Below are 113,503 nucleotides of genomic sequence, written 5' to 3' on the forward strand. Positions count from 1 at the left end.
GCGGGCCACGGTCCGTCGGGCACGGGTAACCGGCACACGTTCGGAGGGCTCTCGGACGCCGCTTTCCGGATGGTTCCGCTGATCGAGGCCTCCCGGGACGCCGACTGGCCCTGGGCGGCCTGAGGGGCGACAGGCCGTGGCCCGCACCGCGTGGGGAGTGCGGGCCGCGGTTCTGTGCACGCATCTTGTTGAGCGCTGCACTGACATCTAACATTTCAGTTCATGGAAGCCATCCGGCCCGTGCCCCGGACCCTGCTCAGGGACCGTGCGTACGAGGCGATCAGGGACGCCATCGTGGCCGGGGAGATCGAACCCGGCGCGGTGGTGCGGGACGCCGAGCTCGCGGAGCGGCTCGGGCTGTCCCGGGCGCCGGTGCGCGACGCGTTCTCCCGGCTGGTGGACGAGGGGCTGCTGGAGAGCAAGCCGCAGAGCCACACCCGGGTGACCCCGCTCGTGGCCGCCGACGTACGGGACGCCGCCGCCGTGGTCGGCGCCATGCACGAGCTGGTGACGCGGGTCGCCGTGCCCCGGCTGGAGGCCGCTGACATCGAGGCGATGCGCGCCGCCAACGAGCGGTTCGCCGCCGCCGTGTCCGCCGGAGACGTGGACGCGGCGCTGCGGGCCGACGACGAGCTGCACGACGTGCTCGTCCGGGTGAGCGGCAACCGCGCCGCCGCCGCGACCGTCGCCCGCTACACCCCGCTCATCCGCCGTCTGGAGCGACAGCGCTTCGGTGAGGGCGGCAGCTGCCGATCGACCGGGTTGCACGAGCGGCTGATCGAGGCCTGTGCCGCCGGTGACGTGGACGGGGCGGTCCTCGTCACGGCGGAGATCTGGCGAGGCCTGGAGGAGCTCGCCGACTGAGGCCGGCCCCTACCGGCCGGCATCGATCGAGACGACCCCGGAGGATCCATGTCCCTCTCCTCGTGCGAGCGTTACCCCTTGCTCTTCGGGCCCTCGCCCGTGCACCCCCTGGAACGGCTCACCGCGCATCTCGGCGGTGCCACCCTCTGGGCCAAGCGCGAGGACTGCAACTCCGGTGTGGCGTACGGCGGTAACAAGACCCGCAAGCTGGAGTACCTGGTCGCCGACGCGCTCGCCCAGGGCTGCGACACCCTCGTGTCGATCGGTGGCGTGCAGTCCAACCACACCCGCCAGGTCGCGGCCGTCGCCGCCCGGGCCGGGCTCAAGTGCGTGCTCGTGCAGGAAAGTTGGGTGGACTGGCCCGACGCCGTGTACGACAAGGTCGGCAACATCCTGATCAGCAGGCTCGCCGGGGCCGATGTGCGGCTGGTGAAGGCCGGGTTCGGCATCGGCTTCAAGGAGAGCTGGGAGCGGGCGCTCAGGGAGGTCGAGGAGGGCGGCGGGAAGCCGTACGCCATCCCGGCCGGGGCCTCCGACCATCCGCTCGGCGGACTCGGGTTCGCCGGGTGGGCGTACGAGGTCGCCGAGCAGGAGCGGGAGCTGGGCGTCTTCTTCGACACCGTCGTGGTCTGCTCGGTGACCGGGTCGACCCAGGCCGGCATGGTCGCCGGGTTCGCCGCGCTGGAGGAGGCGGGTGGGCGGGCCCGGCGCGTGCTCGGCGTCGACGCCTCGGCGAAGCCGGCCGCGACCCGCGGCCAGATCGCCCGTATCGCCGACCGCACGGGACAGCTCATCGGCTTGAAGCGCGAGTTGACCGAGTCCGACGTCGAACTCGACGAGCGGTACCACGCGGGTGTGTACGGCGTCCCCGACGAGACCACCCTGGCGGCGATGCGGCTCGCCGCCCGGACGGAGGGGATGGTCACCGACCCCGTCTACGAGGGCAAGTCCATGGCCGGGATGATCGACCTGGTGTCGAGGGGCGAGATCGGCTCCGACGCCACGGTGCTCTACGCCCATCTGGGTGGGCAGCCGGCGCTGAACGCGTACAGCGCGTTGTTCTGACCGGCGGGGGGCGGGCGGCTGCGTCGGGGTGTGGGGGAATCATCCGGCGGGCCCTCGGGTTGTGCCGGTCAGTCGACGTCCTGGAGGAGCCGCCATGTCCGATCAGCCCGCCGTCCGCGAACTCCGCCTCGTCGTGACCGCCGAGGACTACGACGCCGCGCTGCACTTCTACCGGGACGTGCTCGGCCTGACCGAGCAGGGCGCGTTCGCCTCGGAGGACGGGCGGGTCACGATCCTCGACGCCGGCCGGGCCACCCTGGAGCTGACCGACCCGAACCACGCCGCGTTCATCGACGAGGTCGAGGTGGGGCGGCGGGTGGCCGGGCACATCCGGGTCGCCTTCCAGGTGGACGACTCCGTCGCCACGACGGCGAAACTGGCCGCCGCGGGAGCCGAGGTCGTGGCCGAGCCGACATGCACTCCCTGGAACTCCCTGAACTCCCGGCTCGAAGCGCCGGGTGCGCTTCAGCTGACGCTTTTCACGGAACTCGGCGACTGACGGGGCGGTGGATGCCGGGTTCGGGTGGTCCGTCGGCTGCGGCCGCTTCGCCTGACCGCGGAGTGTGGGTCGGGGCCGCGCCGGGGGGTGTCCGTCCTCGGAACGGCGCGATGGGGTCTCACGCCGACTGACTCCCCGTTGACGCGCCAACCGCTGCGGGCGGACACCCCCCGACACGGCCCCTACTCGCCGTACGCGGGTGTGGGCGCGCGGTGGCGTCCGTGGCGGAGGGCGTCCGTCCGGCTTCCCCTGCCGGGCGGGGTTCGGGGGCGGATACAGTGCTGGGCGTGTGGACGGACAATCAGCGTGCAGAGCGGTCCGACGGTGCCCGGCGCCGGGCCACGATCCACGACGTCGCACGGCTCGCCGGGGTGTCGCGTCAGACGGTCTCGCGGGCGGTCAACGACAAGGGCGAGATCGACCCCGGCACCAAGGAGCGGGTCCTCGAGGCGGCGCGGCTCCTGGACTACCGGCCCAGCCGGTTCGCGCGCGGACTCGTCCAGAAGGGTGCGGTGACGGCCGGTCTGGTCATCCCGGACCTGCGCAATCCGTTCTTCCCCGAGGTGGCCGCCGGAGTGCTGGAGGCGGCCGAGCAGCGGGGCTGGCAGGTCGTGGTGTGGGACTCCCGGATCGACGAGGCCCGGGAGCGGGAGGCGCTCGACGTGCTCTCCCACCAGGCGGACGCGGTCGTCGGCTACTTCAAGGACCCGGACGACGTGCTCACCCGGCACCTCGGGGGCGTGCCGCTGGTGCTGCTGGAGCGCGGCCCGCAGCAGACCCGGTTCGCGGCCGTGGGCATCGACGCCGCCTCCGGTGTCGAGCAGGGCATGGACCATCTGTTCCGCGCCGGGCACCGCAGGATCGGCATGCTGGACGGTGTGCACGGCCCCGGCCCCCGCAGACAGGCCTTCGTGCAGCAGGCGCGGCGGCTCGGTCTGCCGGTCGACGAGGACTGGGTCGTGGTGTGCCCCGAGCACAGTGTGGCCGGTGGTGAGGCCGGCATGGAGCGGCTGCTGGCCCAGCGGCCCGACGTCACCGCGGTCTTCGGCTTCAACGACCTGATCGCGGTCGGGGCGATGCGCACCGCCCGTCGGCGTGGCCGGAGCGTTCCGGGCGACCTGGCCGTGCTCGGCTTCGACGGTCTCTCGCTGGGCGAGCTCGTCGAACCCGCCCTGACCACCCTGCACATCGACAAGCGGCAGCTGGGGCGGCTGGCCGTGGAGCAGGTGGCCCGCCTGCGCGCGGGCGAGGAGCCGCTGCGGGGCGCGGACGCGTGGGTGACACCCGAACTCGTGGTGCGCGACTCCGCCTGACATCGGTGGATCGGCAGCGCCGTTCCCTTGACACCGGTTTTCGAGGCCCTCGATACTCGACGGCACCGCTCACGTGAACGTTCACGGACGCTCAGAATCCCCCACCGCGAGAGCGTCGGGCCGACCCACAGCCGCCCGCCGACATCGTTGTCTTCGCTTCCTCATCCCGGAAGCATTCCCCCCATCCCCGTGTGAACGGGCCCGCGGCAGCGCTCTGCTCCGGCCGCGGCATGCCCGGAAAGCGAGTGCGCGCCCATGGAACACCGAACGATGTCCCGCAGACGCTTTCTGGGGGCCTCCCTGGGCGGCGCGGGCGCCGGCCTGCTGACACTCTCGGGATGCGGGACCGCCGAGGGATCGGCGTCCGCCGGCTCCGACCACCTCAGCCTCTGGTACTGGAAGGGCTCACTCAGCGACAAGCTGCTCGCCACCGCCCGGCGCGGCGTCCCCGGCGTCCCGGGGCTGAAGGTGAAGGGCTCCCAGGTCCCGGACGGTGACATCGACTCCAAGGTGCGCACAAGTCTGGCCGCCCGCGCCTACGTTCCGGACCTGACGGTCGTCAACAACGACAACCTCGCCACGTTCTTCCCGGACGAGGACGAGTTCCTCGACCTGCGGGACCTCGGCGCCGAGTCCGTCCGCGACCGGTACCTCGACTGGAAGTGGAAGGCCTGCTTCACGCCGACGGGCCGGATGATCGGCTTTCCCCTCGACGCCGGTCCCACCGCGCTCTACTACCGCCGCGATCTGTTCGAGCGGGCCGGGCTGCCCCACGAGCCGGCGGATGTCGCCGAGCAGATCCCCACGTGGGAGGAGTTCATCGCCGCCGGACGGACGCTGCGGCGGAAGGCGCCGGGCAAGCCCTGCCTCGTGAGCAACATCGGCAACGTCTTCCAGCAGGTGCTGCTGCAGAGCCCGAAGCAGTTCGTGGACGCCGACAACCGCTTCATCGGCGACCAGGAGCACATCCGGCGCGCCTGGGACCTGTCCGTGGACATCCTCCGCCAGGGCCTCAGCGCCCGGATCACGGACGGCACGCCCGACTTCAACGGGGCCATGAGCGGCGGCCGGGTCGCCACCATGACCACGGCCGTGTGGGCCATCAACGGCCTGAAGGACACCGCGCCGAAGACCTCGGGGTCCTGGCGGCTGACCACGCTGCCGGACGGCCCCTGCAACTACGGCGGCTCCTACGTGACGTTGACCCGCTACTGCCGGGAACCGGAGGCGGCCTTCGCCTTCCTGACGTGGCTGCTCAGCCCGGCGAACCAGCTCGAGAGCTACCAGGAGATGGCCCTGTTCCCCACCACTCCCGCTTCCTACGCCGACCCGGCGATGCACAAGCCCGACCCCTTCTTCGGCGGCCAGCAGCCCATCGACGTCTTCGGCCCGGCCGCCCAAAAGGCCCCCGTCGTCTACTTCAGCCCCTACGAGGAGACCGCCAACACCCCGTTCTTCCAGGAGCTGGCCAATGTCGAGACGCTCGGCAAGAACCCCGAGCGCGCCTGGCGGGACGCCGTGAACACGGCCGAGACCGCGCTGACACGGCTGGGGGTGAGCTGACATGGCCACGGTTCTCGACCCGGCCGGTGCGCCGGCGACGGACGAGCGGCGTGCCGATCGCCGTGGCGGATCCACCCCTCCCGGCGGACGCCGGAGACATGTCCCGCCTCTGCTCGCCATCTCGCCGTTCTACATGCTGTTCGCCGTCTTCGGCGCCTTCCCCGTGGTCTTCTCCATGTACCTGTCCGTCCAGGACTGGGACGGCATCGGGGACATGCGCTTCGTGGGGCTCAAGCAGTACGGCTGGCTGCTGAAGGACTCGGTGTTCTGGCACTCGGTGCTCAACACCTTCGAGATCTGGTTCCTGTCGACGGTACCGATGCTCTTCCTGGCGCTCGTGCTGGCGTTCCTGCTGCATTCGCAGGTCCGCTTCGCCGGTGCCTACCGGGTGGCGTACTTCATCCCCAACGTCACCTCGATGGTCGCCATGACCATCGTCTTCGGCTCGGTCTTCGCCCAAGCGGGTCTTGCCAACGCGCTGCTCAGGGCCGTCGGGCTGGACGGCATCGGCTGGCTGTCCTCCGAGTGGGGCATCAAGGCGTCGGTGTCCATCATGATCATCTGGCGGTGGGTCGGCTACAACGCGCTGATCTTCCTCGCGGGTCTCCAAGCCATCCCCACCGAGCACTTCGAGGCCGCGCGCGTGGACGGCGCGAACAGTTGGCAGACCCTGTTCCGGGTCGTGGTGCCGCAGCTGCGTCCGGTGGTCCTCTTCGCCGCGGTCACCTCCACCATCAACGGCCTGCAGATCTTCACCGAGTCCCAGGTGCTCTTCCAGTCGACCGACGTCGGAACCACGGGCGGACCGGGTCAGGAAGGGATGACCATCGTGCTCTATCTGTGGCAGAAGGCCTTCAAGGAGCACCAGTTCGGCTACGGCGCCGCGATGGGCTGGCTGCTCTTCGCCATCATCGCGGTGTTCACGATCATCAACTGGCGGCTGGTGTCCGGCTCCGACCGCGACGACCGCCGGCCCGGCATCGCCGGACTGCTGCGCCGCAAGGGGGCTCGTGATGGCCGCTGAACACCGGGCGACCGGAAACGCGGGGCTCGCGATCGGCTCCGGCAGCAGGCTCTCCCGGATCTGCGTCCGGGGCGTGCTGCTGCTCGGTGTGCTGATCTCGCTGTTCCCCTTCTACTGGCTGGTGGTGATGGCCTCCGGCACGACCCAGGACATCTACGACTACCCGCCCAAGCTGGTGCCGGGCCCGCATCTGCTGGACAACATGGGCCGGGTGCTCGACACGATCGACTTCTTCGGCTCGCTGTTCAACACGGTCGTGGTGGCCGTCGTCGGCACCGCGCTCGTGCTGTTCTTCGACTCGCTGGCGGCCTTCGCCTTCGCCAAGTACGAGTTCCCGGCGAAGAAGTTCCTCTTCGGCATGCTGCTGGTCACGTACATGATCCCCGCGCAGCTGTCCCTGGTGCCGCAGTTCGTCACCATCGCCGAGTTCGGCTGGGCCGGATCGCTGAAGGCGCTGATCGTCCCCGGCGCGGCCAACGCCTTCGGCATCTTCTGGATGCGCCAGTACGCGCAGAACTCCCTGCCCGACGAACTGCTGGACGCCGGGCGCATCGACGGCGCCGGCTTCTTCCGCCTCTACGGGCAGGTCGCCCTGCCCCTCTTCCGCCCGGCCCTGGCCTTCCTCGGCATCTTCACGTTCATCGGCCTCTGGAACGACTACATCTGGCCCCTGGTCGTGATGATCGACCCGGAGAAGGTCACACTCCAGGTGGCGCTGGCGAATCTGAACGTCCTCTACAACGCGGACTACGCCCTGGTGATGGCCGGTGCGCTGATGAGTGTCATCCCGTTGATCGTGGTGTTCCTGTTCGGGGCGCGGCACTTCCTGCGGGACCTGGCGGCGGGGGCGATGAAGATGTAGGGGCCGGGTGCCGGCGCGCCCTCTCGGTAGAGTGCGGAGAAAGTCCCCGGTTCGTGAGGAGAGGTCGCGTGGCGCAGGTCAGGCCCATGCGGGCGGATGCCCGGCGCAACCACGAGCGGTTGCTGACCGTCGCCGCGGAGGCCTTCGCCGAGCACGGGGAGGGCGCCTCGCTCGACGACATCGCCAAGCGTGCCGGGGTCGGCTCCGGCACGCTGTACCGGCATTTCCCGACCCGGCAGGCGCTGCTGGAGGCCGCGTATCTGGACCGTGTCGAGGCGATCGCGGCCCGGGCCGGTGTGCTGGCGGAGGAACTGCCGCCGGGCGCAGCGCTGGGGGAGTGGCTGTACGAACTGGGCGCCGGGATGATCCGGATGCGAGGGCTGAAGGCGCTGCTGGGTCCGGCCGTCACGGACTCCGGCTCCCTCGTGAACACGGCCTGCGGCGACTCGGTCAGGGCCGCGGCCGGGCGGCTGGTCCGGGCGGCGCAGGCGGAGGGCACGCTGCGGGCGGACGTCGAGCCGAGCGACGTGCTGCGGCTGGCTCACGGGATGGCGACGGCGTCGGAACTGGCCGACGGGGAGGACCGGCACCTCCGGCGGTATCTGACGCTGCTGATCGAGGGGCTGGGCGCGGGGCGCCGCTGACGCGGTGAGCCGGACGCCCCCTGGGTGAGGGGGCGTCCCCGGAGTCCGGCCCGGTGGCGGGTCAGAGCGCCTGCGCCGCCGGCTTCACCATGCCCCTCACCGTGCGGGACTTCACGAAATCGCCCATGGCCGTCATCTCCCACTCGCCGGAGTACTGGCGGATGAGCTTGGCCATCAGGACACCGGTCTGGGGTTCGGCGCCGGTGAGGTCGAAGCGGACCAGTTCCTCGCCGGTCGTGCCGTCCAGGAGGCGGCAGTAGGCCTTGGCGACCTCGGTGAACTTCTGGCCGGAGAAGGAGTTCACCGTGAAGACCAGGCCCGTGACCTCCTGGGGGAGGCGGCCGAGGTCGACCATGATGGTCTCGTCGTCCCCGCCGCCCTCACCCGTGAGGTTGTCCCCGGAGTGCCGGATGGCGCCGCCGACGATCTGGAGCTTGCCGAAGTAGCAGCTGTCGATGTGGTTGCGCTGCGGCCCGTAGGCGATGACCGAGGCGTCCAGGTCGATGTCCTTGCCGCGGTAGGCAGGCTCCCAGCCGAGACCCATCCGGACCTGGGCGAGCAGGGGCTGGCCGCCCTTGATCAGGGAGACCGTCTGGTTCTTCTGGAGGCTGACGCGGCCCTTGTCGAGGTTGATCTTCCCGGCGCCGGGCGCGGGCGGGGGAGGCGTGGCCGGGGCGGCCGGGGGCGCGGCGGGGGTGGAGACGGGCGGGGCGGGCGGCTGCACCGGGGCCGGCGGCGGGGTCACCGGCTGCGGCGGGGCGGCGGCGGCCGGTTCCTCCACCGTGACCCCGAAGTCCGTGGCGATGCCCGCCAGGCCGTTGGCGTATCCCTGGCCGACGGCGCGGGCCTTCCACTGCCCGCCTCGCTGGTAGACCTCCACGATGACCAGGGCCGTCTCGTCGCCGAGCTGCGGGGGCGTGAAGGAGGCAAGGACGGCGTTGTCGTCCGCGCTGCGGATCGTGGCCGTCGGCTCGATGCCGCGGAAGGTCTGGCCCGCGGCGTCCGGGCTCGCCGTGACGACGATCTTCTCGATGCCGGGGGGAAGGGCCGTGGTGTCGACCACGATCGCGTCGGGCGCGCCGCCACCGCCCGAGCGGTAGGTCACGCCCGGGCCCGACGGCTGGTTGTAGAAGATGAAGTCGTCGTCGGAGCGCACCTTGCCGTCGGCGGTGAGCAGCAGGCCCGATACGTCGAGCCGCACCGGAGCGGCGACGTCCACCGTCACGCGGGCGGCGGACAGGGGGATGTTCGAGCCGGGGGTCATAGCTGTCATGCCGGGTGAACGAGCGAAGCGGTTTTGCCGTTCCCTTACCTTGCCGCCAATCGGGTCACCGGCGATTGCGGGGGTGATCGCGGGCGGTGCGCTCGTTGCCGCGCTTGTAGTTGCCCGTCCAGCGGGCCATGACGAGCTGGGGGTCGGGGGTCTCGACCTCGGCGAGGAACTGCGCGGCGCGGGGGCCGTTCAGGGTGGTGGCGGGGCGGCCGTGGTGGCTGATGCGGACGGTGCCGCCCGCGTGCTGCTCGTAGGTGAATCCATGAGGTCTCGGCATGCCGTGAGGGTACGAGGCGGGGAGCAGGCGCCCCAGTGAATTTCGCCCACCCCCGCCCGCGGTGGTCCCTTCCCTAGGGTACGACCACGATCTTGCGTCCGACGCCCGCCGCGAACTGGTCCAGCGCCTGGGGGTAGCGCTCCAGCGGGATGCGGTCGCTGATGAAGACGTCCGGGTCGAGGACGCCGTTCGCGAAGAGCTCCGCCGCCCGCTCGAAGCTGTGCAGCACCGCCATCGAGCCCGTGATGGTGATCTCCTGGTTGTAGATGCGGTACGGGTCGATCGTCACGCGCGTCGCGTAGTCGGCCACGCCGAACTGCAGGAACGTGCCCGCCTTCGCCACCCGGTCCAGGCCGTCCTGGATCGCCGCCGCGTTGCCCGTGGCGTCGACGACCAGGTCCCAGCCCTGCGGACGGTCCAGTTCGTCGGGGTTCGCCGCCGACGCCGAGACGCCGAGGCCGCGGGCGGTCTCCAGGCGGGCCGGGTTCACGTCGACGACGTCCACGCTCGCCGCGCCGGTGCGCTTGGCCAGCTCCAGCATCATCAGGCCCATGGTGCCGGAGCCGTAGATCAGGACGTGCGCGCCGAGGCGGGACTGGAGCACGTCGTAGCCGCGTACCGCGCAGGACAGCGGTTCCACGAGGGCGGCGTCCTCGGTGCGGACGTGTTCCGGGAGCTTCACGCAGTTCGCCACCGGGGCGACGGCGTACTGTGCCGCGCCTCCGGCCGTCGTCACGCCGATCGCCGCCCAGCGTTCGCAGAGGTTGTTGTGGCCGGTACGGCAGTAGCGGCACTCGTAGCAGTACAGGGACGGGTCGACGGCGACCCGGTCGCCGACCGCCACCTCCGTGACCCGGGTGCCGACCCCGACCACCTCGCCCGCGAACTCGTGCCCGGGCACGATCGGCAGCTTCGGGGCGAACTCGCCCTGGAGGATGTGGAGATCGGTTCCGCACAGGCCGCAGGCCGCGACCTCGACCACGACCTCGCGCGGGCCGGGCGCCGGGTCGGGGACCTCGGCGACGACGGCCTTGCCCACGGACTCGATGACGGCGGCCTTCATTTCACGGCTCCCAACGACAGGCCCTGGACCAGCTTGTCCTGGGCGGCGAACCCCGCGGCGAGCACCGGCAGGGAGATGACGAGCGACGCGGCGCACACCTTCGCCAGGAACAGGCCCTGGCTGGTGATGAAGCCGGTCAGGAAGACGGGGGAGGTCTCGGCGACCACACCCGTGAGCACCCGGGCGAACAGCAGTTCGTTCCAGCTGAAGATGAAGCAGATCAGGGCGGTGGCGGCGATACCGGGGAGGGAGATCGGGGCGACCACGCGCGCGAGGATCGTGGGCAGCCGGGCCCCGTCCACCTTCGCGGCCTCGATCACCGCGACCGGGATCTCGGCGAGGAAGGACTGCATCATCCACACCGCGATCGGCAGGTTCATGGACGTGTAGAGGATGACCAGCAGCCAGATGTTGTCGAGCATCCCGGCGTTCTTGGCGAACAGGTAGATCGGCAGCAGGCCCGCCACGGCCGGCAGCATCTTCGTGGAGAGGAAGAAGAACAGCACGTCCGTCCACTTGCGGACGCGGTTGATGGACAGCGCGTACGCCGCCGGGAAGGCCAGCAGCAGGACCAGCAGGGTCGAGGCCACGGACGCGACGGTGGAGTTGATCAGGGCCGGCCAGGGGCTCGCGCCGCCGCCCGCGCCGAAGAACTCGCGGTAGCCGTCCAGGGTGAGCGCGGCCGCGAAGGACGGCGGGTTGGTCGCCGCGTCCGTCTCCGAGTGGAAGGACGTCAGTGCCATCCACGCGATGGGCAGGAAGAACGCGATGCCGAGCAGCCAGGCCAGCAGGCCCAGGCCCGCACCCTTGCCACGGACACGGCGGGCACGCAGTGCGGTCGTGCTCATGCGCGGGACACCTCCTCGCGGAACAGGGACGACACCACGCGCAGGGCGAAGGTCGCGATGACGATCGAGCCGATGACCACCAGGACGCCCGCGGCCGAGGCGAGGCCGTTCTCGTGGGCCTGGTAGAAGCTCTGGTAGACGGTGTAGGGGAGGTTGGCGGTGCCGAGGCCCCCGGACGTGATCGTGAAGACCGCGTCGAAGTTCTGGACGATGTAGATCGAGCCCAGCAGGGCGCCCAGTTCGAGGTAGCGGCGCAGGTGCGGCAGCGTCAGATGGACGAAGATCTGCCAGTCGCTCGCGCCGTCGACCCGGGCCGCCTCGATCTGCTCGTGGTCGCGGCTCTGCAGTCCGGCCAGCAGGATCAGCATCATGAAGGGTGTCCACTGCCAGACGAGGGACGCCTCGACCGCGAGCAGCGGGGTGTTCGAGATCCAGTCGGGCTGTGGGCCGCCCACATAGTGCAACAACCCATTGAACAGGCCGTATTCAGGGTTGTAGAGCACATGCTTCCAGAGCAGGGCGGCCGCGACCGGCACCACCAGGAACGGCGCGATCAGCAGGGTGCGGACGATGCCGCGGCCCCGGAACCTCCGGTCCAGCAGCAGGGCGAGCGCGAGTCCCAGGACCAGGCTGGCCAGCACCACCGCCACCGTCAGCAGCACGGTCGTCCACACCGAGTGGCGCAGGTCCGGGTCGGTGAGGACCTCCTGGTAGTTGTCGACGCCGGTGAAGTGCCGGGCGTCGGGATAGAGGGAGTTCCAGTCGAAGAAGGAGATCACCAGCGTGGCCACGAAGGGCAGCTGGGTGACGACGATCATGAAGATCAGGGCGGGCAGCAGCGGGGCCCGGGTGGCCCAGGCGCGCAGCCGGGCGGAGGGCCGGCGGACCGGCGTGCGGAGCTCGGGGGAAGCCGCGGGGGCCGTTGTCGTGGCGGTCATCGTCCCTCGTACTCCTCGGAGATCTTCTCGGCGAGCGCCTGAGACTTCTTCAGGGCCGACTCGACGGACTGGCGTCCGGCGATGGCCGCGCTGATCTCCTGGGAGACCTTCGTGCCGAGGTCGGTGAACTCGGGGATGCCGACGAACTGGATGCCGGGCGCGGGCCGCGGCTGCACCCCGGGGTCGGTCGGGCGGGCCTGCTCGATGGCCTCCTTGGTCATCTCCTGGAAGGCCCCGGCCTCCTTGCGGTAGTCGGCGTTGGCGTAGGTCGACGCCCGCTTGCCGGCCGGGACGTTCGACCAGCCCACCTGGTCGCCGACCAGCTCCTCGTAGCCCTTGCCGGACGCCCAGGAGACGAACTTCCAGGCGTTGTCCGGGTTGCGGGAGGCCTTCTGGATGCCCCAGGCCCAGGTGTAGAGCCAGCCGGAGGACTCGGTCTTCTCGACGGGCGCGGGGGCGTAGCCCACCTTGCCCTTCACCGGGGAGTTCGCCGCCTCCAGGGATCCGGCCGCGGAGGTGGCGTCGTACCACATGGCGACCTTGCCCTGGGTCATGTTGTTCAGGCACTCGGCGAAGCCGGCCTGAGCGGCGCCGGACTCGCCGTGCTCGCGTACCAGGTCGACATAGAACTTCGTCGCCTTTTCGAAGGCGGGGGAGTCGAGCCGCGCCTTCCAGTCCTTGTCGAACCAGGTGCCGCCGAAGGTGTTGACGACCGTGGTGAGCGGGGCCATCACCTCGCCCCAGCCGGGCAGGCCGCGCAGGCAGATGCCCTTCATGCCCGCTTCGGCGCCGTCGGCCTTCGCCGCGAGGTCCGCCACCTGCCGCCAGGTGGGGCGCTCGGGCATCGTCAGGCCCTTCTTGTCGAACACGTCCTTGCGGTACATCAGGAACGACGACTCGCCGTAGAAGGGCTGGCCGTAGAGCTTGCCGTCGTCCGCGGTGAGGGACTGGCGCATCGGCTTCAGGACGTCCTGCTCGTCGTAGGCCGGGTCCTCGGCGACGTAGCCGTTCATCTGGTGCAGCCAGCCGTTGCGGGCGTAGATCGGTATCTCGTAGTTGGACAGGGTGGCCACGTCGTACTGGCCGGCCTGGTTGGCGAAGTCCTGGCTGATCTTGTCGCGGACGTCGTTCTCGGGCAGCACCGTGAAGTTGACCTTGATGCCCGTCTCCTTGGTGAAGTGGGCGCGGGTCAGCTTCTGCAGCTCGACCATCTGCGGGTTGTTGACCATCAGGACGTTGATGGCGTCGCCGCCGGAACCGGCCCCGCCCGCGCCGACCCAGCAGCCGGAGAGCAGCGGGGCGAGCAGCGTCCCTGCGGCGGCCAGGACGAGCGGGGCTCGCGGTGGCCGTCGTCGGCTCTGGGTTCGCATGGATCGCTCCTGGATGTATGGGGAGATAAGGGGCAGCACAGGGCGTGGCTGCGCCCGGTGGGGGACGTCGGTGTGGTGTCAGACCCGGATGACCTGAGGCCCGAGCAGTGAGTAGCGGTGGGCTTCGGCGGCCGGCAGCAGGGTGCTCGTCACGATCGTCTCCAGCGCGCCCACCTCCGCGAACCGGCAGAAGCTGACCGCTCCGAACTTGGTGTGCACGCCCGCGAAGACCACGCGCCGGGCGGCCCGGATCGCCTGGGTCTTGACCTCGCTGACGGCCGGGTCGGGGGTGGTGAGGCCGTGTTCGCGGGAGATGCCGTTGGCGCCGATGAACGCCAGGTCGACGACGAAGCCGGCCAGCATCTTCGTCGTCCAGTGGTCGACGGTGGCGAGCGTGCCGCGCCGCACCCGGCCGCCGAGCAGCAGCACGGAGACCTGCTCGGCCTCGGCGAGGGCGCCCGCGACGGGCAGGGACGCGGTGACCACGGTCAGCGGCCGGTCCCGGGGGAGTGCCTCGGCGATGAGCTGCGGGGTGTAGCCCTCGTCGACGAACACGGTCTCGGCGTCGCCGAGCAGCTCGGCCGCGGCGGCCGCGACCCGGCGCTTCTCGGGGACGTGGCTGGTGGCCCGGAAGGCGAGCGTCGTCTCGAAACCGGCGCTCTCCACGGGGTAGGCGCCGCCGTGGGTGCGGCGGAGCAGGCCGTGGTCCTCCAGGACGCGCAGGTCCCTTCGTACGGTCTCCTTGGCCACGCCCAGTTCCGCGGCGAGGGCGGTGACGTCGACCGAGCCGTCGCGCCGCGCGGCCAGCACGATGTCGCGCTGGCGTTCTTCCGCGGTCCTGTTCATGGCCGTCACCCGCCTTCCTGCTGTGCTGCCCGTTCGGGCCCTCGGTGGGGCCTTGGGGGAAGTTCTACAGCGGGTGTTCCGCGGTGGCCAGGTCTGTTGCGGGCGTGATCCTGCCCGGATGTGCCCGTTCGGTCGTGCGGATGCGCGCGGTGCCGCAGGGCGACCGCGGCCGTCTGCGGGCGCGTTGTGGCTGGTCGCGCGGTTCCCCGCGCCCCTGGAGGCGTTGCCCACCTGCTTCCGGACCGTGCCCGAATGCCCGAGCGGGCGGGCCCGTTCTCTGCCCGCCCGCCCTGGTGACGACTGTTTCCGGTCAGTACGGCCAGATCGGCGGGTCCGTCACGAACTGGCCGCCCAGGTAGGCGTGCGCCTCATTGCCGTCCTGCAGCTCGCCCTGCTCGGCGATGAGCTTCTCGGCGTACGGCTCGGAGTCGTCCTGCGGCTCGTAGCCGAGCGCCCGTGCGCTGGTGAGGTCCCACCACAGCCGGGTGTTGGCGGAGGAGCCGTGGACGACGGTGTGGCCGACGTGCTCGGCGGTCAGGGCCGCGTGGAAGAGGCGGGCGCCGTCGGCGGGGCTCATCCACACGGAGAGCATGCGCACGCTGGTCGGCTCGGGGAAACAGGAGCCGATGCGCACCGAGACCGTCTCCAGGCCGTGCCGGTCCCAGTAGAGCTGCGCGAGGTCCTCGCCGAAGCACTTGGACAGGCCGTAGAAGGTGTCCGGGCGGCGCGGGGTGCCGACCGGGATCAGCGGGTCGTCGCCCCGGGGGCGCGGGGTGTAGCCGACGGCGTGGTTGGAGGAGGCGAAGACGATCCTGCCGACGCCCTCCTCGCGGGCGGCCTCGTACAGGTGGTAGGTGCCCTCGATGTTCGCCTTGAGGATCTTCTCGAAGGGCGCTTCCAGGGAGATGCCCGCGAGGTGGATGATCGCGTCGACGCCCCGGACCGCCTCGCGCACGGCGTCCCGGTCGGCCAGGTCGGCGGCGATCGCGTCGGGCTCGCCCTCGATCGGACGCAGGTCCAGCAGGCGCAGGTCGTAGCCGTAGGCCGGGAGCAGGTCCCGCATCAGGGTGCCGAGGCCGCCGGCGGCGCCGGTGAGCAGGACGGTGCGGGGAGCGGGCATCCTCGGGTCTCCTTGATCGCCAACCGTGCTCATCGCCAAGCGTGCACATGAGCGCACGACATTCATATGCGTGGACACGCTAAGGATCCGGGGCGGAGCCCGTCAAGTATGTCGCGGAGGGGGTGAATCCGCAGGTGCGTCGCGGGTGTGCGCGCTTGACCGGCACCAAGGCGGCGCCTTAGCGTGGACTCGTTCAGAAATATAGACGCCAATCATGAATATGGAACCGGGAGAGCTTGTGACGTCAGCCCCTCTCGCCGCTCGACTCGACATCCCCAGCGGGCCGCTGTTCTTCCCGGTCACCGCCTACGGCCCCGACGGCTCCGTGGACCTCGACACCTACCGCACGCATGTCCGGCGCGGGGTGGAGGCCGGAGCCGCCGCGGTGTTCGCCTGCTGCGGCACCGGCGAGTTCCACGCGCTGACGCCCGAGGAGTTCGAGGCCTGCGTACGGGCCGCCGTCGAGGCCGCCGACGGGCGCGTCCCGGTCGTCGCCGGCGCCGGGTACGGCACCGCGCTCGCCGTGCGCTACGCCCGCCTCGCCGAGGCCGCCGGGGCGGACGGACTGCTCGCCATGCCGCCCTACCTCGTCGTCGCCGGCCAGGAGGGGCTGCTGCGGCACTACCGTGAGGTGGCCGCCGCCACCGCCCTGCCGGTCATCGTCTACCAGCGCGACAACGCCGTGTTCACCCCGGAGACGGTGGTCGGACTCGCCCGCACGGACGGGATCATCGGCCTGAAGGACGGGCTCGGCGACCTCGACCTCATGCAGCGCGTCATCAGCGCCGTGCGCACCGAGGCCCCGGGCGACTTCCTCTACTTCAACGGCCTGCCGACCGCCGAGCAGACCCAGCTCGCCTACCGCGCCCTCGGCGTGACGCTCTACTCGTCCGCCGTGTTCTGCTTCGCGCCGGAGATCGCCCTCGCCTTCCACCAGGCCCTGCGGACCGGCGACGACGCCACCGTGGAGAAGCTCCTGGACGGCTTCTACCGCCCGTTCGTCGAACTGCGCGCCCAGGGACGCGGCTACGCGGTCGCCCTGGTCAAGGCCGGTGTACGGCTGCGCGGCCTCGACGTCGGGGAGGTGCGGCCCCCGCTGCACGAGCCGCCCGGCGATCATGTGAAGCAGCTCGCCGAAGTGATCGAGCGGGGCTACGCGCTGCTGGAGGAGGCCAAGTGAAGGCGTCGACATTCGTCTACCCCTGGGACGTCAACGGCGACCCGGAGGCACCCGCGCGCATCGCCGCGCTGGGCGTGGCACAGGTGACGCTCGCCGCCGCCTACCACTCCACCCGCGCCCTCACGCCCCGCCACCCGCGCCACCGCATCGTCACCGCCGAGCACGCCGCGGTGCTGTACCCGGCGGACGACCGCTGGGCCGGACGCGGGTTGCGCCCCTACGCGGCTGGCGACTGGGCCCCCGGGGACGCCTTCGGCGAGGCCGCCGACGCGCTCACCGAGGCCGGTCTGGAGGTGCACACCTGGGTCGTCCTCGCACACAACTCCCGCCTGGGCGCCGAACACCCGGACACCTCGGTCGTCAACGCCTACGGTGACCGCTACCCCTGGGCGCCGTGCATCGCGCAGCCCGCCACGCGCGCGTACCTGACCGACCTCGCGGCCGAGGCGGCCGTCCGGCCCGGGGCGCACGGCACCGAGCTGGAGTCCCTCGGCTGGTACGGCCTGCAGCATCTGCACGCCCACGACAAGACCGGCGGCATCGGCCTCGGGGACGCCGGGCAGTACCTGATGGCGCTGTGCTTCTGCCCGTCCTGCCGGGAGGGCTACGGCCGGCACGGCCTCGACGCCGACCAGCTGGCGGCCGCCGTACGGACCGCGCTGGAGCCGGTGTGGCAGGGGGCGCCGTCCGACGGAGGCTGGGCGGGCATCGAGAAGCTCCTCGGCGAGACGCTCGCGCACACCACGCGTGCGTACCGCGACGACACCGCCCGCACGCTCCAGGAGCAGGCCGTCGCGGCCGTCCGGGCGGCCGCTCCCGACGGCTTCCAGGTGCTGCTGCACGCGGACCCGGTGTCGTACCACGTCGGGGCCAACCCCGGGGTCGACCCGGCGCACATCCTGTCCGTCGCGGACGGTGTGGTCGTGCCCTGCGCGGGTGGCACCGGCACGCTGACGCCGTTCGCACGGCAGGAGCGCGAGGGCGCCGTCATCGCGGCCAACTTCACCGTGGTCTCGGGGATGGGCGGCAGCCCGGGCACCCTCGCCGCCGACGCCGCCGAGGCACGGCGGCTCGGCGCCACCGAACTGCGGCTGTATCACGCCGGGCTGGCGTCCGACGACGACCTGGAGACGGTCCGCTCCGCCCTCGCCGGGCTCTGAGGCGGCGGGTCGGCCGTCACCGGTGCGGGACGGCCTCGGCCCCGGCCGGGGGAGCGCACAGCGCTGTCGCCGTCGCCAGCAGGGCCACGCCCAGGGCCACCAGCACCAGCCGATGGTCCACCAGCTCGACCAGGGCCGCCCCGGCGGCCAGCCCGATCACGTTCGGTGTGAACACCAGTGTGTGGGCGGTGGCCGTGACCCGGCCCAGCAGCGCACCGGGCGTCTCGCGCTGCACGGACGTCAGCGCGGCGATCAGCACCGCGGGCAGCCCCATGCCGATCGCCGCGCTGCACACCAGCACCACCGGCCCGGACGGCACCGCCCGCAGTGCCACCGCGAGAGCCAGCAAGGCGATACCGGAGGCCGCGAAGCGCCCCGCCCCCAGGTGGCGCAGGGCGGGGCCGGAGAGCAGGCCGACCGCGACCGAGCCGGCGCCCTGCACGGCGTAGAGCACGCCGGTGTACGCGGGGGAGTGCCCCAGGCCGTCGACGACGGCGTACACCATCGCCCCGTTCAGACCGGCGCACAGCATCGTGGCGCCGCCCGCCAGGACCAGGGGACGCAGCACGGGGTGCGCCCACAGGTGCCGGACGCCCTCGGCGGTCCGCCGCCGACGGCTGCCGGTGAGCGGCGCGGGCTTCTCCTCCCTCACCCGCAGCGCCGCGTACAGCCCCGCGGCCAGCACGAACGTGGCCGCGTCCAGGAGGGCGACGCCCGCGCCGCCGTGCGCCGCGTAGAGGCCCGCGCCCGCCAGCGGGGCCAGGAGTTTCATGCCCTCGGTGGCGGTCGTGCGCAGGCCGTTGAAGTCGCCCAGCAGGGACGGCTCGAACGCGGTCGCCACGAGCGCCGACTCGGCCGCGTCGTGGACGACACCCGCCGCGCCGTACACGAACAGCACCGCGTACAGCAGCCACAGGTCGCCCGGGGCGTCGACGTACACGAGGGCGAGCAGCAGCGCGCCCAGGAGCAGGTTCACGCCGATCAGCAGGGGCCTGCGGCGATGAGGGCACCGACCGGTCGAGCGAAGCCGAGACTGGGGGAGGTCGGCGAGGCCGCCCAGCAGCGGTCCCGCCAGGGTGGGCAGCCACATGGCGAGCATGCACAGCGCGGCCAGGCCGTCCGAGCCGGTCAGGTCCTTGACCCACATGCCGGACGCCAGCCACAGGGCGGAGGTGCCGAAGCCGGAGACCACCACGCCGGAGAGGTAGAGGCCCGCGTCGCGGTCGCGCAGGACGCGCACGAGAGGCCAGGTCGTCTTCGTCGTCATGCCTGGTCATCGTGCGGCTAAGGACCGTACGGAGGGATCGGGAGGGTGCCCTCATTCCAGTGGGAATGGTCAATCCCATTGTGAGGAGAGCATTTCCCCGAGCTTGCCGAGGCCCTGAACCCAGCCTTCCTCGTGGAGAGCCCGCCGCCGCTCCGTGGCGAAGTCGCCCTGGTCGAGGGTGAGGTGGGACTGTCTGACGTCAGTGTCGTACAGCGACAGCGTCACCACCGTCTCCCGGTCCTCGGGGTCGGGATCCTCCCAGCGGAAGGTGTACGACAGGCCTACCGGGGGGTCGACATCGATGTATTCGCCCACCAGGTAGAACAGCTCGCCTTCCGGTGGCTGCATCGCTATCCGGTAGGCGCCACCGGGGCGGAGGTCGATCTCCGCACTCGGGGTGCTGAACCCGTCGGGGCCCCACCAGCGGGCCACTTCCCCGGGGTCGGTCAGCTCGCGGAACACGCGCACGGGCTCATCCGCCAGCTCACACTCCAGATGCAGTCTCAGCTCGACGTCCTGTGTCATCACGCACCACCTGCCACCGAAGGTGCCTGGAGTAACCCCTATAGGCATTTTAGGCTGGCTGGCCGTGGGCCACGATTCCGTAGCGATGAGTTCCGTGGCCGGAGTCGGTCTGCCTCTCAGGGACGAAACCAGGAGGAGCAGCCGATGACCGACACGACCCCGAACCCGACCCTCGACCTAGGACCGCAGGCGGCGGTCGTGGCACGCCTCGCCGAGGCCGTCGCCGACGAACAGCTGGCCGACCCGACACCCTGCCCCGAGTACGCGGTGCGCAACGTGCTGGCCCACCTGACCCACCTGGCCGGCGCCTTCCGTGACGCCGGCCGCAAGGATCTCGGCGTCACGACCGACACCAGCCCGGGCTCCTCCCTGCCGGAGCTCGGGCCCGACTGGCGCGAGGAACTGCCCGAGGTGCTCGCCGGCATGGCCGAGGTCTGGCGGGACCCGGCCGCCTGGACCGGCATGACCCGCGCCGGAGGCCTGGACCTGCCCGGCGAGGTCGCGGGCCTCGTCGCCACCGACGAACTGGTGATCCACGGCTGGGACCTGGCCCGCGCCACCGGCCGGCCCTACACCCCCGATCCGGCCGCCCTCCGGGTGTGCCACGACTTCCTCGAGGCGTCCGTCGACGCCCCCGACCGCGGCGAGATCTTCGGCCCCGTCGTCCGCGTCGCGTCGGACGCGCCCCTGCTGGCCAGGGCGGTGGGACTGAGCGGCCGGAACCCGGGGTGGACTCGCAGGCCGTAGAAAGCGATTGCTGTTTCTTTGCCGAAAGCATTGACGAAGCCCACGCGCCCTCCTACCGTCATCGCGTCGTACTTCGTACGTCATATATGAGACGCGATACGCGAGATCCGATACGCGATCCACCGAGACGCGAGATCCGAGAGGCGCGCATGACCTCTGTGCCCACGCCGATCCCCTCCCGCACGCAGTACGTGCTGGAGGGGATCAAACACCGCATCCTCACCGGGCAGTTGACGCCCGGGCAGGCGCTGGTGGAGACCGAGCTCGCCGCGCAGTTCGGGGTGTCGAAGACCCCGGTGCGCGAGGCGCTCAAGACCCTCGCCGGGACCGGGCTGGTCGTGATGAACCAGTACAAGGGCGTCACCGTGCGCCTGGTGGACGCGGACATGGCGCGCGAGGTCTACGACGTACGGCTGCTGCTGGAGCCCGAGGCGCTGAAGCGGGCCGTGCAGCGCGGGGCCTCCCTGGACGTCGCCCGCGAGGCGCTGACCCGGGCCGACGCCGCCACCGACACCGCCGAACGCTCCCTCGCCAACCGGGAGTTCCACCGCGCCCTGTACCTGCCGTGCGGCAATCCGCTGCTCGGCCGGATGCTCGACGAGGTCCGCGACCAGGCCGCCCTGGTCTCCGCCGTGGCCTGGGCCGCCTCCCCTTCCTGGGAGCGGGAGGCCGGCGAGCACCGGGAGATCCTGCGGCTCGCCCTCGACGGCGACGCCGACGGCGCGGCGCGTGCCCTGCACGCCCACATCGCGTCCTTCGTGCAGCGCGCTTTCCCCGAGGCGGCACTGGAACAGGAAGGTCAGGAATGAGCAGCGCGGCGTTCGAGACCCAGCGGGCGGCCCTGGCCGACGTGGTGGCGATCCCGGTGACCCCGTTCGCCGAGGACGGCTCCGTCGCGCGGGACACCCACCGGGCCCTGCTGCGCCGCCTGCTCGACGGCGGCATCACGACCCTCACCCCGAACGGCAACACCGGCGAGTTCTACGCCCTCACCCCCGAGGAGCGCCGGCTCGTCACGGAGCTGACGATCGACGAGGCCGGGGAGCGGGCCGTCGTCCTGGTCGGAGTGGGACACGACGTCCCGACCGCCGTCGCCTCCGCCCGGCACGCCCGGGAGCTCGGTGCCCGGATGGTGATGGTCCACCAGCCCGTCCACCCCTATGTCTCGCAGGCCGGCTGGGTCGACTACCACCGCGCCATCGCCGAGGCCGTGCCCGAGCTGGGCGTCGTGCCGTACATCCGCAACGCGCAGCTCACCGGCGCCCGGCTCGCCGAACTCGCCGACGCCTGCCCGAACGTCATCGGCGTGAAGTACGCCGTGCCCGACGCGGCCAGGTTCGCCGCGTTCGCCCGGGACGCGGGTCTGGAGCGGTTCGTGTGGGTCGCGGGGCTCGCCGAGCCGTACGCCCCCTCCTACTTCTCCGCCGGTGCCACCGGCTTCACCTCGGGGCTGGTGAACGTCGCCCCGGCGGTCTCCCTGAACATGATCGAGGCGCTGCGCTCCGGTGACTACCGGGCCGCGATGAAGGTCTGGGAGCAGATCCGCCGCTTCGAGGAACTGCGCGCCGCGAACGGCTCCGCCGACAACGTCACCGTCGTCAAGGAGGCCCTCGCCTCCCTCGGGCTGTGCCGCCGCGAGGTCCGCCCGCCGAGCCGCACCCTCCGGGAGGAGCAGCGCGCCGAGGTCGCCGCGATCGCCGCGGGGTGGTCGATATGACCGGCAGACTGCGCCCCGAGGACCTCAGGAGTCATCAGTGGTACGGCGCCGAGGGCCAGCTGCGCACCTGGTCGCACAACGCCCGGATGCGCCAGCTCGGCTACGAGGCGGAGGAGTACCGGGGCCGCCCGGTGATCGCCGTTCTGAACACCTGGTCCGACATCAACCCCTGCCACGTCCATCTGCGCGAGCGGGCCGAGGCGGTCAAGCGGGGGGTGTGGCAGGCCGGCGGCTTCCCGCTGGAGTTCCCGGTCGCCACGCTCTCCGAGACGTACCAGAAGCCCACCCCGATGCTCTACCGCAACCTGCTCGCGATGGAGACGGAGGAGCTGCTGCGGTCGTACCCGGTCGACGCGGCGGTGCTGCTCGGTGGCTGCGACAAGTCGACGCCCGCGCTGCTCATGGGCGCGGCCTCGGCCGACGTGCCGGCCCTCTTCGTGCCCGCGGGGCCGATGCTGCCGGGCCACTGGCGCGGCGAGACCCTCGGGTCCGGCACCGACATGTGGAAGTACTGGGACGAGCACCGCGCCGGCAACCTGACCGACTGCGAACTGCGTGAGCTGCAGGGCGGGTTGGCGCGGTCACCCGGTCACTGCATGACCATGGGGACCGCGTCGACCATGACCGCCGCGGCCGAGGCCCTCGGTATGACACTGCCGGGCGCCTCCTCCATCCCGGCCGTCGACTCCGGGCACGAGCGGATGGCCGCCGCCTCCGGACGCCGTGCCGTGGAGCTGGCCTGGACGGGGCTGAAGCCCTCCGTAATCCTCACCCGCGAGGCCTTCGAGGACGCCGTCACCACGGTGCTCGGGCTCGGCGGCTCCACCAACGCCGTCATCCACCTGATCGCGATGGCCGGGCGCTGCCAGGTCGAGCTCACCCTCGACGACTTCGACCGCATCGCGCGCACCGTGCCCGTGCTCGCCAACGTCCGGCCCGGCGGCCGGACGTACCTCATGGAGGACTTCCACTTCGCCGGTGGCCTGCCCGCCTTCCTCTCGCGGATCACCGACCTGCTGCACCTGGAGCGGCCCACCGTCAACGGCACCCTGGGGGAGCAGATCGGGAGCGCCGTCGTCCATGACGACGACGTCATCCGCACCCGCGAGAACCCGGTCGCCGCCGAGGGCGGTGTCGCCGTACTGCGCGGCAACCTCTGCCCGGACGGCGCGGTCATCAAGCACATCGCCGCCGAGCAGCACCTGCTCAAGCACACCGGCCCCGCCGTCGTCTTCGACGACTACAGGACCATGCAACGCACCATCAACGACCCGGAGTTGGGGATCACCGCGGACAGTGTCCTGGTGCTGCGCAACTCCGGACCCAAGGGTGGCCCGGGCATGCCCGAGTACGGCATGCTCCCCATCCCCGACCACCTGCTCAAGCAGGGTGTGCGGGACATGGTCCGCATCTCCGACGCCCGGATGAGCGGCACGAGCTACGGCGCGTGCGCCCTGCACATCGCGCCCGAGTCGTACGTCGGCGGCCCGCTGGCCCTGGTCCGCAGCGGTGACTCGATCACCCTGGACGTCGAGGCCCGGACCCTCCAACTCAACGTGAGCGACGAGGAGTTGGAGATCCGTCGCAAGGACTGGACGCCGCCGCCCACCCGCTACGAACGCGGCTACGGCGCCCTGTACAACGACCAGATCACCCAGGCCGACACCGGCTGCGACTTCGAGTTCCTGGCAAGGCCGGGCAAGGCCCCGGATCCCCACGCCGGTTGACCGGTCCCACTCAGGGGCGCGGGGAACGGCGCGACAGAGCACAACGAGTCCGCACTCGCCACACCACCGCAAGAGGCACCCGTACCGCGCTTCCAGGCGGACTCCCGCACATCGAGAAAGCGCTTCCCGTACGACCGTACCTAGATCGGAGACCCTGTCATGGCCCAAGCCGCAGCCGTGGCGAAACCGCCCGCGCCACCCCGGCGGCGCCGGGCCTCCGCCACGCCGCGCAGGCTCCCGTACCTGCTGATCGCGCCGGCCGCCCTGCTGATGCTGGGGTTCATCGCCTACCCGGTCATCAGCGTCTTCTACTACAGCCTGCAGAACTACAACCCCACCAAGCCGTGGCGCAACGGCTACGCGGGCTTCGACAACTTCGTCCACGCCTTCACCGAAGACCCCGTCTTCTGGGACACGCTGGTCTTCAGCGCCAAGTGGGTCGTCGTCGAGGTCGGCCTCCAACTGCTGTTCGGCCTCGCGCTCGCCCTCATCGTCAACCAGACCTTCGTGGGCCGGGGCCTGGGACGCGCCCTGGTGTTCTCCCCGTGGGCCGTCTCGGGCGTGCTGACCTCCGCGATCTGGGTGCTGCTCTACAACTCCCAGACGGGCATCACCCGTTACCTGGCCGACATGGGCATCGGCTCCTACGGGACGAGCTGGCTGTCGGACACCTCGACCGTGTTCCCGGCGGCGGTCGTGGCGGACCTGTGGCGCGGGGTGCCGTTCTTCGCGATCCTCATCCTCGCCGACCTCCAGTCCGTCTCCAAGGACCTGTACGAGGCCGCCGAGGTCGACGGCGCGAGCCGCATCAAGCAGTTCTGGCACATCACGCTGCCGCACCTGAAGGACGCCATCATCCTGTCCACGCTGCTGCGCGCGGTCTGGGAGTTCAACAACGTCGACCTGCTCTACACCCTGACCGGCGGCGGACCCGCGGGCGAGACGACCACGCTGCCGCTGTACATCGCCAACACATCCGTCGACGCCCACAACTTCGGCTACGCGTCGGCCCTGACCACGGTGGCGTTCGTGATCCTGCTCTTCTGCTCGATGGTCTACCTGCGCCTGAGCAAGTTCGGAGGCGAGAGCAAGTGAGCGTCAAGGAAGCCACCAAGTCGGTGCCCGCCCCCGTGCCCGCCACCCCCGAACCGCCGCGCCCCGCCAAGGGCCAGCGGGCCTGGGACGAGGCACCCCGCTGGCAGATCTACCTGCCCCTGGGCATCTACCTGATCTTCACCCTCATCCCCTTCTACTGGATCCTGCTCTTCTCGCTGCGCCCGGCCGGCTCGACCTCGCTCGTGCCCTGGCCGATGACCTTCGACCACTTCGAGAAGGTCTGGACGGACCGCAGCTTCGGCACCTACTTCACCAACAGCGTGCTCGTCGGCGTCGCCACCCTGCTCATGACGACCCTCGTCGCGCTGGCCGGCGGCTACGCCCTCGCCCGGTTCGACTTCAAGGTCAAGCGGGCGTTCATGCTGGCGCTGCTGTGCTCCCAGTTCGTCCCGGGCGCGCTGCTGCTGGTGCCGCTGTTCGAGATCTTCGCCGAACTCCAGATGATCAACTCGCTCGGCAGCGTCATCCTCGCCGAGACGGTCTTCCAGCTGCCGCTGTCGATGATCCTGATCAGCAACTTCATCAAGAACGTGCCGTACTCCCTGGAGGAGGCGGCCTGGGTCGACGGCTGCAACCGCATGACGGCTTTTCGTATCGTGGTGCTGCCGTTGCTGCGGCCCGGTCTGATCGCCGTCGGCTCGTTCGCCTTCGTCCACTCCTGGAACCACTTCCTGTTCGCCCTGATGTTCCTGAACAACCAGGACAAGCAGACGATCCCCGTCGGCCTCAACTCCCTGATGAGCGCCGACAGCGTCGACCTGGGCGCCCTCGCCGCGGGCGGCATCATCGCGGCCGTCCCGGTGGTGATCGTGTTCGCCTTCATCCAGAAGTGGCTGATCACCGGGTTCAGCGCGGGGGCGGTGAAGGGATGAGACTCCGGCAGCTGGCCGTCGCCTGTTCCCTGTTGGGCGTGCTCTGCGTGCCCGCGCACGCCGAGGCCCGGGACATCGGCCGCGACACCCTCCCGGCGAACGACGGCTGGGCGGCGGAGGGCGCCGGGACCACCGGAGGTGCCGCCGCCGACGACGCCCACGTCTTCACCGTGACCGACCGGGCCGGCCTCGTCCGCGCCCTCGACGGCGGCAGCGACACCCCGAAGATCATCAAGATCGCCGGGACGATCGACGCCAACACCGGCGACGACGGCGACCACCTGGACTGTGCCGACTACGCCACCGGCGGCTACACCCTGAAGAAGTACCTCGCCGCCTACGACCCCCGCACCTGGGGCTCCGCCAAGCCCAGCGGCCCCCAGGAGGAGGCCCGCCAGGCATCCGCCGCGCGGCAGGCCGAACGGATCGTGCTGCCCGTCGGCTCGAACACCACCCTCGTCGGACTCGGCGACTCGGCCGTCCTGAAGGGCGCGAGCCTCCAGGTGAGGAACGCGGACAACGTGATCATCCGCAACCTCGACGTGCGAGACGCCTACGACTGCTTCCCGGTCTGGCAGCCCAACACCGGTGGCCTCGGCGACTGGAAGACGGCCTACGACACCATCTGGCTGACCGGCGCCACCCATGTGTGGGTGGACCACGTGACCCTGAGCGACAAGGGCCACCCCGACGCGAAGGAACCCACCCACTTCGCCCGCAACTACCTGCGCCACGACGGCCTTCTGGACATCACCGGCGGCTCGGACCTCGTCACCGTCTCCTGGAGCCGCTTCGCCGGCCACGACAAGGCGATGCTGATCGGCAACAGCGACACGGCGACCAGCGACCGGGGCAGGCTCCGCGTCACCCTGCACCACAACGCCTTCGAGTCCGTCGTCCAGCGCGCCCCACGCGTCCGCTTCGGCCAGGTCCACGTCTACAACAACCGCTACGACATCACCGGCGACGATTTCCGCTACTCGCTCGGCGTCTCCACCGAGTCCAGGATCCACGCCGAGAACAACGCCTTCCACGCGCCCGGCCACGTGGAGGTCGCCGACCTGGTCAAGAGCTGGAACGGCAGCGCCCTGCACCAGAGCGGCACGCTCTTCAACGGCTTCCCGGTCGACCTGCTCGCGATCCACAACGCCTACAACTCGGGCAGCGAGCGCGATCTGACGGCCGACGTCGGCTGGACGCCCACCCTGCACGGCCCGATCGACAGCGCCCGCGCGGCCGACCGGGCGGTGGCCCGCGGCGCGGGTGCGGGGAGGATCCCATGACCGGTCGCATGATCGACTCCATGAGCGAACCCCTGCGTACGCCCCTGCCCGTCGTCCTCGCCGGGGCCCGCGGTCACGGCCGCTGGCACGTCGAGAACATCCGCCGCCTGCAGCACAAGGGCATCGTCCGGCTCGTCGGGATCTGCGAGCTGACACCGCTGACCGAGGAGGAACTGGGCGACCTGGGCGCTCCCGAGCAGTCCGCCGACTTCGGCGCCCTGCTGGACGCCACCGGCGCCCGGGTCGCGGTGATCTGCACCCCGATCCCGACCCACACCGACCTCGCCCTCACGGCGGCCGAGCGGGGGGTGCACCTCCTCCTGGAGAAGCCGCCCGCCCCCTCCTACGCCGAGTTCCGCCGGATGGCCGACGGGGTCGCCGCGGCCGGAGTCGTCTGCCAGATCGGCTTCCAGTCGCTGGGCTCGCACGCCCTGCCCGCCGTCCGCGAGCTGATCGAGCAGGGCGCGATCGGGAAACTGGTCGGGCTCGGCGGCGCCGGTGCCTGGGTCCGCGACGAGGACTACTTCCGGCGCGCGCCCTGGGCGGGCAAGCGGCGGCTGAACGGCGTCGACGTGATCGACGGGGCCCTGACCAACCCCCTCGCCCACGCCGTCGCCACCGCCCTCGCCCTCGGCGGCAGCACCCGCGCCGAGCACGTCACCGGCATCGAGACCCAGCTACTGCGCGCCAACGCCATCGAGTCCGACGACACCTCCTGCGTCCGCGTCACCACCACGCAGGGCCACCCGGTGACCGTCGCCGCGACGCTGTGCGCCGAGGAGGCGGACGAGCCGTACGTCCTCGTCCACGGCGACAGCGGCCGGATCACCTTCTGGTACAAGCAGGACCGGGTGCTGCTCCAGCGCGCGGGGCACGGCCCGCAGGAGTCCGAGCACGGCCGCACCGACCTGCTGGAGAACCTCGTCGACCACCTCACCACCGGCGCGGACCTGCTGGTCCCGCCGGACGAGACCGGCGCCTTCATGAAGGTCGTGGAGGCCATCCGCACCGCCCCCGACCCGGCGCCGCTGCCGGACACCGCCTGGCACCGGATCCCCGGCGAGAACCGCAGGGTGGTGCCCGGCATCGACGGACTCGTCGCGGCCGCCGCCGACACCCTCTCCCTCTACTCCGAGCTCGGCGCCCCCTGGGCCCTGTCCGCGGAGCACCTGTCGAACGAGGTGAGCACCCGATGACCAGCAACGACACCACGGTCCTGCGCGTCGCGGGCCGGCCGGTCGGCCGGTACGTCACCCGGCCCGAACTGCCCGCCCGGCTCTCCCCGCGCCCCTACCTGCACCCCGTCACCACCCTGGCCGGCACGGCCGTGACCGAACTCGCCCCGGCCGATCACGCACACCACCTCGGCGTCGGTGTCGCCGTTCCCGACGTCGAGGGGTTCAACTTCTGGGGCGGGCGCACCTACGTCCGCGACCAGGGCCCGACCGAGCTCGACAACCACGGCTCGCAGCGGCACATCGCCTTCCAGCTGCGCGACCCCGACGGCTTCGTGGAGGAGCTGCGCTGGGTGGCCGCGGGGGGCGAGCTGCTGCGCGAGCGCCGTACGGTCGCCGCCACCGAACTCGCCGACCAGGCCTGGGCGCTGGACCTCACCTTCTCCCTCACCAATGTCACCAAGGGCCCCCTGTCGATCGGCAGCCCCGCGACCAACGGGCGCCCGGGCGCGGCCTACGGCGGCTTCTTCTGGCGGGCCTGCAAGGAGGCCTCGGCGCCTGAGGTCTTCACGGCCGGGGCCGACGGGGAGGACGGGGTCCACGGCCGGCCCGCCGACTGGCTCGCCCTGCGGGGCGGCACCTGGACGCTGGTCTTCGCCGGCGCGACCGAACAGACCCGCCGCGACCCGTGGTTCGTGCGCACCGAGGAGTACCCGGGCGTCGGATCCTCCCTGGCACACGAGGAGCGCGTACCGCTCCCGCCGGGCGAGACGGTCGTGCGCCGGGTGGTCACCGTCGTCGCCGACGGCCGACTCGACCGGGACGCCGCGGCGTCCCTGGTCCGCAAGGCGGTGAGCCCGTGACCGCAGAGACCTCGCGTGGCGGTGAGGCCGTGACCCCCGAGACCTACCGCAACCCGATCCTCGACGCCGACTGGTCCGACCCCGACGTCGTCCGCGTCGGCGACGACTTCTACCTGACCGCCTCCAGCTTCGGCCGGGCCCCCGGACTGCCGCTGCTGCACTCCCGGGACCTGGTCAACTGGACCCTGGTCGGCCACGCCCTCGAACGCCTCGAACCGGCGGCCGAGTTCGACCGGCCCCGGCACGACTGCGGCGTCTGGGCCCCCTCCCTCAGGTATCACGACGAACGCTTCTGGATCTTCTGGGGCGACCCCGACCAGGGCATCTTCCAGATCAACGCCCCGCAGATCAGGGGCCCCTGGACCCGCCCGCACCTGCTGAAGGCCGGCAAGGGCCTGATCGACCCCTGCCCCCTGTGGGACGAGGAGACCGGAGAGGCCTACCTGGTCCACGCCTGGGCCAAATCTCGCTCCGGCGTCAAGAACCGCCTCACCGGCCACCGGATGCGCCCCGACGGCACCGGCCTCCTCGACGAGGGCAAGGTCATCGTCGACGGGGACCGCATACCCGGCTGGTTCACCCTCGAAGGCCCCAAGCTCTACCGCCACGACGGCTGGTTCTGGATCCTCGCCCCCGCCGGCGGCGTGGAGACCGGCTGGCAGGGCGCCTTCCGCTCGCGAGGCTTCTTCGGGCCGTACGAGGAGAGGATCGTCCTGGAGCAGAAGGACACCGACGTCAACGGCCCCCACCAGGGCGGCTGGGTGCGCACCCCCTCCGGCGAGGACTGGTTCCTGCACTTCCAGCAGCGCGGCGCCTACGGCCGGGTCGTCCACCTGCAGCCCATACGCTGGGGCCCGGACTACTGGCCGGTGCTCGGGGACGACGGCGCCCCCGTCGCCGAACACCGACGCCCCGCCCTGCCGCCGCAGCCGCCCGCCGCCCCCGCCACCGACGACGACTTCCCCGGCGGACGGTACGGCCGCCAGTGGCAGTGGACGGCCAACCCGGGCGACGGCTGGGCCACCCAGCACTCCGGGGACGGGCTGCGGCTCACCTGCGTCCGCTCGGCAGACGCCCACGACCTGCGCAAACTGCCCCATGTGCTGACCCAACGGCTGCCCGGCGCACCCTGCGCCGCCGAGGTGGAGCTGCGCCTCGACAGCGACGAGCCCGGGGCCCGGGCCGGGCTCGCGGTCCTCGGGGACGCGTTCGGCTGGATCGGCCTCCAGCGGGGCACGGACGGCACCGTCCACCTCGTGCACCGGTTCGCCGAGGCCGTCGCGGAGAGGGAGCGCGACGCCGCTCACCCCCGCATCGCTCCCGAGGGCCGGGCCCGGCTGCGGATCGAGATCGGCGCGGGGGCACGGTGCCGCTTCTCGGCGGACGTCGGCGACGGCGAGGGATTCCGTCCGTCCGGCCCCGTCTTCACCGCCACCCCGTGGCGCTGGGTCGGCGCCCTGCTCGGCCTCTTCGCCCTCGCGCCCGCCGGTCAGGGGCACGCCGGTACGGCGGCCTTCACCCGGTTCAGGATCAGCGCCTCGTAACGCACCTTCGTCGTACGCCTGTGGGGAGCCGCAATGACGCACTTCCGTAGCAAGCGCTTGTCGAGACCGGGGCACGGCAGGACCGCGGCCGCCGTGCTCGCCCTGGTCGCCGCGCTGGGCCTCGGCGCGATCGGGGACGCCCGGGCCGCTCCGGCACCGCGGTCCGGCCCGGCCGCGGACCGCTGGACCGACCGGCCGCACGGCTTCGCCTCCCTCGCCGGCGGCACCACCGGCGGGGCGGGCGGCAAGGTCGTCACCGTCACCGACCAGGCCGCCCTGGCGAAGTACGCGGCGGCCGAGGAGCCGTACGTCATCCGCGTCAAGGGCGCCGTGGAGATGGAGCCCTTCGGCACGGAGATACCCGTGGCCTCCGACAAGACGATCATCGGCGTGAGCGACACGGCCGAGATCGTGCACGGCGGCTTCACCCTCGACCCCGGCACGCACAACGTCGTCATCCGCAACCTCACCATCCGCGACACCGCCATCGAGGGCAACTGGGACTGCAAGGACACCGACTACGACGGCATCCGCCTGGACACCGCCCACCACGTGTGGATCGACCACATACGGTTCTCGCGGATCTGCGACGGACAGCTCGACATCCGCAAGGACAGCGAGTACGTCACCGTCTCCTACAACCGGTTCACGGACAACAACAAGACCTTCGGCATCGGCTGGACCCCGAACGTCAAGACGCAGATCACCGTCGACCACAACTGGTTCCGGGGCACCAAGCAGCGCAACCCGTCCGCCGACAACTGCGCCTACGCGCACCTCTACAACAACTACCTGTCCGCGCAGCTGTCCGACGGCGACCCGGTCTGGACGTACGGCAACTGGTCGCGCGGCCGGACGAAGATGGTCATCGAGAACAGCTTCTACGACGGCGTCCAACACCCCTACCAGGCCGACGCGACGGCCGAGCTGGTGCAGCGCGGGTCGGTCCTGCGCAACACGACGGGCCGGCACGACGCCTGGGGCACGGCGTTCGACCCGCGCACGTTCTACGCCTACCGGCTCGACCCGGCCGCAGCCGTGCCCGCGCTGGTGAAGCGGTTCTCCGGGCCGCAGAAGCGGATCGGCGGCCCGGTCGAGCTGCACGTACCGGCCGACTACCCGACCGTGCAGGCCGCCGTGGACGCCGTGCCCGACGGCAACGACACCCCGCTGACGATCGCCGTCGCGCCGGGCACCTACCGCGAGAAGGTGTTCATCCCCGCGAGCAAGCCGGACCTCGTGCTGCGCGGCACCGGACGGGACCGCTCCGACACCGTCATCGTCTTCGACACGCCCGCCGAGTACGGGGGTTCGACGGGCAGCGCCACCGTCCGGATCGCCGCGAACGACGTCACCGCGCGCAACCTCACCTTCAGCAACGACTTCGACGAGGCCGCGCACGAGCTGAAGGGCGAGCAGGCTCTGGCCATGAAGACGACCGGCGACCGGATCGTCTTCGAGGACACCGCGTTCCTCGGCAACCAGGACACCCTGATGACCGACAGCCCCAAACTGACCACCGTCAGCCGGGTCTACGTCCGCGACTCCTACATCGAGGGCGACGTCGACTTCGTCTACGGACGGGCCACGACGGTGATCGAACGGTCGGTGATCCGGGCCCTGAGCCGTGGCTCGGACTCCAACAACGGCTACATCACCGCGGCTTCGACGTGGAAGGGCAACCCGTACGGGTTCCTGATCACCAGGTCGGAGATCGTCAGTGACGCCCCCGCCGGGACCTACCACCTGGGGCGGCCCTGGCACCCCGGCGGCGAGCCGGACGCGGTCGCCCAGGTGCTGATCCGGGACACCCGGCTGCCCGCCGCGATCAAGTCCTCACCGTGGACCGACATGAGCGGGTTCTCGTGGAAGGACGCGCGGTTCACCGAGTACCGCACCTACGGCCCGGGCGCGTCGGTCACCCCGGACCGCCCGCAGATGAGCGACCGGGACGCGCGCGCCCACACCGTCACCGCCTATCTGGCGGGCGCCGACGGCTGGGCGCCGCACACCCACCGCTGACCACCCCCACACCCTCAAGTTCCGCTGGATCCAGAAGAAGAGAGCCGACCAATGAAGATCAGCAATCACACCGGCAGCAGAGGCGGGCGCCGCCGCACCTCGGCCGCCGTGGCCCTGGGGGCCGTGCTCGCGCTGACCGCGACCGCCTGCGGCGACGACGGCAGCGGGGCGGGCGGCGACAAGGGCGCCGACGGAAGCGGCAAGGGCAAGATCGTCTTCTGGGACAACAACGGCGGTGTCCGCACCGAGATCTGGAAGGAGATCATCGCCGACTTCGAGAAGGCCAACCCCGACATCAAGGTCGAGTACGTCGGGATCGCCTCGACCGAGTACCAGTCCAAGGTCGACACCGCCCTCCAGGGCGGCGGCCTGCCGGACGTCGGCGGCGTGGGCGCGGCGATGCTCGCCGGGTTCGCCGCGCAGGGCGCGCTGGAACCGCTGGACGAGCGGCTCGGCTCGTCGTCGTTGAGCGGCAAGCTCAACAAGGACATGGTCGAGTCGCTGAAGGCGGCCGGTGGCGGGGACGACAAGCTGTACTCGATCCCGACCTCCGCGAACAACGGTGTGCTGTACTACCGCACCGATCTGTTCAAGAAGGCGGGGCTCGAGGAGCCGACGACGTGGGAGCGGTTCTACGAGGCCGCCGAGAAACTGACGAACTCGGGCAAGAACGAGTTCGGTTACACCATTCGCGGTGGCGCGGGTTCCATCGCCCAGGCGCTGGACGCCATGTACGGGCAGTCCGGCATCACGTCGTTCTGGGACTCCAGTGGTGAGAAGACCACGGTCAACGACCCCAAGAACGTGGCGGCGCTGGAGAAGTACGCGGCGCTGTACAAGAAGGTCACTCCGGCCGCCGACCTCAACAACGACTTCACGAAGATGGTCGCGCAGTGGGACTCCGGCACGATCGGGATGCTGAACCACAACCTGGGGTCGTACCAGGACCATGTGAAGGCGCTCGGGATCGAGAAGTTCCGGGGCATTCCGCAGCCGGTCGGCGCCGGCGGCAAGCGGGTGCAGGTGTCCAACCCGGTCGACGGGCTGGGGCTGTTCAAGAGCGGCAAGAACAAGGACGCGGCCTGGAAGTTCATCGAGTTCGCCACGTCCAAGGCGGAGAACTCGAAGTTCAACGAGGCGGCGGGGCAGGTGCCGTCGAACACGGACGCGGCGAAGGACGCGTGGATCTCGAAGGCCGAACCGACGAAGCTGGCCGCTGACGCGTTGTCGGACGGGTCGACGACGATCGTGCAGCTGCCGTATTACCTGCCGGACTGGAACACGATCTCCAAGGCCGACAACGAGCCGAACTTCCAGAAGGTGCTGCTCGGGAAGATGAGTGCGAAGGAATTCCTGGACACGATGGCCGAGCAGCTGAATGCCGCGCAGGAGGAATGGAATCAGCAGAAGGGCTGATTCCTGCTGAGTATCGCCGTGGGACGGTCTGTGGGTTGCAGGCTGCGGGCCGTCCCTGGCTGGTCGCGCAGTTCCCCGCGCCCCTTGAGGTAGGAAAACACTCCCCTTTGAAAGGGACTCCGCGTGTCTCTGAGTCGTAGACAGGTTGCTGTTGCCGCAGCCACTGTTCCGCTGGCGCTCGGCGCCGCCGGCACCGCTCACGCCGGTGCTCGTCGTACTCCCACTCTCTACATCGCCGGTGATTCCACCGCCGCGCAGAAGTACAAGGACGCCGCGCCCGAGACCGGGTGGGGAATGGCGACTCCGTTCTTTCTGCAGGCATCCCGGGTCGCTGTCTCCAACCATGCCGTGAACGGGCGGAGTTCCAAGAGCTTCGTCGACGAGGGGCGGTTGAAGGTGATTCTGTCCGCCCTCCGGCCCGGGGACTTCCTGCTCGTCCAGTTCGCGCACAACGACGAGAAGGCGGAGGATCCCACCCGGTACACCGAGCCCTGGTCGACGTATCAGCAGTATCTGCGGATGTACCTGGACGGGGCCCGGGCGCGTGGGGCGCGGCCGGTGCTGGCGACCTCCGTGGAGCGGCGGCGCTTCGACGCCGCCGGCAAGGCCCTGCCGACGCACGGGGAGTACCCGGCGGCCATGCGGGCGCTCGCCGCCGAGGAGCGGGTCCCGCTGCTCGACGTCCAGGCGCTGTCGCTCGCCCTGTGGCAGCGGCTCGGGGTCGAGGAGACCAAGAAGTACTTCAACTGGACCGCCACCGAGCAGGACAACACGCACTTCAATCCGCCGGGGGCCATCGAGGTGGCCCGGCTCGTGGCGCGGGAGCTGCTGCGGACCCGGGTGCTCGGGCCGCGTGATGTGCGGCGGCTGGACGAGCGGATTCCCGAGTCCTGGATCACCTGGCCGTAGTCCGGCGTGCCACCCCTGACGAAGAAGGAAGAGAGCCGCACCATGAACGTTCAGAAGTGTCATGATCATGTCATCGCGAGAGCGGCCGTGCTCATCGGCTGCACCGCGCTCGTGCTGTCCCTGAGCGGCACCGGCGCGCAGGCCCAGCCCCGGGACGTCGCCCGCCAGACCCTCGCGGCGAACGACGGATGGGCCTCCTACGGCTCCGGGACCACGGGCGGCTCCCAGGCGGACGCCGCGCACGTCTACACGGTCACCACCTGGGAGCAGTTCCGCGCCGCCCTGAAGGACGGCGGGTCCGCACCGAAGATCATCAAGGTCAGGGGCGTGATCGACGCCGTGTCCGAGGGCTGCGACGCGTTCGCGGCCGCCGGGTACGACCTCCAGAAGTACCTCGCCGCCTACGACCCCGCCGTCTGGGGCCACGACAAGCCGGTCAGTGGCGAGCAGGAGGACCTGCGGGCCGCGTCGGCCGCCGCACAGGACAAGACCATCAAGGCGAACGTGCCCGCCAACACCACCATCGTCGGTGTGGGGAAGGGCGCCGGGATCCGAGGCGGCAGCCTGCAGATCAAGGGCGTGGACAACGTCATCGTCCGCAACCTCGCCTTCGAGGCCCCGATCGACTGCTTCCCCCAGTGGGACCCGACCGACGACAACAAGACCGGCGCCTGGAACTCCGAGTACGACGGCATGGTGGTGTACGGATCCACCCATGTGTGGATCGACCACAACACCCTCACCGACGGCCGCTACCCCGACAGCAGCCTGCCGACCTACTTCGGCAAGGTCTACCAGCAGCACGACGGCCTGCTCGACGTCGTGCGCGGCGCCAACCACGTGACGGTGTCCTGGAACTCCTTCGAGGACCACGACAAGACCATGCTGATCGGCAACAGCGACGGCGCCGGCGCCGACGACACGGGCAAACTCAAGGTCACCCTGCACCACAACCGCTTCGAGGGCATCGTCGAGCGGGCCCCGCGCGTGCGGTTCGGGCAGGTCGACGCGTACAACAACCACTTCGTGGTCACCACGGACCAGCCGTACGCCTACACCTTCGGCATCGGCGCCTCCTCGCAGCTCCACGCCACGGACAACGCCTTCTCGCTGCCCGCCGGGGTCGGCGCCGGCAAGACCCTGAAGAAGTGGAACGAGGCGCCGCTCACCGCCGAGAACAACTACGTCAACGGCAAGCGGACCGATCTCATCGCCGTGCACAACGCGGAGATCCCCGGCGAGATCCTCAAGTCCGGCGCGGGCTGGAAGCCGACCCTGCGCACGAAGGTGGACTCACCGAAGGCCGTGCCGCAGATCGTCGACCGGCAGGCCGGCGCGGGCCGGATCTGCTGACACCCCCGGACACCGGCCGGGGCGGCCCGCACCGCACCCCCACCCCGGGGTGCGCCCGCCCCGGCTCCTCCCGCAGCGACATCGAAGGAGCAGCCGCATGCCCCTGTCCAGAAGACGATTCCTGACGGTGAGCGCCGGAGCGGGCGCCGCGCTCGGCGCGGCCCCGGCCCCCGCGCGGGCCGCCGGCCGCCCCCGCCCGTTCGGCCGGTACGGCTCACCGGCCGCGCGCCTGACGCCCGGGACGCTGTACGTCCATCCGGGCGGCGCCGGTGACGTCACCACCGTCCGGGACGCGGTCGCCGCGGCGAACGGAACCGGGCACACCCTCGTCATCGCCCCCGGCACCTACCGGGAGACGGTGGCCGTCGACCGCACCCGCACCGCCATGACCTGGATCGGGGCGAGCGAGGACCCCCGTGACGTCGTGGTCGTGTACGGCAACGCGGCCGGGACGCCCAAGCCGGGCGGCGGCACCCACGGCACGACCGGCTCCGCCACCACCACCGTCCAGGCCGACGGCTTCGGCGCCCGCTGGATCACCTTCGCCAACGACTGGCTGCGCGCCGACCACCCCGACATCACCGGCACCCAGGCCGTCGCCCTCAAGGTCCAGGGCGACCGCTCGGCCTTCCACCACTGCCGGTTCCTCGGCCACCAGGACACCCTGTACGCCGACTCCATGGCCCTCGGCACCTTCGCCCGCCAGTACTTCAGCCACTGCTACGCCGAGGGCGACGTCGACTTCGTCTTCGGACGGGCGACCGCCGTCTTCGAGCAGTGCCACTTCCGGACCCTGTCCCGGACCGACCTGGCCGGCGCCCCCTACGGTTTCGTCTTCGCGCCGTCGACCGCGGGGGCCAATCCGCTCGGCTACCTGGTGACGCGCAGCCGCGTCAGCAGCGAGGCACCCGACGGCTACTACAAGCTGGCCCGGCCCTGGGTGCCCAGCTCCGACACCACCGCCCGCCCCATGCTCACCGTGCGGGACACCCGGCTCGGCCCGGGCATCGACGCGCTCGCGCCCTACGCGAACATGTCGGACGCGTACCCGTGGCAGGCCCAGCGCTTCGCCGAGTACCGCAACACCGGGCCGGGCGCCGCCGTCACCGTCCTTGCCAACCGGCCCCAGCTCACCCCGCGGCAGGCCCGGTCCGCGACCCGCGCCGCCTGGCTCGGCGACTGGGAGCCGTGGAAGGAGGTGTGCTGAGTGCACCGGCGCACCCTCCTCACCGGAATCACCGCCGGGCTGGTCGCCGCGGGCACCGCACCCGCCCTCGCCTCGGCGGGCCGGCGCGTCCTGCACGTTCGCCCCGGCGACTCCGTCCAGGCCGCCGTCGACGCGGTGAGCGGCCCGGGATGGATCGTCGTCGTGCACCCGGGGACGTACCGCGAGGTCGTCAGCGTCCCGGCCGCCAAGGCCGGACTGACCCTCAGGGGTGCGACCGGGGACCCACGCGACACCGTCATCATCTACGACAACGCAAACGGCACGCCCAGGCCGGACGGTTCGGGCACCTACGGCACCGCCGGTTCCGCCACCTTCACCTCGGCGGCTCCCGGGCTGACCGTCCGCGATCTGACCCTGGCCAACGACTGGCTGCGCGCCGACCACCCCGAGATCACGGGGACGCAGGCCGTGGCGGCGTACACGTACGGCGACCGGACCCGCTTCGAGAACGTGCGGCTCCTGGCCCACCAGGACACCCTCTTCGTCGAGACCGGCGCCCTGGACACCTTCGACCGGCAGTACTTCCGCGACTGCTACATCGAGGGCGACGTGGACTTCGTCTTCGGGCGCGCCACGGCGGTGTTCGAGCACTGCCACTTCCGCACGCTGGCGCGGGACGTGGACTTCACGCCCAAGGGGATGGTCTTCGCCCCCTCCACGGCCCGGGCCAATCCGCACGGCATCCTCGCCGTGCGCTGCCGGATCACCTCCGGCGCCGAGGACGCGGCGTACAAACTGGCCCGGCCCTGGGTGCCGTCGTACGAGACCACGGCATGGCCGTCGCTGGTCGTGCGGGGGACCCGGATCGGGCCCGGCATCGACGCGGTGGCCCCGTACACGAACATGCGGGACGCCTACCCGTGGCAGAGCATGCGGTTCGCCGAGTACCGGAACACGGGGCCGGGGGCGGCGGTCCAGGTGCCCGGGAACCGGCCCCTGCTGAGCCACGCGCAGGCCCGGTCGCACACCAGGGAGACCTACCTCGGCGACTGGCGGCCGTATGCGTAGGGCCGCCGCGCTCCTCCTCGGACTGTGCCTGCTCTGGACGGCCGCCCCGGCCACCGCCGCCGACCGCGCCCCCACCGGCTGGGCCTCCACCGGCCCCGGCACGACCGGCGGGGCGGGCGGGCGGACCTGGACCGTGCACACGCGCGCCGAGCTCAAGGGCGCCCTCGCGAACGACGGCGACCCGACCGCGCCCAAGGTGATCCGGGTCGCGGGCGACATCAACGGCCATGAGAGCGACGACGGTTCCCTGCTCGGCGAGCAGGACTACGCGCCCGGATACGACCTCGCCAAGTACATGTCCTGCTTCGGCGAAGACGGCGCCGTCTGGTCCGACACCCGCTTCGACCACTGCAAGCGGCAGCGGCAGCTGCGGCAGACCGGGTCGAACCAGGAGAAGGCGCAGATCCAGCTCACCGTGCCGAGCAACACCACGCTCGTCGGCGCCGGCCGCGACGCCCGGCTGCTCGGGGTGTTCCTGACCGTCAACACCGGCAGCAACATCATCGTGCGGAACCTTCACCTCGAAGCACCCGTCGACCACTTCACCAGTTGGTCCCCGGACGACGGCACCCACGGCAACTGGAACGCCCGCTTCGACGCCATGACCGTGATCACGGGCAGGCACATCCGGATCGAGAACTGCACCTTCACCGACGGTCGCTTCCCCGACCGCGAGGCACCCCTCGGCTTCCACGGCGAGCGCGTGCAGCGGCACGACGGGCTGCTGGACATCGAGGACGGCTCCGACTTCGTCACCGTCTCCGACAGCCGCTTCGAGAACCACGACAAGGCGATCCTCATCGGGTCGGGCGACGGGCGCGGCGACCGTGACCGCGGGCACCTCAAGGTGACCTTCGCCCGCAACCTGTTCAGCGACATCGTGCAGCGCGCCCCCCGGGTCCGCTTCGGGCAGGTGCACGTCGTCAACAACGTCCACCGGGGCCGGGCGCCGCTCTACGCCCTGGGCGTCGGCGTCGAGTCGGCGATCTTCTCCGAGCGCAACGTCTTCCGCTATCCCGGCGCGGAGCCGCCGCTCGCCGTCGCCGCCTACGGGGGCGCGGAGTTCCACGACACCGGCTCCTGGTTCAACGGCCGGCCCGCCCGGCTCGACGCCGTGGCGAGCGCTCTGGGTCTCGGGAACGACGTCGGCTGGGACCCGGCCGACGTCTACGACCACCGTGCCCTGACCTCCCCGGCGGCGGTCGAGCGGTACGTGACTCGGCACGCCGGAGCCGGGAGGCCCCATGGACGCCCATGAAGCCCTGGGACGACGCACGTTCGTGGTCGGGGCGGGGACCGCGCTGCTGGGCGGGGGAGCGGTGAGCGGGGCGGAGGCGGCGGTCGTGGACGGCCCGCTGCCCGACTTCCACCCGGCGCTGAAGAACGCCCTGACCTTCCCGCTCGCCTGGGGCCGGTCCCCGATCCGCGACTTCCGCGCCTGGCGGCGTGCCGCCCGGGCCACCGTCGAGGAACACCTCCTCGTCGAGCGGCAGGACGGGACGCCGTACGCCCCCGAGTTCGGCGGCCGCTCTCAAGGCGAGGGATATACCCGGGAGTTGGTGACCGTCTCCCTCACCCGCTACGAACGGGTCCGCGGCGCCCTGCTCACCCCGCACGGCCCCGGGCCGTTCCCCGCCGTGCTGCTCCTGCACGACCACGGCGCGAGGTTCGACATCGGCAAGGAGAAGCTCGTCCGGCCCTGGTACGACGACACGCGCCTCGCCTCCGCCCGGGCGTGGGCGGAGAAGTACTTCAGCGGGCGCTTCGTCGGGGACGAACTGGCCCGGCGCGGCTATGTCGTGCTCTGCCTGGACGCCCTCGGCTGGGGCGACCGCGGCCCCCTCGCCTACGACCAACAACAGGCCCTGGCCTCGAACTTCTACCACCTCGGCTCCTCGGTCGCCGGGCTCATGGCCCGGGAGGACCAACGGGCCGCCGCCTTCCTGGCGGGGCTCGACCGGGTGGACGCCCGGCGGGTCGCGGCCGTCGGATTCTCCATGGGCGCCTACCGCGCCTGGCAGACCGCCGCCCTCAGCGACCACGTCGCGGCCGCCGCGTGCGTGTGCTGGATGACCGGCCTGAAGGAGATGATGGTGCCCGGCAACAACACGCTGCGCGGGCAGTCGTCGTTCCACATGCTCCACCCCGGCCTCGCCCGGCACCTCGACATCCCCGACGTGGCGAGCATCGCCGCCCCCAGGCCGATGCTCTTCCTCAACGGCGGGCTCGACCCGCTGTTCCCCGCGGACGGCGTGCGCGTCGCCCACGACAAGCTGCGCGCCGTCTGGCGATCCCGCCACGCCGAGGAGCGCTTGCGGCTGAAGACATGGCCGGAGCTCGGCCACGTCTTCACCGACCCCCTCCAGGACGAGGTCTTCCGCTGGCTCGACTCCGTCCTGTGAACCATCCCCCCACCCGTACGAGAAAGGAACCGCTCTCCCATGTCTCGTCGTAGCGCCCTCGCCGCCCTGGCCGCCCTCACCCTGGGTGCCGGCCTCGCCGCACTCCCCACCCAGGCCCAGGCCGCCACCGTGGTCGTCGCCAACTCCACCGACCTGGCCGACGCGATCAAGAACGCCGTACCGGGAACCGTCATCCAGGTGCGCGGCGGCACCTACTACCCGACGGCCACCCTCCAGTCCACGGCCAACGGCACGTCCTCGTCGCCCGTTACCCTCACGGCGTACGGCTCGGAGACCGTCAAGATCGACGGCTCGAACCTGCCCGCCGGAGACTGGATCCTCAAGCTCACCGCCGACTACTGGAACGTCTCGAACCTCACCTTCCAGAACTCCCCGGACAGCGCGGTCGTCTGCCAGTCCTGCACCGGCACCGACTGGAACAACATCAAGACCATCGACGGCGGCGACTCCGGCTTCACGCTCACCGGTGACGGCACCGTGAACAACACGGTGCGCAACCTCGACTCCTACGGCCACTACGACAAGGCCACGCACGGCGAGAACGCCGACGGCATCGCCGTGAAGTTCGGCTCCGGCTCCGGCAACCTCATCACCGGGGCCCGCCTGTACAACAACTCCGACGACGGCCTCGACTTCTGGTCCTTCTCCTCGCCGGTCACCGTCGAGCACACGTGGGCGTTCGGCAACGGAAAGAACCGTTGGAGTGACTCCGCCTTCGCGGGTGACGGGAACGGCTACAAACTCGGCGGGGACGGGGAGGTGGTCGCCCACGTCATCAACAACTCGGCCGCCTGGGACAACGCCGGCAACGGCTTCACCGAGAACAGCAACAAGGGCGCCCTCGTCATCAACCGGACCACCGCCTACGCCAACGCCAAGTGGGGCTACTACTTCGCGACCGGCTCGGCCAGGCTCGGCAAGAACCTCGCCGTGAGCAACGGCGGCGGGTCGGTCAGCAAGGGCTCGTCGGTGGTGTCGGCCGGCAACAACTGGGACTCCGGGATCGCGACCCCGGCCTTCCGGTCCACCAACGCCTCGACCACCTACAACGCCCGCCGGTCGGGCGGCGCGCTCCCCGCGACCACGTTCCTGACCACGGGCAGCACCAGCATCGGGGCGACGATGGACTGACGTCCGGTCCGCCACGCCCGGAGCGCTTGACCCGCATTTTGCCCGGCGGGTCTCGCGCCCACGGGGGCGACGCGCGTAGAAACCCTGTCATGCATAAGCCACTGCGTATCGCCGCGGTCACCGCGGCCTGTGCCGTCGCCGGTGTCACCCTGTACGGGACCGGCGCCGCCACGGCCGGCCAGTCGACGGCGAACTCCACCCGTGAGCCCTACAACATCGGACTGCTGGCCAAGGACATCGACACCTACTACGGCACCACCCTCGACGCGGACGGCGTCTACCAGGCCTCCCCGGACAGCCCCTACGCCAAGGACCTCGCCCGCCTCGGCGCGTCCGCCCGGGCGTACATCGACAAGGCGGCCCGCAAGGCGCTGCACAAGGGCGAGAAGCCGGCCGTCGTCTTCGACATCGACGACACCCTGCTGCTCAGCCTCGACTACGAGAAGAAGAACAACTACGGCTACAACAGCGCCACCTGGGCCGCCTACGTCGACCGCGCCGACCGGCCCGCCGTCTTCGGCAGCCCCGAACTCGTCCGCTACGCGGACCGCAAGGGCGTCGAGGTCTTCTACAACTCGGGCCTGAGCGAGGCGCAGCGCTCCGCCGCCGTGGAGAACCTGAAGAAGGCCGGCGCCGAGGTGAACCTCGACGCCGGCCACATGTTCCTCAAGAACAAGGACAACCCGCCTTCCTACCTGAGCGGATGCGCCACCCCGGGCACCTGGACCTGCACGACCGTGCAGTACAAGTCCGGTACCCGGGGGCACATCGAGAAGGACCTCGGGTACGAGATCATCGCCAACTTCGGCGACCAGTTCTCGGACCTCCAGGGCGGTCACGCCGACCGGACGTACAAGCTCCCGAACCCGACGTACTTCGTCAGCTGAGGCAGGGCGGCGTCACCGCCGGACCGGCTTGATCCCCTCCAGCGTCGGCACCACGGGCTTGATGGTGCCGTCGGCCGCGAACTCCATGCGGTCGACGGTGGTCTCGCGGTGCATGCCGTCGCCGCCCGGCAGGCCGGGGCCGTTGAGGGCGAAGCGGTGGTAGACCATGTACCAGTCGTCGGTGCCGGGGGTGTTCACCACCGAGTGGTGGCCGGTGGCGAGGATGCCGTACTCGGGCCGCTTCTGAAGGATCGTCCCGCGCTTGGTCCACGGGCCGAGCGGGGACGGTCCCGTCGCGTACGCCACGTGGTAGTTCTCGCTGCGGGTGTCGTCCTCCGACCACATGAAGTAGTACGTGCCCTTCCGCTTGATCACGAAGGAGCCCTCGCGGAAGTTGTCTGGGGTGATGTCCTTCACCTTGGACGCGTCGAAGGACACCATGTCGTCGTCGAGCGGCACCACGTATCCGTGGCCGTTGCCCCAGTACAGGTAGGCCTGGCCGTCGTCGTCCGTGAAGACCGCCGGGTCGATCATCTGGCCCTTGAGCGAACCGCCCTTGGCCACCAGCGGCTTGCCGAGCGCGTCCTTGAACGGGCCGGCGGGGGAGTCGGCGACCGCCACGCCGATCTGCTGCTCGGCGCAGAAGTAGAAGTAGTACTTGCCGTCGCGTTCGGCGATAGCGGGTGCCCAGGCGTTCTTGTCGGCCCAGCTCACGTCCGGCCCGAGGTCGAGGATGACGCCGTGGTCCTTCCAGTTCACCAGGTCCTTCGACGAGTACGCCTTGAACCTGGTGCCGCTCCAGCCCTGGAAGCCGTCCGTGGTCGGGTAGATCCAGTACCGGCCGTTCAGGTAGTGCACGTCGGGGTCGGCGTTCAGGCCCGGCAGGATCGGGCTGCGGGCGCGCACCGCTTCGACCGTCCAGGTGCGCTTGGTGCCGTCGGCTGCCGTGACGGTGTACTTCTGCGGTGTGCGGAAGTCGCGGCGGGTGCCGGACTTCGGGCTGAGCTTCGCGCCCTCACCGACCCACAGCTTCGGGGCGAGGTCCCGCAGGCCGGCGTCCGGCTTCATGGGCAGGACGACCTTGGAGGCACTGTCCGTGATGATCGCGTAGCCCTTCTGGTGCTTCGCCGTCGCGTCCACGACCGAGGTGGGGGCGGAGGGGTAGGCGGCCAGCAGGCGGTCGTACTCCTGCTGCGTCACGGGGAGCACCGTGCCGTGCCGGGGGCTCGCCGGAAGCTGGTAGTTCGTCGACGGGGTCCACTTGCCGGAGGCGAGGTCGGTGGTCTCGAAGGGCACGTAGCCGCGGCCGCCGTACTCGTCGATGAACAGGTACCACTTCTTCTCGGTGTTCGACTTGAACACCGTCGGGCCCTCGCCGCGGTCCATCGCGCCCTTGCCGATGCAGTCGGCCACGAAGTCGTACGTCGTCGAGGTCAGGGAGGTGGACTTCTCCCCGGTGATGAACTTCGAGCAGGGGCCGGCGGAGCCGGGATCGCGCTCGTCCTTGGTGTAGCGGTAGTACTCGTCCTCGTACTTCACCACCGTGGAGTCGATCACCGAGTAGCCCGGGTCGTTCCAGACCTTCGGCTCGCTGAAGGTGCGGAAGTCCTTCGTGGTCGCGTACAGCATCTTGTTGTACGTGTCGCCCTTGTGGTCCGGGTCGTCGTCGGCGTACAGCTTCGACGCCCAGAAGACGACGTACGCGTCGAGCTCGTCGTCCCAGTAGGCCTCCGGGGCCCAGGTGTTGCCCGCGCTGTCCGGGGAGACCTTCACCAGGCGCTGGTCGGTCCAGTGGACCAGGTCGGTGGACTCCCAGACCATGATCGACTTGCTGCCGTGCCGCTGGACCTGGTCCCAGCTGCCGCTGGAGTTCTGGTACATCCGCAGGTCGGTGGCGATCAGGTAGAACTTGTCGCCCTTGGGGGAGCGGATGACGAACGGGTCGCGCAGACCCTTCTCGCCGGTCGTGGACGTCAGCACCGGCTTCCCGGCGTTCAGTTCACGCCAGTGCAGCGGGTCGTTTCCGCGGCTGAGGGCGTAGCGGATCTGCTCGCCGTCGGCGGTGCCCTCACCGGTGAAGTAGGCGAAGAGGTAACCGGCGTACTTGCTGTGCTTCACGGGTGGGGCTCCGGGGTCTGCGGTGCTGGGCGGTGCGCTGAGGAGGGTCAGCAGGAGGCCGGTCAGGGCCAGGAAGGGGAGCAGGAGCGTGCGGGCGATGCGGGGGCGCATGACACTTCCTGTCGGAGTATGGGGGATTCTGTTGGATGAGCGGCCTTCGGAGTCTCACCGGAGGGACGCAGGGCGTCAACGGGTGCGCGTGAGGCCGATCGGTCCGAAACTTTCGGAACGTCGAGGTCATGGGCCCACGCGACGGCGGCAACCCTTTGCGGCGCGGCGGCGACTGGTGGACGGAAACGGGCCGGAGCGGGCCCCTCCGAGCCGTTTCCGTCCCGATCCCCTAGGAAAGGAACGCTCCGTGCTGCCGAGCACCGGACGTCATCGCAGGACCCGTACCCTCTCCATCGCCGCGGCCGTGGCCTGTGCCGCGGGGGCCGGCGGCGTCTACCTCGGGCTGTCGACCGGCGGTGCGCAGGCCGCCTCGACGACGGTCACCGTGTCCACCACCGCCCAGCTCGAACAGGCCGTGAAGAACGCCACCGCCGGCACCGTGATCCAGGTCCGCGGCGGCACCTACTACCCGACCGCCACCCTCAAGTCCACGGCGAACGGCACCGGTTCCGCACCCATCACCCTGCGGGCCCACGGCGACGAGAAGGTGCGGATCGACGGGTCCAAGCTGCCCGCCGGCTCCTGGCTGGCCGGGATCTACGGCGACCACTGGACCGTCCAGGACCTGGCCTTCGTCAACTCCCCGGCCCAGGGATTCGTCGCCACGTCCTCGGTCGGCGGCGTCTTCAGGAACCTGGTCACCGCGGACAACGGCGACTCCGGCTTCACCCTGCGCGGCGACGGCACCACCGGCAACCTCGTGCAGAACGTGGACAGCCACGGCAACTACGACCGGGCCGGTCACGGCCAGAACGCCGACGGCATCGCCGTCAAGTTCGGCTCCGGGACCGGGAACCGGATCACCGGAGCCCGGCTCTACGGCAACTCCGACGACGGCCTCGACCTGTGGCAGTTCTCCTCCCCGGTCACCATCGAGCACTCCTGGGCGTTCGGCAACGGCGAGAACCGCTGGAACGACGCGGCCTTCGAGGGCAACGGCAACGGCTTCAAGCTGGGCGGCGGGGGCGCGTCCGTCGCCCACGTCGTCGACAACAACGCTGCCTGGGACAACACGCTGCACGGCTTCACCGAGAACTCCAACACCGGCGCCATCGCCCTGAACCGCAACACCGCGTACGCCAACGCCGAGAGCGGCTTCTACTTCGCGACCGGCACGGCCCGCCTCGGCAGGAACCTCGCCGTCGCCGACAAGGGCGGAGCGGCGAAACTCGGCTCCTCGACGGTCTCGGCCGGCAACACCTGGGACAGCGGCATCGCCACGCCGCCCTTCAGGTCGACGGACGCGACCGGTGCGTACGGAGCGCGCCGGGCGGACGGCTCCCTGCCCGCGACGACGTTCCTGACGACCGGTTCCACGACCATCGGCTCGACGATGGACTGAGGCCGCGCTCCCGCCGGGACGATGGACTGAGGCCGCGCTCCCGTCGGTACGACGACGCCCCCGCCGGTGCGAAACGGCGGGGGCGTCCTGCCGACCGGCCGAGGGGGGCTCGGCCGGTACCGTCCGGCCGTCCGGAGGGGGGCTCCGAAGGGCCGTGGTGCCAGGACGTCCGGCTGGGGGGCCGGACACCCGGCGTTCCGGTCGGCCCAAGGGGGGACGAGGGCCGACCGGAGTCACAGGGGGGCGGGTCCTACTGGTAGCTGATGTCGGACGCCTTGAACGTGCAGCTCTTGCCGTCCGGACCGGGCGGTGTCAGCTCCTTGGGCTCCTTGCCGGTGTTGTTGCCCTCGAAGCGCACACACGTCTTGATCTTCTTCTTGCCGTCGCCGTGGATGCGGATCTTCGACAGCGTCGCCGTGTCGCCGTAGTTGGCGTTCACCCCGACGATGGAGTTCATCGGCGCCGTCAGGTCGATGTCGCTGAGCACGATCGTGCGCTTGTACTGCGTCTTGCAGTTGCCGCAGGAGCGGACCAGCTTGCCGGCGTTCTGCACCTGGAATCCGGACACGTTCAGCGTCCCGGCGCCGTTGAACTGCAGCACCTTGTCGTCGGCGTTCTTCGCGCCGCCGCCGATCACCTTGTACACCGCGGAGGAGGACGTGCCCTTGAAGCTGGCCGCGTCCTCGCCGACGTCCGTCCACCACACGTTCTGCAGCGTGCAACTGCCCTTGCAGTGCACACCGTCCGCCGCCGGGGTGCCGATGATGACGTTCTTGAGGACCGCGCCGTCCGCCAGCTCGAAGAGCGGGTCCTGACCCTCGTCCTGGCTGCCGCCGCCGAGCGCGCCGGTGCCGTAGAACATCTTCATCCCGCCGTCGCGCACACCGGAGACCGGGATGGTCTTGGACACGGGCGTCTTGCCCTTGTCCGTGGGCCAGGAGGACGCGGCGCCCGCCGTCGACAGCATCGACGTGGTGACGACCGCGGCACCCGTGATGCCGAACGCGGACACCGCGGCGATCACGGCCCGCCGCTTGGTGGCACTGCGGCGATGGCGGACGCGCTGTTCTGCTGGTGCAGTCATGTACCGATTCCTCAGATGGGTGGTGACTCTTGCGCGTTGTGGTGGTCACCGGTGAGGAAAGGGTTGCCGCCTCTCCAGGAATTTTTCACGAGTCGCCGTCGCCGTCGCCGTCGCCGTCGCCGTCGTCGACCGCCGCGAAGCCGCCGCTCACCGACAGCTGTCGCGAAGCGTCGGTGGCCGTCACCGCGTAGGCGTCCTTCCCCGCGTCACGGCCGCCGCGGGCGTGGTCGAACTGCCCGGCGAACACCCACTCGCCCGCCGGCACCGTACGGCCCTCCTTGAGGGTCCAGGTGTAGACGAGGAAGCCGTCCCGCTCGGCGACCGCGAGGGTGAAGTCGTTCTCGGGCAGGGAGCGCCAGGCGCCCGCGTTCGAGACCCCGCCGGTCTGGGCGACCTTCAACCGCACGGTCAGCGCGGTCAGTTGCCCGCGGGTCTTGAGGGTGATGTTGCTCTGCGCCCAGAAGTCGTTGCTGTGCGGGTCGACCGAGCCGTCCGACCAGAGCGGACCGTCCTCGGTGGCGGCGGGCGGCCGCTCGGTGGCCGGGGCGCTCGGCGTCCTCGACGGCGGCGGGCCGGACTCGCGGCGCTCGGGCGACCGGCTCGGCGTCGGCTCCACCGGAGCCGGGGGCGCGGGGGGCCGGCTCGTCGCCTCCGGGGACGGGATGGGGGTCGGCGACGTCGCGACCTCCTGCTGCCGCGGGGCGGCCTCGTCCTTCACCGCGGAGGCCACCGCGTAACCGCCCACCGCCAGCACGCCGGCGACCGCGGCCGTCGCACCGGCCACCCGCATCCAGCCGAACACCGGCGGACGCGTCTCCCGGTGGCCGGAGCCGGCCGGACCGGCCATGCCGCGCTCGACCCGGGCCAGCATGCGCTCCCGGTCGGGCTCGTGTGCCCCGGCCGCCTCGTGCAGCCGGGAGCGCACCTCCTCGTGCACGTCCCGCCGCATGCTCATCGGTCCCTCCCTCCGCCCTGGCCGGTGCGCACGCCCTCCACGGCGGGCGAGCAGCGGGGAGCGCCCAGCGCCGCGTGCATCCGTTGCGGCACCCCCGGCGTCCCCAGCAACCGCTGGAGTTCGGCCATCCCCTTGGAGGTCTGGCTCTTCACCGTACCGACCGACACACCCAGCGCCAGCGCGGTGTCCTTCTCCGACAGGTCGAACGCGTGCCGCAGCACCACACAGGCCCGCTTGCGGAACGGCAGCCCGCGCAACGCCTCCTGCACGTCGACCACACCCGCGACGTCCGGGTTCTCGGTGTTCTCCTCGCGCTGCGACCAGAACAGGGCGATGCGCCGCCGCTCGCGCACCGCGCTGCGGATGCGGGTCCGGGCCAGGTTGGCGACCACACCGCGCGCGTACGCGGCCGGATGGTCGGCCGCGCGCACCCGGTCCCAGCGGTGCCACAGCGCCAGCAACGCGTCCGCCGCCAGGTCGTCGGCGGTGTCCGCCTCGCCCGTCAACAGATAGGCGAGGCGGGACAGTTCGGCGTAGTGGCGCTCGAAGAAGGCGTGGAACTCCGCGGAGGCGGCGTCGTCGACGACTGTGCCCACGGGCGACCTCCTCTCGCAGCGGCTGCGGGCACTCCCGGCCGGGGCACCCTGTGGCTGTCATGTAGATGACATGTGATCATCCGGGGGAGGCCCGGACGAGATCGGGAAGCGTAGCAGCGATCGTCGGATGGTTCGTACGGAGCTTCGAACGTCGTATGGCAGGCCGGACTTCGATTTCGTAACACGAAGAACACCTGAACGTGGTTCAACGCGACGAAAATCCAGCCAGCACCCGCACACCGATCACCCAGGCATCTAGGAGCACGCGCCATGTCCGAATCGCAGAAGGTGGCCGACCGGTCCGACGCCGCGCCACCGGCGGCGAACAGCGTCGACCGGTTCTTCAAGATCTCCGAGCGGGGGTCCACCTTCGGCCGTGAGATACGCGGCGGCTTCGCCACGTTCTTCACGATGGCCTACATCCTTGTCCTGAATCCCATCATCCTGGGCAGCGCGAAGGACAAGTTCGGGCACCAGCTGGACGCCGTCCAGCTCACCACCGCCACCGCCCTGGTGGCCGCGGTCATGACGATCATCATGGGCGTCGGCGGCAACCTGCCCCTGGCGCTCGCCGCCGGACTCGGCCTGAACGCCGTCGTCGCCTTCCAGATCGCCCCGCTCATGAGCTGGGACGACGCGATGGGCCTGATCGTCCTCGAAGGCCTGCTGATCTGCGTGCTGGTGGTGACCGGTCTGCGCGAGGCCGTCATGCACGCGATACCCCAGCCGCTCAAGCAGGCGATCAGCGTCGGCATCGGCCTGTTCATCGCCTTCATCGGCTTCGTCGACGCCGGGTTCGTCAGCCGCATCCCGGACGCCGCCAACACCACCGTCCCCGTTCAGCTGGGCGGCACCGGCTCCCTCGCCGGCTGGCCGATGCTGGTCTTCTGTCTCGGTGTGCTGCTGACGATCGGACTGCTCGCCCGCAAGGTCAAGGGCGCCATCCTCATCAGCATCGTCACCATGACCGCGCTGGCGATCGTGATCAACTCCCTCGCCGACATCAAGTCCTGGGGCCTGACGACGCCCTCCTGGCCGGACAACCTCGTCGACGCCCCCGACTTCGGCCTCATCGGTGACTTCGACCTGTTCGGCGCCTTCAGCGCTCCCGGCGTCGGCGTCATCACCGTGGTCCTGCTGATCTTCACGCTGATCCTGTCCGACTTCTTCGACACCATGGGCACGGTCGTCGGCATCAGCGCCGAGGCCGGCCTGCTCGACGAGGACGGCAAGGTCCCGAACCTCGGCCGGGTGCTGCTCATCGACGGTGCCGCCGCCGTCGCGGGCGGCGCGGCCTCCGCCTCCTCGGCGACCTCCTACATCGAGTCCGCGGCCGGTGTCGGCGAGGGCTCGCGCACCGGCTTCTCCAACCTCGTCACCGGCGGCCTGTTCGGCCTCGCGCTGTTCCTGACCCCGCTGCTCACCATCGTCCCGCTGCAGGCGGCCGCCCCGGCCCTGGTCGCCGTCGGCTTCCTGATGATGACCCAGGTCAAGCACATCGACTGGGACCGCTACGACATCGCCATCCCCGCGTTCCTCACCATCGCCGTGATGCCGTTCACCTACTCCATCACCAACGGCATCGGGGCCGGCTTCCTCGCCTACGTCGTCATCAAGACCGTCCTCGGCAAGGCCAAGGAGGTCCACTGGCTGCTGTGGGGGACCTCGGCGCTGTTCCTCGTGTACTTCGCCATCGACCCGATCGAGCAGCTGCTGGGAGCGAAGTGACGCCGAGCGCGCGCTGACACGAGGACGGGCCGCCCCCGGGGGGAAGGGGGCGGCCCGTCTCGTCTGTACAGACGGCGTATTGGCGGCTGAGGTTCAGTGGCGCAGGCTCAGTCCTTCAGCGCCGCCTGCATCATGGCCTTGGCGACCGGCGCCGCCAGGCCGTTGCCGCTGACCTCCGAGCGGGCCGCGTCCGACTGCTCGACCATGACCGCCACGGCGACCTCCTTGCCCGACGAGTCGGACTTGCCGTACGAGGTGAACCAGGCGTACGGCACCTGGCTGTTGTTCTCGCCGTGCTGGGCCGTGCCCGTCTTGCCGCCCACGGTCGCGCCCGGGACCTTGGCGTTCGTGCCCGTGCCCTTGTTCACGACCGTCTCCATCGCCGACTGCAACTGCTCGGCGGTCGAGGAACTGACGATCTCCTTCGTGCCCGCGTCGTCGTCGTAGTCCTCCAGCACATCACCGCCGCTGTCGGTGATCTGCGAGACCATGTGAGGCGACACCAGCTTGCCGCCGTTGGCGATGGCCGCCGACACCATGGCCATCTGCAGCGGGGTGGCCGTGACGTCGAACTGGCCGATGCCCGTCAGGGCCGTCTGCGACGGGTCCATGTCCGACGGGTACACGCTCGTGTAGGCCCGGACCGGCACATCCAGCTTGTCGTCGTTGAAGCCGAACTTCTCGGCCATCGCCTTCACCTTGTCCTGGCCCAGCTTCACGGCCATCTTGGCGAAGACGTTGTTGCACGAGTACTCCAGTGCCGTGCGGATGGTCGCGTTGGTGCAGGGCGCGTTCGGGTTCTCGTTCGTCAGGTCCCGGCTGGTGCCCGGCAGCGTGTACGGGTCCGGGCTGTCCGTCCGCTCGTCCACCGACGAGTACAGCCCGTCCTCCAGCGCGGCCGCCGCCACGACCAGCTTGAACGTCGAACCGGGCGGCAGCGGCTGCCGCAGCGCACGGTTGACCAGCGGCTTCTCCGGGTCCGAGGTGAGCTTCTGCCAGGCGGAGCCCGCGGTGTTGGCGTCGGTCAGCGAGGAGGGGTCGTACGACGGCGTCGACACGACCGCGAGGATCTTCCCGGTCTTCGGGTCGACGGCGACGGCACCGCCCTTCTTGTCGCCGAGCGCCTCGTAGGCGGCCTTCTGCACGTCCGGGTCGATGGTCGTGACCACGTTGCCCGGCTCGGCCCGCTCGTTGGTGAGCGTGTCCATCACGGACTTCAGCCGGCTGTCCGTGCCGTTGAGCAGGTCGCTGTAGATGCCCTCCAGCTGGGTCGGGGCGTACGCCTGCGACGCGTACCCCGTCACCGCCGCATACAGCGCGCCGTCGGTGTACGTCCGCTTGTACGTGAGGTCGCTCTTCTTCGTCGGCGTCGAGCCGGTCACCGACCGGCCGCCCACGATGATGTTCCCGAGCGGCGCCGAGTACGTCTCGATCGCGTTCCGCCGGTTGTCCTTGTCGTCTGCCAGCGCCTGGCCGTCGTAGAACTGCACCCAGGTCGCCCTGACCAGCAGAGCGAGCACCAGGAGCAGCGAGAAGACCGACGCGCGCCTGATCGTCTTGTTCATTTCGCACTGGAGGACGAGCCACACCGGGCGGATCGTTCCCGTCCGTCCTGGTTTCTCATCCGGCGGGGCGGTTTTCTCATCCGCCGTTCAGAAAGCCGGCCTCGTACGCGGCGATCACCGCCTGCGTGCGGTCCCGGGTGCCGGTCTTGGCCAGGACCGCCGCGACGTGGGACTTCACCGTGGCCGGGCCGACCTCCATCAGACGGGCGATCTCCGCGTTGGTCAGACCCCGCGCCATGTGCCGCAGCACCTCCCTCTCGCGCCCCGTGAGCTTCGCCACCCACGCGGGCGGTGCCGGGCGCGCCCGGGCGTGCTCGGCCGCCAGGGTGCGCAGGGCCGCCGGGAACAGCAGGCTGTCGCTGCGCGCCACCAGCCGGACCGCCTGTACGAGCGCGTCGGCGTCCGCCCGCTTCAGCAGGAACCCGGCGGCTCCGGCCCGCAGCGCGTCGTACACGTAGGAGTCGTTCTCGAACGTCGTCACCACGACGATCCGCGGCGGATCGTCCAGCGTGGCGAGGATCTGCTCGGTGGCGCGGATCCCGTCGGTCTCCGGCATCCGCACGTCCATGAGGACGACGTCCGGCCGCAGCTCCCGGACGACCGAGACCGCCTCGGCGCCGGTGGCCGCCTCGCCCACCACGTCCAGGTCGGGCTCGGCGCAGAGGATGGCGCGCAGCGCGGTGCGCACCATGCGCTCGTCGTCGGCGAGCACGACACGGATCGGGGCCGGGCGGTTCATGCGGGTCCTTTCATCGGCAGGCGTGCGTGCAGCCGCCAGGTCTGCGCCGGAGTCGGTCCGGCTGTCGTGGTGCTGCCTTGGGGTGGTGTCGCGGTCGGTCCGGCTGTCGTGGTGCTGCCCGGCCGGGGTGCCGCGGCCGGTCCGGCCGTCGCCGTGCCGCCCAGCAGCCTGGCCCGGTCCGCGATGCCCCGCAGTCCGTGGCCGCCACCGGTGCGGGAGGGCGCGGGGCCGGTGACCGGGTTCTCCACGGTGATCTCCAGCTCCCCGTCCGTCACCGCGATCCGCACGTCCACGGCCGCCCGCTCACCGGCGTGCTTGAGGGCGTTGCTCAGCCCCTCCTGCACGATGCGGTAGGCCTCCCGGGACAGCAGTGGGGGCAGTGCCTCCGGGTCGGCGTCCACGGTGGCGCTCACCCGCTGACCGCCCGCCCGGGTACGCCGCAGCAGCCTGTCGAGGTCGGCGGCGAGGGTGGGCGCCGGAGCCGTGCCGGGGGCGTCGCCCTCACGCAACACGCCCAGCACGGCGTCGAGTTCACCGACCGTGCGCCGGGTCGTGTCCTCGATCGCGGCGAGGGCCTCGCGGACGAACTCCGGGTCGGAGTCGAGGACCCGGCGGGCCGCGCTCGCCTGGAGCGTGACCGCGCTCAGGGCGTGGCCGACGGAGTCGTGCAGCTCCCGCGCCAGCCGGTTGCGCACGGCCAGGTCGGCCGCGCGGGCCTCGGCGGCGGCGAGCCGCTCCCGGGGCGTGGGGCCGAGCAGCAGCGGCGCCCAGCGGGCCAGCAGCGCACCGCAGCCGGCCGCGCAGCCGGCGAGGGCCGCGAGCGACAGCACGCCCGCGACCGGGGCGAGCGCCAACACCCAGGCGTGGTCGAAGACTTCGGGCAGTCCGAGCCGGCTGCCGAGCAGCCCCGAGAGGACCGGCAGCACGATCAGCGTGGCGGCGAACGGCGGCAGCGCCAGCGACATCCCCGCGATGATCCCGCCGAACCCGAGATGCAGCGTGAACCAGGCGGCCGTACGGCCCTTCTCGCCCCGCGTGCGTGCGGGCCCGAGGGCGAGCCGGTCCGTGTCCACCCCGCACAGCCAGCGCACCGCTGCCGACTCCAGCGGCCGGGTCAGCGGGAACAGCGAGGTGACGGCCGCGAGCGGCAGGCCCACGGCGAACGAGCCGAGTTGGAGGGGGAGGGAGCCGAAGACGTCCGACGAGCCGGTGACCGGGCCGACGACCACCGAACCGACCAGGACGTACGGCATGGCCAGCGCACCGCCGAGGATCAGATGGATCCAGCGCAGCCGCGCCCGCCGGCCGAACAGCGACCGGGCGACCGTGCTCACGCCGCCCGCCGCGCGGTCCCGGCCGAGCGCTCGGCGACGTGGTAGACGCCGATGGCGGCGACGAGGAGGCCGACGAGCATCTGGCCAGCGTAGGCGAGGTTCATCAGCGGCGTGGCGCGGTCGGCGAGGTCCGCCGGGCCGCCGAGGGAGGCCAGCGACAGCCACCCGCCCCAGCAGGCCACGGCCCCCGAGCCGACCCAGACGAGCGAGAGCGGCACCGACACGGGCAGGGCCCGGCCGCGCCGGAAGGCCAGCAGCACCGCCCCGGTGACCGCCGCGAGCAGGAACACGACGTACAGGGCCTCCAGGACGTAGAACTCACCGCCCCGGTCCGCGGCCCGGCCCTCGCCTAGCCCGGCGGAGACACCGCAGGCCCACAGGGCGTGCAGGGTGAGCGGCAGCAGGGCGAGCACGGCGGCGGCCACGGCGAGGGCCCGGTGGGCCGGTCCGACGGCGCCGACGGGCAGGTCCCACACCCGCCCGTGCCACAGGTGCCCCCAGCGGTCCCGCGCGTACAGCACGAAGAGGCCGCCGAGGGCGAGCCCCTGGGCGATGAACCCCGTGTACACGACGCCGAACACCCACTCGTCCAGGAAGGCCTCCCGGCCCGCCGACGAGGCACCGCCTCCGCCGAACGCCCTCACCACCAGCTGCGCCGGGAACCCGGCCATGACGGGCGCGAGCAGCCCGGTCGCGACCCACACGGGGAACGCGAGCAGCCACGCGGGCACCCGCAGCCCCCACGGCCGGGTGAGCACCAGCGCCAGCACGATCACCGCGCTGTCCAGCAGGATCGACAGGCCGTTGATCACGGCCATGGTGAGGCGGTCGTCGAGCAGCGAGCTGCCCTCGGGTATCCCGACGTGACTCCCGGCGACCCAGGCGGCCTTGAGGGCGAGGTACGGGACACAGGAGACGACGGCGACGGCACGGAGGATCCGCCGGGCGCGGCCGGGACCTGTGGTGGGGCGGGCGGCGGGAGCGAGCGACTGCGTCATGCGATCAGGCTCCCGCGCGCCGGGCCGCCGGCACCTCCTGCCCGGCGACGATCCGCCTCCGCCGGACGGGGGAGAGGTTCTCGGCGCCTCAGCCCTCCAGGATGAGCACCGCTTCGTCGATCTCGGCGCCCCGGGCCGGGGCGTACCCGCGGGCCGCCGCCGTCACCCGGAACCCGCACTTCTCCAGCACGCGCAGCGACCCCGCGTTGTCCGACGCCGCCCGCGCGTACAGCGGGCGTTCGGGCACCTCGGCGAGCAGCGCCCGCAGCGCCTGTGTGGCGATGCCCTTGCCCCAGTACGCGCGGTCGACCCAGTACGTCACCTCGCGCTCGCCCGGCACCCCGTACACCCCCGCGCTGCCGACCACGTCCCCGTCGGCCAGGACCGTACGGACGACGACGTCGGGCGAGGAGCGCATCCGGGACCAGCGGGTGTCGAAGGCGGCCCGGTCGGCCGGATCCTCCGGGGTGAAGGCCGCCATGCTCAGGGACTCGGGGTCGTTCATCTGCCGGAAGAAGACCGGCAGATCGCTGTCGTGGACCTGGCGCAGCTCGACGTTCATGCCTCAGAGCCTACGGGTGGCCAGTGTCAGCCGGTCCCGTGCGTCGAAGAGCGCGTCCTTGACCAGCTGTTCGTGCGCCGGCGTCAGCCGCGCCACCGGCACCGAGCAGCTGATCGCGTCCCGCGCCGGGGTGCGGTACGGGATCGCCACGCCGAAGCAGCGCAGCCCCAGCGTGTTCTCCTCGCGGTCCACCGCGAAGCCCTGGTCCCGCACCTGGCGCAGCTCCTCGATGAGCTTCTCCCGGTCGGTGATCGTGTGCTCGGTCAGCGCGGGCAGCGTCTCCGGGAGCATCTTGCGCACCTGCTCGTCCGAGTACGTGCTCAGCAGCGCCTTGCCGAGGGACGTGGAATGCGCGGGTAGCCGGCGGCCGACCCGGGTGAAGGGACGCAGGTAGTGCTGGGACTGGCGAGTGGCCAGATAGACGACGTTCGTGCCGTCGAGGCGGGCGAGGTGGATCGTCTCGGTCGTGTCGTCCGAGAGCCGGTCCAGCGTCGGGCGGGCCGCCGCGACGACCTCGTCACCGTCGATGTACGACGTGCCGACCAGCAGGGCCCGCACGCCGATGCCGTATCGCGTGCCCGTCGCGTCCGTCTCCACCCAGCCCAGTTCGACCAGGGTGCGCAGCAGCATGTAGAGGCTGGACTTGGGATACCCGACGGCCTCCTGGACCGCCGCGAGGGAGTGCATGCCGGGGCGTCCGGCGAAGTATTCGAGCAGTTCAACCGTTCGTACCGCGGACTTGACCTGCGCCCCGCCGCCCGTCTCGCCAGCCGACATCGCCCTTGACCCCTTCGTTGGACGGGAAATAGTCTCCACAGCATATTCATCATCAGAGACAGCGTTCAGTATATCGAACGTCCCTGGTGGGTGACCCAGTACTGCGGCAATACATGTGTGGAGGGACCCGCGGTGGCAGCAGCACCAGTCTGGAGTGTCGACCCCCGAACCGGGAAGCAGCGTGAACAGGTTGCGGTGGAGGCCACAGCCCAGGAGGTGGACGCCGCCGTCCGCGCCGCGCACGAGGCACGCGGCGCCCTCGCCGACCGCACGGTCCGCGCGGCCTTCCTGCGCACCGCCGCCGACGAGCTTCAGGCGGCCAAGGACGGTCTCGTCGAGACCGCCGACGCCGAGACCGCGCTCGGCCCGGTCCGGCTGACCGGCGAGCTCGCCCGTACCTGCTACCAGTTGCGCGCCTTCGCGGACATCGTCGACGAGGGCGCCTTCCTCGACGTCGTCATCAACCACCCCGACGACACCGCGACCCCGCCCATCCCCGACCTGCGCCGCTACAAGGTGGCGCTGGGCGTCGTCGCCGTCTACTCGGCGTCGAACTTCCCCTTCGCCTTCTCGGTCGCGGGCGGCGACACCGCGAGCGCCCTCGCGGCCGGCTGCCCGGTCGTCGTCAAGTCCCACCCGGACCACCCGGCCCTGTCCGAGTACGTCGCCAAGGTGCTGCGCCGCGCCGCCGCCCGGCACGACATTCCCGAGGGCGTCGTGGGCCTGGTCCACGGCTTCGAGGCGGGCGTCGAGCTGATCAAGCACCCGCTGGTCGCGGCGGCCGGCTTCACCGGCTCCGTGCGCGGTGGCCGCGCCCTCTTCGACGCGGCGGCGGCCCGCCCGGTCCCGATCCCCTTCCACGGTGAGCTGGGCTCCCTGAACCCGGTCGTCGTCACCGAGGCCGCGGCGGCCGAGCGGGCCGAGGCGATCGGCGCCGGGCTCGCCGGTTCGATGACGCTGGGCGTCGGCCAGTTCTGCGTGAAGCCGGGCCTCGTCCTCGCGCCCGCCGGTGCCGCGGGCGACGCCCTGCTGAAGTCCCTGACGGACGCCGTCAGCGACACCGACGCCGGGGTCCTGCTCGACCACCGCATGCGCGACAACTTCGTGGCCGGCGTCGCCGAGCGGGCCGGGCTGCCCGACGTCGACTCCCCGGTCACCCCCGGCGCGGGCGGCGAGCACACCGTCAGCGCGGGCTTCCTCACGGTGCCGGCGAGCAGGCTGGCGGCGGAGGGCGAGCACGACCTGCTGCTGGAGGAGTGCTTCGGGCCGGTCACCGTCGTCGCCCGCTACGAGGACGAGACCGAGGTGAAGGCGGTGCTGTCGCGGCTGCCGGGCAACCTCACGGCGACGGTGCAGCTGTCCGAGGAGGAGGCGGCGGGTGAGGGCCGCGGCGCCGAGATCCTCGCGGAGCTGACGCCGCTGGCGGGGCGCGTGCTGGTGAACGGCTGGCCGACGGGGGTCGCCGTCGCGGCGGCCCAGCACCACGGCGGGCCGTACCCGGCGACGACGTCGACGTCCACGTCGGTGGGTGGGACGGCGATCGAGCGGTGGATGCGGCCGGTTGCGTATCAGAACGCCCCGGAGGCGTTGCTGCCGCAGGAGCTGCGGGACGAGAACCCCTTGGGGCTGCCTCGTAGGTTCAACGGGCGTCTTGAGCGTTAGCGCCGTGGGAGTGCGGGTGAACTGCGGGCTGCGGGCCCGTTGGGGCTGATCGCGCAGTTCCCCGCGCCCCTTGAGGTCGGACCTGGGAGACTCGGTCGAATGGATCTCGAGATTTCCGAACTCCCGTTCCCCCTGCGCACCTACGGGCCCGAAGCCCACTGGTCCTACGAGGACGGCGTGCTCACCGGGTGGGCCGGGGCGCGGCAGGACCGGTTCGTGCCGCCCACGGGGGAAGGGCTGGACCCCGCTTCCGACGCGCCCCGGCTGCTCGGGGCGCCGGAAGGCGAATTCCAGCTGATCGCCAAGGTCACCGTCGGGTTCGGCGCGGCCTTCGACGCCGGGGTGCTCTACGTGCACGTGGGGGAGCGGGCCTGGGCCAAGCTCTGCCTGGAGTACTCCCCGGACGTCCCCACCGTCTGCACGGTGGTCACCCGGGGCCACTCCGACGACGCCAACTCCTTCACCGTGGACGGCAGTTCCGTCTGGCTCCGGATCAGCCGCACCGGTCGCGCCTTCGCGTTCCACGCCTCCCGTGACGGCGAACGCTGGACCTTCGTCCGCCTCTTCACCCTCGGCGACGAGAAGGAGACCGGCGCGGCCCTGGTCGGCTTCATGGCCCAGTCCCCGATGGGGGAGGGCTGCGTGGTGACGTACGACCACATCGAGTTCAGGCCGAGCTGGCCGGACGACCTGCGCGACGGCAGCTGAGGGGCGGCCGGGAACCGTGTCCCGGCCCGGCCTCGTCCTCCGTTCCATGATCAGCAACCGAGTGGTTCCGGGCCGTGTGATCCGTACCGTCCTGCCCGCCGAGGTGGCGGACGTCGTCGCGCTGCACGCGCGGGCCCGGGCGACGTACTACCCCGGCGGGGTGCCGCAGGACGGCACCGACTGGACCGAGGCCTGGCGCAGTGCCCTCACGCGGCCGGACGGGCGGGTGCTGTGCCTCGTCGAGGCGGGGTGCATCGTGGGACTGGCCTCCTTCCGCACCCCGCAGGACGCGCCGGTGGACACGGTGAAGCTGTTCCAGTTCCACGTCGACCCCGACCACTGGCGCGCAGGCGTCGGCACCGCCCTGCACGCGGCCTGTGTGGAGGAGTGGCGGGCCGACGGCAGGGGGACGGCCCTCCTGGAGGTGCACGTCGGCAACCGGCGGGCGCAGGAGTTTTACCGGCGCCAGGGGTGGGTCCCCGAACCGGCCGGGCCGGGAGACCACCACATGCGGATGCGGTTCGCCCTGCCCGGGGAATGAAGCCCGCTGCTTGAACGTTCATCCACTCGGCGGAGGGAGTCTCCGTACCCGTACGACCTGGAGAGAGCCGAGACATGCGCGTCGAGATCTGGAGCGACATCGCCTGCCCCTGGTGCTACGTGGGCAAGGCCCGCTTCGACAAGGCGCTGCGGGACTTCCCGTACCGCGACGAGGTCGAGGTCGTGCACCGCTCCTTCGAGCTGGACCCCGGCCGCGCCAAGGACGACATCCAGCCCGTGATCACGATGCTCACCAAGAAGTACGGGATGAGCGCCGCGCAGGCCGAGGCCGGAGAGGACAACCTCGGCGCCCAGGCCTCGGCGGAGGGCCTCGACTACCGCACCCGGGGCCGCGACCACGGCAGCACCTTCGACATGCACCGCCTGCTGCACTTCGCCAAGGAGCAGGGCCGCCAGGAGCAGCTGCTCGACCTGCTCTACCGGGCGAATTTCGCCGAGGAGCGGTCCGTCTTCAACGACGACGAGCGGCTGGTGGAACTCGCCTCGGCCGCCGGTCTCGACACGGAGGCCGTGCGCGAGGTGCTCGCCGACCCGGGTGCGTACGCCGACGAGGTCCGCGCCGACGAGCGCGAGGCCGCGCAGCTCGGGGCGAACGGCGTGCCCTTCTTCGTCCTCGACCGGAAGTACGGCGTCTCCGGCGCCCAGCCCGCCGAGGTCTTCGCCCGAGCACTCACCCAGGCGTACGGCGAGCCCTCGCCCCTGAAGATCGTCGACGGCGACGACGACGCGGACGCCTGCGGCCCGGACGGCTGCGCCGTGCCCCAGCACTGAAACGCCCAGGTCGGAGCGCACCCATAAGCGCTCCTTGGCGGCATCGCGCAGAAATCGGCAATGGACGGGGAGATCCCGGGGACGCAGAGTGGTCCCATGGAGACCTTCGAGAACCTCGTCCGTGCCGAGTTCACCCCGAAGCACACCTACCTCAACACCGCGAGCAACGGGCTCCTGCCCGCCCGGACCGTCGGCGCCGTGCAGGCGGCGGTGCGGATGCGTGCCGAGGGCACGCCCCTGGGTCCCCTGTACGAGGACGTGGAGGCCGCCCGCGCGTCCTTCGCCCGGCTGGCCGGCGTTCCTGCCGAGCGCGTCGCGACCGGTGCCTCGGTCGCCGAGTACGGCGGGCTGATCGCCGCCTCGCTGCCCGCGGGGGCCGAAGTCCTCACGGCGGAGGGCGACTTCTCATCGCTGGTGAACCCGTTCCACGCGCGCGGCGACCTCAAGGTGCGCGCCGTGCCCCTGGAGCGGCTCGCCGAGTCCGTCCGCCCGGACACCGCGCTGGTCGCGGTCAGCGCCGCGCAGTCCGCCGACGGCCGCCTCGCCGACCTGCCGGCCGTGCGTGCGGCGGCCCGGGCCCACGGCGCCCGTACCTACGTCGACGCCTCGCAGTCGGCCGGCTGGCTGCCGATGGAGGCCGACGCGGACGACTTCCTCGCCGCCGTCGGATTCAAGTGGCTGCTGGGGCCGCACGGCGCCTCGTTCTTCGTCGCCCCGCGGGACTTCGGCGGGCTCACGCCGCTGCTCGCGGGCTGGGTCGCCGGGGAACGTCCCTGGGACAGCTGCTACGGCCCCGTCGAGGAACTCGCCCACTCCGCACGGCGGTTCGACGTCAGCCCGGCCCTCTTCACCTACGCCGGGCTGCGTGCCTCACTGGAGCTGCTGGAGGAGATCGGCGTCGACGTCGTGCACGCCCACGACGTCGGCCTCGCGGACCGGTTCCGTGCCGGGCTCGCCGGGCTGGGCCACGAGCCGGTGCCCGCGCCGGGCTCGGCGATCGTGTCGGTGCCGGGGCTCGGCCACCGGCAGGGCGAACTGAGCCGGGCGGGCATCGAGGTCTCCGACCGGTCCGGGAACCTGCGGGCGGCGTTCCACCTCTACAACACCGCGGCGGACGTCGACCGGCTCCTGGACGCCTTGACGGCATGAAAAAACCGGGTGGGGCCTCCCGTCCCACACGAGGAGGCCCCACCCGGCAGCTCTGTCACACGGCCGACTCACCGCTGACCGGCGGTCACCGCACGGGCGTGAAGTCCCGCGCCCCGATGAACTCCGGCCGCCGCACCGGCGCCGCGAAGGGTTCCACCGCCGTGTTCTCCACACTGTTGAACACGATGAACACGTTGCTGCGCGGGAACGGCGTGATGTTGTCGCCGGAACCGTGCATGGCGTTGCAGTCGAACCAGGTCGCCGAACCGGCCTTGCCCGTGAACAACTTGATGCCGTGCTGCGTGGCCATCTGGGTCAGCGCCTCGTCCGACGGCGTGCCCGCGTCCTGCATCTGCAGCGACTTCTTGTAGTTGTCCTTCGGCGTCTCACCCGCACACCCGAGGAACGTCTTGTGCGACCCCGGCATGATCATGAGTCCGCCGTTGGTGTCGAAGTTCTCGGTCAGCGCGATCGAGACCGACACCGTACGCATCCGTGGCAGACCGTCCTCGGCGTGCCACGTCTCGAAGTCCGAGTGCCAGTAGAAGCCACTGGCGCCGAACCCCGGCTTGACGTTGATCCGCGACTGGTGGACGTACACGTCCGAGCCGAGGATCTGCCGCGCCCGTCCGACGACCCGCTCGTCGCGGACCAGCCGGGCGAAGACCTCGCTGATCTTGTGCACCTCGAAGACCGTGCGGATCTCCTTGGACTTCGGCTCGACGATCGACCGCTCGTCGGCCCGCATGTCCGGGTCGTGCACCAGCCGGTTCAGCTCGTTGCGGTAGACCGCGACCTCGTCCTCGGTGATGAGCTCGTCGATGGCCAGGAAGCCGTCGCGCTCGAAGGACAGCAGGTCGGCCGGGGCGACCGGCCCCGGGGCGTCGGGTGCGCCCCAGACGACCGGGTCCTGGCGCGGGGTCTGCGCCTCGACGGCACCGCGACTGGGGTAGAGGTCGGGGATACCGGTGGTGGTGTCGGTGGTGGCGGTCATGGAAACGTCACACCTCCTCGGTGAGCAGCGGGTAGACGCCGTTCTCGTCGTGGTCCTCCCGTCCGGTCACGGGCGGGTTGAACACGCAGAGGCAGCGGAAGTCCTGCTTGACCCGCAGCGTGTGCCTCTCGTGCCCGTCCAGGAGGTACATGGTGCCGGGCGTGATGGTGTGCGTCAGCCCGGTCTCGTGGTCGGTCAGCTCGGCCTCGCCCTCCGTGCAGACGACGGCCTCGATGTGGTTCGCGTACCACATCGACGTCTCCGTACCCGCGTAGAGGACCGTCTCGTGCAGGGAGAAGCCGACCTTCTCCTTGGCGAGGACGATGCGCTTGCTCTCCCACGTACCGGACGCCGCCTTCACGTGCCGGTCGGTACCTTCGATCTCCTTGAACGAACGGACAATCACGGTGCTGCGATGCCTCCTAGATGAGTGGTGCTCGGTTGGTCAGGCGGTCTCTCGGACGGCGCGGGCCAGGACGCTCAGGCCCTCGTCCAGCTCCTCGGGCGTGATGGTGAGGGCCGGGAGCATCTTCACGACCTCGCTCTCCGGGCCGGACGTCTCGATGAGCACTCCGAGCTCGAAGGCGCGCTTGGCGACCTTGCCCGCGCGGGCCTTGTCGTGGAACTCCAGGCCCCACACCAGGCCGCGGCCCCGGTACTCCTTCACGTCGGCCAGGTTCTCCTCGGTGATGGAGATCAGCGCCTGCTCGACCTGCTCGCCGCGCTTGCGGGTCTGCTTCTCCATCGCGGAACCGTCGGCCCAGTAGGTCTCCAGGGTCGCGGTGGCCGTGACGAACGCGGGGTTGTTGCCGCGGAAGGTGCCGTTGTGCTCGCCGGGCTCCCAGACGTCCAGCTCGGGCTTGAACAGGCACAGCGACATGGGCATGCCGTAACCGCTGATCGACTTCGAGACGGTGACGATGTCCGGCACGATGCCCGCCTCCTCGAAGGAGAAGAAGGCGCCGGTACGGCCGCAGCCCATCTGGATGTCGTCGACGATCAGGAGCATGTCCTGCCGCTCGCACAGCTCGGACAGGGCGCGCAGCCACTCGGGCCGGGCCACGTTGATGCCGCCCTCGCCCTGCACGGTCTCGACGATCACGGCGGCCGGCTTGTTGAGGCCGGAGCCCTGGTCCTCCAGCAGCCGCTCGAACCACAGGAAGTCCTCGACCGTGCCGTCGAAGTAGTTGTCGAACGGCATCGGGGTGCCGTGCACCAGCGGGATACCGGCGCCGGCGCGCTTGAAGGCGTTGCCGGTGACGGCCAGCGAGCCCAGCGACATGCCGTGGAAGGCGTTGGTGAACGACACGATCGACTCGCGCCCCTTCACCTTGCGCGCCAGCTTCAGCGCGGCCTCCACGGCGTTGGTGCCGGTCGGGCCCGGGAACATGACCTTGTACGGCAGGTCGCGCGGGCGCAGCAGCAGGTTCTGGAAGGCCTCCAGGAACGTGCGCTTGGCGGTGGTCGACATGTCGAGCCCGTGCGTGACGCCGTCCCGCTCCAGGTAGTCGATCAGCGCGCGTTTCAGGACCGGGTTGTTGTGCCCGTAGTTCAGTGACCCCGCTCCGGCGAAGAAGTCGAGGTACTCATGGCCGTCCTCGTCGTACATGCGGCTTCCCACCGCACGGTCGAAGACGGTGGGCCAGCCGCGGCAGTAGCTGCGTACCTCGGACTCGACGGTCTCGAAGACACTCAGGTCGGGCTGGGTGATGGTCACGAAGAATCGCTCCTCGGTGCGGTGGGGAAGTCTGCGGGACTCGGGCGGTACGTCAGGAAAGTCAGTGGGGCAGGGGGCCGATGCGGTACAGCACCTCTGCGTCGTGCGGCCCGTCGGGGAACAGGCCCGTGTCGAACAGCACCTCGCGCTCCAGCCGGGCGCCGTGACGCTCGGCGAACGACGTGAACAGGCGCTCCGAGGCGGTGTTGCCCGGAGTGATGGTGGTCTCCACCGTCGTCACCTCCAGTTCGGCCGTGGTCCGTGCGACCAGGCCGTCCAGCAGCGCGGCGGCCAGTCCGCGCCCGCGGTGGGCCTCGTCCACCGCCACCTGCCAGACCAGCAGGGTGCGCGGGCTGTCCGGCCGCACGTACCCGGTGATGAAGCCCATCGGCTCGCCCTGCTCGTCGCGGGCGACGGCCGAGGTGGCGGCGAAGTCACGGCACCACAGCAGATAGCTGTAGGACGAGTTCAGGTCGAGAACCTTCGAGTCCTTCGCCATCCGCCAGAGTGCGGCTCCGTCAGCCACGGTGGGGCGGTCGATTTGCGGATCTGCTTGTACGGCAGTCATGCGAATTGAACTTACCCAGCGAAATTCAAAATTGCATCGCCGATCGGGGTTACATATGGGCCTTGTCTGTGTTATCGCGCGAGCGCGCGGATAGACGCATCGAGGCGGCGGAACGCCCGGTATTGTCCGGTAATTACCGGGCAAAGCGGTCACGGTGTGTAACGCGTCACAGCCATGTAAGCCCCACGGGATCTGCCAGAATTTCCCCTCGGAGTGTCCTCAAAATCCGCGCGTTTAGGACCGGGAAAAGCGGGCAGAAGAATACGGGAAGCTGTTCTTGAAGGAATTCTTAATTGTGTGCCAGCTTACATGTGAGAGGTCTCGGAAAGCACGTGCAATTCAGGCCCCGGTCACTCCGTCGATACGTTCCCGCAGGAGATCGGCGTGACCGTTGTGCCGTGCGTACTCCTCGATCATGTGGATGAAGACCCAGCGCAGGCTGACCTCCATGCCGGGCACCGGCCCCTCGGCGACCCGCCCGACGTGGTCCAGTGGCAGCCCGGCGCACAGCTCCCGTCCCCGTGCGATCTCCCGCCGCCAGATCCCGAGCGCCTCGTCGAGCCCACGCGCCGGATCCAGCGCGTAGCCGGTCGCGTCCTCGAACACGGGCGGTACGGCGAGCCCGCCGGCCACCCGCTGGAACCAGTTCCGCTCGACCTCGGCGAGGTGCTGCACCAGCCCGAGCAGGGTCAGCGACGACGGCTCGGCCGCCGCGATCCGCACCTGCGCGTCGTCCAGCCCGGCGCACTTCAGCTCCAGCGTGGCCCGGTGGAAGTCCAGCCAGCTCTCGAGCATCGCCCGCTCGTCACCGCTGAGGTGCGGCACGGGACGGCCGTCGGGAAGGGTCAGAGGGGCCCCGGCGGTTGTGTCAGAGGTCATGCGGCGAGCATGGCACGCACCACTGACACCGCTCCCCGGCCACCGGCGCCGACCGGCGTCTTTCAGCCCGCCCGGCGCTCGAGGACGAGGCCGTCCGGGCCGGAGCGGGGGCCTGGGGGCGCAGCCCTCGGCGGGGTCGAAGGGGCGGAGTTCCTGGAGGTGGGGACCGGGGAGGGGCGGCGGGGGCGAGGCCCTTCGGGCCTCAGCCGACGACTACCGCCACGCCTCCTCGACGGCCCGCAGCGCCGCCTCCACATCCACACTCAGCCCCTGCTCGGAGAGCGCCACGCCCAGCGCCGCCAGACTCGCTCGCACCGCGCCCGGCGTCGCGTCCGCGCCGTAGTGGTTGACCCGGATCATCTCCTTGGCCAGCGGGCCCCCGCCCGCGGCCAGCGGCACCGCCGGATCCGCCTCCAGGGCCCGCCGGACCAGCTCCGACGCCACCACCCCGGACGGCGCCCGCAGCGTCGTGGCGACGGGCGCCGCGTCCCGCGCCTCGTGCACGTAGGGCTCCAGCCCGCCACCGAGCGCGACCGCCCCGGCCCGGGTCGCCGCCGCGGCGGACGCGTGCCGGGCCATCACCGCGTCCAGACCGGCCGCCTCGATCCGCTCCACACAGGCCTCGAGGGCCAGCATCTCCAGCTGCGCCGGCGCGTGCAGCAGCGCCTTGCGGCCCCCGTCGATCCACCGCTCCTTCCAGTCGAGGAGCGACAGGTACGACCGTCGCGGCGCCTTCGGGTTGGCCGCCATCCGCGCCCAGGCCCGCTCGCTCACCGACACCGCCGACACCCCGGCCGGACCGCCCATCGCCTTCTGTGCGCCGATCACGCACAGGTCCACGCCCCACGCGTCCGGCAGCACCGGCTCGGCCCCGATCGACGCCACCGCGTCCAGGTAGAACAGCGCCCCGTGCGCCCGCACGACCTCGCCGATCTCCGCGACCGGGTTGGTGTTGCCGGTCGCCGCCTCCGCGTGCACCAGCGACACGAAGTCGATCTCCGGGTGCTCGGCGAAGACCTGCCGGATCTCCTCGGCCGTCACCGCCGTGTGGAAGGGCACCGCCAGGTCGATCACCGTGGCACCGCAGTCCCGCAGCCAGTCGCCGAAGGTCTGCCCGTACGGCCCCGTGACGACGTTCAGCGCCGTCGTGCCCGCACCGGCCGCCGCACGGATCGCGCCCTCCAGCGGCAGCAGCGCCTCGCCCTGCATGATCACGACGTCCTGCCCGGTGCTCAGCAGCCGCGCCACGCGGTCCTCGATCGCGGCGAAGCGGTCCGCGCCGAGCGGGGCCAGGTCCAGAAACGGATGCGTCACGGCAAAGCTCTCTTCACTCACAGCAGGTTCGATCGCATCGAGGGTAACCGGCGGCCCTCACCCCCTTGCGCGCCGAGTCCCGCGCACACCGGCCCCCTTCGAGTCCCGCCGGGCGGCTCATTAAGGTGCGGTGCATGAGCGATCGCACGGTGCTGCACGTGAAGGGACGGGTGCTCGTCGGGCCCGAGGACGTCCGGGACGAGCTGTGGGTGGTCGACGGCCGCATCTCCTACGACCGTCCCGCCGGCGCCCGCGACATCCGCACGGTCGTCGGCTGGGCCCTGCCCGGCCTCGTCGACGCGCACTGCCACGTCGGACTCGACCGGCACGGCCCGGTCCCCGAGGACGTCGCCGAGAAGCAGGCCCTGACCGACCGGGACGCGGGCACGCTGCTCATCCGCGACGCCGGCTCGCCCTCCGACACCCGCTGGATCGACGACCGCGAGGACCTGCCGAAGATCATCCGCGCCGGGCGGCACATCGCCCGCACCCGCCGCTACATCCGCAACTACGCCTGGGAGATCGAGCCGGAGGACCTGGTCGCCTATGTCGCCCAGGAAGCCCGGCGCGGCGACGGCTGGGTCAAGCTGGTCGGCGACTGGATCGACCGCGACCTCGGCGACCTGTCGGCCTGCTGGCCGCGCGAGGCCGTCGAGGCGGCGATCGCCGAGGCCCACCGCCTGGGAGCCCGGGTGACCGCGCACTGCTTCTCCGAGGACTCCCTGCGGGACCTCGTCGAGGCGGGCATCGACTGCATCGAACACGCGACGGGCCTGACCGAGGACCTCGTCCCGCTGTTCGCCGAACGCGGCGTCGCCATCGTCCCCACCCTGGTCAACATCGCCACCTTCCCGCAGCTCGCCGACGGCGGCGAGGCCCGGTTCCCGCGCTGGTCGGCCCATATGCGCCGACTCCACGAACGCCGCTACGACACCGTCCGGGGCGCCTACGACGCCGGGATCCCGGTCTTCGTCGGCACCGACGCCGGCGGGGGCCTCGCCCACGGCCTGGCCGCGGCCGAGGTCGGCGAACTCGTCACCGCCGGCATCCCGCCCGTCGAGGCCCTCGCCGCGGGCACCTGGACTGCCCGTGCCTGGCTCGGCCGCCCGGGCCTGGACGAGGGCGCCCCGGCCGACCTCGTCGTCTACGACGAGGACCCGCGGGCCGACGTACGGGTCCTGGCATCGCCGCGCCGGGTGGTGCTGAACGGACGCGTGGTCGGCTGACCGCGACGGCGGTGGGCGGGTCGCGAGCGTGATGGTCGGGCCGCCGCGAGGGTGACGGTGGGGAACGCCTGTGCCGGAGGATTCGAATGGATCCTCGGTATCGCCACGTTGGAGTGAAGCGGTGTCAGATCGCTGACGCCGTGCGCGCGGTGCGGCGATTCTTTCCGGGTCCCGAGCCTGTCTCTCCTGGAGTCCCCACCGTGAACAGCCCTTCCTTCCGCATGCCCGCACGCCGGCTGGCGACCGTCGCGACCGTCACGGCCCTCGCCGCCGGGCCCCTGGCACTGACCGGCGTGAGCCCGGCGCACGCCACCGGCGACCACGGCCGCGCGAGCGCCGTCGTCCTGCGCACCGGCCTGGACGTCTCCCTGCTGAACAAATCGGTGAACGTCCCCCTCGCCGTCTCCCTCAACGACGTCCGGGCCCCGCGCAGCGCCGACAAGACCACGCTGACGGCCACCCTCGACGCGGTGGACGGCGGCCGGCCGTTCAGCGTGCTGCGCGCGGAGGTGGCCGAGGCGAGAGCCACGACGACCGTCGGCAAGGCCGAGGGGAGCACCACCCTGGCCCACGCCCGCCTCCATGTCCCCGGCCTGCCGCTGCTGTCGCTGATCGAGGTCGAGAAGGTCACGGCCAGGGCCACCTGCGAGGTCGGGAGGAAGCCGTTCGCCACGACCGGCCTGCCCGGCTCGGTGACCGTCCTCGGCAAACGCGTGACGCTGACCGCCGACGGCCCGACGGACGTCAAGGTGCCGGGCGTCGGAGAGGTGCGCCTGGACCTCTCCAGCACCCGGACCACGGCCCGTACGGCCGCCGCCACCGCCCTCGAACTCAAGGTGTCCGTCAACCCGTTGAAACTGAACGTCGCGGAGGTCGACGGCACGGTCACTTTGGCCGAGGCGACCTGCCGGACCCCGCAGCCCGAGTCCGCCGCACAGCCCCCGGCCGAGCCGTCCACCCCGCCCGCCGACGTGAAGCCGCAGGGCGAACCCGCCGAGGCGGACCTGGCCGAGACGGGCGGCGGCTCGACCACGCCGTACCTCGTGGGCGCCGCGATCGTCATGCTCGCGGCAGGCGGGGGAGCGGTGGCCCTGGCACGCCGCCGGGGCTGACCTGACCCCGGCCGGGGGCGTCTGCGGGGGGCGGGGGACGCTCGTCCCAGGTGCTCCGGGACCCGCGGAAACCCGGGTCCCGATGCTCCCGTCGGCGGGCTGCACGCCGACGCCCTCAGGGCGGCCCTCGCGCGGCCGGGCATGAGCTGAAGACCCCATGTGCCCGTCGCATGCGGGCCTGGTGTCGCAGGGCTGGTGCGTCCGTCGCATATGTGTCTGGTGCCGCAGGGCTAGTGCGCCCGCCGCTTACGGGCCTGGTGCCGCAGGGCTGGTGTGCCCGCCGCATATGTGTCCCGTGCCGCAGGGCCTGTGCGCCCGCCGCTCACGGGCCTGGCGCCGCAGGGCCTGTGCGCCCGTCGCTCACGGGCCTGGTGCCGCAGGGATGGTGCGCCCGCCGCATATGTGTCCCGTGCCGCAGGGCCTGTGCGCCCGCCGCTCACGGGCCTGGCGCCGCAGGGCCTGTGCGCCCGTCGCTCACGGGCCTGGTGCCGCAGGGCTGGTGTGCCCGCCGCATATGTGTCCCGTGCCGCAGGGCTAGTGCGCCCGCCGCTTACGGGCCTGGCGCCGCAGGGCCTGTGCGCCCGTCGCTCACGGGCCTGGCGCCGCAGGGCCTGTGCGCCCGCCGCATATGTGTCCCGTGCCGCAGGGCTAGTGCGCCCGCCGCTTACGGGCCTGGCGCCGCAGGGCCTGTGCGCCCGCCGCGCCCGGGGCTCGGTGCCGCGAGGCCCCGTGTGCCGGCGGACACGCACGGCTCATTGCCGCAGCGCCTGCTCCAGGGCTCGGAGGAAGGCGTCCGTCGTCCTGCGGTCCCGCACCGCCAGCCGCATCCACTCCCCGTCCAGCCCGGGGAAGGTGTCCCCGCGGCGCACGGCGTAGCCGAGGTCGCGCAGGCGCCCGCGGACGGCGGACGCCTCCGGCAGGCGGAGCAGGACGAACGGGCCCTGCGCGGGCCCGGCCACCCGCAGCCCGGCCGGGGCGAACCGGGCGAGGCCGGCCAGCAGATGGGCGCGGTCCGCGGCGATGCGGTGCGCCGCGTGGGCCGCCTCCGCCACCGCACGCGGCCCCACGCACGCCTCGGCCGCGGCCAGCGCCGGCGTCGACACCGGCCACAGCGGCTGCGCCCGCTGGAGGTCCTCGACCGTCTCCGGCGCCGCGAGCACGTAGCCGATCCGCAGACCGGCCAGCCCCCACGTCTTGGTCAGGCTGCGCAGCACCACGAGGCCCGGCACGTCGACGCGGCCGGCCAGGGCCTCGCTCTCGCCCGGCACCGCGTCCATGAACGCCTCGTCCACCACCAGCATCCGCCCGGGCCGGGCGAGTGAGGCGATCGCGTCCGCCGGGTGCAGCACCGACGTCGGGTTCGTCGGGTTGCCGATCACCACCAGGTCCGCGTCCTCGGGGACGGCGGCCGGGTCCAGCCGGAAACCGTCCTCCTCCCGCAGTAGCACCCGGCCGACGGCGTGCCCGGCGTCCCGCAGCGCCGCCTCCGGCTCCGTGAACTGGGGATGCACGACGACCGGCCGGCGTACCTTCAGCGCCCGCGCCAGCAGCACGAACGCCTCCGCCGCGCCCGCCGTCAGCAGCACCCGCTCCACCGGCAGCCCGTGCCGCGCCGCCACCGCCGCCCGCGCCGCCCGGCCGTCCGGGTAGGCCGCGAGACCGCCGAGCGACGCGGCGATGTGCTCCCGCAGCCAGAGCGGCGGCGTGTCCGCGCGGACGTTCACGGCCAGGTCGACGAGCGAACCGCCGTCGTCCCGGACCTCCGCGTCCCCGTGGTGACGCAGATCGTGCCCGCTCTCAGTGCGCATGCGAGTGAGCGCCGTGGTGGTGGCCGTGGCCGTGCCCGTGGTGGTGGTCGTCGTCGTCCGGGTGGAAGTGCGGCTGCTGCGGCATGCCCACCTTGTCCTCGAAGCCCGGCAGCGCGATGCGGTACACGCACGAGTCGCAGTTCATCCGCAGATCGCCCTTGACGGCCTCCTCGTACCGCTCCCACACCAGGTCCAGCAGCTCCGGCTCCGGCCCGATGACGTCGGCCGACAGCACCTCGACCTCCGGGTGCGCGGCGGCCCAGCCCTCCGTCTGGTGCCGTACCCGGTCCGGCAGGATGCCCGTGAACAGGAAGTAGGGCAGGACCACGATCCGCCGCGCGCCCAGCCGCACGCAGCGGTCGAGCCCGCTCGGCACGTCCGGCGCCGCCAGCGACACGAACGCCGTCTCGACACCCGCGTAGCCGCGCCCCTCCCACAGCAGCCGGGCCGCCTTGTGCACCTCGGCGTTGGCGTCCGGGTCCGTGGAGCCGCGCCCGACCAGCAGCACCGTCACGTCGGCCCGGTCGCCGGGCGTGCGGCCCGCCGACCCCAGGGCCTCGTCCAGCCGCCGCTCCAGCACGTTCAGCAGCGCCGGATGCGGACCGAGCGGACGCCCGTACGTGTACGAGATGCCCGGGTGCCGCTCCTTCTCGCGGGCCAGGGCCGCCGGGATGTCGCCCTTGGCGTGCCCGGCGGACACCAGCATCAGCGGGACGGCGGCGAAGCGCCGCACGCCCTGCTCGACCAGCTCGGTGACGGCCTCGCCCAGCGGCGGCGGGGACAGCTCGATGAAGCCGCCCGCGACGGGCAGTTCGGGGTGCCGGGCCCCCAGCCGCCGTACGAAGTCGCGGAACGCCTCGGCTCCGGCGTCGTCCCGGGTGCCGTGGCCGGCGATGAGCAGGGCGGGCGGGGTGGTCACAGTTTCTCCTCGGCGGAAGTGGGGTGGTACAGCAGGGCGTTGAGCGCGGCGGCGGCGACCGCCGACCCGCCCTTCTCGGACACGTTGCTCACGGCGGGCAGTCCGCTCTCGCGCAGCGCGGCCTTCGATTCGACGGCTCCGACGAACCCGACGGGCAGTCCGATGACGAGCGCGGGGTCGGCGTCGAGGGTCAGCAGCTCCTCCAGCGCGGTCGGCGCGTTGCCGATCACCCAGAGGGCGCCGGGGCCGACCTGTTCGTAGGCGAGCCGGACGGCGTGCGCGGACCGGGTCAGACCGGGACCGGACTCGGCGTCCCTCAGACGGCAGACGGTCTCGCGCCGGGTGATCCCGGCGCCGACCATCTCCACGTCCACGACCACGGGCGCCCCGGCGTGCAGCGCCGCGTGCGCCTTCTCCAGGTCGGCCTCGTCCAGGACGAGGTCGCCGGCGTAGTCGAGGTCGGCTGCGGAGTGGACGACCCGCTCCACGACCGCCCGGGTCAGCGGCGGGAAGTGCGAGGTGTCCAGCCGGGCGCGCATGCGCCGGTAGGACTCCACCTCGATGGGATGGACGACGCGGTTCACTCGGCGCCCTCCTGCGCTGTCTGCCAGCGGTAGCCGCGCGGGGTCACCATGCGCCCCGCGATGTCCCGGGTCGCCGTGTTGCCCACGGTCACGACCGTCATCATGTCGACCGTCGCCGGGTCGAGGGTGCCCAGGGTGGTGAGCCGGCTGGACTCGTCCGGCCGCGAGGCGTTGCGCACGACACCGACCGGTGTCTGCGGTGCCCGGTGCTCGGAGAGGATGCCCAGCGCCTTGGGGAGCTGCCAGTCACGGCCGCGCGAACGGGGGTTGTAGAAGGTGACCACGATGTCCGCCTCGGCCGCCGCCCGCACCCGCCGCTCGATGACCTCCCACGGCGTGTGCAGGTCGGACAGGCTGATCGACACGTGGTCGTGGCCCAGCGGGGCGCCCAGGATCGCACCGGCCGCGAGCGCCGCCGTCACCCCGGGCACACCGACCACGTCGATGTCGTCGGAGGCCTCGGCCAGGGCGGGGGAGGCCATGGCGTAGACGCCCGCGTCCCCGCTGCCGATCAGCGCGACGGCCTGCCCCTTGCGGGCCTCCTCGACGGCCGTGCGCGCCCGCTCCTCCTCGGCCCCGAGGCCCGACTCCAGGATCCGGGTGCCGGGCCGCAGCAGATCACGGATCTGGTCGACGTACTGGTCGAGTCCCACGAGCACGGAAGCGCGCCGCAGTTCGGCCTTCGCGCGGGGCGTCAGCAGGTCCCGCGCGCCGGGCCCGAGCCCGACCACCGCGAGCCGCCCGCGCCCCGGACGCCGTACGACCGCGCACGTCGCCATCGCCGGGCTCGCGGCCGACTTCCGCTTGGGGACGAGGAGTTCGCCCCCGCCGACGAGCGCGGCGGCCTCCGCCACGGACGGGGTCCCGACGGCCGCGAGTGGCGCGTCGGACGGGTTGGGCACGTCGACCCCGGCCAGCTCCTGCGCGGAGTACGTCACCAGCGGCACCCCGATCCGCCGCGCGGCCTCGACGATGCCGGCCTCCTCGGCCTTGGCGTCGGCGGTGGCGAGTTCGGCGACGGAAGCCACCGACAGCCCGGCCTCCCGCAGGGCGTCCCCGACCAGCCCGAGGACCTCCTCCACGGGGGCGCCCTTCGACGCCCCGACCCCGACGACCAGGGTCGGCGGACGCAGCACGGCCTCGCGCTCGGCCGCCTCCACGAGCCGGTCGGTGAGCCGGATCGTGTACGACCCCTCGTCCGTCACCGGCAGCGGCGGCAGCGGCCAGCCCACCTCGGCCCGCAGCGCCACCGCCTCGCCGTCCAGCAGCGCCCGCGAGACCCCGGCGACATCGCCCTCCACGGGCAGGCCGAGGGTGTCCAGGCCCGCCAGGTCCACGGCGTCCGTGGCCGTCGTCACCACCGGCTCGGCACCCAGCAGGTCACCCACCTCGCGGGCCAGTTCGTTGGCGCCGCCCGCGTGCCCGCCCAGCAGGGACACGGCGAACCGCCCGCCCTCGTCGACGCACACCACGCCCGGGTCCTCCGTCTTGCCGGACAGCAGCGGTGCCACCAGCCGCACCACCGCGCCCGTCGCCAGGAAGCACACGAGCTGCTCGCACTGCGCGAACGCGGTCCGTACGGCGTCCCCGACGGGACCCTCGTACACCAGGGTGCGGTCCGGCCACGCGGCGGCCAGCCGGTCCCGGGCAGCCGCTCCCGCCGCGGTGGCGGAAATGAGGCCGATCACTGGGCGACTCCTTCTTCGACAGCTGCCGGGGGCCGGACGCCCCACAGCAGGAAAACGGGGTTGGTCGCCGCGAGCCGGGTCACGTCCCCGGGCAGCGGCGCGAGCCGCGACGACTGCAGCAGCACGCCGTCGCAGCGGAGACCGGCGCTCGTCAGGGCCTCGCGCGCGGCCGGCACCCGGTCGAGCGCCGCCATGGCGACGACCACCGTGCGCCGGGCACGCCGCGCGCACGCGGCGACGATCGCGGGCAGTTCGCGCCCGCCACCCCCCACGAACACGGCGTCCGGGGTCTCGGCGAGCTCCGCCAGCGCCTCCGGTGCCGCGCCCCGCACCACCCGCACGTCCACACCGTGCGCGACGGCGTTGGCGCGGACCCGCTCCGCACCGTCCGCGGTCTTCTCCACGGCGGTCACGGCCGCACCGAGCCGCGCGCACTCCACGGCCACGGACCCCGAGCCCGCGCCCACGTCCCACACCAGGTCGCCCGGGCGCGGCCCCAGCCGGGCCAGGGCCAGCGCCCGCACCTCGAACTTGGTGATCATCGAGTCCCGGTGGGCGAACTCCGCCTCCTCCAGGGCCCAGCCGGCGGGCCGCTCCCCGGGCCCCGCGACCGTCCGCACCGGGCCGAGAGCCCGTGCCTCGTCCAGACACAGCACCACGTTCACCGCCGTGCCCCAGTCCCGGGCGGCGGCCTCGGCGGGCGTCACCCGCTCCACGCGCTCCGCGTCCGAGCCGAGCCCGGACGCGACGACCAGCACCCGCGCCGCGTTCCGCAACGCGGCACCCAGCTCCGCCGGGCCCGCGCCCGGACCGGTCAGCACGGCCGTCTTCGGCTGCGCCCGGCACACGTTGACGGCCGTCCGCAGCTCCCGCCCGTGGGCGCTCACCACCACGGCGTCGTCCCACGGCAGCCCGATCCGGGCGAACGCGGCGGCGACCGACGACACGCCGGGCCGCACGTCCAGCCGCTCCGGCCCGAACCGCTCGGCCAGCACCCGCACGATCCCGAAGAACCCGGGGTCGCCGGAGGCCAGCACCACGACGGGCCGGTCCTTCGCGACGTACTCGCCGATGGTGTCGAGGGCCGGCGCGAGAGGCCCGAGCACGACCCGCTCCGCCGTCTCCGGCAGCCGTACGGCGTCCAGATGCCGCCGCCCGCCCACCACCAGCTCGGCACCGGCGAGGACGCCGTCGGAAGGCGCCGCCCCCGTCCCCGTGCCGACCACCGTGATCACGTACTCGCCCCCCGCTCGCGCAGCGCCCGGCGGGCCTCCGGGTCGGCCTTGCGGTACCCGTGGAAGTGCCCCGGGTGGTACAGGTGCGAGCGCGTGCCGTGGGCGTCGAGCGCCGGGCCGACCAGGAACAGGGTGTGCTTCCAGAGCTTGTGCTCCTTGACCGTCTCCTCCAGCGTGCCGATCGTGCACGTCACGACCAGCTCCTCCGGCCAGGTCGCCTGGTACGCCACCACGACCGGCGTCGTCGTCGGGTAGCCGCCCTCCAGCAGCTCCCGCACGAGCTGTCCGCTGCGGGCGGCGGAGAGGAACACCGCCATGGTGGTGCCGTGCTTGGCGAACTCCCGGACCTCCTCCCCGGGCGGCATGGGCGTCTTGCCGCCGCCGAGCCGGGTCAGCACGACCGACTGCGCGACCTCCGGGATGGTCAGCTCGCGCTGCGCGAGCGCCGCGACGGCGGAGAAGGAGGACACCCCGGGCACGATCTCGGTCGCGATGCCGATCTCGGCACAGCGGTCGACCTGCTCCTGCGTGCCGCCCCACAGGGCCGGGTCGCCGGAGTGGATACGGGCGACCTTCAGCCCCTCGGCGCGGGCCCGCTCGTACACCGCGACGACGTCCTCCAGGGACATGGTCGCCGAGTCGAGGATCTCCGCGTCCTCGCGGGCGTGTTCGAGGACCTCCTCCTGGACCAGGCTGGCCGCCCAGATCACCACGTCGGCCTCGGCGATGGCGCGCGCGGCGCGGAACGTCAGCAGGTCGGCGGCGCCGGGGCCGGCGCCGACGAAGGTCACTTTGCCGGCGGGGGCGTCGGCCATGGGATGGGTCCTTTCGTGGTTCACGGGTGTCACAACTTGCCGCCGCGTCCGCCGTCGCGCCGGGCGGGCGCGATGAGCGTCGACAGGTAGGGCAGGGGAGCGCCGTCGAGGTCGGCGGCCGGGCGGATCGACTCCTCCGTGAGTCCCAGCGCCGAGCCCCAGACCGCGTCCTCGATCCGCCCGGTCTCGCGCAGCGCCTCGGCGACCTCGTGCGCCTGCCGGCCGAACTTGTAGGCGACGACGGTGCCGGGCCCGGCGAGGGCTTCCTTCAGCACGGTCGCCCCGGCGGTGACCGGCACCAGCGTGAGCGGCTCGGTCCCCTCGGTCAGCACGGCGCCCGACCGGGCGGCGAGGTCCTGCATGGCGGTGATCCCGGGCACGGTCTCGATGACGGTGCCGGGCACGAGCGCGTCGATGGTCTGCGCGAGATAGGTGAAGGTCGAGTACACGTTGGGGTCGCCGATGGTCGCGAAGGCCACGGAGTCGTGCGCGCGCAGCAGTTCGGCGACGCGTCCGCCCGCCGCGTCCCAGGCGGCCTCGCGCCGCCCCCGGTCGCTGCGCTCGTTCAGCGCGAACACGACCCGGACGACCTTCTCCTCGGGCACGTAGTGCAACACGGTCGCCTCGGCCCGGCCGCGCTCCCCGCTGTCCATCACGGGGACCACGACGACATCGGCCTCCCGCAGGGCGTTGACGCCCTTGACGGTGACCAGCTCCGGATCCCCGGGGCCCACCCCGACTCCGACCAGCCTGTTGCTCATGACGTCCGGCACCTCTCCACGAACCTACGGGCGACACCGGGCTCGGACGCCCAGTGCGTGTGCAGATAGCTCGCGTGCACACCGCGCTCTACGAAACCTTCGACCCGCGGCCGCGGGCCGCGGACCCCCCAGGCGGGCTCCGTCCCCGAGCCGGGCTCCACGGCGGTCCGGTGGAACTCGTGCCCCCGCATCCGGGTCCCGGCCGCCGCGAGCACACTGTCGCCCAGGGCCACGGCGTCCCGGTAGCCCAGAGTGAGCCGCTCGGTCATCCGCGCCGAGGCGTCCAGCACCCCGCACATCGGCAGCCCGTCCAGCTCCCGGCACAGATACAGCAGCCCGGCACACTCGGCGGCGACGGGAGCGCCGCTTGCCGCCAGCGCGGCAACGGCCTTGCGCAGGGGTTCATTGGCGGACAGCTCCGAGGCGTACACCTCGGGGAACCCGCCCCCGATCACCAACCCGGCGGTCCCTTCGGGCAGTTCCTCGTCCCGCAGGGGGTCGAAGGTGACGACGTCGGCACCGGCGGCGGTGAGGAGTTCGGTGGTCTCGGCGTAGGAGAAGGTGAACGCCTCCCCGCCGGCAACAGCGACAACCAGCCCGTCCGGCGCTTGAGGACCAGGCCGTTCAGGCCGACCGGGGGTCCGGGGGGCGGCGGAGCCCCCCGGCGGGGTCGAAGGGGCGGAGCCCCTGGAGGACGGGGAGGGTAGGGGCGGCGGGGGCGAGGAAACGACCTCGGCCGCATCCCAAGCCGCACTCGACAAGGCCCCCGCGCTCCGTGCCAGCCCCGCCAACGCATCCAGATCACAACCCTCGGAGACCTGCGCAGCCATCGCCGCAACCGCCTCCACCGCGGCGGCGTGCCGCTCGGCGACCGGCACCAGCCCCAAATGCCGCGACGGCGTGTCCACCTGCGCAGCCCGCCGCAACACCCCCAGCACCGGCACCCCGGCCTGCTCCAACGCCTCCCGCAACAGCTCCTCGTGCCGGTCCGAGGCGACCTTGTTGAGGATCACGCCCCCGACCCGTACCTCCGGGTCCCAGGAGGCGAACCCGTGCACCAGCGCCGCCACCGACCGGGACTGCGACGACGCGTCCACGACCAGCACCACCGGTGCCCGCAACAGCTTCGCGACATGGGCCGTGGACGCGAGTTCCCCCTCGCCCGCAGCCCCGTCGTACAGCCCCATCACGCCCTCGACGACGGCGATGTCACACCCCTGTGCCCCGTGCAGGAACAGCGGCCCGACCAGCTCGGGCCCGCACAGGTACGCGTCGAGGTTCCGTCCCACCCGCCCGGTCGCGAGCGCGTGGTACCCGGGGTCGATGTAGTCCGGCCCGACCTTGTGCGGGGACACGGCGAGCCCCCGCGCGGCGAACGCGGCCATCAACCCCGTGGCGACGGTGGTCTTGCCGCTGCCCGAGGAGGGCGCGGCGACGACCAGCCGAGGGACGGAAGCACTCACCACTCGATGCCCCTCTGGCCCTTCTGGCCCGCGTCCATCGGATGCTTGACCTTGGACATGTCGGTCACGAGGTCGGCGAAGTCCACGAGCTTCTCCGGCGCGTTCCGCCCGGTGATGACGACGTGCTGAGTCCCGGGCCGGTCCCGCAGCACGGAGATCACCTCGTCCGTGTCCACCCAGCCCCAGTGCATCGGGTAGGCGAACTCGTCCAGCACGTACAGCCGGTACGTCTCGGCCGCCAGGTCCCGCTTGACCTGCTCCCAGCCCTCCCGGGCCTTCTCCTCGTTGGTCGAGTTGTCACCCTGGATGTCGCGCTGCACCCAGGACCAGCCCTCGCCCATCTTGTGCCAGTCGACGGACCCGCCCTCGCCGGAGGCGCCGAGCACCCGCAGCGCGTTCTCCTCGCCGACCTTCCACTTCGCCGACTTGACGAACTGGAACACCCCGATCGGCCACCCCTGGTTCCAGGCCCGCAGCGCGAGCCCGAAGGCGGCGGTGGACTTGCCCTTGCCGACACCCGTGTGGACGACGACCAGCGGCCGGTTCCGCCGCTGGCGGGTCGTCAGTCCGTCGTCCGGCACCACACTCGGCTGTCCCTGCGGCATTACGCGGCCCTCCTCTGCACGTCCTTCACGAGCCCGGCGATGCTGTCCGCCCGCAGCTCGTCCAATGTCACGGCCGTACCGCCCAGTTCACCGGCGAGCTGCCCGGCGAGCCCCAGTCGCACCGGCCCCGACTCGCAGTCCACGACGACCGAGGCGACCCCGTCGGCCGCGAACAGCCGGGCCGCCCGCCCGGCCAGGGCGACCGGCTCCGGGCCGCCGGTGGCGCGCCCGTCCGTCACCAGCACGACCAGCGGCCGCCGCGCGGGATCGCGCAGCCGCTCCACGCGCAGCACGTCGTGCGCCCGCAGCAGCCCCGCCGCGAGCGGCGTCCGCCCGCCCGTCGGCAGCGTCTCCAGGCTGGCCGCCGCCGCGTCCACCGACGAGGTCGGCGGCAGCGCGACGTCCGCCTCCGTGCCGCGGAAGGTCACCAGGCCCACCTTGTCGCGCCGCTGATAGGCGTCCAGCAGCAGCGACAGCACGGCGCCCTTCACGGCGCTCATCCGCTGCCGTGCCGCCATCGACCCCGAGGCGTCCACGACGAACAGCACGAGATTGCCCTCGCGCCCCTCGCGGGTGGCCTGCCGCAGATCGTCCCGGCGCACCACCAGGCCCGGCCCGGACCGTCCGCGCGCCCGCTGGTGCGGCGCCGCCGCCTGCACGGTCGCCGCCAGGTGCAGCTTGGTGAGCGCGCCCCGGGGCCGCCGGGCCCCGGTCGTCCGCCCGTGCTCGGTCCGCGCCCGCGAACGCCGCCCGGCGGCACCCTCGCCGATGCCGGGCACGCTCAGCACCTTGGTGCGGAACGGCTCCGACGCCCGTACGGCCGACTGCTCGCCGGCGCCCGTCGGCTGCGGCTGCCCGCCCTCGCCGGCCTCGGGCCGGGCCGCGGTGTCGTCGCCGCCCTGGGGCGCGTCGTCGGGTTCCGGCTGTCCGCCGCCCCCGCCGGGCCCGTCCGGGCCGGGGTCCGGATCCGGGTCGTCGTCGTCCGAGCCGCCGAACTCCTCCAGGGTCTCGTCGAGCTTGTCCTCGTCGAGCCCCGGCGCGTCGAAGGGGTTGCGCCGCCGCCGGTGCGGCAGCGCGAGCAGAGCCGCCTGCCGGACGTCCTCGGCGAGCACCTCCGTGCGCCCGGCCCAGGCGGCCAGCGCGGTGGCGGTCCGCGCCATCACGATGTCGGCGCGCATGCCGTCGACCTCGAAGGCCGCGCAGGTCGCCGCGATCTGCCGCAGCGCCCCGTCGCCCAGCCGCACGGACGGCAGCAGCTCCCGCGCGGCGACGATCCGCGCCCGTACCGCGGCCTCCTCCTCGGCCCAGCGCGCGGCGAAGGCGGCCGGGTCGTCGTCGTAGGCCAGGCGCCGCCTGACGACCTCCACCCGCTGGTCCGGCTCCCGCGAGGCCGCGACCTCCACGGTCAGCCCGAACCGGTCGAGCAACTGCGGCCGCAGCTCGCCCTCTTCGGGGTTCATGGTGCCGACGAGCAGGAAGCGGGCCGCGTGCCGCACGGAGACGCCCTCGCGTTCCACGTACGAGGCGCCCATCGCGGCGGCGTCCAGCAGCAGGTCGACCAGGTGGTCGTGGAGGAGGTTGACCTCGTCGACGTAGAGGATCCCGCGGTGCGCGTCGGCCAGCAGGCCCGGCTCGAAGGCCTTCACGCCCTCCGAGAGGGCCCGCTCGATGTCCAGTGCGCCCACGAGCCGGTCCTCGGAGGCGCCGACGGGCAGTTCGACCATGCGCGCGGCCCGGGTCTCGAACGCCCCCGGCTCGTGCGGCCCGTCGGGGCAGCCGGGGTCGGGGGAGCCGGGGTCGCAGGAGAAGCGGCAGCCGGAGACGACGTCCAGCGTCGGCATGAGCGCCGACAGCGCCCGCACCGCCGTCGACTTGGCCGTGCCCTTCTCGCCGCGCACCAGCACACCGCCGACCGCCGGGGACACCGCGTTCAGCAGCAGCGCGAGCCGCAGGTCGTCCTGGCCCACGAGGGCCGTGAACGGAAAGGGGGTGCTCACTTCTCGTCGCCCTCCAAGTCGCCTTCGAGTTCCAGATAGGTGGCGCGCAGCCGTTCCAGCGTCTCCGCGTCCGGTTCGGCCCACAGGCCGCGGTCGGCGGCCTCCAGCAGCCGCTCGGTGATGCCGCGCAGCGCCCAGGGGTTGGACTTCTTCATGAAGTCCCGGTTCTCCGGGTCGAAGACGTACTCGGCGCTGAGTTTCTCGTACATCCAGTCGTCCACGACCCCGGCCGTGGCGTCGTACCCGAACAGGTAGTCCACGGTCGCCGCCATCTCGAAGGCGCCCTTGTAGCCGTGCCGCCGCATGGCCGCCATCCAGCGCGGGTTGACCACCCGGGCGCGGAAGACGCGGTGCGTCTCCTCGCCGAGCGTGCGGGTCTTCACCTGGTCCGGGGTGGCCGAGTCGCCGACATACGCCTCGGGGCTGGCGCCCGTCAGGTGCCGCACCATGGCCACCATGCCGCCGTGGTACTGGAAGTAGTCGTCGGCGTCGACCAGGTCGTGCTCACGGGTGTCGACGTTCTTCGCGGCGACCGCGATCCGCTTGAACGCCGTCTCCATGTCCCCGCGCGCGGCCCGCCCGTCGAGCCCCCGGCCGTAGGCGTAGCCGCCCCACACCGCGTACACCTCGGCGAGGTCCGCGTCGGAGCGCCAGTTGCGGGCGTCGATCAGCGGCAGCAGACCGGCCCCGTACGCCCCCGGCTTGGAGCCGAAGATGCGAGCCGTGGCCCGGCGGCGGTCGCCGTGCTCGGCGGTGTCCTGGTCGGCGTGGGCCCGGACGTAGTTGGACTCCGCGGGCTCGTCCAGCTCGGCGACGGCGCGGACGGCGTCGTCGATCAGGCCCACGACGTGCGGGAACGCGTCCCGGAAGAAGCCCGAGATGCGGACCGTCACATCGATGCGCGGCCGGCCGAGCTCCGCCAGGGGGACCACCTCGAACCCGGTCACGCGCCGCGAGGCGTCATCCCACACCGGCCGGCAGCCCAGCAGCGCCAGGATCTCGGCGATGTCGTCGCCCTGGGTGCGCATCGCCGAGGTGCCCCACACCGTCAGCCCGACGGACGTCGGGTACTCACCGGTGTCCTGCAGATACCGCTGCACCAGCGAGTCCGCGAGCGACTGCCCGACCTCCCAGCTCAGCCGGGACGGAATGGCCTTGGGGTCGACGGAGTAGAAGTTCCGGCCCGTCGGCAGGACGTTGACCAGCCCGCGGGTCGGCGAACCGGAGGGGCCGGCCGGGACGTAACCGCCGTTCAGGGCCCGCAGGATGTGCCCGATCTCGTCGGTGGTCTTCTCCAGCCGGGGCACGACCTCGGTGCAGGCGAACTCCAGCACCGCGACGGCTTCCGGCAGTTCGGTGCCGAGGACCTCCCGGACCAGCGGCGCGCTCTCGGCGACCGCCCAGCCGCGCTCCTCCATGCCCTCCGCGATCCGTCGGCACAGCTGCTCCAGCAGGTCGATCGCGTCGGCGGCACTGCGCGAGGGGCCGTCCACCAGGTCCGTCAACTCGACGGGCACCTTCACCGGAGCGCCCGGCTCGGCCAGCAGCTCCTTCTCCACCAGCCCGAAGTGCTGAGCCAGTGATGCCCGCAGGCCCGGCAGCGCGTTGGCCTGCCCGCCCCACACCTGCGAGGCGCGCAGCACGGCCAGCACGAGGTTGACGCGCGGCTCGCCGACCGGACCGCCGCCCAGGATGTGCAGTCCGTCGCGGATCTGCACGTCCTTGATCTCGCACAGATAGCCGTCGATGTGCATGACGAACTCGTCGAACTCCGCGTCGTCCGGCTGCTCGTCGACGTGCAGGTCGTGGTGGAGCTCGGCCGCCTTCACCAGCGTCCAGATCTGGGCGCGCACGGTCGGGGCCTTCGCCGGGTCCAGGTCGGAGACCAGCGCGTACTCGTCGAGGAGCTGCTCCAGCTTGGCCAGGTCGCCGTAGGTGTCGGCGCGGGCCATCGGCGGCACGAGGTGGTCGACGACCGTGGCGTGCCCGCGCCGCTTGGCCTGGGTGCCCTCGCCCGGGTCGTTGACGATGAACGGGTAGATCAGCGGCAGGTCCCCGAGGACCGCGTCCGGGGCGCAGCCCCCGCTGAGCCCGAGGCCCTTGCCCGGCAGCCACTCCATGGTGCCGTGCTTGCCCATGTGCACGATGGCGTCGGCGCCGAAGCTGTTCTCCAGCCAGCGGTAGGCCGCCATGTAGTGGTGGGACGGCGGCATGTCCGGGTCGTGGTAGATCGCGATCGGGTTCTCGCCGAAGCCGCGCGGCGGCTGGATCATCACGACGACGTTCCCGAACTGCAGGGACGCCAGCACGATGTCGTCGCCGTCGACGTACAGACTGCCCGGCGGCTCGCCCCACGCCTCGGTCATGGCGTCCTTCAGCTCCGGGTCGAGCTTCTCGAACCACGCCCGGTAGTCGGCCAGCGGCACCCGCGCGGGCGCGGCGGCCAGCTGCTCCTCCGTCAGCCACTCCACGTCGTGCCCACCGGCGTTGATGAGCCGGTGGATCAGCTCGTCACCCTCGTCCGGATGCCCCTCGACGACGTACCCGGCGTCCCGCAGCGCGTCCAGCACGCGCACCGCCGAGGCCGGGGTGTCCAGCCCGACCGCGTTGCCGACGCGGGAGTGCTTGGTCGGGTACGCGGTGAACACCAGCGCGAGCTTCTTGTCCGCGTTCTCCTTGTGCTTCAGCCGCGCGTGCCGTACGGCGATGCCGGCGACGCGCCCCGCACGCTCCGGGTCGGCGACGTAGACGGGCACGTCGTCCGGACCCTGCTCCTTGAAGGAGAACGGCACGGTGATCAGCCGCCCGTCGAACTCCGGGATGGCCACCTGCATCGCGGCGTCCATGGGGGAGAGGGCGGCGTCCGAGTCCGCCCAGGCCTGCCGCGACGACGTGAGACACAGGCCCTGCAGCACGGGAATGTCCAGCTCGGCGAGGGCGCCGATGTCCCAGGCCTCCTCGTCGCCGCCCGCCGAGGCCTGCGAGGCGTGGGTGCCGCCCGCGGCGAGGACGGTGGCGACCAGGGTGTCCGCCTGCCCGAGGATCTCGTACAGCCCCGCGTCCGCCCCGCGCAGCGAACCGCAGTACACGGGAAGCGCGTTGGCGCCCCGCGCCTCGATCGCGTCGCACAGGGTGTCCACGAAGCCGGTGTTGCCGCTCAGCTCGTGCGCCCGGTAGAAGAGCACGCCGACGGTCGGACGGCCCGGCACGAGTTCACGCTCGCCGTGGACGCCGTACTCGGGCATCTTCCGCGGCTCGTCGAACCCCTCGCCCGTCAGCAGCACGGTGTCGGAGAGGAACCGGGCGAGTTCGGTGAGGTTGTCCGGCCCGCCCTCCACGAGGTACCTCAGCGCCTCGGCGACGACACCGGCCGGCACGGACGACTCGGCCATCAGCTCCGCGTCCGGCACGGCCTCGCCGCCGAGCAGCACGGTCGGGATGCCGGACGCCTTCAGCGCGGCGAGCCCGTCCTCCCAGGCCCGCTTGCCGCCGAGCAGCCGGACGACGGCGATGCCCGCCCCGTCCAGCAGGGCCGGCAGCTCCTCCCGGACGTCCACGCGGGTCGGGTTGCCGATCCGGTAGTCGGCACCGGAGGCGGCCCGGGCCGCCAGCAGGTCCGTGTCGGCGGTGGACAACAACAACACAGTGCTCATGCGGGTGCTCCCGGTGGAATGAAGGGCAGTCCTTGCGGCGCGCCGGACTCGATGAGCCGCCACAGCGCGTCGGTGTCCGCGTGCTGTTCGATCAGGTCGCCGAGCCGGTCGAGCTGCTCCTCGCGCAGCGCGGCGAACGAGGTGTCCGGCGCGGGCACGAAGCGGCGGCCCGCGGCGGCCGCCACCTCGCGCAGAAAGGCCCGCCGGAAGCCGTCCGACTCCAGCGAGCCGTGCCAGTGCGTGCCCCAGGTCTGGCCGACCCGGCAGCCGTCAAGGAAGGGGGTGCCGCCCTGGACTTCGGCGACGCCGTGGTGGATCTCGTAGCCCTCGACGCGTTCCCCGAGGGCCTCGCCCCGCGGCCTGGTGAGGGTCTTCTCGCGAGCGAACCGCACCCGCACGGGCAGGATCCCGAGCCCGTCGACGTGACCCCGGCGGCTCTCCACGGCGTCCTCGATGTGCTCGCCGAGGATCTGGAAGCCGCCGCAGATGCCGAGGACGGGCCGCTGCTCGGCGGCCCTGCGGACCAGGGCGTCGGCGAGCCCGCGTTCGCGCAGCCACTCCAGCGCCCTGACCGTCCCGCGGGTGCCGGGCACGATGACGAGGTCGGCGTCGGACAGTTCCTCCGGCCGGTCCACGAACCGCACCACGACGCCCGGTTCGGCGGCCAGCGCGTCCACGTCGGTGAAGTTGGACATGAGCGGCACGGCGCAGACCGCGACGCGCAGCACGTCCTCGCCGACCGGCGGGGCGACCACGGACTCCCGCACGGCTCCCCGCAGGGAGACCCTGAGGCCGTCCTCCTCGTCGATCCCGAGCCCGTGCCGGAACGGCAGCACGCCGTAGGTCTTCCGCCCCGTGAGCCCGTGCAGCATGTCCAGGCCCGGCTCCAGCAGGGAGACGTCCCCGCGGAACTTGTTGACGAGGAACCCGGCGACGCAACGCTGGTCCTCGGGCGACAACAGCGCCACCGTCCCGAAGAACGAGGCGAACACCCCGCCCCGGTCGATGTCGCCGACGACGAGCACGGGCAACCCGGCGTTCCGGGCGATCCCCATGTTCACGATGTCCGTCCGCCGCAGGTTGATCTCGGCGGGAGAACCCGCCCCCTCACAGATCACCGCGTCATACGTGCCCCGCAACTGCTCCAGGCAGTCCAGCACCGTCCCGAGCAGCCGCTGTTGCCGTCCGCCGTGGTAGCCGCGCGCACTCATCTCCCCGACCGGCTTGCCCAGCAGCACGACCTGACTGCTCTGCTCGCCACCGGGCTTGAGCAGCACCGGGTTCATCAGCGCGGTCGGCTCGACCCGGCAGGCCTGCGCCTGCATGGCCTGCGCCCGCCCGATCTCGGCCCCCTCCGTGGTCACGAAGGAGTTCAGGGACATGTTCTGCGCCTTGAAGGGCGCGACTTTGACGCCCTGCCGCACCAGCCACCGGCAGATCCCGGCGGTCACGACGCTCTTGCCGGCGTCGGAGGTGGTTCCGGCGACGAGAAGCCCACCGCTCATGTCATTTCCCCCTCTTCAGCGACCGCGCGCCCTTGAGCGACGGCGTACTCCCGAGCCATCGCGCACTCCTGAGCAACCGCGCACCGGCGCACACCCCGAGCGCGAGCCAGGTGACGCGCTTCGACAGCCGCACGGCCCGCTCGACGTCGTGCGTGCCGACGGCCCGTCCCTGCGTGTTCAGCACGGGCCGGTGCTCCACCCGCCCGCCGTACGAGAGCGTCCCGCCCAGCCGCACCCCGAGCGCCCCCGCGAACGAGGCCTCCACGGGACCGGCGTTGGGACTCGGATGCTGCGCCGCGTCGGCCCGCCACGCCCGCACGGCCCCCCGCGGATCCGGCCCGGCCAGCACGGCGAGAACGGCGGTCAGCCGCGCTCCCGGCCACCCCGCGAGGTCGTCCAGCCGCGCGGAGGCCCACCCGTACCGGCGGTACCGGGCCGACTTGTGCCCGACCATGGCGTCCAGGGTGTTGACGGCCCGGAACCCGAGCAGCCCCGGCACCCCGCCGACGGCCCCCCACACCAGCGCCCCCACCACGGCGTCGGAGGTGTTCTCGGCGACCGACTCGACCACGGCCCGGGCCATGCCGTCGGCGTCGAGGGCCTGCGGGTCCCGCCCGCACAGATGCGGCAGCCGGACCCGGGCCGCCTCGACGTCCCCGGCCTCCAGGGCACGCCCGATGGTCCGTGCCTCCCGGGCCAGCGACGTACCCCCGACGACGGCCCAGGTGGCGGCGCCGGTCAGTGCGACGGAGGCGACGGCGGACGGCCGCACGGCACGCGCGGCGACGGACCCGAGGGCGACGGCCCCTCCGGCACACACGGCGGTGTGCAGCGCGCCCCACCCGCGGTGGTCCCGCCACAACACCCGTTCCACGGCACCCGCGGCCCGCCCGAACGCGGCGACCGGATGCCCCCGGCGAGGATCACCGAGCAGCAGGTCACCGATCAGGCCGGCGGCGGCGCCGTACGCGAAGACGCGACCGGCACCCATGGGCTCAGCCGGCCAGGAGGGCGGGCAGGGGAGGGGTGGTGAACCTCGATCGGCAGCCGCGCATGGCGATATGTGTCCTCACTCAGGGTGTCCGCGCCCTGGTTCGACGAGACCGGCGGTGAGAGTTCCTGGCTCCCGGGGATTGCTACCCCGGTGACAGTGGCGGGACCGCGCCGGACTTGCACCGGCTTCCTCTCCTGCCGCCGTATTGGCCCCGGCAGTCCACCACGGCCGGGAACCGCCGTCAACTTGCCGTTGACCTGCGAGGGGAGAGTGTGCAGAACCCCACATCGGCCCCTCCCGTACACACGACGACCGGGCGGCACGGAACCGGAGTTCCGTGCCGCCCGGTGGACCCGTCGTGACGTCAGGCCCTCAGGCCACGATCAGATAGATCCCGTACCCCACGGCCGCCGCGCACGCCGCGAAGCAGGCGTACGCGCCGGTGACCGCGAGCCCCGCGGACCCGCCCTCCGCCACCGCACGTTCGCGGCGCGACAGGCCGGTGATGCCGAGGGTGAACAGGCCGACGAGGGCCACGGTGACCACGAGGCTGACACCGAAGACGGAACCGAGGGCCGCCCAGTCGATCTTCATATCGGAGACTCTTCCTTGTAACCGGGGGTCAGACCGTGGTGGTCGTGGTCGGCGTGCGCTCGGCGGTGGCCTGCGACGGGAACGCGGGGACCGGGTCCTGCGACGCCGTGGCCGAACCACTCGCGGGGGGCGGCGTCACCGCGGCGATCGCTGTGGTGATCACGCCCGCGGGCTCCGCGGTGTCGGTGTCGGTGTCGGTGTCGTTGACGTTGGTGTGGTCGACCACCTCGCGCCGCGACAGCTTCCAGATCGCCGCGCTGGAGGCGATGAGGAAGACCGCCACCACGGCGGTGCCCCAGCTGCCGAAGCCGGTGACGTACTCGGCGAGCGCGCCCACCAGGGCCGCCGCCGGGAGCGTCAGGCCCCATGCGACGAACATCCGCGTCGCGGTGGACCAGCGGACCACGCCGCCCTTGCGGCCGAGTCCGGCGCCCATCACCGAGCCGGAGACGGAGTGCGTCGTGGACAGGGAGAAGCCGAGGTGCGAGGAGGCGAGGATGACCGTGGCCGCGGAGGTCTGGGCGGCGAAGCCCTGCTGCGGCTGGAGGTCGGTCAGGCCCTTGCCCATGGTGCGGATGATGCGCCAGCCACCCAGGTACGTGCCCAGTGCGATGGCGAGACCCGCCGAGAGGATGACCCACATGGGCGGGTCGGAGTCGGGCGCGACGGCGCCGCCGGCGACCAGGGCGAGGGTGATGACACCCATCGTCTTCTGCGCGTCGTTGGTGCCGTGGGCCAGGGAGACCAGGCCCGCGGAGGCGATCTGGCCGGCCCGGTAGCCCTTCTTGGACGCGTTGCCGTCGGCCTTGCGGCCCAGGGAGTACGTCAGCCGCGTGGCGAGCAACGCCGCGATGCCCGCGACGAGCGGGGCGGCGATCGCCGGGATGAGCACCTTGGTGACCAGCACGTCGCCGTGCACCGCGCCGACGCCCGCCGAGGCGATCGTGGCGCCGATCAGACCGCCCATGAGGGCGTGGGAGGAGCTGGACGGCAGACCGACCAGCCAGGTCAGCAGATTCCAGAGGATCGCGCCGACCAGGGCGGCGAAGATGACCTCGGGGCGGATGCCGGCCTCGTCGACGAGGCCCTTTGAGATCGTGTTGGCGACTTCGACGGACAGGAAGGCGCCGACCAGGTTGAGGACCGCGGACATGGCCACCGCAACCTTGGGCTTCATGGCGCCCGTGGAAATGGTCGTGGCCATCGCGTTCGCGGTGTCGTGGAAACCGTTCGTGAAATCGAACGCGAGAGCGGTTACCACCACAATCGCGAGGATCAGCGAGAAGCTTTCCATTTACCCAGGCAATCGTTCGAGGTCATTGGCCAGACGAACGTAGGCAACCTGAGTGAACGGAAGATGAACTGGGAGGGGCGCAGGGGTGACCGCAACGGGGGGTCCTCGTTCCGCCCCGGAACAGCGGCCTCCGCGCCCGCGCGACCAGGTACCCCGAGCGATCCGTTTCACTCGATCGAGTGACCCTTTGACCACGCTCTGTCCAGCAGGGCCGGCCGGTCGTGATCGTTTCGGTTTCCGGGCCTGAAGTGCCCCCGCCCGGCGGCGTTTTGACCCCTTCCCTGGCAGGATCGCGGCATGGCTGAGCAGCGAGGCGACGAGCGGGACACGGGAGACGCGCGGGAGAGCGAGCGGGGTGCGGGGGAGGCGCGGCGCAGGAGTGCGCGTCCCGAGGAGGCACGCGCCTGGGAGGGCCTCGTCACGACGGCCCGCCGGACGGTCTCGGACGGACTCGTCGTCGGCACGTCCGGCAACGTCTCGGTGCGCGTCGGGGACACCGTCCTCGTCACGCCGTCGGGGGTCCCCTACGACAGGCTGGCACCGGACGACGTCACCGGCGTGGACCTCGACGGCCGGCAGGTCCTCGGCACGCTCGTCCCGACCAGCGAGCTGCCCATGCACCTCGCGGTCTACCGCACCACCGGCGCCCTGGCCGTCGTCCACACCCACGCCGTCCACGCGACGGCCGTCTCGACGCTCGTGAACGAGCTCCCGCTGATCCACTACATGGCCGCCGCGCTCGGCGGGCCCGTCCGGGTCGCCCCCTATGCCACCTACGGCACCGACGAGTTGGCCGAGAACATGCTCCGCGCCCTCGCCGACCGCTCCGGCTGCCTCCTCCGGAACCACGGCACCATCGCTCACGGCGCCACCCTCGCCCAGGCCTACGACCGCACCGCCCAGCTGGAGTGGATGTGCCGCCTGTGGCTCACTGCCTCCTCGGTGCCCGGCCTGGCCCCGAGCCTGCTGTCCCGGGAACAGCTGACGGAGGTGGAGGAACGCCTGCGCGGCTACGGCCAGCGGGGCTGAGCCGCCCCCGCCGCCACGGACGTCACCCCGCCGCTGCCTCCCACTGGTCGCCCACGGCGTCCGCCAGGACACTGGACCCGTGCGCACTGTCAAAGCGACGGCCGCTGCCGTCACCGCCGTGATCGGGGCCGGTGCCGCCGCGGTGGCCGCCGGCCGGCTCGCCAGCGACGCCGCGCTCAAGGCGCCCCCCGGCAGGCCCCTGCCCACCGAACCCCGGCTCACGGTGCACGGCACCGCCGCCGGGCAGATCACCCTCACCCGGGACCTCGCCGCCCTGCGCCCCGGCCGCTACGGCCTCTCCGGCAACGGCTCCCACGCGGTCGTCGGCCCCGTCCTGGCCGGTGTCGCGCACTCCGCCGACACCGTCGTGCGCCGCCTGGAGAGCGTCACGCACGGCACACTGACGTCCGGCGACAAGGTCTGGCTCACCCCGAACGTATACGTCGGCAACCCGAGCGCCGCCCTCGGCCTCGAACACGCCGACGTCGACGTCCCCGGCGAACTCGGCGCCCTGCCCGCGTGGTTCGTGCCGGGCAAGCGGGACACCTGGGTGATCGCCGTGCACGGCCTGGGCACCACCCGGGAACTCGCCATGAACGTCATGGGGTTCCTGCACCGCAGCCGCTTCCCGGTGCTCGCCCTCGCCTACCGCGGCGACCTGGGCGCACCCCGCCCGCCCGACGGCCTGAACCACCTCGGCGAGACCGAGTGGCGCGACCTCGACGCCGCCATCCGCTACGCCGTGCGCTACGGAGCCCGTCAGGTCGTCCTGCACGGCTGGTCCACCGGCGCCACCATGGCCCTGCGCGCCGCCGCCCACTCGGGACTGCGCGACCGCGTCTCCGGGCTTGTCCTGGACTCCCCGGTGCTCAGCTGGGAGACCACCCTGCGCGCCCTCGCCTCGGCCCGCCGTACCCCGGGCGCGCTGCTGCCCCTGGCGGTCCGCGCCGCCCAGGGCCGCACCGGCCTGACCGGCGACCGCGCCACGGGCCCGGCCCCGGCCGACGGCCTGCGCGTCCCGGCGCTCGTCTTCCACGGACCGGACGACACCGTCGCCCCCTGGCAGCTCTCGCGCCGGCTCGCCGACGCCCGCCCCGACATGGTCGCCCTGCGCACCGTCGCCGCCGCGCCCCACGGGGCCATGTGGAACGCCGACCCGGAGGCCTACGAGGAGGCGCTCCGCCGCTTCATGACGCCCCTCATGTGACCCCTCTCACACGCAGTCGACGATACGGCCCTGTTGCCGCTCCGTCGCACACCCGTGGACGCGGGCGCCCTTGCCGGTCTCTCGCGTCTCCATTGAGGCGGCTGCCCTTGCCGGTCTCTCACGCACCCGTCGAGGCGGCTGCCCCTGCCGGTCTCTCACGCACCCGTCGAGGCGGCTGCCCCTGCCGGTCTCTCACACCCCCCGTCCACGCAACCTCCCCGCCACTCGCTCACACACCCCCGTTCACGCCCCCTTCGCCCTGTCGCCACCACGTCCCGTCCCGCTCGGCACCGACCGGTCGCGACGATTCCGTTTAGCGCCGTACCACTGGCCTGTTCCCGGCCCTCGACCACTCCCGCGAACAGGTGCGTTGGCCATCCCCGTCGCCCGCCGTGACATTCCGTTTGGGTTTTCGGACCGTCAACCGGAAGACTGCCCCCGTGACGTCCCGTATCCCGCGCGACTCCAGGCTTCGACTCGTCCGCCCGCGACCCCTGGCCGCCGCCCCCCAAGCGATGAACCAGCGGCGCTCGCGCCGCCCCGCACCGCGCCCTCCGGAGGGCACCCCGGCACCGGCGGAGCTGGCCAGAATGGCACGCTCAGGCCTGGCCGACGCGGCCCGCGTCGCCCGCTGGGCCGACGCCGCGCTCGGCCCCGGCCGGGACAGCGGAACCGACGACGGCAAGGCCACCCTCTCCGAGGCGACCGCCGAACGGGCGGCCCGCGACCTGGGTCTGACCCCGGCTCAGGTGAGAGCCGACTGGGACACCGCCCGCCTCGCCGGTCTCATCGAGGTGCACGGCGACAGCGCCCGCCCCGGCTGGCGGCTGCGCGCCTGGAACCGCGACGACAGCGCCGTGCTGCGCGGCTGGGTCGCCCTCTTCGACGCCTGGTCGCTCGCCCACCCGGAGCCCGCGGAGCACGAGCCCGCCGCCGTCGCCGAGGTCGTCTCCGCCATGCCGCAGGCGCTCTCCTTCCTCCAGCTGTCCGCCGGGCCCGTCCCCGTGGAGCAGCTCCTCGACCTCCTGGAGCAGCGCGTCACCGAGCTGCGCACCGCCCGCTGCGAGATCCCCTACGGCCCCCGGCCCGAGCCGCCGGCCGAACCGGAGCACACCGACGCCCCGCTCGCCCCGCTGCTCGACTGGGCCCTGCGCGCCCTCGCCTCCGTCGGCGCCCTCACCTACGGCGACGGCCAGGCCACCCTCACCCCCCTCGGCAGCTGGGCCGTCTGGGTCAAGCTGGAGCAGATCTGCGTCGCCGCGCAGAGCCCCGCCGGGAACATCGAGCAGGCCGCCGAGGACATGCTCCGCGGTTGCGCCCAGCTGCGCCCGAACGCGGCCCGCGCCGAGTACCGCGCCTGGCTCGCCGCCCGCCCCGTCGGCAGCGCCGTCACCGAGCTCCTCGGCGCCGCGCGCGGTGAGGACGCCCTGCTGCGCGGCCTCGCCTTCGAGGCGCTGCGCGTGGTCGGCGCGCCCGCCGAGCCGGACGTCCGCGGCGTGCTGGAGGAGCCCACGCTCAGGCCTTACGGGCTGCTGTGGCTGGCCGAGCACGACGGCGCCGACCCCGAGGACGCCCACGAGGTCCTCACCCGCGAGGAGGCGACATGGCTGTGGGTGGACACCGCGGCCGCCGTCGCCGACCACGGTGAGGCGCCGCTGCTGGTGCGCCACCTGGAGTCCGCGGTGCAGCCGACCGTCCCGATGCTCCTGGACGAGGTACGCGCCGTGGGGCACCCGCGCACCGTGCAGGTCCTGGTCGCCCTCGCCGCCGCACACCCCGACCCGGCCCTGGCCAAGGCGGTGCGCCGGGCCGCCTTCCAGGTGCACACCGGCGGCAGCTAGGGCCGCGGCCCGACCCGCGGGACGTCAGCCCACCGCTATCTCGGGCGCGTACGTCCCGAAGCTCCACACATTGCCCTCGAGGTCCCGGGCCATGTAGTCCCGCGAGCCGTAGTCCTGGTCCGTCGGGGGCATCAGCACCTCCACGCCGTGGTCGACGGCGTGGCGGTGGTGGCCGTCCACGTCGTCCACCACCACGTACACCCCCGTCGTGCCCGCGTCCTTCATGGCCGCGTCGAACAGGCCGCCCCGGCCCTTGGTGCCGACCATCACCGCGCCGTTGCCCTGTGCCAGCTCGGCGTGCATCACCGAGCCGTCCTCGCCCTCGTACACCGACAGCTCCGTGAAGCCGAAGGCCTCCGTGAGCTGCCGGATCGCGGCTTTCGCGTCCGCGTACAGCAGCGTCGGATAGATGCTCGGACGCCCGCCGGACGTGCCTGCCATGGCGATCACTTCCTCGTGTCTCGCGGGGCTGTCCCCTTCAGTGTTCCATCGGCCACCGACAACGGCCCTCGCCCGGCCGCCGGTGATCGAACACCCGCACACAGAAAAAGTGGTTGCACGTCCCCGTTAGACTGTCCCCATGGCCATTCTCCTCGCGCATTAGACGGCGGGAACGTCCTCAGCCGTCCATCCCGCCCCCGTATCCGCCCTGGAGTCTGTCCGTGATCTCCGCCTCCGGTATCGAGCTGCGCGCCGGTGCCCGCGTCCTCATCGAAAACGCCTCGTTCCGCATCGCCAAGGGCGACCGCATCGGCCTGGTCGGCCGCAACGGCGCCGGCAAGACGACCCTCACCAAGGTCCTGGCCGGCGAGGGCATCCCCGCGGGGGGCACCGTCACCCGCTCCGGCGAGGTCGGCTACCTCCCGCAGGACCCCCGGACCGGCGACCTCGACGTCCTCGCCCGCGACCGCGTCCTGTCCGCGCGCGGCCTGGACGTACTGCTCCGCAAGATGCGCGAGAACGAGCAGCGGATCGCCAACGGCCAGGGCTCCACCCGCGAGAAGGCGCTCAAGCAGTACGAGCGCCAGGAGACGGAGTTCCTCACCAAGGGCGGGTACGCCGCCGAGGCCGAGGCCGCCACCATCGCCGCCGCGCTCAACCTGCCCGACCGTGTGCTCGGCCAGCCCCTGCACACGCTCTCCGGCGGACAGCGCCGCCGGATCGAGCTGGCCCGGATCCTCTTCTCCGACGCGGACACCCTGCTGCTCGACGAGCCCACCAACCACCTCGACGCCGACTCGATCGTCTGGCTGCGCGACTACCTCAAGACCTACCGCGGCGGCTTCATCGTGATCTCCCACGACGCCGACCTGGTCGAGACGGTCGTCAACAAGGTGTTCTACCTGGACGCCAACCGCTCCCAGATCGACATCTACAACATGGGCTGGAAGCTCTACCAGCAGCAGCGCGAAGCCGACGAGAAGCGCCGCAAGCGCGAGCGGCAGAACGCCGAGAAGAAGGCCTCCGCGCTGCACTCGCAGGCCGACAAGATGCGCGCCAAGGCCACCAAGACCGTCGCCGCGCAGAACATGGCCCGCCGGGCGGACAAGCTGCTGGCCGGCCTGGAGGCCGAGCGGAAGTCCGACAAGGTCGCCAAGCTGCGCTTCCCCGAGCCCTCCCCGTGCGGCAAGACCCCGCTCATGGCCGAGGGACTGTCGAAGTCCTACGGCTCGCTGGAGATCTTCACCGACGTCGACCTGGCCATCGACAAGGGGTCGCGCGTCGTCATCCTCGGCCTCAACGGTGCGGGCAAGACGACCCTGCTGCGCCTGCTCGGCGGGGCCGAGAAGCCCGACACCGGCGAGGTCATCGAGGGCCACGGCCTCAAGCTCGGCTACTACGCGCAGGAGCACGAGACCCTCGACCCGGACCGCACGGTCCTGGAGAACATGCGCTCGGCCGCGCCCGACCTGGACCTGGTGGAGGTTCGCAAGACGCTCGGCTCGTTCCTGTTCTCCGGCGACGACGTCGACAAGCCGGCCGGGGTCCTCTCCGGCGGCGAGAAGACCCGCCTGGCCCTCGCCACCCTGGTGGTGTCCTCGGCGAACGTGCTGCTCCTCGACGAGCCGACCAACAACCTCGACCCGGCCAGCCGCGAGGAGATCCTCGGCGCGCTGCGCACCTACAAGGGCGCCGTCGTCCTCGTCACGCACGACGAGGGCGCGGTCGAGGCGCTCCAGCCGGAGCGGATCATCCTGCTGCCCGACGGCGTCGAGGACCTGTGGGGCGCCGACTACGCGGATCTCGTCGCCCTCGCTTGACCGCGTGTCGCGTTCGCTTGATCGAATGCGTGATCAACGGAGTATGGATCATTCGGCCTAGCGGTGATCCATCATCTGTGTGAGATCTCCTCGTATCGAGGTGTGTCCTACATCGATTTCGCGGCCGAGCCCCCGATTCTTCCGGGCCCGGCCGCTTCGCCTTTCTGACCTGGCCTTTTCCTCCACCATCCGTTCGGTCGTGCGGATGCCGCTCTTCGGAATTCGACATTCCGTATGTGGGGACGCGCTCCCGTCGTCACAACCTTGTCTCACGGACCTTGCCGAATGGGTGGCCATGAAGGCCTGGAGGGGTGATCATGAGGAGACCAGAGCGCACTTCCCATGAGGAGGCACGGGTGGCCGAGACTCTGAAGAAGGGCAGCCGGGTGACCGGCGCCGCGCGCGACAAGCTCGCGGCAGACCTGAAGAAGAAGTACGACGCCGGTGCGAGCATCCGGGCGTTGGCCGAGGAGACCGGCCGCTCGTATGGCTTTGTGCACCGCATGCTCAGTGAGTCGGGCGTCACGCTGCGAGGGCGTGGCGGGGCGACCCGGGGCAAAAAGGCCACGGCCTGACCCCGGGTGGCCCCTCGGCTTCGATGGTGGCCACCCGGTCGGTCGACTGATCGGCCGGGTGGTTACTGTGCAGTCACTTAAGCGTGGCCTGCTGCGGCGGTGAAGCCGTCGCGGGGCACGTCAGACGACCGCACACATCGGAGGCGTCCCATGGCTTCGTCCGACCAGGACCTCGTTCCCGTACTCGACAAGGACGGCGTACGGCTCACCGTCGACGACGCGATCGCCACGGTGACGCTGACCAACCCGACCAAGCGCAACGCGCAGAGCCCCGCTCTGTGGCGGGCGCTGACCGAGGCCGGGCGGCAGCTGCCGGGCACCGTCCGTGTCGTGGTGCTGCGGGCCGAGGGCAAGTCCTTCTCGGCCGGGCTCGACCGGCAGGCGTTCACGCCCGAGGGCTTCGACGGCGAACCGTCGTTCGTCGACCTCGCGCGCGGTGCCGACGCCGAGCTGGACGCGACCATCGCCGAATACCAGGAGGCGTTCACCTGGTGGCGGCGCAGCGACATCGTCTCCGTCGCCGCTGTCCAGGGACATGCCATCGGGGCGGGCTTCCAGCTCGCCCTCGCCTGCGACCTGCGCGTCGTCGCCGACGACGTGCAGTTCGCCATGCGCGAGACCAGCCTCGGACTCGTGCCCGACCTGACGGGTACGCATCCGCTGGTGGGACTCGTCGGATACGCCCGCGCGCTGGAGATCTGCGTGACCGGGCGCTTCGTCGCGGCCGAGGAGGCCGTGAACACCGGTCTCGCGAACCTCGCCGTGCCCGCCGGGCAGCTCGACGACGCCGTGCGCGACTTCGCGTCGGCCGTCCTCGCCGCGCCCCGCGACGCGGTCATCGAGACCAAGGCGCTGCTGCGCGGCGCCCAGGACCGCACGTACGAGGAGCAGCGCACGGCCGAGCGCCAGTCCCAGGCACGCCGGCTGCGGGACCTCGCGGGCGTCGGGGACTGAGGACCGCCGGGCCGGCCGGCAGCGCGGTCAGCCGACCGCGCTCACCACGACCGCCACCGTCGGGTGATCCGGCAGCACCCTCCTGACGGCCGTCCGGACCTCGCGCGCGACGTCCCGGGCCCGCCGGTCGGCGCCCACCGCCAACTCCAGCCGGACATGGCGGTGCGGCAGCGCGGCGCCCTCGCGGGGGAGTTCCTCGATGTGCACGGGGTGGCCCAGCGTGCCGGTCAGATGGAGCACGCCCTGGACCCCGAGCGCGGCGGCGGCCACCCGCTCCTCGTCGCCGCCCCCGGCCAGTGCGGCACCCGGCGGCTCGGGAAGGCGCGCGGCGACCCCGGCCTCCCCGGGTCCCTCCTCGTCCAGCAGCCCCGTCACCCGCAGGTCCACCTCCGCCACCGTCAGGCCGAGCCGCTGGGTCGCGGCCGTCGCCAGTGTCGCCCGCAGCAGGTTCGCCGTCGTCGGCAGCGGCTGCGAGGCGGTGGCGGCGAACTCCGCCGTCACCCGCAGCGGACCGGGCGGCAGAGCACTCGGCGGCGCCGGTACGACCGGCTCCTCGGTGTCCTCCGCGCCGGCGACCGCAACACGGAGCGCGTCGAGACGCACGCCCGGCGCGTCCCACGCCGCACTCCGCAGCACCGCCTCGGCTGCCCGCTCCGCGATCCACGCGCCGTCCCGCGCGTCACCCAGAGGCAGAAGCCTGCCGATTCCCAGCTGATGTCTCACTGCCTGTGTCCATCGGTCGGCCGTCATTCCTCCAGCCTGCCGCATCAGAGGCGCGCTTCCACGCAACCGTGCTTACGGTGGTCCAAGGACGACGAAAAGGACGTACGGCGATGACTGACATGACCGAGAATCGGGGCGGGGAGAGCGAGACCGCGGCGGTACGCAGGAGCCCGTTGGCCAAGCACAGCGGCGGAGACGCCGGTTCCCGCGGGCGGACGACCATCGCGGACGGCGTCGTGGAGAAGATCGCCGGCCTCGCCGCACGGGACGTCGACGGGGTGCACGCCATGGGCAGCGGCATGTCCCGCACGTTCGGAGCAGTGCGCGACCGCGTGCCCGGCGGCACCAAGTCGGTGTCGCGCGGCGTGAAGGCCGAGGTCGGCGAAGTGCAGGCGGCCCTCGACCTGGAAATCGTCGTCGAGTACGGCGTGTCGATCGCCGATGTGGCCCGTGACGTACGGGAGAACGTCATCACCGCCGTGGAGCGGATGACCGGCCTGGAGGTCGTCGAGGTCAACATCGCGGTGAGCGACGTGAAGCTGCCGGACGAGGAGGAAGAGGAACCGGAGCGCCGAATCCAGTGAGGCACGGGTCATCGGGCAACGACACAGGAGCTGAGGAGCGCATGAGCATGGCCGTGGTCGGCATGATCGCCGGCATGGCGCTGGCCTTCGCCGGATACTTCGGCGGATTCGGTGCCTTCCTGCTGGTGGCGGCACTGGGCGCCGTCGGCTTCGTCGTCGGCCGGTTCCTGGACGGGGACCTGGAATTCGGCGACTTCTTCCGCCCTCGTGAACGCGAACGGCGGCGGTGACGCCCATGAGTACGGGGGCCGGTGAGCTCGACAGACCCCTGACCGTCGTCCCGCCGGGCGAGCGCGGCGCGACGCGGATCGCCGACCGGGTCGTCGCGAAGATCGCCGCGCAGGCGGCCCGCGAGGCCGTCGGCACGCTGCCGCCCGACGCCGGCCGGCCCTCCGCGTCCGTCGTCGTCCACCACGAGGTCGCCCACGTCCGGATCCAGCTCGAACTGGGCTACCCCTGCGACATCGGCGCCCGCTGCCGAACGGTGCGTCACCAAGTCGTCGAGCGGGTGAGCACCTTGGCGGGCATGCAGGTGCCGGAGGTCGTCGTCCAGGTGGAGCGGCTGCACCTGGACGCGGCGCTCGGCGCGGTACAGGGGAGGACGCAATGAGCGAACCCCAGGGCACTCAGCCCCCCGAGGACAGCACACAGCGCCTGCCCGTCCTCGACAAGCGGGAGACGGAGAACGGCGACGGACCCGACCGGTCCGAGTCCTCGGCCGCCTCCGGGCCACCGCCCGAACTCGAGGGCAAGGACGAACGCGAGGGCCGCTTCTGGTCGGCGCGCCGCGTCCCCGCCGCCGTCGTCGCCCTGCTGCTCCTGGGCGTCGCCGGGCTGTTCCTCTACGACATCGTCTCCGTGCGCGCCGGCCGGCCCGGCATGGGCTGGCGCCGGGAACTGGCCCGACAGCTCGCCGAACGGCCCCTGGACGACACTTGGGTGCTCGTCGGCGCGGGGGTCGTGGCCGTCCTCGGCCTCGGGCTGCTGATCCTGGCCGTCACACCCGGCCTGCGGGACGTGCTCCCGATGCGGCGCACGCACACCGGCGTACGCGCCGGACTGCACCGGGACGCCGCCGCCACCGCGCTGCGGGACCGGGCCATGGAGGTGGCCGGCGTGCAGTCGGCACGGGTGCGGGTGCGCCGGAGGCGGGCGGACGTCCGTGCCATGTCGCACTTCCGCGAACTGGACGACGTACGTACCGAGCTGGACGACGTGCTCGCCGACGCGGTCCGCGGGCTGGGGCTGTCCCAACCGCCCTCGCTGTCGGTGCGGGTCCGGCGGCCCGGCCGGAAGGGGTGAGAGCGATGCTCAGGACCGTCAACCGCGTGTTCCTCGGCCTGGTGGGCCTGATCCTGCTGGTGCTGGGCGGCTCCGTCCTCGCCATCGGCCTCGGCGTATTGGCGCCCTCGTGGTGGATCCACGGCGGCAAGCACGACGTGCTGCTGAGCTATGCCGAGCGCACCCGCTGGCGCGACGACGGCTGGTGGTGGCCGGTCGTCATCGCCGTCCTCGCGGTCCTGCTGCTGCTCGCCCTGTGGTGGCTCGTCGCGGTGCTGCGCAGGCGGCGCCTGGCCGAGGTCCTCGTCGACACCGGCGACGGCGAGGGCGCGCTCCTGCGCGGCCGGGCCCTGGAGAACGTCCTCACCGAGGAGGCGGCCCACATCGACGGCGTGGGCGGCGCACACGCGCACCTGAAGGGTCGCCGCAGCGCCCCCGAGGCCCACGTACGCCTCGCGCTGGAGCCACACGTGGACCCGGGGACGGCACTGACCGACTTCACGACGGGCGCCCTCACCCACGCCAAGACGTCGGCGGGCCTCGCCTCACTCCCGGCAGAGGTGAGGCTGAAGGGTGTCAAGCACGGTGCCGAACGGGTGAGTTGAACAGGGGCGCCTGCGACCCGTCAGAATCCGTGCCGCGCTCCACCGTCGACCGGCACCATGACCCCGGTCAGATAGGAAGCCGCCGGCGACATCAGGAACGCCGCCACCCGCCCGAACTCCTCCGGAGCCCCGTACCGCCGCAGCGGAATCCGCGACTCGGACGCCGCCCGGGTCGCCTCGGGGTCCGCGGACAGCGCGTCCAGCTGCCGCACCCGGTCGGTGTCGATCCGCCCGGGCAGGACACCGACCACCCGGATGCCGCGCGGCCCCAGCTCGTCGGAGAGCGACTTGGCGAACCCGGCCAGCCCCGGCCGCAGCCCGTTGGAGATGGTCAGCCCCGGGATCGGCTCGTAGACCGACCCGGACAGCACGAACCCGATGACGCCCCCGGCCTCCATCTCGGCGGCGGCGGCGCGGGCCAGCCGTACCGCACCGAGGAACACCGACTCGAACGCCGTCTGCCACTGTTCGTCCGTGTTGTCCGCGACGAACCCGGCCGGCGGGCCGCCCACGCTGACGAGCACACCGTTGAAGCGGCCGAAGTTCTCCCGCGCGGCCGCGATCAGCCGGGCCGCCGCCTCCGGGTCGGCGTTGTCGACGGCGACCCCGACCGCGTTCGGCCCCAGCTCGGCCGCCGCTTCGGCGACGGTCTTCTCGTCCCGCCCCGAGACGATCACCTTCGCCCCGTCCGCGACGAGCTCACGCGCGGTGGCGTTGCCGAGGCCCCGCGTGGCCCCGGTGACGACGTACACCCGGTCCTTCAGTCCAAGATCCATGGTCCCTATCCTGCCCCGTCCTCACCGAACAGGGCGAGGGCGGTGTTCACCAGCCCGATGTGGCTGAACGCCTGCGGGAAGTTGCCGAGGTGCCGGCCCGTCACCGGGTCGCACTCCTCGGACAGCAGCCCGACGTCGTTGGCGAGCCCCGCCAGCCGCTCGAACAGCTCGCGGGCCTCCTTCGTGCGACCCGTCATGTACAGGGCGTCCGCGAGCCAGAACGAGCACACCAGGAAGGCGCCCTCGCCGCCGGGCAGCCCGTCGACCTCCCCGTCGTCCGTGCTGTAGCGGCGCAGGAAGCCGTCGTGGGCCAGCTCCTCGCGGACGGCGTCGATCGTGCCGATCACCCGGGGATCGTCCGGGGGCAGGAATCCGACGCGCGGGATGAGCAGCAGCGCGGCGTCCAGTTCGCGGGAGCCGTAGGACTGCGTGAAGGTGTTGCGTTCGGCGTCGTAGCCCTTCTCGCACACCTCCTCGTGCACCTCGTCGCGCAGCGCGCGCCAGCCGTCCAGGTCGCCGCCCAGCTCCGGATGACGCTCCAGGGTGCGCACGGCCCGGTCGGCGGCCACCCACACCATCACCTTGGAGTGCACGAACTGGCGCCGGCCGCCGCGCACCTCCCACAGTCCCTCGTCCGGCTGCCGCCAGTTCGTCTGCACGAAGTCCATCAGGGCGGTCTGCAGGGCCCACACGTCCGGCTGGGCGGACAGGCCCGACTCGCGGGCGAGGGACAGGGAGTCCATGACCTCGCCGTAGACGTCCAGCTGGAGCTGTTTCACGGCGTCGTTGCCGATGCGGACGGGGGCGGACCCGACGAAGCCGGAGAGCCACGGCAGCTCGAACTCGGGCAGCCGTCGCTCGCCCGCCACGCCGTACATGATCTGCAGGTCCGCCGGGTCGCCGGCGACCGCGCGCAGCAGCCAGTTGCGCCAGGCCTCCGCCTCCTCCTGGTAACCCGCGGCGAGCAGCGCGTTCAGGGTGAGGGTGGAGTCGCGCAGCCAGCAGTAGCGGTAGTCCCAGTTGCGCACCCCGCCCGGTTCCTCGGGCAGCGAGGTGGTGGGGGCGGCGACGATGCCGCCCGTCGGGGCGTAGGTGAGTGCCTTGAGGGTGATCAGGGAGCGGACGACGGCGTCCCGGTACGGGCCGTCGTAGCGGCAGTGGGAGACCCAGGCCCGCCAGTCCTCCACGCTGTGGCGCAGTGCGTCGTACGGGTCGACGAGCGGCGGGCGCGGCTCGTGGGAGGGGTGCCAGGTGAGGACGAACGCGACCTTCTCGCCCTTCTTGACGGTGAACTCCGCGTGCGTGCCGTAGTCCTCGCCCCAGCTGGTCACCTCCGGCTCGCTGCGCAGCCAGGTCGAGTCCGGGCCGGCGACCGCGACGCGGTGGCCGTCGACCCGGCGTACCCAGGGGATGATCGAGCCGTAGTCGAAGCGGAGCTTGAGGACGCTGTGCAGCGTCACCTCGCCGTCGAGGCCCTCGACGACGCGTACGAGGTCGGGCGCGCGGTCGCGTTGGGGCATCAGGTCGGTGACCCGGACGGATCCTTGCTCCGTTTCCCACTCGGTGTCCAGGACGAGGGTGTCGCGGCGGTAGGAGCGCCGGGTGCAGCGGTCCGCGCCCACGGGGGCGATGCGCCAGTAGCCGTTGTCCTCGTCACCGAGCATTCTGGCGAAGCAGGCGGCCGAGTCGAAGCGGGGCAGGCACAGCCAGTCGACGGATCCGTCCGTACCGACCAGGGCCGCGGTCTGCTCGTCGCCGATGAGCGCGTAGTCCTCGATGCTGGGGTGCACGGAGTGCGGGTTCCCGGCAACTCGGCGTGGCAATCAGGGCGGGGCCGGGGGAGTGACCGTCAGGGCCGGGTGTCGGCCCATGCCCCCGGGCCGATCCGGCCCCGGTGTCTACACCGCCGCCGGCTCGGCCTCCGTCGAGTCGGCCGCCTCGGCCGCCTTGCGGGCCCGCTCCCTGGCCTCGCGGCGGGCCAGGACCGTCCAGCCGACCGGGACGGCCGCGGCGAACAGCCACCACTGGATGGCGTACGCGTAGTTCAGCGCCGCGTCCTCCTTGCCCGGGTTGCCCATCAGCTCGGGGGTGTCGCCCTTGGGCTCGGGGGACGTCTGGGCGATGTAGCCGCCGAGCACCCGGGCGTCCAGGCGCCGGGCCTGCTGCTCGCTGTTGATCAGCATGATCTGCCGGTCCGGCAGGCCCTGGAGGTTCTTGATGCCGCTCGCCGCGGTCGTCTCGTCGGGCATCAGCCGCCCCTTGACGGTGACGTCGCCGCCCGGCGGTGCCGGGACCTTCGGGAACGTCGTCTGGCTCGGGCCCTCGGAGGGGATCCAGCCCCGGTTGACCAGCAGCACCTTGCCGTCGTCCAGGACGAACGGGGTCAGTACGTGGTAGCCGACCTCGTCGTCGGAATTGGTGCGGCGCCGGACGACGACCTCGTCCTCGGTGTCGAAGCGGCCCTTCGCGGTCACCGTGCGGTATCGCTCGGCGCTGGTCACGGTGTGCCCGGGCGCCGTCAGCTTCTCCACGGGCACCGGCTCGGCCGCCAGCGCGTCGGTGACCAGCTGGTTCCGGGCGGTGCGCTCCTCGTAGCGATGCATCTGCCAGATGCCCAGCCTGATCATCGTGGGGATGAGAAGCAGGGCGACCAGCGTGAGGATCACCCACTGCCGGGACATCAGGAAGCGGTACACCCCACGACCGTACAACTCGGTCGTGGGGTGCATTCAGGCGGGTACGGGTTCACACCTTGTCGACAATTCCTACCTTTCCCTCCGCGCGAGCGCAGTGGGCGCCGCAGTACCAGTGGCCCTCGACCTCGACGCCCTGGCCGATGATCTGCACCCGGCAGTGCTCGCAGATGGGGGCCATGCGGTGGATCGCGCAGGAGAAGCAGTCGAAGACGTGCACCGCGCCCTGCGCGTGCACCTCGAAGGTCATTCCGTACTGATTGCCACATACCTCACAGGTCGCCATGCGCCACAGGGTGAGCCGTCGACCCCGCGCGGGCGAGCGGGCGCCGGGCGAGTCGCCCGGCAATCACCCGTCCGTACGGTCACCCCTCCGACGCGGGCTCCACATCCGCGAGGAGTTGCCCGAACGCCGCCTCGTCCACGACCGGCGTGCCGAACTGCCGGGCCTTGACGACCTTGGAGGTGCCCGAGTCCGGGTCGTTCGTGACGAGCAGGCTGGTCAGCCGGGACAGGCTCGTGGCCACGTGCAGCCCGGCCTCGGTCGCGCGGTCCTCCAGCAGGTCCCGCTCGGTGGAGGTGTCGCCGGAGAAGGCGACCCGCATGCCCTGCTTGAGCCGCCCGCCCGGCTCGTACCGCCCGGGGTTGGGGTAGGGGCAGGCGGGGCGCTTGCGGGACGGGCGCCAGCTGCTCGGCCGGTAGCCGCCCCCGTAGCCTCCGGGGCCCGCCTGCTGCCCGATGCGGGGCGCGGCGGGGCGGTCCGTCCATTCGGTCAGCGGCCGGCACTCGTGCAGCGGCAGCCGTACGTTCTTCGCCGCCGCGGCCCGCAGGCTCGGGCGGAACGCCTCCGCCAGTACGCGCGCGTCGTCCAGCGCGTGGTGCGCCCGCTGCTGGACGACGCCGAAGTGCGCGGCGAGGGACTCCAGCTTGTGGTTGGGCAGCGGCAGCCCGAGCTCCTTGGAGAGCGCGATGGTGCACAGCCGCTGCCGCACGGGCGCCTCGCGCTCGGCGCGTGCGTACTCCCGGGCGATCATCTGCCAGTCGAAGACGGCGTTGTGCGCGACGAGGACCCGGCCCGCCAGCCGGGCGGTGAACTCCTCGGCGATGTCCGGGAAGAGGGGCGCCCCCTCGAGCGCCTCGCTCGTCAGCCCGTGGATCCACACCGGCCCAGGGTCGCGCTCGGGGTTGACGGTCGTGTACCAGTGGTCCTCGACCTCGCCGCGCTCGTCCAGCCGGTAGACACCCGCGGAGATGATGCGGTCGTCCCGGGCCAGGCCCGTGGTCTCCACGTCAACGACCGCGTACCCCTTGGGATACGCGGCCGGCCACGGCGTGGCGGAGAACACTGCGGTCGTGAGGTCTTCCAGCATGGTTCCTGAGGATACGGGCCGCGACTGACAGCCCCGTCCGCCAGGTGCGTCCGGCATGGTCTTCCGACGCTCCCTCAGGCGTGTTGTCCGGTCTGTCCGTTCACGGGGCGTACGTCTGATCGATGCTCAGTCGATCAGACGTACGTCTCGCCCGTCGACGTCCCTCTTCGTCCCGTATCGGATTGGCGAGGACCGCCAAGAAGCAAGCGCGTACCGCCGGTAATACTTGTGGGTAACAACGTCTGGCCGGGGCAGGGTGCCGGTCCTACGGTGCTTGCATGCCGAACCTGCCCGATGTCGTGCTGTGGTCCATCCCCGCCTTCGTGCTGCTCGCCGTGGTCGAGATGGTGAGCTACCGCCTCCATCCCGACGAGGGCGCGCAGGGCTACGAGGCGAGGGACGCCGCGACGAGCATCGGCATGGGGCTCGGCAGCCTCTTCTTCGACTTCCTCTGGAAGATCCCGATCCTGGCGATCTACACGGCCCTGTACGAACTCACCCCGCTGCGCGTGCCCGTGCTGTGGTGGAGCGTCCCGCTGATGCTGCTCGGGCAGGACTTCTTCTCCTACTGGTCCCACCGCGGCCACCACGTCGTCCGCATCCTGTGGGCCGGCCACGTCGTCCACCACTCCAGCCGGAGGTTCAACCTCACCACCGCGCTGCGCCAGCCCTGGACGTCCCTGACCGTGTGGCCGTTCTACGTCCCTCTCGTCGTCGCCGGCGTCCACCCCGCCGCGCTGGCGTTCTGTTCCTCCGCGAGCCTCGTCTACCAGTTCTGGATCCACACCGAGCGCATCGACAGGATGCCCCGCTGGTTCGAGTTCGTCTTCAACACCCCCTCCCACCACCGCGTCCACCACGCCTCCCAGGGCGGCTACCTGGACCGCAACTTCGGCGGCATCCTCATCGTCTGGGACCGGCTGTTCGGGTCGTTCGTCGCGGAGACCGAACGGCCCCGGTACGGACTGACCAAGAACATCGACACGTACAACCTGCTCGAGGTCGCCACCCACGAGTACGTGTCCATCGCCAAGGACCTGAGGGCGGCGCGGGATTGGCGCGAGCGGGCGGGACGCGTGTTCCGGGGACCGGGGTGGGGTCCGGGGGCGGCCGCCGTAGCGGCTTCGTCGCCTGTCGCTGTACAGGCGCCGTCGCCTGCCGCTATACCGGCGCCGTCGCCTGCCGCCGCGCCCGGACCCGTCGCCGAGACCGCCCCGGCCGCCAAGAGCGCGCCGGCGTGAATCCCCAGCGACTCCTCCTGGCCGCCTTCGGCCTCGCCGCCACCGTCGACCTCGCCTGCCTCGCGGCCGGGTTCGACGCCGGGCACACCATGGCCAAGCCCCTGCTGATGCCGCTCCTGGCGCTGTGGGCAGCCCTGCGCAAGGCGCCCCGGCCGCTCCTGGCCGCCCTGCTGTTCGGCTGGGGCGGGGACGTCCTGCTGGTGTCGGACGCCGAGCCGGCCTTCCTCGCGGGCATGGCCTCCTTCGCGGCGGGACACGTCTGCTACCTCGTGCTGTTCGCGAGGTACGGCAGCCGGAACGCGGTCCCACGCGCGCGGAGCGGCGTGCTGGCCCTCGGCTACGCCGCCGCCCTCGTCACGACCGTCGCGCTGCTGTGGCCGGACCTGCCCGCCGACCTGCGCGTGCCCGTCGCCGGGTACAGCGTCCTGCTCACCGCCATGGCGTACCGGTCCGCCACCCGGTTCGGGCTCTTCGCCGGGTGCGGCGGCGCCTTGTTCCTGCTGTCCGACACCCTCATCGCGACCGGGGTCGCCGAGTGGCCGCAACCGCCCGGACCGGACTTCTGGGTCATGCTCACCTACATCACCGCGCAGGCCCTGCTGGCCGGCGGCACCGTCGGGGCGCTCGATGCGCGCAGGGCACCGGCCGCGACGTACGGAGAGATGCGCGCCGCCTGAGACCGGCCGACGCGCCGGCGTCACCAGCGGATGGGCACCGGAAGCACCGTCAGCAGTCCGGACGCCGCGACCGCCAGGCCCAGGGCGGCGACCTCGGCCCGGGCCGGCGCGCAGGCGGTCAGCGGGTCGGCCGCCCGGCGCAGCCGCCGCCGGGCCCACACGGCGAGGGCGGCGACGACCACCACGAGGAGCACCTTGGCGAGCAGGGCGCGCCCGTACGCCGTCCCCGTCAGCTGCTCCAGAACCGTCTCCGGCGGCATCCGGCGCAGTGAACTGCACACGCCCGTAGCGGTGATGGCGGCCAGCAGCACCACCGCCACGCGCGCGTAGAGACCCAGCAGGGCCGCACCGGCCGCCGTGCCGTCCCGGCCGGACCGGAGCCGCAGCACGCGCAACGCGTGCAGGAGTCCCCCCACCCACAGTGCCGCGCAGGTCAGATGGACGAGCGTCAGCGCGGAGCCGGTCAGCGGGCTGTGCTCGGTGGTGGGGTGGGCGCGCAGGGCCTCGGCGACGACCACGGCGGCCAGCGGCCACACCTGTGTGACCGGACGGCGCGACACGGCGCACAGCCCCGCCACGAGGAACGCGTTGACCTCCAGCAGGGCCAGCTTGCCGTCCCGGGACGCATGGAGACCGCCGACGTCGATGTCCGCCACCTCGCCCGGCACGAGATTGCCGGTGGCCACGAGCGTGGCGAGCCCGAGGGCGGCGACGAAACCGGCGGCGGCCGCGAAGGGGGACCAACTGCGGGGCAGAGCCGGGGGTCCGGCCTGCGTGCCGGGCAGCGAACGCGCCAGGCGGTTCACGAACAGTTCGCCGACGGGTACGCACAGCGCCGCGAACAGCACTGTGCGCAGCAGGGCCATGCCGCCGGCGCCGGGCACTTCGGCCTCACCGGTGCCGTGCAGCGCGGCGGACGGGCCGAGCAGCGGGATCGACGCGGCCAGTACCACCAGCACCAGGACGGCGACGGCCCGGCCCGCACCGGTGGGCCGCAGCGGGCCGCGCGAATCGGTCACCCCGGGTATCGGTCTTGGCGAAGTCACCCCAGGATCTTCACCAACCTCCACACGTCCGGGCAAGTCGGCCGTACTCAATCACCCCGGGACGCGGCCGCCCACCACAGCCGCACCTCCTTGTTCTCGTCCGTCGGCCGCAGCTCCCACCCCTGCGCGAGCGCGACGTCTGCGACGTACCACCCGCCGACCCCCCGGTAGTGCCGCAGGGGTATCGCGCACTCCACGGGCGGCTTCGGCTTCCTCGGCTCGACCGGGGAGGAGGCCCGGGCGGTCCACTTGCCCACCACCTTCTCCACGCGCGCCTTGTAGTACTCCACGTCGCCCTCGTGACGCAGCTCCCGCCAGGACACGCACCAGGAGGCCAGCCACCCGACGCGGTCCAGCGCCCCGCCCAGCGCGTTGAGGTAGCCGCGTTCGAGGGTCTTGCTGAAGGTCGTGACGACCTCCGCGAACATGCCGACGACGAGGAACACGGCGAACACCGCCGCCCACAGCACACACACGACCGGAAACCACACCACACTGCCGGCGAACCGCAGGGCCAACTGCCACCGCGGCCGCGCGGGCCGGGCTGTCCAGGTCACCGGATCCTCGTACACGTCCATGACAAGGAATCCTGCCGCAGGCATGAAACGGGCCGGACGGATACCCCCGCCCGGCCCGGATCTCCTTCACACGAGCTCTACTTGGTCACCGCGTCCAGCGCGTCCGCGATGCCCCAGCCGTAGAAACCGTTGCGGTTCTTGGAGCCCTCGCACACCGCGTCGATCTTGCCGTCGCCGTTGATGTCGTACGGGTCCGTGCACGGCGTGGCGTCGGCCTCCGCGTACAGCAGGGCCTTCACCAGCGCCGGAGAGGCGTACGGGTGCGTCGACTTGATGAGCGCGGCGACGCCCGCGACGTGCGGGGACGCCATCGACGTACCGGCCATGTAGCCCCACTTGCCGCCCGGCAGCGTGCCGAGGATGAGGCCGCTCGTGGCCGGCGCGTCCGGCTTCTGGTAGGCGGTCGAGTCGCCGCCCGGGGCGGCTATGTCGATGACGCCCAGCCCGTGGTTGGAGAAGGACGACTTGATGCCCTTCGCACCCGTCGAGGCGACCGTGACGACACCCGGCAGCTGCGTCGGGATGTCGAGGCACTTCGAGGGGTCGACGACCCGGTCGCCCGGCGTCGTGTCGTTCGGGGACGACGGGTCGGTGATCTCGTCGGAGGCGAGGTCGTAGTTCTCGTTGCCCGCCGCGGCGACGTTGACCGCGCCCTTCTTCTCCGCGTACCGCGAGGCCCGGCCGACGGCCTCCACGAGCGCCTTCTGGTCCGGGTCGTTCTTGCAGTTGAAGTACCAGGGGTCCGTGTAATAGCTGTTGTTCGTGACGTCGACCCCGTGCTCGGCCGCCCACACGAAGCCGCAGACCACGGCCTCGGTGTAGAAGAAGCCGGCCGTGGTGGACACCTTGATGCCGGAGACCTTCACCCCGGGCGCGACACCGGTCATGCCGACGCCGTTCTTGGCGGCGGCGATCTCACCGGCGACGTGCGTGCCGTGCGGGCTCTCCTCCGCGCTCGGCCGCCAGGCCCCGTCGGCCGTGTCCGGCTTGCCCGACACGCAGTTGACCGACGCCTTGCGGTCGAAGTTGGGCGCGATGTCGGGGTGGGTGTCGTCGACACCGGTGTCGATCACGGCGACCGTGACCTTCTTGCTGCCCAGTGTCTTTTCGTGCGCCTTGTCCGCCTTGATGGCCGGCAGGTCCCACTGCTGGGGCTGCAGCGGGTCCTGCCCGGCAGGGGCGTCGGCCGCGGCGACCTCGGCCGCGCTCAGCACCTTCGGCGCGCCCAGGTCACCGGTCGACGCCGAGGGGAGCGGCGCGGTACGGGTGGCGCCCGCCGACTGCACGCCGCGGACCTTGCGGATGGCCTTGGCGAAGTCGGCGTTCGAGGAGTGGACGACGATGACGCCGATCTGGTCGTACGACGTCACGATCGTGCCGCCGGCCTTGGCGACGGCCTTCTTCACGTGCGCCGAAGTGCCGTGCCCCGGCTTGACGTTGACGACGTAGCTGAGCGAGGTCGCGTCGGCCGGGGCGGCAGCGGGGGCCGGGGCGTCCTCGGCGGCCGTGGCCGCGGTGTTCGGCAGGAACGCGAGGGCCGTGGCCACGGCCATCCCGGCCGGGATCGCGGCGGCGCGACGGTAGCGCGCGTACGGCGCAGTCATGGTGTCTCCAGTTCGTTCACGGTACGAGCTGATCTTGCGAGGGGTCCCGGTGAGCGGTCGGGTCACTTGACCGCGCGCAGCGCGTTGACGATGCCGTGCCCGTAGAAGCCGTTGAGGCGCTTGCCGCCCTTGCAGACCGCGTCCTGGGTGCCGTCGCCGTCCTGGTCGTAGGAGGTGGGGCAGGCGGTCGCGTCGGCCTGCGCCTTCAGCAGCGCCTGGAGCTGGGCCGGAGACGCCCAGGGGTGCTTGGACTTCAGCAGCGCGGCGACACCGGAGGCGTGCGGCGAGGCCATCGAGGTGCCCTGCAGGAAGCCCCACGTGCCGCCCGGCAGGGTGGACAGGATGCGGCCGTTCTTCGAGGGCGTGTCCGGGATCTGGTAGCGCCCGTCGCCACCCGGCGCCGCCACGTCGACGACGCCCTTGCCGTACGTCGAGAAGTACGACTTGACGTTGTCGACACCCGTCGAGCTCACCGTGACGACACCCGGCAGCTGGTTCGGCACGTCGAAGCACTCGTGCGGGTCGATGGTGCGCTCGACCGGGGTGGAGTCGTCGGGGCTGGAGTCGTCGACGATCGCGTCCGAGTCCAGGTCGTGGTTGGAGTTGCCCGCGGCGGCGACGTTGAGCGTGCCCTTCTTCTGGGCGTACAGCTGCGCCCGGTTGACCGCGTCGACGATGGCCCGCTGGTCCGGGTCGTCCATGCAGTTGTACAGCCACGGGTCGACGTAGTAGCTGTTGTTCGTGATCTCGACGCCGTGGTCGGCGGCGAACACGAACGCGCACACGACGCTCTCCGGGTAGAAGAGGCCGTTCGCCCGGTCGGTCACGTTGATGCTGGACACCTTCACACCGGGAGCGACGCCCGCGACGCCCACGCCGTTGCGGGCGGCGGCTATCTCACCCGCGACGTGCGTGCCGTGGTAGTCCTCGGCGGTGTACGGACGCCAGGCGCCCTCGCTGGTGTCGGGCTTGCCGCCGGCGCAGTTGGCGGACTGGGACGCGGAGAAGTTCGGGGCGATGTCGGGGTGGGTGTCGTCCACGCCGGTGTCGATGACGGCGACAGTCACCTTGCGGCTGCCCGGGTTGATCCGGGCGGCCTTGTCGGCGCCGATCGCGCGCAGGTCCCACTGGTCCGCCTCGAGGGGCTCGCTCTCGGGCGTCTTCGCCGAGGCGGCCTCGGTGCGCTTCGCCTGGGCGCCCGTCAGGTACTCGACCGCGCCCTCCTCCTTGGTCCCCGCGGCCGTCAGCGGCGTCGTCCGCGTGGCGCCGGCCGACTGCACGCCGCGCGCCTTGCGGATGGTCTCGGCGAAGTCGGGGTTCGAGGAGTGGACGACGATGACGCCGATCCGCTCGTACGCGGTCACGACCGAACCGTCGGCCTTCGCGATCGCCTTTTTCACCGAGGCGATCGTGTGGCGGTCCGCCTTGGTGTTGACGACGTACGCCAGGTTCGGCGCGTCCGCCGCCCGGGTGGCCGACTCCGCCTGCGGGGCAGCCGACGCGGCGGCCGGCAGGAAGCCCAGCGAGGCCGTCAGGGACAGCACGACGGGCACGGCGAGAGCGAGCCGGCGTCTGGAACGCAAGTGAGACATGGGGTCTCCACATCCTCCGGAAACGAAACCGGCCCGAGGCACAGGTGGTGCTCGGGCAGGTACATGACGTGGTGGTGCAGGGCGAAGCTATCCCGGCCTCTCGCTGGCCAGCAACGCTTTGTCGAAACGACTTCGGAAAGAACGCCGGGTGTTTGAACCGGTTCTCGCGTGCCGCCGTGACGTTGAACAAGGAGCGCGAGGACACTCGCCTCCGCCCCCGTTCACAACCGCTTCCGTCCCTGCGAGGAGACTCCGTGGCCACCGACGCACCGCCCCCGTCGAAAGAGCAACACAAGCTCCCCTCACCCGAGGAGTTCGCCGAGGTGCAGGAGAGCGCGGAGTTCGGTGAACTGCGCCGCTCCTACCGCTCCTTCGCCTTCCCGCTGACCGTCGGCTTCATCGCCTGGTACCTGCTGTACGTCCTGCTCTCGAACTACGCGGGCGGCTTCATGGGCACCAAGCTCTTCGGCAACATCAACGTCGCCTTCGTCCTCGGCGTCGCCCAGTTCGTCACCACGTTCCTCATCGCCTGGTGGTACTCGCGGCACGCCGCCGCGAAGCTCGACCCCAAGGCCGAGGCCATCAAGACCCGGATGGAGAGCGGCGCATGAGCCCCGTACAGCACACCCTCCTCGCCGCGAACGAGGCCAGCGAGCACCGCCCGCTGATCATCACCCTGTTCGCGCTGTTCGTCCTCGCGACCCTGGGCATCACCATCTGGGCGGGGCGCCAGACCAAGGACGCCGCCGACTTCTACGCCGGCGGCCGCCAGTTCAGCGCCTTCCAGAACGGCCTCGCCGTCTCCGGCGACTACATGTCCGCCGCGTCGTTCCTCGGCATCGCCGGCGCCATCGCCCTCTTCGGCTACGACGGCTTCCTCTACTCCATCGGCTTCCTGGTCGCCTGGCTGGTCGCCCTGCTCCTGGTGGCCGAGCCGCTGAGGAACTCCGGCCGCTACACCATGGGCGACGTCCTCGCGTACCGCATGCGCCAGCGCCCGGTCCGCACCGCCGCGGGCACCTCCACCATCGTGGTGTCGATCTTCTACCTGCTGGCCCAGATGGCCGGAGCGGGCGTCCTCGTCTCGCTGCTGCTCGGCATCACCTCCGACGCCGGCAAGATCCTCATCGTCGCCCTCGTCGGCGTCCTGATGATCGTCTACGTCTCCATCGGCGGCATGAAGGGCACCACCTGGGTGC

107 protein-coding genes and 1 riboswitch (2 of these 108 cut by a window edge) are annotated in these 113,503 nt (G+C 71.9%); of the genes, 55 read left to right on the forward strand and 52 right to left on the reverse strand.

Annotated elements, in window-relative coordinates; genetic code table 11:
- The 9 genes from IE153_RS13110 to IE153_RS13150 form a co-directional block, all read left to right on the forward strand.
- A protein-coding gene (locus tag IE153_RS13110) for a TROVE domain-containing protein (protein ID WP_189589877.1) crosses the window boundary here: on the forward strand, positions 1-123 show its 3' end. Its footprint begins 1,461 nt before the window's first position; 123 of the gene's 1,584 nt are visible here — the last part of the coding sequence; its start codon lies off the left edge, out of view; the stop codon is at positions 121-123.
- A gap of 99 nt (positions 124-222) precedes the next feature.
- Positions 223-864 (forward strand): GntR family transcriptional regulator, encoded by a 642-nt coding sequence (locus IE153_RS13115; protein ID WP_189589878.1) that lies wholly within the window; start codon positions 223-225, stop codon positions 862-864.
- 48 nt (positions 865-912) lie between these two features.
- The gene (locus tag IE153_RS13120; protein WP_189589879.1) at positions 913-1,929 is read left to right on the forward strand and encodes a 1-aminocyclopropane-1-carboxylate deaminase; all 1,017 of its coding nucleotides are present in this window, start codon (positions 913-915) and stop codon (positions 1,927-1,929) included.
- Positions 1,930-2,023: 94 nt separating this feature from the next.
- Positions 2,024-2,428 (forward strand): VOC family protein, encoded by a 405-nt coding sequence (locus tag IE153_RS13125; protein WP_189589880.1) that lies wholly within the window; start codon positions 2,024-2,026, stop codon positions 2,426-2,428.
- Between the two features lie 287 nt (positions 2,429-2,715).
- The gene (locus IE153_RS13130; protein WP_189589881.1) at positions 2,716-3,741 is read left to right on the forward strand and encodes a LacI family DNA-binding transcriptional regulator; all 1,026 of its coding nucleotides are present in this window, start codon (positions 2,716-2,718) and stop codon (positions 3,739-3,741) included.
- 270 nt (positions 3,742-4,011) lie between these two features.
- Entirely contained in the window at positions 4,012-5,304 is a 1,293-nt protein-coding gene (locus tag IE153_RS13135; RefSeq protein ID WP_189589882.1) for an ABC transporter substrate-binding protein, read from the forward strand.
- A gap of 1 nt (position 5,305) precedes the next feature.
- Positions 5,306-6,328 (forward strand): carbohydrate ABC transporter permease, encoded by a 1,023-nt coding sequence (locus IE153_RS13140; protein WP_189589883.1) that lies wholly within the window; start codon positions 5,306-5,308, stop codon positions 6,326-6,328.
- Positions 6,318-7,190: a carbohydrate ABC transporter permease gene (locus IE153_RS13145; protein WP_189589884.1), complete on the forward strand. Its 873-nt coding sequence runs from the start codon at positions 6,318-6,320 to the stop codon at positions 7,188-7,190. The genes IE153_RS13140 and IE153_RS13145 overlap by 11 nt, the downstream gene beginning before the upstream one ends.
- Before the next feature lie 68 nt (positions 7,191-7,258).
- Positions 7,259-7,834 carry a TetR/AcrR family transcriptional regulator gene (locus IE153_RS13150; protein ID WP_189589885.1) on the forward strand — a complete coding sequence of 192 codons (576 nt, stop codon included), beginning with the start codon at positions 7,259-7,261 and terminating at the stop codon, positions 7,832-7,834.
- Between the two features lie 61 nt (positions 7,835-7,895).
- On the opposite strand, the gene IE153_RS13155 is transcribed toward IE153_RS13150, so the two are convergent.
- The 8 genes from IE153_RS13155 to IE153_RS13190 form a co-directional block, all read right to left on the reverse strand.
- Entirely contained in the window at positions 7,896-9,098 is a 1,203-nt protein-coding gene (locus IE153_RS13155; RefSeq protein ID WP_189590003.1) for a TerD family protein, read from the reverse strand.
- Positions 9,099-9,162: 64 nt separating this feature from the next.
- Positions 9,163-9,384, reverse strand: a complete 222-nt coding sequence (locus IE153_RS13160; protein ID WP_189589886.1) for a hypothetical protein — start codon at positions 9,382-9,384, stop codon at positions 9,163-9,165.
- A 73-nt stretch (positions 9,385-9,457) separates the two neighbouring features.
- A complete protein-coding gene (locus tag IE153_RS13165) occupies positions 9,458-10,447 on the reverse strand; it encodes a zinc-dependent alcohol dehydrogenase family protein (RefSeq protein ID WP_189589887.1) in 990 nt (329 codons plus the stop codon).
- On the reverse strand, positions 10,444-11,295 hold the full coding sequence (locus IE153_RS13170) for a carbohydrate ABC transporter permease (protein ID WP_189589888.1): 852 nt from the start codon (positions 11,293-11,295) through the stop codon (positions 10,444-10,446). The genes IE153_RS13165 and IE153_RS13170 overlap by 4 nt, the downstream gene beginning before the upstream one ends.
- Entirely contained in the window at positions 11,292-12,233 is a 942-nt protein-coding gene (locus IE153_RS13175) for a carbohydrate ABC transporter permease (RefSeq protein ID WP_097215910.1), read from the reverse strand. The genes IE153_RS13170 and IE153_RS13175 overlap by 4 nt, the downstream gene beginning before the upstream one ends.
- Positions 12,230-13,603 (reverse strand): ABC transporter substrate-binding protein, encoded by a 1,374-nt coding sequence (locus IE153_RS13180; protein WP_189589889.1) that lies wholly within the window; start codon positions 13,601-13,603, stop codon positions 12,230-12,232. Before IE153_RS13180 ends, IE153_RS13175 begins: the two co-directional genes overlap by 4 nt.
- A 78-nt stretch (positions 13,604-13,681) precedes the next feature.
- Positions 13,682-14,449, reverse strand: a complete 768-nt coding sequence (locus IE153_RS13185) for a DeoR/GlpR family DNA-binding transcription regulator (RefSeq protein WP_189589890.1) — start codon at positions 14,447-14,449, stop codon at positions 13,682-13,684.
- 310 nt (positions 14,450-14,759) lie between these two features.
- Complete coding sequence (locus IE153_RS13190) at positions 14,760-15,569, reverse strand: NAD-dependent epimerase/dehydratase family protein (protein ID WP_189589891.1); 810 nt, start codon at positions 15,567-15,569, stop codon at positions 14,760-14,762.
- Between the two features lie 238 nt (positions 15,570-15,807).
- On the opposite strand from IE153_RS13190, the gene IE153_RS13195 reads away from it, so the two are divergent.
- Together IE153_RS13195 and IE153_RS13200 are read left to right on the forward strand one after the other, a co-directional pair.
- Positions 15,808-16,749, forward strand: a complete 942-nt coding sequence (locus IE153_RS13195) for a 5-dehydro-4-deoxyglucarate dehydratase (RefSeq protein WP_189589892.1) — start codon at positions 15,808-15,810, stop codon at positions 16,747-16,749.
- The gene (locus tag IE153_RS13200) at positions 16,746-17,909 is read left to right on the forward strand and encodes a hypothetical protein (RefSeq protein WP_189589893.1); all 1,164 of its coding nucleotides are present in this window, start codon (positions 16,746-16,748) and stop codon (positions 17,907-17,909) included. Before IE153_RS13195 ends, IE153_RS13200 begins: the two co-directional genes overlap by 4 nt.
- 16 nt (positions 17,910-17,925) lie before the next feature.
- On the opposite strand, the gene IE153_RS13205 is transcribed toward IE153_RS13200, so the two are convergent.
- Entirely contained in the window at positions 17,926-19,176 is a 1,251-nt protein-coding gene (locus IE153_RS13205; protein WP_189589894.1) for an MFS transporter, read from the reverse strand.
- Positions 19,177-19,245: 69 nt separating this feature from the next.
- Entirely contained in the window at positions 19,246-19,701 is a 456-nt protein-coding gene (locus tag IE153_RS13210) for an SRPBCC family protein (RefSeq protein ID WP_229828979.1), read from the reverse strand.
- A gap of 144 nt (positions 19,702-19,845) precedes the next feature.
- On the opposite strand from IE153_RS13210, the gene IE153_RS13215 reads away from it, so the two are divergent.
- The 20 genes from IE153_RS13215 to IE153_RS13310 all read left to right on the forward strand — a co-directional run bounded on the left by IE153_RS13215 (position 19,846) and on the right by IE153_RS13310 (position 43,122).
- Positions 19,846-20,448, forward strand: coding sequence for a TIGR03086 family metal-binding protein (locus IE153_RS13215; RefSeq protein ID WP_189589896.1), 603 nt, complete (start codon positions 19,846-19,848; stop codon positions 20,446-20,448).
- Positions 20,449-20,597: 149 nt separating this feature from the next.
- Positions 20,598-21,257 (forward strand): GntR family transcriptional regulator, encoded by a 660-nt coding sequence (locus tag IE153_RS13220; protein ID WP_189589897.1) that lies wholly within the window; start codon positions 20,598-20,600, stop codon positions 21,255-21,257.
- Positions 21,254-22,165 (forward strand): dihydrodipicolinate synthase family protein, encoded by a 912-nt coding sequence (locus tag IE153_RS13225; RefSeq protein WP_189589898.1) that lies wholly within the window; start codon positions 21,254-21,256, stop codon positions 22,163-22,165. Before IE153_RS13220 ends, IE153_RS13225 begins: the two co-directional genes overlap by 4 nt.
- Entirely contained in the window at positions 22,162-23,892 is a 1,731-nt protein-coding gene (gene araD, locus IE153_RS13230; RefSeq protein WP_189589899.1) for an L-arabinonate dehydratase, read from the forward strand. The genes IE153_RS13225 and araD overlap by 4 nt, the downstream gene beginning before the upstream one ends.
- Positions 23,893-24,051: 159 nt before the next feature.
- Positions 24,052-24,987 (forward strand): carbohydrate ABC transporter permease, encoded by a 936-nt coding sequence (locus tag IE153_RS13235; RefSeq protein WP_107458689.1) that lies wholly within the window; start codon positions 24,052-24,054, stop codon positions 24,985-24,987.
- The gene (locus tag IE153_RS13240; RefSeq protein WP_189589900.1) at positions 24,984-25,880 is read left to right on the forward strand and encodes a carbohydrate ABC transporter permease; all 897 of its coding nucleotides are present in this window, start codon (positions 24,984-24,986) and stop codon (positions 25,878-25,880) included. The genes IE153_RS13235 and IE153_RS13240 overlap by 4 nt, the downstream gene beginning before the upstream one ends.
- Positions 25,877-27,163 carry a pectate lyase family protein gene (locus IE153_RS13245; protein ID WP_189589901.1) on the forward strand — a complete coding sequence of 429 codons (1,287 nt, stop codon included), beginning with the start codon at positions 25,877-25,879 and terminating at the stop codon, positions 27,161-27,163. Before IE153_RS13240 ends, IE153_RS13245 begins: the two co-directional genes overlap by 4 nt.
- Positions 27,160-28,359: a Gfo/Idh/MocA family protein gene (locus IE153_RS13250; protein WP_189589902.1), complete on the forward strand. Its 1,200-nt coding sequence runs from the start codon at positions 27,160-27,162 to the stop codon at positions 28,357-28,359. Before IE153_RS13245 ends, IE153_RS13250 begins: the two co-directional genes overlap by 4 nt.
- Positions 28,356-29,201 (forward strand): DUF6807 domain-containing protein, encoded by an 846-nt coding sequence (locus tag IE153_RS13255; RefSeq protein WP_189589903.1) that lies wholly within the window; start codon positions 28,356-28,358, stop codon positions 29,199-29,201. The genes IE153_RS13250 and IE153_RS13255 overlap by 4 nt, the downstream gene beginning before the upstream one ends.
- Positions 29,202-29,230: 29 nt before the next feature.
- On the forward strand, positions 29,231-30,745 hold the full coding sequence (locus tag IE153_RS13260; RefSeq protein WP_189590004.1) for a glycoside hydrolase family 43 protein: 1,515 nt from the start codon (positions 29,231-29,233) through the stop codon (positions 30,743-30,745).
- A gap of 33 nt (positions 30,746-30,778) precedes the next feature.
- Positions 30,779-32,767: a pectinesterase family protein gene (locus tag IE153_RS13265; RefSeq protein WP_189589904.1), complete on the forward strand. Its 1,989-nt coding sequence runs from the start codon at positions 30,779-30,781 to the stop codon at positions 32,765-32,767.
- 51 nt (positions 32,768-32,818) lie between these two features.
- Complete coding sequence (locus tag IE153_RS13270; RefSeq protein WP_189589905.1) at positions 32,819-34,183, forward strand: ABC transporter substrate-binding protein; 1,365 nt, start codon at positions 32,819-32,821, stop codon at positions 34,181-34,183.
- A 123-nt stretch (positions 34,184-34,306) separates the two neighbouring features.
- Entirely contained in the window at positions 34,307-35,092 is a 786-nt protein-coding gene (locus IE153_RS13275) for a rhamnogalacturonan acetylesterase (protein ID WP_189589906.1), read from the forward strand.
- Positions 35,093-35,134: 42 nt separating this feature from the next.
- Positions 35,135-36,445, forward strand: a complete 1,311-nt coding sequence (locus tag IE153_RS13280; RefSeq protein ID WP_189589907.1) for a pectate lyase family protein — start codon at positions 35,135-35,137, stop codon at positions 36,443-36,445.
- A gap of 97 nt (positions 36,446-36,542) precedes the next feature.
- Positions 36,543-37,652, forward strand: coding sequence for a pectinesterase family protein (locus IE153_RS13285; RefSeq protein WP_189589908.1), 1,110 nt, complete (start codon positions 36,543-36,545; stop codon positions 37,650-37,652).
- Positions 37,653-38,681 (forward strand): pectinesterase family protein, encoded by a 1,029-nt coding sequence (locus IE153_RS13290; protein WP_189589909.1) that lies wholly within the window; start codon positions 37,653-37,655, stop codon positions 38,679-38,681.
- Positions 38,674-39,939, forward strand: coding sequence for a pectate lyase family protein (locus IE153_RS13295; protein WP_189589910.1), 1,266 nt, complete (start codon positions 38,674-38,676; stop codon positions 39,937-39,939). Before IE153_RS13290 ends, IE153_RS13295 begins: the two co-directional genes overlap by 8 nt.
- Positions 39,926-41,083, forward strand: a complete 1,158-nt coding sequence (locus tag IE153_RS13300; RefSeq protein WP_189589911.1) for a dienelactone hydrolase family protein — start codon at positions 39,926-39,928, stop codon at positions 41,081-41,083. The genes IE153_RS13295 and IE153_RS13300 overlap by 14 nt, the downstream gene beginning before the upstream one ends.
- A 39-nt stretch (positions 41,084-41,122) precedes the next feature.
- Positions 41,123-42,235: a right-handed parallel beta-helix repeat-containing protein gene (locus tag IE153_RS13305; protein WP_189589912.1), complete on the forward strand. Its 1,113-nt coding sequence runs from the start codon at positions 41,123-41,125 to the stop codon at positions 42,233-42,235.
- Positions 42,236-42,324: 89 nt separating this feature from the next.
- Positions 42,325-43,122, forward strand: coding sequence for an HAD family acid phosphatase (locus IE153_RS13310; protein WP_189589913.1), 798 nt, complete (start codon positions 42,325-42,327; stop codon positions 43,120-43,122).
- 12 nt (positions 43,123-43,134) lie between these two features.
- Here IE153_RS13310 and IE153_RS13315 read toward each other — a convergent pair whose 3' ends face one another.
- Positions 43,135-45,351: a glycoside hydrolase family 43 protein gene (locus IE153_RS13315; protein WP_189589914.1), complete on the reverse strand. Its 2,217-nt coding sequence runs from the start codon at positions 45,349-45,351 to the stop codon at positions 43,135-43,137.
- A 247-nt stretch (positions 45,352-45,598) separates the two neighbouring features.
- On the opposite strand from IE153_RS13315, the gene IE153_RS13320 reads away from it, so the two are divergent.
- Positions 45,599-46,753: a right-handed parallel beta-helix repeat-containing protein gene (locus tag IE153_RS13320; RefSeq protein WP_189589915.1), complete on the forward strand. Its 1,155-nt coding sequence runs from the start codon at positions 45,599-45,601 to the stop codon at positions 46,751-46,753.
- A 250-nt stretch (positions 46,754-47,003) separates the two neighbouring features.
- On the opposite strand, the gene IE153_RS13325 is transcribed toward IE153_RS13320, so the two are convergent.
- From IE153_RS13325 to IE153_RS13335, 3 genes are all read right to left on the reverse strand, one after another.
- On the reverse strand, positions 47,004-47,837 hold the full coding sequence (locus IE153_RS13325) for a pectate lyase (protein ID WP_189589916.1): 834 nt from the start codon (positions 47,835-47,837) through the stop codon (positions 47,004-47,006).
- Between the two features lie 85 nt (positions 47,838-47,922).
- Positions 47,923-48,792, reverse strand: coding sequence for a hypothetical protein (locus tag IE153_RS13330; protein ID WP_189589917.1), 870 nt, complete (start codon positions 48,790-48,792; stop codon positions 47,923-47,925).
- Positions 48,789-49,388 carry a SigE family RNA polymerase sigma factor gene (locus IE153_RS13335; RefSeq protein WP_185009838.1) on the reverse strand — a complete coding sequence of 200 codons (600 nt, stop codon included), beginning with the start codon at positions 49,386-49,388 and terminating at the stop codon, positions 48,789-48,791. The genes IE153_RS13330 and IE153_RS13335 overlap by 4 nt, the downstream gene beginning before the upstream one ends.
- A 270-nt stretch (positions 49,389-49,658) precedes the next feature.
- Between IE153_RS13335 and IE153_RS13340 the strand changes: the two genes are divergently transcribed.
- A complete protein-coding gene (locus IE153_RS13340) occupies positions 49,659-51,116 on the forward strand; it encodes an NCS2 family permease (protein WP_189589918.1) in 1,458 nt (485 codons plus the stop codon).
- 107 nt (positions 51,117-51,223) lie between these two features.
- Here IE153_RS13340 and IE153_RS13345 read toward each other — a convergent pair whose 3' ends face one another.
- From IE153_RS13345 to IE153_RS13370, 6 genes are all read right to left on the reverse strand, one after another.
- The gene (locus IE153_RS13345; protein ID WP_189589919.1) at positions 51,224-52,681 is read right to left on the reverse strand and encodes a peptidoglycan D,D-transpeptidase FtsI family protein; all 1,458 of its coding nucleotides are present in this window, start codon (positions 52,679-52,681) and stop codon (positions 51,224-51,226) included.
- Positions 52,682-52,757: 76 nt separating this feature from the next.
- Positions 52,758-53,420: a response regulator transcription factor gene (locus IE153_RS13350; protein ID WP_189589920.1), complete on the reverse strand. Its 663-nt coding sequence runs from the start codon at positions 53,418-53,420 to the stop codon at positions 52,758-52,760.
- Complete coding sequence (locus IE153_RS13355; RefSeq protein ID WP_189589921.1) at positions 53,417-54,754, reverse strand: sensor histidine kinase; 1,338 nt, start codon at positions 54,752-54,754, stop codon at positions 53,417-53,419. The genes IE153_RS13350 and IE153_RS13355 overlap by 4 nt, the downstream gene beginning before the upstream one ends.
- Positions 54,751-55,752, reverse strand: coding sequence for a hypothetical protein (locus IE153_RS13360; RefSeq protein WP_189589922.1), 1,002 nt, complete (start codon positions 55,750-55,752; stop codon positions 54,751-54,753). Before IE153_RS13360 ends, IE153_RS13355 begins: the two co-directional genes overlap by 4 nt.
- A gap of 88 nt (positions 55,753-55,840) precedes the next feature.
- On the reverse strand, positions 55,841-56,314 hold the full coding sequence (locus IE153_RS13365; RefSeq protein ID WP_142164712.1) for a GNAT family N-acetyltransferase: 474 nt from the start codon (positions 56,312-56,314) through the stop codon (positions 55,841-55,843).
- A 3-nt stretch (positions 56,315-56,317) separates the two neighbouring features.
- Positions 56,318-57,091, reverse strand: a complete 774-nt coding sequence (locus tag IE153_RS13370) for an IclR family transcriptional regulator (RefSeq protein WP_030852502.1) — start codon at positions 57,089-57,091, stop codon at positions 56,318-56,320.
- 132 nt (positions 57,092-57,223) lie between these two features.
- Here IE153_RS13370 and IE153_RS13375 point away from each other — a divergent pair, with 132 nt between their 5' ends.
- The 5 genes from IE153_RS13375 to IE153_RS13395 all read left to right on the forward strand — a co-directional run bounded on the left by IE153_RS13375 (position 57,224) and on the right by IE153_RS13395 (position 61,942).
- Positions 57,224-58,753 (forward strand): aldehyde dehydrogenase (NADP(+)), encoded by a 1,530-nt coding sequence (locus tag IE153_RS13375; RefSeq protein ID WP_189589923.1) that lies wholly within the window; start codon positions 57,224-57,226, stop codon positions 58,751-58,753.
- A 99-nt stretch (positions 58,754-58,852) separates the two neighbouring features.
- Positions 58,853-59,461: a DUF1349 domain-containing protein gene (locus IE153_RS13380; protein ID WP_189589924.1), complete on the forward strand. Its 609-nt coding sequence runs from the start codon at positions 58,853-58,855 to the stop codon at positions 59,459-59,461.
- 46 nt (positions 59,462-59,507) lie between these two features.
- On the forward strand, positions 59,508-60,002 hold the full coding sequence (locus tag IE153_RS13385) for a GNAT family N-acetyltransferase (protein ID WP_189589925.1): 495 nt from the start codon (positions 59,508-59,510) through the stop codon (positions 60,000-60,002).
- A 74-nt stretch (positions 60,003-60,076) separates the two neighbouring features.
- Positions 60,077-60,793 (forward strand): DsbA family oxidoreductase, encoded by a 717-nt coding sequence (locus tag IE153_RS13390; protein WP_189589926.1) that lies wholly within the window; start codon positions 60,077-60,079, stop codon positions 60,791-60,793.
- A 96-nt stretch (positions 60,794-60,889) separates the two neighbouring features.
- The gene (locus tag IE153_RS13395; protein WP_189589927.1) at positions 60,890-61,942 is read left to right on the forward strand and encodes an aminotransferase class V-fold PLP-dependent enzyme; all 1,053 of its coding nucleotides are present in this window, start codon (positions 60,890-60,892) and stop codon (positions 61,940-61,942) included.
- An 85-nt stretch (positions 61,943-62,027) separates the two neighbouring features.
- Here IE153_RS13395 and thpD read toward each other — a convergent pair whose 3' ends face one another.
- The 6 genes from thpD to IE153_RS13425 all read right to left on the reverse strand — a co-directional run bounded on the left by thpD (position 62,028) and on the right by IE153_RS13425 (position 67,414).
- On the reverse strand, positions 62,028-62,936 hold the full coding sequence (thpD, locus tag IE153_RS13400) for an ectoine hydroxylase (protein ID WP_189589928.1): 909 nt from the start codon (positions 62,934-62,936) through the stop codon (positions 62,028-62,030).
- A 7-nt stretch (positions 62,937-62,943) separates the two neighbouring features.
- Positions 62,944-63,342, reverse strand: a complete 399-nt coding sequence (locus tag IE153_RS13405; RefSeq protein WP_003989364.1) for an ectoine synthase — start codon at positions 63,340-63,342, stop codon at positions 62,944-62,946.
- A 39-nt stretch (positions 63,343-63,381) separates the two neighbouring features.
- Entirely contained in the window at positions 63,382-64,653 is a 1,272-nt protein-coding gene (gene ectB, locus IE153_RS13410; protein ID WP_189589929.1) for a diaminobutyrate--2-oxoglutarate transaminase, read from the reverse strand.
- A 61-nt stretch (positions 64,654-64,714) separates the two neighbouring features.
- Positions 64,715-65,221: a diaminobutyrate acetyltransferase gene (gene ectA, locus IE153_RS13415; RefSeq protein ID WP_030852474.1), complete on the reverse strand. Its 507-nt coding sequence runs from the start codon at positions 65,219-65,221 to the stop codon at positions 64,715-64,717.
- Between the two features lie 339 nt (positions 65,222-65,560).
- On the reverse strand, positions 65,561-66,100 hold the full coding sequence (locus tag IE153_RS13420) for a DinB family protein (RefSeq protein WP_189589930.1): 540 nt from the start codon (positions 66,098-66,100) through the stop codon (positions 65,561-65,563).
- A 213-nt stretch (positions 66,101-66,313) separates the two neighbouring features.
- Positions 66,314-67,414, reverse strand: coding sequence for a pyridoxal-phosphate-dependent aminotransferase family protein (locus tag IE153_RS13425; RefSeq protein WP_229828980.1), 1,101 nt, complete (start codon positions 67,412-67,414; stop codon positions 66,314-66,316).
- A 134-nt stretch (positions 67,415-67,548) separates the two neighbouring features.
- Here IE153_RS13425 and IE153_RS13430 point away from each other — a divergent pair, with 134 nt between their 5' ends.
- Together IE153_RS13430 and IE153_RS13435 are read left to right on the forward strand one after the other, a co-directional pair.
- Positions 67,549-68,640 carry an amidohydrolase family protein gene (locus IE153_RS13430; protein ID WP_097215869.1) on the forward strand — a complete coding sequence of 364 codons (1,092 nt, stop codon included), beginning with the start codon at positions 67,549-67,551 and terminating at the stop codon, positions 68,638-68,640.
- 200 nt (positions 68,641-68,840) lie between these two features.
- Entirely contained in the window at positions 68,841-69,752 is a 912-nt protein-coding gene (locus IE153_RS13435) for an SCO1860 family LAETG-anchored protein (RefSeq protein ID WP_189589931.1), read from the forward strand.
- A 752-nt stretch (positions 69,753-70,504) separates the two neighbouring features.
- Here the strand turns inward: IE153_RS13435 and cobC are convergent.
- From cobC to IE153_RS13510, 15 genes are all read right to left on the reverse strand, one after another.
- The gene (gene cobC, locus IE153_RS13440) at positions 70,505-71,560 is read right to left on the reverse strand and encodes an Rv2231c family histidinol phosphate aminotransferase CobC (protein ID WP_189589932.1); all 1,056 of its coding nucleotides are present in this window, start codon (positions 71,558-71,560) and stop codon (positions 70,505-70,507) included.
- Positions 71,550-72,479 carry a sirohydrochlorin chelatase gene (locus IE153_RS13445; protein ID WP_189589933.1) on the reverse strand — a complete coding sequence of 310 codons (930 nt, stop codon included), beginning with the start codon at positions 72,477-72,479 and terminating at the stop codon, positions 71,550-71,552. The genes cobC and IE153_RS13445 overlap by 11 nt, the downstream gene beginning before the upstream one ends.
- Positions 72,476-73,063 (reverse strand): precorrin-8X methylmutase, encoded by a 588-nt coding sequence (locus IE153_RS13450; RefSeq protein WP_189589934.1) that lies wholly within the window; start codon positions 73,061-73,063, stop codon positions 72,476-72,478. The genes IE153_RS13445 and IE153_RS13450 overlap by 4 nt, the downstream gene beginning before the upstream one ends.
- Positions 73,060-74,751 carry a precorrin-3B C(17)-methyltransferase gene (cobJ, locus tag IE153_RS13455; protein ID WP_189589935.1) on the reverse strand — a complete coding sequence of 564 codons (1,692 nt, stop codon included), beginning with the start codon at positions 74,749-74,751 and terminating at the stop codon, positions 73,060-73,062. Before cobJ ends, IE153_RS13450 begins: the two co-directional genes overlap by 4 nt.
- Positions 74,748-75,986, reverse strand: a complete 1,239-nt coding sequence (gene cbiE / locus IE153_RS13460; protein WP_189589936.1) for a precorrin-6y C5,15-methyltransferase (decarboxylating) subunit CbiE — start codon at positions 75,984-75,986, stop codon at positions 74,748-74,750. The genes cobJ and cbiE overlap by 4 nt, the downstream gene beginning before the upstream one ends.
- Positions 75,983-76,801 (reverse strand): precorrin-4 C(11)-methyltransferase, encoded by an 819-nt coding sequence (gene cobM, locus IE153_RS13465; protein WP_189589937.1) that lies wholly within the window; start codon positions 76,799-76,801, stop codon positions 75,983-75,985. The genes cbiE and cobM overlap by 4 nt, the downstream gene beginning before the upstream one ends.
- A 29-nt stretch (positions 76,802-76,830) precedes the next feature.
- Positions 76,831-77,562, reverse strand: coding sequence for a precorrin-2 C(20)-methyltransferase (gene cobI, locus IE153_RS13470; RefSeq protein ID WP_189589938.1), 732 nt, complete (start codon positions 77,560-77,562; stop codon positions 76,831-76,833).
- Positions 77,559-79,025, reverse strand: coding sequence for a cobyrinic acid a,c-diamide synthase CobB (locus tag IE153_RS13475; RefSeq protein WP_189589939.1), 1,467 nt, complete (start codon positions 79,023-79,025; stop codon positions 77,559-77,561). The genes cobI and IE153_RS13475 overlap by 4 nt, the downstream gene beginning before the upstream one ends.
- The gene (gene cobO, locus IE153_RS13480; RefSeq protein ID WP_189589940.1) at positions 79,022-79,630 is read right to left on the reverse strand and encodes a cob(I)yrinic acid a,c-diamide adenosyltransferase; all 609 of its coding nucleotides are present in this window, start codon (positions 79,628-79,630) and stop codon (positions 79,022-79,024) included. Before cobO ends, IE153_RS13475 begins: the two co-directional genes overlap by 4 nt.
- Entirely contained in the window at positions 79,630-81,627 is a 1,998-nt protein-coding gene (locus tag IE153_RS13485; RefSeq protein WP_189589941.1) for a putative cobaltochelatase, read from the reverse strand. The genes cobO and IE153_RS13485 overlap by 1 nt, the downstream gene beginning before the upstream one ends.
- Positions 81,624-85,280, reverse strand: a complete 3,657-nt coding sequence (cobN, locus tag IE153_RS13490; protein WP_189589942.1) for a cobaltochelatase subunit CobN — start codon at positions 85,278-85,280, stop codon at positions 81,624-81,626. The genes IE153_RS13485 and cobN overlap by 4 nt, the downstream gene beginning before the upstream one ends.
- The gene (locus tag IE153_RS13495) at positions 85,277-86,785 is read right to left on the reverse strand and encodes a cobyric acid synthase (protein ID WP_189589943.1); all 1,509 of its coding nucleotides are present in this window, start codon (positions 86,783-86,785) and stop codon (positions 85,277-85,279) included. The genes cobN and IE153_RS13495 overlap by 4 nt, the downstream gene beginning before the upstream one ends.
- A 1-nt stretch (position 86,786) precedes the next feature.
- Positions 86,787-87,776: a cobalamin biosynthesis protein gene (locus IE153_RS13500; protein WP_189589944.1), complete on the reverse strand. Its 990-nt coding sequence runs from the start codon at positions 87,774-87,776 to the stop codon at positions 86,787-86,789.
- Positions 87,777-87,876: 100 nt separating this feature from the next.
- Positions 87,877-88,034: riboswitch (cobalamin riboswitch) on the reverse strand.
- A gap of 117 nt (positions 88,035-88,151) precedes the next feature.
- Positions 88,152-88,373 (reverse strand): hypothetical protein, encoded by a 222-nt coding sequence (locus IE153_RS13505; protein ID WP_031108151.1) that lies wholly within the window; start codon positions 88,371-88,373, stop codon positions 88,152-88,154.
- 28 nt (positions 88,374-88,401) lie between these two features.
- A complete protein-coding gene (locus IE153_RS13510) occupies positions 88,402-89,667 on the reverse strand; it encodes an inorganic phosphate transporter (RefSeq protein ID WP_189589945.1) in 1,266 nt (421 codons plus the stop codon).
- Between the two features lie 297 nt (positions 89,668-89,964).
- Between IE153_RS13510 and IE153_RS13515 the strand changes: the two genes are divergently transcribed.
- The 3 genes from IE153_RS13515 to IE153_RS13525 all read left to right on the forward strand — a co-directional run bounded on the left by IE153_RS13515 (position 89,965) and on the right by IE153_RS13525 (position 93,744).
- Positions 89,965-90,696, forward strand: coding sequence for a class II aldolase/adducin family protein (locus IE153_RS13515; RefSeq protein ID WP_189589946.1), 732 nt, complete (start codon positions 89,965-89,967; stop codon positions 90,694-90,696).
- 79 nt (positions 90,697-90,775) lie between these two features.
- The gene (locus IE153_RS13520; protein ID WP_189589947.1) at positions 90,776-91,903 is read left to right on the forward strand and encodes an alpha/beta hydrolase family protein; all 1,128 of its coding nucleotides are present in this window, start codon (positions 90,776-90,778) and stop codon (positions 91,901-91,903) included.
- A 440-nt stretch (positions 91,904-92,343) separates the two neighbouring features.
- Entirely contained in the window at positions 92,344-93,744 is a 1,401-nt protein-coding gene (locus IE153_RS13525) for a hypothetical protein (protein WP_189589948.1), read from the forward strand.
- Between the two features lie 24 nt (positions 93,745-93,768).
- Here IE153_RS13525 and IE153_RS13530 read toward each other — a convergent pair whose 3' ends face one another.
- The gene (locus IE153_RS13530) at positions 93,769-94,185 is read right to left on the reverse strand and encodes a VOC family protein (protein WP_189589949.1); all 417 of its coding nucleotides are present in this window, start codon (positions 94,183-94,185) and stop codon (positions 93,769-93,771) included.
- Between the two features lie 221 nt (positions 94,186-94,406).
- Here IE153_RS13530 and IE153_RS13535 point away from each other — a divergent pair, with 221 nt between their 5' ends.
- From IE153_RS13535 to IE153_RS13545, 3 genes are all read left to right on the forward strand, one after another.
- A complete protein-coding gene (locus tag IE153_RS13535; protein ID WP_189589950.1) occupies positions 94,407-96,005 on the forward strand; it encodes an ABC-F family ATP-binding cassette domain-containing protein in 1,599 nt (532 codons plus the stop codon).
- Between the two features lie 356 nt (positions 96,006-96,361).
- Entirely contained in the window at positions 96,362-96,580 is a 219-nt protein-coding gene (locus IE153_RS13540) for a helix-turn-helix domain-containing protein (protein ID WP_010037790.1), read from the forward strand.
- A gap of 150 nt (positions 96,581-96,730) precedes the next feature.
- Positions 96,731-97,534 carry an enoyl-CoA hydratase/isomerase family protein gene (locus IE153_RS13545; protein WP_031110997.1) on the forward strand — a complete coding sequence of 268 codons (804 nt, stop codon included), beginning with the start codon at positions 96,731-96,733 and terminating at the stop codon, positions 97,532-97,534.
- Positions 97,535-97,561: 27 nt separating this feature from the next.
- Here IE153_RS13545 and IE153_RS13550 read toward each other — a convergent pair whose 3' ends face one another.
- On the reverse strand, positions 97,562-98,284 hold the full coding sequence (locus IE153_RS13550) for a nucleopolyhedrovirus P10 family protein (RefSeq protein WP_189589951.1): 723 nt from the start codon (positions 98,282-98,284) through the stop codon (positions 97,562-97,564).
- Positions 98,285-98,367: 83 nt separating this feature from the next.
- On the opposite strand from IE153_RS13550, the gene IE153_RS13555 reads away from it, so the two are divergent.
- Genes IE153_RS13555 through amaP form a run of 5 tightly spaced genes read left to right on the forward strand, consistent with a single transcriptional unit; the run spans position 98,368 to position 100,727 of the window.
- Entirely contained in the window at positions 98,368-98,841 is a 474-nt protein-coding gene (locus IE153_RS13555; RefSeq protein WP_030852397.1) for an Asp23/Gls24 family envelope stress response protein, read from the forward strand.
- A 41-nt stretch (positions 98,842-98,882) separates the two neighbouring features.
- Positions 98,883-99,071 (forward strand): hypothetical protein, encoded by a 189-nt coding sequence (locus IE153_RS13560; RefSeq protein ID WP_031142734.1) that lies wholly within the window; start codon positions 98,883-98,885, stop codon positions 99,069-99,071.
- Positions 99,072-99,076: 5 nt separating this feature from the next.
- Complete coding sequence (locus IE153_RS13565) at positions 99,077-99,451, forward strand: hypothetical protein (RefSeq protein ID WP_189589952.1); 375 nt, start codon at positions 99,077-99,079, stop codon at positions 99,449-99,451.
- Positions 99,448-100,143 (forward strand): DUF6286 domain-containing protein, encoded by a 696-nt coding sequence (locus IE153_RS13570; protein WP_189589953.1) that lies wholly within the window; start codon positions 99,448-99,450, stop codon positions 100,141-100,143. Before IE153_RS13565 ends, IE153_RS13570 begins: the two co-directional genes overlap by 4 nt.
- On the forward strand, positions 100,140-100,727 hold the full coding sequence (gene amaP, locus IE153_RS13575) for an alkaline shock response membrane anchor protein AmaP (RefSeq protein ID WP_189589954.1): 588 nt from the start codon (positions 100,140-100,142) through the stop codon (positions 100,725-100,727). Before IE153_RS13570 ends, amaP begins: the two co-directional genes overlap by 4 nt.
- Before the next feature lie 20 nt (positions 100,728-100,747).
- On the opposite strand, the gene IE153_RS13580 is transcribed toward amaP, so the two are convergent.
- The 5 genes from IE153_RS13580 to IE153_RS13600 all read right to left on the reverse strand — a co-directional run bounded on the left by IE153_RS13580 (position 100,748) and on the right by IE153_RS13600 (position 105,566).
- Entirely contained in the window at positions 100,748-101,503 is a 756-nt protein-coding gene (locus tag IE153_RS13580) for an SDR family oxidoreductase (RefSeq protein ID WP_189589955.1), read from the reverse strand.
- Between the two features lie 5 nt (positions 101,504-101,508).
- The gene (locus IE153_RS13585; protein WP_189589956.1) at positions 101,509-103,293 is read right to left on the reverse strand and encodes a glycoside hydrolase family 15 protein; all 1,785 of its coding nucleotides are present in this window, start codon (positions 103,291-103,293) and stop codon (positions 101,509-101,511) included.
- Between the two features lie 108 nt (positions 103,294-103,401).
- On the reverse strand, positions 103,402-104,199 hold the full coding sequence (locus IE153_RS13590) for an SURF1 family cytochrome oxidase biogenesis protein (RefSeq protein ID WP_229828981.1): 798 nt from the start codon (positions 104,197-104,199) through the stop codon (positions 103,402-103,404).
- Positions 104,200-104,248: 49 nt separating this feature from the next.
- Positions 104,249-104,482, reverse strand: a complete 234-nt coding sequence (locus IE153_RS13595; RefSeq protein WP_078625432.1) for a metallothionein — start codon at positions 104,480-104,482, stop codon at positions 104,249-104,251.
- Between the two features lie 79 nt (positions 104,483-104,561).
- Entirely contained in the window at positions 104,562-105,566 is a 1,005-nt protein-coding gene (locus IE153_RS13600; protein WP_189589958.1) for a DEDDh family exonuclease, read from the reverse strand.
- A gap of 278 nt (positions 105,567-105,844) precedes the next feature.
- Here IE153_RS13600 and IE153_RS13605 point away from each other — a divergent pair, with 278 nt between their 5' ends.
- Both IE153_RS13605 and IE153_RS13610 read left to right on the forward strand, forming a co-directional pair.
- A complete protein-coding gene (locus IE153_RS13605) occupies positions 105,845-106,807 on the forward strand; it encodes a sterol desaturase family protein (protein ID WP_189589959.1) in 963 nt (320 codons plus the stop codon).
- Entirely contained in the window at positions 106,804-107,484 is a 681-nt protein-coding gene (locus IE153_RS13610; protein WP_189589960.1) for a lysoplasmalogenase, read from the forward strand. Before IE153_RS13605 ends, IE153_RS13610 begins: the two co-directional genes overlap by 4 nt.
- Before the next feature lie 20 nt (positions 107,485-107,504).
- On the opposite strand, the gene IE153_RS13615 is transcribed toward IE153_RS13610, so the two are convergent.
- From IE153_RS13615 to IE153_RS13630, 4 genes are all read right to left on the reverse strand, one after another.
- On the reverse strand, positions 107,505-108,503 hold the full coding sequence (locus tag IE153_RS13615; protein WP_229828982.1) for a CopD family protein: 999 nt from the start codon (positions 108,501-108,503) through the stop codon (positions 107,505-107,507).
- A 74-nt stretch (positions 108,504-108,577) separates the two neighbouring features.
- The gene (locus tag IE153_RS13620) at positions 108,578-109,108 is read right to left on the reverse strand and encodes a hypothetical protein (RefSeq protein ID WP_189589962.1); all 531 of its coding nucleotides are present in this window, start codon (positions 109,106-109,108) and stop codon (positions 108,578-108,580) included.
- Positions 109,109-109,185: 77 nt separating this feature from the next.
- The gene (locus IE153_RS13625) at positions 109,186-110,712 is read right to left on the reverse strand and encodes a S8 family peptidase (RefSeq protein ID WP_189589963.1); all 1,527 of its coding nucleotides are present in this window, start codon (positions 110,710-110,712) and stop codon (positions 109,186-109,188) included.
- A gap of 62 nt (positions 110,713-110,774) precedes the next feature.
- Positions 110,775-112,304, reverse strand: a complete 1,530-nt coding sequence (locus IE153_RS13630) for a S8 family peptidase (RefSeq protein ID WP_189589964.1) — start codon at positions 112,302-112,304, stop codon at positions 110,775-110,777.
- 254 nt (positions 112,305-112,558) lie between these two features.
- Between IE153_RS13630 and IE153_RS13635 the strand changes: the two genes are divergently transcribed.
- Both IE153_RS13635 and IE153_RS13640 read left to right on the forward strand, forming a co-directional pair.
- The gene (locus IE153_RS13635) at positions 112,559-112,915 is read left to right on the forward strand and encodes a DUF485 domain-containing protein (RefSeq protein WP_031104157.1); all 357 of its coding nucleotides are present in this window, start codon (positions 112,559-112,561) and stop codon (positions 112,913-112,915) included.
- Positions 112,912-113,503, forward strand: partial view of a monocarboxylic acid transporter gene (locus IE153_RS13640; RefSeq protein ID WP_031104158.1) — the beginning only. The gene runs 1,034 nt beyond the window's last position; the window shows 592 of its 1,626 coding nt (coding positions 1-592); it begins with the start codon at positions 112,912-112,914; the stop codon falls past the right edge of the window. The genes IE153_RS13635 and IE153_RS13640 overlap by 4 nt, the downstream gene beginning before the upstream one ends.

It is taken from the genome of Streptomyces massasporeus (assembly GCF_014648995.1).
Lineage (GTDB): Bacteria > Actinomycetota > Actinomycetes > Streptomycetales > Streptomycetaceae > Streptomyces > Streptomyces massasporeus.

What these genes read in the sequence shown, in the direction of transcription:
- IE153_RS13350 (WP_189589920.1), bottom strand. Translation starts at nt 53,420, where the DNA reads ATGAACCGCCCGGCCCCGATCCGTGTCGTGCTCGCCGACGACGAGCGC.
- IE153_RS13180 (WP_189589889.1), bottom strand. Translation starts at nt 13,603, where the DNA reads ATGCGAACCCAGAGCCGACGACGGCCACCGCGAGCCCCGCTCGTCCTG.
- IE153_RS13115 (WP_189589878.1), top strand. Translation starts at nt 223, where the DNA reads ATGGAAGCCATCCGGCCCGTGCCCCGGACCCTGCTCAGGGACCGTGCG.
- IE153_RS13365 (WP_142164712.1), bottom strand. Translation starts at nt 56,314, where the DNA reads ATGAACGTCGAGCTGCGCCAGGTCCACGACAGCGATCTGCCGGTCTTC.
- IE153_RS13430 (WP_097215869.1), top strand. Translation starts at nt 67,549, where the DNA reads ATGAGCGATCGCACGGTGCTGCACGTGAAGGGACGGGTGCTCGTCGGG.
- IE153_RS13245 (WP_189589901.1), top strand. Translation starts at nt 25,877, where the DNA reads ATGAGACTCCGGCAGCTGGCCGTCGCCTGTTCCCTGTTGGGCGTGCTC.
- IE153_RS13620 (WP_189589962.1), bottom strand. Translation starts at nt 109,108, where the DNA reads ATGGACGTGTACGAGGATCCGGTGACCTGGACAGCCCGGCCCGCGCGG.
- IE153_RS13505 (WP_031108151.1), bottom strand. Translation starts at nt 88,373, where the DNA reads ATGAAGATCGACTGGGCGGCCCTCGGTTCCGTCTTCGGTGTCAGCCTC.
- IE153_RS13315 (WP_189589914.1), bottom strand. Translation starts at nt 45,351, where the DNA reads ATGCGCCCCCGCATCGCCCGCACGCTCCTGCTCCCCTTCCTGGCCCTG.
- IE153_RS13560 (WP_031142734.1), top strand. Translation starts at nt 98,883, where the DNA reads ATGAGCATGGCCGTGGTCGGCATGATCGCCGGCATGGCGCTGGCCTTC.
- IE153_RS13570 (WP_189589953.1), top strand. Translation starts at nt 99,448, where the DNA reads ATGAGCGAACCCCAGGGCACTCAGCCCCCCGAGGACAGCACACAGCGC.
- IE153_RS13500 (WP_189589944.1), bottom strand. Translation starts at nt 87,776, where the DNA reads ATGGGTGCCGGTCGCGTCTTCGCGTACGGCGCCGCCGCCGGCCTGATC.
- IE153_RS13235 (WP_107458689.1), top strand. Translation starts at nt 24,052, where the DNA reads ATGGCCCAAGCCGCAGCCGTGGCGAAACCGCCCGCGCCACCCCGGCGG.
- thpD (WP_189589928.1), bottom strand. Translation starts at nt 62,936, where the DNA reads ATGACCGCCACCACCGACACCACCACCGGTATCCCCGACCTCTACCCC.
- IE153_RS13155 (WP_189590003.1), bottom strand. Translation starts at nt 9,098, where the DNA reads ATGACCCCCGGCTCGAACATCCCCCTGTCCGCCGCCCGCGTGACGGTG.
- IE153_RS13385 (WP_189589925.1), top strand. Translation starts at nt 59,508, where the DNA reads ATGATCAGCAACCGAGTGGTTCCGGGCCGTGTGATCCGTACCGTCCTG.
- IE153_RS13270 (WP_189589905.1), top strand. Translation starts at nt 32,819, where the DNA reads ATGAAGATCAGCAATCACACCGGCAGCAGAGGCGGGCGCCGCCGCACC.
- IE153_RS13510 (WP_189589945.1), bottom strand. Translation starts at nt 89,667, where the DNA reads ATGGAAAGCTTCTCGCTGATCCTCGCGATTGTGGTGGTAACCGCTCTC.
- IE153_RS13305 (WP_189589912.1), top strand. Translation starts at nt 41,123, where the DNA reads ATGTCTCGTCGTAGCGCCCTCGCCGCCCTGGCCGCCCTCACCCTGGGT.
- IE153_RS13325 (WP_189589916.1), bottom strand. Translation starts at nt 47,837, where the DNA reads ATGACTGCACCAGCAGAACAGCGCGTCCGCCATCGCCGCAGTGCCACC.
- IE153_RS13600 (WP_189589958.1), bottom strand. Translation starts at nt 105,566, where the DNA reads ATGCTGGAAGACCTCACGACCGCAGTGTTCTCCGCCACGCCGTGGCCG.
- IE153_RS13145 (WP_189589884.1), top strand. Translation starts at nt 6,318, where the DNA reads ATGGCCGCTGAACACCGGGCGACCGGAAACGCGGGGCTCGCGATCGGC.
- IE153_RS13495 (WP_189589943.1), bottom strand. Translation starts at nt 86,785, where the DNA reads ATGAGCGGTGGGCTTCTCGTCGCCGGAACCACCTCCGACGCCGGCAAG.
- IE153_RS13280 (WP_189589907.1), top strand. Translation starts at nt 35,135, where the DNA reads ATGAACGTTCAGAAGTGTCATGATCATGTCATCGCGAGAGCGGCCGTG.
- IE153_RS13515 (WP_189589946.1), top strand. Translation starts at nt 89,965, where the DNA reads ATGGCTGAGCAGCGAGGCGACGAGCGGGACACGGGAGACGCGCGGGAG.
- IE153_RS13345 (WP_189589919.1), bottom strand. Translation starts at nt 52,681, where the DNA reads ATGAACAAGACGATCAGGCGCGCGTCGGTCTTCTCGCTGCTCCTGGTG.
- cobN (WP_189589942.1), bottom strand. Translation starts at nt 85,280, where the DNA reads ATGAGCACTGTGTTGTTGTTGTCCACCGCCGACACGGACCTGCTGGCG.
- IE153_RS13170 (WP_189589888.1), bottom strand. Translation starts at nt 11,295, where the DNA reads ATGAGCACGACCGCACTGCGTGCCCGCCGTGTCCGTGGCAAGGGTGCG.
- IE153_RS13205 (WP_189589894.1), bottom strand. Translation starts at nt 19,176, where the DNA reads ATGACGACGAAGACGACCTGGCCTCTCGTGCGCGTCCTGCGCGACCGC.
- IE153_RS13370 (WP_030852502.1), bottom strand. Translation starts at nt 57,091, where the DNA reads ATGTCGGCTGGCGAGACGGGCGGCGGGGCGCAGGTCAAGTCCGCGGTA.
- IE153_RS13250 (WP_189589902.1), top strand. Translation starts at nt 27,160, where the DNA reads ATGACCGGTCGCATGATCGACTCCATGAGCGAACCCCTGCGTACGCCC.
- IE153_RS13630 (WP_189589964.1), bottom strand. Translation starts at nt 112,304, where the DNA reads ATGTCTCACTTGCGTTCCAGACGCCGGCTCGCTCTCGCCGTGCCCGTC.
- IE153_RS13140 (WP_189589883.1), top strand. Translation starts at nt 5,306, where the DNA reads ATGGCCACGGTTCTCGACCCGGCCGGTGCGCCGGCGACGGACGAGCGG.
- IE153_RS13555 (WP_030852397.1), top strand. Translation starts at nt 98,368, where the DNA reads ATGACTGACATGACCGAGAATCGGGGCGGGGAGAGCGAGACCGCGGCG.
- IE153_RS13530 (WP_189589949.1), bottom strand. Translation starts at nt 94,185, where the DNA reads ATGGCAGGCACGTCCGGCGGGCGTCCGAGCATCTATCCGACGCTGCTG.
- IE153_RS13160 (WP_189589886.1), bottom strand. Translation starts at nt 9,384, where the DNA reads ATGCCGAGACCTCATGGATTCACCTACGAGCAGCACGCGGGCGGCACC.
- IE153_RS13420 (WP_189589930.1), bottom strand. Translation starts at nt 66,100, where the DNA reads ATGACCTCTGACACAACCGCCGGGGCCCCTCTGACCCTTCCCGACGGC.
- IE153_RS13380 (WP_189589924.1), top strand. Translation starts at nt 58,853, where the DNA reads ATGGATCTCGAGATTTCCGAACTCCCGTTCCCCCTGCGCACCTACGGG.
- IE153_RS13295 (WP_189589910.1), top strand. Translation starts at nt 38,674, where the DNA reads ATGCGTAGGGCCGCCGCGCTCCTCCTCGGACTGTGCCTGCTCTGGACG.
- araD (WP_189589899.1), top strand. Translation starts at nt 22,162, where the DNA reads ATGACCGGCAGACTGCGCCCCGAGGACCTCAGGAGTCATCAGTGGTAC.
- IE153_RS13360 (WP_189589922.1), bottom strand. Translation starts at nt 55,752, where the DNA reads ATGACGCAGTCGCTCGCTCCCGCCGCCCGCCCCACCACAGGTCCCGGC.
- IE153_RS13185 (WP_189589890.1), bottom strand. Translation starts at nt 14,449, where the DNA reads ATGAACAGGACCGCGGAAGAACGCCAGCGCGACATCGTGCTGGCCGCG.
- IE153_RS13340 (WP_189589918.1), top strand. Translation starts at nt 49,659, where the DNA reads ATGTCCGAATCGCAGAAGGTGGCCGACCGGTCCGACGCCGCGCCACCG.
- IE153_RS13565 (WP_189589952.1), top strand. Translation starts at nt 99,077, where the DNA reads ATGAGTACGGGGGCCGGTGAGCTCGACAGACCCCTGACCGTCGTCCCG.
- IE153_RS13220 (WP_189589897.1), top strand. Translation starts at nt 20,598, where the DNA reads ATGACCTCTGTGCCCACGCCGATCCCCTCCCGCACGCAGTACGTGCTG.
- cobC (WP_189589932.1), bottom strand. Translation starts at nt 71,560, where the DNA reads ATGCGCACTGAGAGCGGGCACGATCTGCGTCACCACGGGGACGCGGAG.
- cobM (WP_189589937.1), bottom strand. Translation starts at nt 76,801, where the DNA reads ATGGCCGACGCCCCCGCCGGCAAAGTGACCTTCGTCGGCGCCGGCCCC.
- IE153_RS13390 (WP_189589926.1), top strand. Translation starts at nt 60,077, where the DNA reads ATGCGCGTCGAGATCTGGAGCGACATCGCCTGCCCCTGGTGCTACGTG.
- IE153_RS13175 (WP_097215910.1), bottom strand. Translation starts at nt 12,233, where the DNA reads ATGACCGCCACGACAACGGCCCCCGCGGCTTCCCCCGAGCTCCGCACG.
- IE153_RS13190 (WP_189589891.1), bottom strand. Translation starts at nt 15,569, where the DNA reads ATGCCCGCTCCCCGCACCGTCCTGCTCACCGGCGCCGCCGGCGGCCTC.
- IE153_RS13300 (WP_189589911.1), top strand. Translation starts at nt 39,926, where the DNA reads ATGGACGCCCATGAAGCCCTGGGACGACGCACGTTCGTGGTCGGGGCG.
- IE153_RS13330 (WP_189589917.1), bottom strand. Translation starts at nt 48,792, where the DNA reads ATGAGCATGCGGCGGGACGTGCACGAGGAGGTGCGCTCCCGGCTGCAC.
- cobO (WP_189589940.1), bottom strand. Translation starts at nt 79,630, where the DNA reads ATGCCGCAGGGACAGCCGAGTGTGGTGCCGGACGACGGACTGACGACC.
- IE153_RS13210 (WP_229828979.1), bottom strand. Translation starts at nt 19,701, where the DNA reads ATGACACAGGACGTCGAGCTGAGACTGCATCTGGAGTGTGAGCTGGCG.
- IE153_RS13135 (WP_189589882.1), top strand. Translation starts at nt 4,012, where the DNA reads ATGTCCCGCAGACGCTTTCTGGGGGCCTCCCTGGGCGGCGCGGGCGCC.
- IE153_RS13285 (WP_189589908.1), top strand. Translation starts at nt 36,543, where the DNA reads ATGCCCCTGTCCAGAAGACGATTCCTGACGGTGAGCGCCGGAGCGGGC.
- IE153_RS13545 (WP_031110997.1), top strand. Translation starts at nt 96,731, where the DNA reads ATGGCTTCGTCCGACCAGGACCTCGTTCCCGTACTCGACAAGGACGGC.
- IE153_RS13225 (WP_189589898.1), top strand. Translation starts at nt 21,254, where the DNA reads ATGAGCAGCGCGGCGTTCGAGACCCAGCGGGCGGCCCTGGCCGACGTG.
- IE153_RS13255 (WP_189589903.1), top strand. Translation starts at nt 28,356, where the DNA reads ATGACCAGCAACGACACCACGGTCCTGCGCGTCGCGGGCCGGCCGGTC.
- cobI (WP_189589938.1), bottom strand. Translation starts at nt 77,562, where the DNA reads ATGAGCAACAGGCTGGTCGGAGTCGGGGTGGGCCCCGGGGATCCGGAG.
- IE153_RS13165 (WP_189589887.1), bottom strand. Translation starts at nt 10,447, where the DNA reads ATGAAGGCCGCCGTCATCGAGTCCGTGGGCAAGGCCGTCGTCGCCGAG.
- IE153_RS13215 (WP_189589896.1), top strand. Translation starts at nt 19,846, where the DNA reads ATGACCGACACGACCCCGAACCCGACCCTCGACCTAGGACCGCAGGCG.
- IE153_RS13310 (WP_189589913.1), top strand. Translation starts at nt 42,325, where the DNA reads ATGCATAAGCCACTGCGTATCGCCGCGGTCACCGCGGCCTGTGCCGTC.
- IE153_RS13550 (WP_189589951.1), bottom strand. Translation starts at nt 98,284, where the DNA reads ATGACGGCCGACCGATGGACACAGGCAGTGAGACATCAGCTGGGAATC.
- ectA (WP_030852474.1), bottom strand. Translation starts at nt 65,221, where the DNA reads ATGACTGCCGTACAAGCAGATCCGCAAATCGACCGCCCCACCGTGGCT.
- IE153_RS13120 (WP_189589879.1), top strand. Translation starts at nt 913, where the DNA reads ATGTCCCTCTCCTCGTGCGAGCGTTACCCCTTGCTCTTCGGGCCCTCG.
- IE153_RS13125 (WP_189589880.1), top strand. Translation starts at nt 2,024, where the DNA reads ATGTCCGATCAGCCCGCCGTCCGCGAACTCCGCCTCGTCGTGACCGCC.
- IE153_RS13605 (WP_189589959.1), top strand. Translation starts at nt 105,845, where the DNA reads ATGCCGAACCTGCCCGATGTCGTGCTGTGGTCCATCCCCGCCTTCGTG.
- IE153_RS13595 (WP_078625432.1), bottom strand. Translation starts at nt 104,482, where the DNA reads ATGGCGACCTGTGAGGTATGTGGCAATCAGTACGGAATGACCTTCGAG.
- IE153_RS13395 (WP_189589927.1), top strand. Translation starts at nt 60,890, where the DNA reads ATGGAGACCTTCGAGAACCTCGTCCGTGCCGAGTTCACCCCGAAGCAC.
- IE153_RS13265 (WP_189589904.1), top strand. Translation starts at nt 30,779, where the DNA reads ATGACGCACTTCCGTAGCAAGCGCTTGTCGAGACCGGGGCACGGCAGG.
- IE153_RS13580 (WP_189589955.1), bottom strand. Translation starts at nt 101,503, where the DNA reads ATGGATCTTGGACTGAAGGACCGGGTGTACGTCGTCACCGGGGCCACG.
- IE153_RS13625 (WP_189589963.1), bottom strand. Translation starts at nt 110,712, where the DNA reads ATGACTGCGCCGTACGCGCGCTACCGTCGCGCCGCCGCGATCCCGGCC.